110 protein-coding genes, 1 tRNA gene and 2 pseudogenes are annotated in these 115,343 nt (G+C 54.5%); 54 read left to right on the top strand and 59 right to left on the bottom strand.

What is annotated here, in order from left to right:
* The first annotated feature begins 55 nt into the window (after positions 1-55).
* Genes betI through betA form a run of 3 tightly spaced genes read left to right on the top strand, consistent with a single transcriptional unit; the run spans position 56 to position 3,807 of the window.
* The gene (betI, locus tag C3451_RS07470; RefSeq protein WP_003858827.1) at positions 56-643 is read left to right on the top strand and encodes a transcriptional regulator BetI; all 588 of its coding nucleotides are present in this window, start codon (positions 56-58) and stop codon (positions 641-643) included.
* 13 nt (positions 644-656) lie between these two features.
* On the top strand, positions 657-2,129 hold the full coding sequence (gene betB, locus C3451_RS07465; protein WP_045623215.1) for a betaine-aldehyde dehydrogenase: 1,473 nt from the start codon (positions 657-659) through the stop codon (positions 2,127-2,129).
* Positions 2,130-2,142: 13 nt separating this feature from the next.
* On the top strand, positions 2,143-3,807 hold the full coding sequence (betA, locus tag C3451_RS07460) for a choline dehydrogenase (protein ID WP_017694353.1): 1,665 nt from the start codon (positions 2,143-2,145) through the stop codon (positions 3,805-3,807).
* 40 nt (positions 3,808-3,847) lie between these two features.
* Here the strand turns inward: betA and C3451_RS07455 are convergent, their stop codons facing one another.
* Positions 3,848-4,300 (bottom strand): SgcJ/EcaC family oxidoreductase, encoded by a 453-nt coding sequence (locus C3451_RS07455; RefSeq protein WP_045623213.1) that lies wholly within the window; start codon positions 4,298-4,300, stop codon positions 3,848-3,850.
* Between the two features lie 696 nt (positions 4,301-4,996).
* Here C3451_RS07455 and brnQ point away from each other — a divergent pair.
* From brnQ to C3451_RS07435, 4 genes are all read left to right on the top strand, one after another.
* Complete coding sequence (gene brnQ / locus C3451_RS07450) at positions 4,997-6,301, top strand: branched-chain amino acid transport system II carrier protein (protein ID WP_063139121.1); 1,305 nt, start codon at positions 4,997-4,999, stop codon at positions 6,299-6,301.
* A gap of 41 nt (positions 6,302-6,342) precedes the next feature.
* Positions 6,343-6,765 carry a DUF2000 domain-containing protein gene (locus C3451_RS07445; protein WP_063139120.1) on the top strand — a complete coding sequence of 141 codons (423 nt, stop codon included), beginning with the start codon at positions 6,343-6,345 and terminating at the stop codon, positions 6,763-6,765.
* 745 nt (positions 6,766-7,510) lie between these two features.
* On the top strand, positions 7,511-7,876 hold the full coding sequence (locus C3451_RS24305) for a hypothetical protein (RefSeq protein ID WP_124304280.1): 366 nt from the start codon (positions 7,511-7,513) through the stop codon (positions 7,874-7,876).
* Between the two features lie 324 nt (positions 7,877-8,200).
* Positions 8,201-8,545 carry a hypothetical protein gene (locus C3451_RS07435; RefSeq protein ID WP_045623316.1) on the top strand — a complete coding sequence of 115 codons (345 nt, stop codon included), beginning with the start codon at positions 8,201-8,203 and terminating at the stop codon, positions 8,543-8,545.
* 90 nt (positions 8,546-8,635) lie between these two features.
* Here the strand turns inward: C3451_RS07435 and C3451_RS07430 are convergent, their stop codons facing one another.
* From C3451_RS07430 to C3451_RS07400, 7 genes are all read right to left on the bottom strand, one after another.
* Entirely contained in the window at positions 8,636-9,739 is a 1,104-nt protein-coding gene (locus C3451_RS07430; RefSeq protein WP_124304279.1) for a fimbrial protein, read from the bottom strand.
* Positions 9,740-9,829: 90 nt separating this feature from the next.
* Positions 9,830-10,366 (bottom strand): helix-turn-helix transcriptional regulator, encoded by a 537-nt coding sequence (locus C3451_RS07425; protein WP_045623314.1) that lies wholly within the window; start codon positions 10,364-10,366, stop codon positions 9,830-9,832.
* 26 nt (positions 10,367-10,392) lie between these two features.
* On the bottom strand, positions 10,393-12,876 hold the full coding sequence (locus tag C3451_RS07420) for a fimbria/pilus outer membrane usher protein (RefSeq protein WP_124304278.1): 2,484 nt from the start codon (positions 12,874-12,876) through the stop codon (positions 10,393-10,395).
* A 19-nt stretch (positions 12,877-12,895) separates the two neighbouring features.
* Positions 12,896-13,594, bottom strand: coding sequence for a fimbria/pilus periplasmic chaperone (locus tag C3451_RS07415; RefSeq protein WP_045623312.1), 699 nt, complete (start codon positions 13,592-13,594; stop codon positions 12,896-12,898).
* A gap of 108 nt (positions 13,595-13,702) precedes the next feature.
* The gene (locus C3451_RS07410; RefSeq protein ID WP_124304277.1) at positions 13,703-14,251 is read right to left on the bottom strand and encodes a fimbrial protein; all 549 of its coding nucleotides are present in this window, start codon (positions 14,249-14,251) and stop codon (positions 13,703-13,705) included.
* A 43-nt stretch (positions 14,252-14,294) separates the two neighbouring features.
* On the bottom strand, positions 14,295-14,672 hold the full coding sequence (locus tag C3451_RS07405; protein WP_124304276.1) for a hypothetical protein: 378 nt from the start codon (positions 14,670-14,672) through the stop codon (positions 14,295-14,297).
* 711 nt (positions 14,673-15,383) lie between these two features.
* Positions 15,384-15,740: a hypothetical protein gene (locus C3451_RS07400; RefSeq protein WP_045623308.1), complete on the bottom strand. Its 357-nt coding sequence runs from the start codon at positions 15,738-15,740 to the stop codon at positions 15,384-15,386.
* Between the two features lie 222 nt (positions 15,741-15,962).
* On the opposite strand from C3451_RS07400, the gene C3451_RS07395 reads away from it, so the two are divergent.
* The 7 genes from C3451_RS07395 (at position 15,963) to C3451_RS07365 (ending at position 21,947) form a co-directional block, all read left to right on the top strand.
* The gene (locus tag C3451_RS07395; protein WP_045623307.1) at positions 15,963-16,631 is read left to right on the top strand and encodes a helix-turn-helix transcriptional regulator; all 669 of its coding nucleotides are present in this window, start codon (positions 15,963-15,965) and stop codon (positions 16,629-16,631) included.
* On the top strand, positions 16,621-17,424 hold the full coding sequence (locus tag C3451_RS07390) for a PhzF family phenazine biosynthesis protein (RefSeq protein ID WP_045623305.1): 804 nt from the start codon (positions 16,621-16,623) through the stop codon (positions 17,422-17,424). Before C3451_RS07395 ends, C3451_RS07390 begins: the two co-directional genes overlap by 11 nt.
* 113 nt (positions 17,425-17,537) lie before the next feature.
* Positions 17,538-17,876, top strand: coding sequence for an SMR family transporter (locus C3451_RS07385; protein ID WP_045623303.1), 339 nt, complete (start codon positions 17,538-17,540; stop codon positions 17,874-17,876).
* A gap of 14 nt (positions 17,877-17,890) precedes the next feature.
* Positions 17,891-18,214 (top strand): SMR family transporter, encoded by a 324-nt coding sequence (locus tag C3451_RS07380; protein WP_045623300.1) that lies wholly within the window; start codon positions 17,891-17,893, stop codon positions 18,212-18,214.
* A 13-nt stretch (positions 18,215-18,227) separates the two neighbouring features.
* The gene (cutC, locus tag C3451_RS07375; protein ID WP_045623298.1) at positions 18,228-20,609 is read left to right on the top strand and encodes a choline trimethylamine-lyase; all 2,382 of its coding nucleotides are present in this window, start codon (positions 18,228-18,230) and stop codon (positions 20,607-20,609) included.
* Positions 20,572-21,531 (top strand): glycyl-radical enzyme activating protein, encoded by a 960-nt coding sequence (locus C3451_RS07370; protein ID WP_045623296.1) that lies wholly within the window; start codon positions 20,572-20,574, stop codon positions 21,529-21,531. Before cutC ends, C3451_RS07370 begins: the two co-directional genes overlap by 38 nt.
* A gap of 197 nt (positions 21,532-21,728) precedes the next feature.
* The gene (locus tag C3451_RS07365) at positions 21,729-21,947 is read left to right on the top strand and encodes a YgdI/YgdR family lipoprotein (RefSeq protein WP_045623294.1); all 219 of its coding nucleotides are present in this window, start codon (positions 21,729-21,731) and stop codon (positions 21,945-21,947) included.
* A gap of 47 nt (positions 21,948-21,994) precedes the next feature.
* On the opposite strand, the gene C3451_RS07360 is transcribed toward C3451_RS07365, so the two are convergent.
* The 5 genes from C3451_RS07360 to budA all read right to left on the bottom strand — a co-directional run bounded on the left by C3451_RS07360 (position 21,995) and on the right by budA (position 26,665).
* Complete coding sequence (locus C3451_RS07360) at positions 21,995-22,690, bottom strand: GNAT family protein (RefSeq protein WP_045623319.1); 696 nt, start codon at positions 22,688-22,690, stop codon at positions 21,995-21,997.
* A 107-nt stretch (positions 22,691-22,797) separates the two neighbouring features.
* Positions 22,798-23,271, bottom strand: a complete 474-nt coding sequence (locus C3451_RS07355; protein WP_045623293.1) for a cold shock domain-containing protein — start codon at positions 23,269-23,271, stop codon at positions 22,798-22,800.
* A gap of 130 nt (positions 23,272-23,401) precedes the next feature.
* Entirely contained in the window at positions 23,402-24,172 is a 771-nt protein-coding gene (locus C3451_RS07350) for a (S)-acetoin forming diacetyl reductase (RefSeq protein WP_045623291.1), read from the bottom strand.
* 20 nt (positions 24,173-24,192) lie between these two features.
* Entirely contained in the window at positions 24,193-25,872 is a 1,680-nt protein-coding gene (gene alsS, locus C3451_RS07345) for an acetolactate synthase AlsS (protein ID WP_045623289.1), read from the bottom strand.
* Positions 25,873-25,885: 13 nt separating this feature from the next.
* Positions 25,886-26,665 (bottom strand): acetolactate decarboxylase, encoded by a 780-nt coding sequence (gene budA, locus C3451_RS07340; protein ID WP_088581799.1) that lies wholly within the window; start codon positions 26,663-26,665, stop codon positions 25,886-25,888.
* Between the two features lie 105 nt (positions 26,666-26,770).
* Between budA and C3451_RS07335 the strand changes: the two genes are divergently transcribed.
* Positions 26,771-27,667: a LysR family transcriptional regulator gene (locus tag C3451_RS07335; RefSeq protein ID WP_045623287.1), complete on the top strand. Its 897-nt coding sequence runs from the start codon at positions 26,771-26,773 to the stop codon at positions 27,665-27,667.
* A 226-nt stretch (positions 27,668-27,893) separates the two neighbouring features.
* Here C3451_RS07335 and cspA read toward each other — a convergent pair whose 3' ends face one another.
* Positions 27,894-28,106 carry an RNA chaperone/antiterminator CspA gene (cspA, locus tag C3451_RS07330; protein ID WP_022647355.1) on the bottom strand — a complete coding sequence of 71 codons (213 nt, stop codon included), beginning with the start codon at positions 28,104-28,106 and terminating at the stop codon, positions 27,894-27,896.
* 703 nt (positions 28,107-28,809) lie between these two features.
* On the opposite strand from cspA, the gene C3451_RS07320 reads away from it, so the two are divergent.
* The 4 genes from C3451_RS07320 (at position 28,810) to C3451_RS07305 (ending at position 30,824) form a co-directional block, all read left to right on the top strand.
* The gene (locus C3451_RS07320; RefSeq protein ID WP_023305643.1) at positions 28,810-29,265 is read left to right on the top strand and encodes a hypothetical protein; all 456 of its coding nucleotides are present in this window, start codon (positions 28,810-28,812) and stop codon (positions 29,263-29,265) included.
* A gap of 200 nt (positions 29,266-29,465) precedes the next feature.
* Positions 29,466-29,876 carry an ASCH domain-containing protein gene (locus C3451_RS07315; protein WP_023299534.1) on the top strand — a complete coding sequence of 137 codons (411 nt, stop codon included), beginning with the start codon at positions 29,466-29,468 and terminating at the stop codon, positions 29,874-29,876.
* A 220-nt stretch (positions 29,877-30,096) separates the two neighbouring features.
* Entirely contained in the window at positions 30,097-30,408 is a 312-nt protein-coding gene (locus C3451_RS07310; RefSeq protein ID WP_045623285.1) for a type II toxin-antitoxin system HigB family toxin, read from the top strand.
* Positions 30,405-30,824 carry a helix-turn-helix domain-containing protein gene (locus C3451_RS07305; protein WP_045623284.1) on the top strand — a complete coding sequence of 140 codons (420 nt, stop codon included), beginning with the start codon at positions 30,405-30,407 and terminating at the stop codon, positions 30,822-30,824. Before C3451_RS07310 ends, C3451_RS07305 begins: the two co-directional genes overlap by 4 nt.
* Positions 30,825-31,091: 267 nt before the next feature.
* Here C3451_RS07305 and C3451_RS07300 read toward each other — a convergent pair whose 3' ends face one another.
* Positions 31,092-31,643, bottom strand: a complete 552-nt coding sequence (locus tag C3451_RS07300) for a type IV secretion protein Rhs (RefSeq protein WP_231620448.1) — start codon at positions 31,641-31,643, stop codon at positions 31,092-31,094.
* A 258-nt stretch (positions 31,644-31,901) separates the two neighbouring features.
* Here C3451_RS07300 and C3451_RS07295 point away from each other — a divergent pair, with 258 nt between their 5' ends.
* Positions 31,902-32,144, top strand: coding sequence for a hypothetical protein (locus tag C3451_RS07295; protein WP_124304275.1), 243 nt, complete (start codon positions 31,902-31,904; stop codon positions 32,142-32,144).
* Positions 32,145-32,147: 3 nt separating this feature from the next.
* Here C3451_RS07295 and C3451_RS07290 read toward each other — a convergent pair whose 3' ends face one another.
* The 8 genes and pseudogenes from C3451_RS07290 to C3451_RS07250 all read right to left on the bottom strand — a co-directional run bounded on the left by C3451_RS07290 (position 32,148) and on the right by C3451_RS07250 (position 42,344).
* Entirely contained in the window at positions 32,148-32,447 is a 300-nt protein-coding gene (locus tag C3451_RS07290; RefSeq protein ID WP_124304274.1) for a hypothetical protein, read from the bottom strand.
* A gap of 213 nt (positions 32,448-32,660) precedes the next feature.
* Positions 32,661-33,143, bottom strand: a complete 483-nt coding sequence (locus tag C3451_RS07285) for an immunity 26/phosphotriesterase HocA family protein (RefSeq protein WP_063139119.1) — start codon at positions 33,141-33,143, stop codon at positions 32,661-32,663.
* 374 nt (positions 33,144-33,517) lie between these two features.
* A pseudogene (locus C3451_RS24495) lies at positions 33,518-34,368 on the bottom strand (RHS repeat-associated core domain-containing protein); the annotation flags it as partial.
* A gap of 631 nt (positions 34,369-34,999) precedes the next feature.
* Positions 35,000-35,227, bottom strand: a complete 228-nt coding sequence (locus C3451_RS07270; RefSeq protein ID WP_124304273.1) for a hypothetical protein — start codon at positions 35,225-35,227, stop codon at positions 35,000-35,002.
* A gap of 856 nt (positions 35,228-36,083) precedes the next feature.
* Positions 36,084-36,650, bottom strand: coding sequence for a hypothetical protein (locus C3451_RS07265; RefSeq protein ID WP_023299519.1), 567 nt, complete (start codon positions 36,648-36,650; stop codon positions 36,084-36,086).
* On the bottom strand, positions 36,644-40,882 hold the full coding sequence (locus C3451_RS07260; protein ID WP_240034212.1) for an RHS repeat-associated core domain-containing protein: 4,239 nt from the start codon (positions 40,880-40,882) through the stop codon (positions 36,644-36,646). The genes C3451_RS07265 and C3451_RS07260 overlap by 7 nt, the downstream gene beginning before the upstream one ends.
* 17 nt (positions 40,883-40,899) lie before the next feature.
* Positions 40,900-41,337: a DUF1795 domain-containing protein gene (locus tag C3451_RS07255; protein ID WP_045623544.1), complete on the bottom strand. Its 438-nt coding sequence runs from the start codon at positions 41,335-41,337 to the stop codon at positions 40,900-40,902.
* A 116-nt stretch (positions 41,338-41,453) separates the two neighbouring features.
* Entirely contained in the window at positions 41,454-42,344 is an 891-nt protein-coding gene (locus C3451_RS07250; protein WP_045623546.1) for an oxidoreductase, read from the bottom strand.
* A 105-nt stretch (positions 42,345-42,449) separates the two neighbouring features.
* Here C3451_RS07250 and C3451_RS07245 point away from each other — a divergent pair, with 105 nt between their 5' ends.
* Positions 42,450-43,571, top strand: a complete 1,122-nt coding sequence (locus C3451_RS07245; RefSeq protein ID WP_022647338.1) for a YbdK family carboxylate-amine ligase — start codon at positions 42,450-42,452, stop codon at positions 43,569-43,571.
* On the opposite strand, the gene C3451_RS07240 is transcribed toward C3451_RS07245, so the two are convergent.
* The 3 genes from C3451_RS07240 to C3451_RS07230 all read right to left on the bottom strand — a co-directional run bounded on the left by C3451_RS07240 (position 43,501) and on the right by C3451_RS07230 (position 50,550).
* Complete coding sequence (locus C3451_RS07240) at positions 43,501-46,656, bottom strand: efflux RND transporter permease subunit (protein ID WP_124304272.1); 3,156 nt, start codon at positions 46,654-46,656, stop codon at positions 43,501-43,503. The genes C3451_RS07245 and C3451_RS07240 overlap by 71 nt on opposite strands.
* 9 nt (positions 46,657-46,665) lie before the next feature.
* On the bottom strand, positions 46,666-47,730 hold the full coding sequence (locus C3451_RS07235; RefSeq protein ID WP_045623549.1) for an efflux RND transporter periplasmic adaptor subunit: 1,065 nt from the start codon (positions 47,728-47,730) through the stop codon (positions 46,666-46,668).
* A gap of 111 nt (positions 47,731-47,841) precedes the next feature.
* The gene (locus C3451_RS07230; RefSeq protein ID WP_045307909.1) at positions 47,842-50,550 is read right to left on the bottom strand and encodes a cation-transporting P-type ATPase; all 2,709 of its coding nucleotides are present in this window, start codon (positions 50,548-50,550) and stop codon (positions 47,842-47,844) included.
* A 488-nt stretch (positions 50,551-51,038) separates the two neighbouring features.
* Between C3451_RS07230 and C3451_RS07225 the strand changes: the two genes are divergently transcribed.
* Positions 51,039-51,287, top strand: coding sequence for a DUF1158 domain-containing protein (locus C3451_RS07225; RefSeq protein ID WP_003858875.1), 249 nt, complete (start codon positions 51,039-51,041; stop codon positions 51,285-51,287).
* Here C3451_RS07225 and C3451_RS07220 read toward each other — a convergent pair.
* A complete protein-coding gene (locus C3451_RS07220) occupies positions 51,273-52,841 on the bottom strand; it encodes an alpha/beta hydrolase-fold protein (protein ID WP_045621299.1) in 1,569 nt (522 codons plus the stop codon). The genes C3451_RS07225 and C3451_RS07220 overlap by 15 nt on opposite strands.
* 123 nt (positions 52,842-52,964) lie before the next feature.
* Here C3451_RS07220 and C3451_RS07215 point away from each other — a divergent pair, with 123 nt between their 5' ends.
* Entirely contained in the window at positions 52,965-55,109 is a 2,145-nt protein-coding gene (locus C3451_RS07215; protein ID WP_124304271.1) for a TonB-dependent siderophore receptor, read from the top strand.
* A gap of 106 nt (positions 55,110-55,215) precedes the next feature.
* Here the strand turns inward: C3451_RS07215 and C3451_RS07210 are convergent, their stop codons facing one another.
* Both C3451_RS07210 and C3451_RS07205 read right to left on the bottom strand, forming a co-directional pair.
* Positions 55,216-55,557, bottom strand: coding sequence for a RamA family antibiotic efflux transcriptional regulator (locus tag C3451_RS07210; protein WP_017694370.1), 342 nt, complete (start codon positions 55,555-55,557; stop codon positions 55,216-55,218).
* Between the two features lie 32 nt (positions 55,558-55,589).
* A complete protein-coding gene (locus C3451_RS07205; protein ID WP_045621296.1) occupies positions 55,590-56,693 on the bottom strand; it encodes a RomA family MBL fold metallo-hydrolase in 1,104 nt (367 codons plus the stop codon).
* A gap of 192 nt (positions 56,694-56,885) precedes the next feature.
* Between C3451_RS07205 and C3451_RS07200 the strand changes: the two genes are divergently transcribed.
* From C3451_RS07200 to nfsB, 3 genes are all read left to right on the top strand, one after another.
* Entirely contained in the window at positions 56,886-57,476 is a 591-nt protein-coding gene (locus C3451_RS07200) for a TetR/AcrR family transcriptional regulator (protein ID WP_023299509.1), read from the top strand.
* Positions 57,466-57,834 (top strand): MmcQ/YjbR family DNA-binding protein, encoded by a 369-nt coding sequence (locus C3451_RS07195; RefSeq protein WP_022647330.1) that lies wholly within the window; start codon positions 57,466-57,468, stop codon positions 57,832-57,834. The genes C3451_RS07200 and C3451_RS07195 overlap by 11 nt, the downstream gene beginning before the upstream one ends.
* A 120-nt stretch (positions 57,835-57,954) precedes the next feature.
* Positions 57,955-58,608, top strand: a complete 654-nt coding sequence (nfsB, locus tag C3451_RS07190) for an oxygen-insensitive NAD(P)H nitroreductase (protein ID WP_045621293.1) — start codon at positions 57,955-57,957, stop codon at positions 58,606-58,608.
* Between the two features lie 27 nt (positions 58,609-58,635).
* On the opposite strand, the gene C3451_RS07185 is transcribed toward nfsB, so the two are convergent.
* Positions 58,636-59,238: a hypothetical protein gene (locus C3451_RS07185; protein ID WP_022647329.1), complete on the bottom strand. Its 603-nt coding sequence runs from the start codon at positions 59,236-59,238 to the stop codon at positions 58,636-58,638.
* Between the two features lie 153 nt (positions 59,239-59,391).
* Positions 59,392-60,261 carry a helix-turn-helix transcriptional regulator gene (locus tag C3451_RS07180; RefSeq protein WP_045621291.1) on the bottom strand — a complete coding sequence of 290 codons (870 nt, stop codon included), beginning with the start codon at positions 60,259-60,261 and terminating at the stop codon, positions 59,392-59,394.
* Positions 60,262-60,368: 107 nt separating this feature from the next.
* Between C3451_RS07180 and C3451_RS07175 the strand changes: the two genes are divergently transcribed.
* Both C3451_RS07175 and C3451_RS07170 read left to right on the top strand, forming a co-directional pair.
* Complete coding sequence (locus C3451_RS07175; protein WP_045621289.1) at positions 60,369-61,805, top strand: MFS transporter; 1,437 nt, start codon at positions 60,369-60,371, stop codon at positions 61,803-61,805.
* Positions 61,806-61,872: 67 nt separating this feature from the next.
* Positions 61,873-63,117 carry a mechanosensitive ion channel family protein gene (locus tag C3451_RS07170; RefSeq protein WP_022647326.1) on the top strand — a complete coding sequence of 415 codons (1,245 nt, stop codon included), beginning with the start codon at positions 61,873-61,875 and terminating at the stop codon, positions 63,115-63,117.
* On the opposite strand, the gene C3451_RS07165 is transcribed toward C3451_RS07170, so the two are convergent.
* The 10 genes from C3451_RS07165 to C3451_RS07120 all read right to left on the bottom strand — a co-directional run bounded on the left by C3451_RS07165 (position 63,118) and on the right by C3451_RS07120 (position 75,460).
* On the bottom strand, positions 63,118-64,089 hold the full coding sequence (locus tag C3451_RS07165) for a LacI family DNA-binding transcriptional regulator (RefSeq protein ID WP_045621287.1): 972 nt from the start codon (positions 64,087-64,089) through the stop codon (positions 63,118-63,120).
* A gap of 75 nt (positions 64,090-64,164) precedes the next feature.
* Positions 64,165-65,307, bottom strand: a complete 1,143-nt coding sequence (locus tag C3451_RS07160) for a Gfo/Idh/MocA family oxidoreductase (protein WP_045621285.1) — start codon at positions 65,305-65,307, stop codon at positions 64,165-64,167.
* On the bottom strand, positions 65,300-66,325 hold the full coding sequence (locus tag C3451_RS07155) for a sugar phosphate isomerase/epimerase family protein (protein WP_045621283.1): 1,026 nt from the start codon (positions 66,323-66,325) through the stop codon (positions 65,300-65,302). The genes C3451_RS07160 and C3451_RS07155 overlap by 8 nt, the downstream gene beginning before the upstream one ends.
* 15 nt (positions 66,326-66,340) lie before the next feature.
* Positions 66,341-67,576, bottom strand: coding sequence for an MFS transporter (locus C3451_RS07150; protein ID WP_023299501.1), 1,236 nt, complete (start codon positions 67,574-67,576; stop codon positions 66,341-66,343).
* Between the two features lie 328 nt (positions 67,577-67,904).
* On the bottom strand, positions 67,905-69,290 hold the full coding sequence (gene pheP / locus C3451_RS07145; protein WP_023305623.1) for a phenylalanine transporter: 1,386 nt from the start codon (positions 69,288-69,290) through the stop codon (positions 67,905-67,907).
* A gap of 102 nt (positions 69,291-69,392) precedes the next feature.
* Positions 69,393-71,366, bottom strand: coding sequence for a PhoX family phosphatase (locus tag C3451_RS07140; protein ID WP_045621282.1), 1,974 nt, complete (start codon positions 71,364-71,366; stop codon positions 69,393-69,395).
* 127 nt (positions 71,367-71,493) lie between these two features.
* Positions 71,494-73,677, bottom strand: coding sequence for a TonB-dependent siderophore receptor (locus C3451_RS07135; RefSeq protein ID WP_045621281.1), 2,184 nt, complete (start codon positions 73,675-73,677; stop codon positions 71,494-71,496).
* Positions 73,678-73,876: 199 nt separating this feature from the next.
* Positions 73,877-74,152, bottom strand: a complete 276-nt coding sequence (gene yahO / locus C3451_RS07130; protein ID WP_022647318.1) for a DUF1471 family periplasmic protein YahO — start codon at positions 74,150-74,152, stop codon at positions 73,877-73,879.
* A gap of 149 nt (positions 74,153-74,301) precedes the next feature.
* Positions 74,302-75,021 carry a lipopolysaccharide core heptose(II) kinase RfaY gene (locus C3451_RS07125; RefSeq protein ID WP_052952367.1) on the bottom strand — a complete coding sequence of 240 codons (720 nt, stop codon included), beginning with the start codon at positions 75,019-75,021 and terminating at the stop codon, positions 74,302-74,304.
* Positions 75,022-75,031: 10 nt separating this feature from the next.
* The gene (locus C3451_RS07120; RefSeq protein ID WP_045621279.1) at positions 75,032-75,460 is read right to left on the bottom strand and encodes a glycine zipper 2TM domain-containing protein; all 429 of its coding nucleotides are present in this window, start codon (positions 75,458-75,460) and stop codon (positions 75,032-75,034) included.
* Between the two features lie 308 nt (positions 75,461-75,768).
* On the opposite strand from C3451_RS07120, the gene C3451_RS07115 reads away from it, so the two are divergent.
* On the top strand, positions 75,769-76,059 hold the full coding sequence (locus C3451_RS07115; RefSeq protein WP_022647314.1) for a hypothetical protein: 291 nt from the start codon (positions 75,769-75,771) through the stop codon (positions 76,057-76,059).
* 129 nt (positions 76,060-76,188) lie between these two features.
* Here C3451_RS07115 and C3451_RS07110 read toward each other — a convergent pair.
* Positions 76,189-76,265, bottom strand: a tRNA-Arg gene (locus C3451_RS07110).
* A gap of 303 nt (positions 76,266-76,568) precedes the next feature.
* Here C3451_RS07110 and C3451_RS07105 point away from each other — a divergent pair.
* The 3 genes from C3451_RS07105 to fimZ all read left to right on the top strand — a co-directional run bounded on the left by C3451_RS07105 (position 76,569) and on the right by fimZ (position 79,411).
* Positions 76,569-77,231, top strand: coding sequence for an EAL domain-containing protein (locus tag C3451_RS07105; protein WP_045621278.1), 663 nt, complete (start codon positions 76,569-76,571; stop codon positions 77,229-77,231).
* 24 nt (positions 77,232-77,255) lie between these two features.
* Positions 77,256-77,972, top strand: a complete 717-nt coding sequence (locus C3451_RS07100; RefSeq protein WP_045621277.1) for a response regulator transcription factor — start codon at positions 77,256-77,258, stop codon at positions 77,970-77,972.
* Between the two features lie 806 nt (positions 77,973-78,778).
* The gene (gene fimZ, locus C3451_RS07095; RefSeq protein WP_045621276.1) at positions 78,779-79,411 is read left to right on the top strand and encodes a fimbria biosynthesis transcriptional regulator FimZ; all 633 of its coding nucleotides are present in this window, start codon (positions 78,779-78,781) and stop codon (positions 79,409-79,411) included.
* A gap of 50 nt (positions 79,412-79,461) precedes the next feature.
* Here the strand turns inward: fimZ and sfmF are convergent, their stop codons facing one another.
* The 6 genes from sfmF to fimA form a co-directional block, all read right to left on the bottom strand.
* Positions 79,462-79,983 carry a fimbria assembly protein gene (gene sfmF / locus C3451_RS07090; RefSeq protein ID WP_023299488.1) on the bottom strand — a complete coding sequence of 174 codons (522 nt, stop codon included), beginning with the start codon at positions 79,981-79,983 and terminating at the stop codon, positions 79,462-79,464.
* A 9-nt stretch (positions 79,984-79,992) separates the two neighbouring features.
* The gene (gene fimH / locus C3451_RS07085) at positions 79,993-81,000 is read right to left on the bottom strand and encodes a type 1 fimbria D-mannose specific adhesin FimH (RefSeq protein ID WP_022647309.1); all 1,008 of its coding nucleotides are present in this window, start codon (positions 80,998-81,000) and stop codon (positions 79,993-79,995) included.
* Positions 80,993-83,551, bottom strand: coding sequence for a fimbrial biogenesis usher protein (locus tag C3451_RS07080; RefSeq protein ID WP_038415566.1), 2,559 nt, complete (start codon positions 83,549-83,551; stop codon positions 80,993-80,995). The genes fimH and C3451_RS07080 overlap by 8 nt, the downstream gene beginning before the upstream one ends.
* Before the next feature lie 14 nt (positions 83,552-83,565).
* Positions 83,566-84,258 carry a type 1 fimbria chaperone FimC gene (gene fimC / locus C3451_RS07075; RefSeq protein WP_022647307.1) on the bottom strand — a complete coding sequence of 231 codons (693 nt, stop codon included), beginning with the start codon at positions 84,256-84,258 and terminating at the stop codon, positions 83,566-83,568.
* 34 nt (positions 84,259-84,292) lie between these two features.
* Positions 84,293-84,835, bottom strand: coding sequence for a type 1 fimbrial protein subunit FimI (fimI, locus tag C3451_RS07070; protein ID WP_023305613.1), 543 nt, complete (start codon positions 84,833-84,835; stop codon positions 84,293-84,295).
* A gap of 69 nt (positions 84,836-84,904) precedes the next feature.
* Positions 84,905-85,468: a type 1 fimbrial major subunit FimA gene (gene fimA / locus C3451_RS07065; RefSeq protein WP_022647305.1), complete on the bottom strand. Its 564-nt coding sequence runs from the start codon at positions 85,466-85,468 to the stop codon at positions 84,905-84,907.
* A 310-nt stretch (positions 85,469-85,778) separates the two neighbouring features.
* Between fimA and folD the strand changes: the two genes are divergently transcribed.
* From folD to C3451_RS07040, 5 genes are all read left to right on the top strand, one after another.
* Positions 85,779-86,645, top strand: coding sequence for a bifunctional methylenetetrahydrofolate dehydrogenase/methenyltetrahydrofolate cyclohydrolase FolD (folD, locus tag C3451_RS07060; RefSeq protein ID WP_008499332.1), 867 nt, complete (start codon positions 85,779-85,781; stop codon positions 86,643-86,645).
* Positions 86,646-86,647: 2 nt separating this feature from the next.
* Positions 86,648-86,860 (top strand): ribosome-associated protein YbcJ, encoded by a 213-nt coding sequence (gene ybcJ / locus C3451_RS07055; protein WP_022647303.1) that lies wholly within the window; start codon positions 86,648-86,650, stop codon positions 86,858-86,860.
* A 281-nt stretch (positions 86,861-87,141) separates the two neighbouring features.
* Positions 87,142-88,641, top strand: a complete 1,500-nt coding sequence (locus C3451_RS07050) for a PTS transporter subunit EIIC (RefSeq protein ID WP_045621275.1) — start codon at positions 87,142-87,144, stop codon at positions 88,639-88,641.
* An 83-nt stretch (positions 88,642-88,724) separates the two neighbouring features.
* Positions 88,725-89,741, top strand: a complete 1,017-nt coding sequence (gene malI / locus C3451_RS07045) for a Mal regulon transcriptional regulator MalI (RefSeq protein ID WP_045621274.1) — start codon at positions 88,725-88,727, stop codon at positions 89,739-89,741.
* A 73-nt stretch (positions 89,742-89,814) separates the two neighbouring features.
* A complete protein-coding gene (locus C3451_RS07040) occupies positions 89,815-90,339 on the top strand; it encodes a metal-dependent hydrolase (protein ID WP_045307898.1) in 525 nt (174 codons plus the stop codon).
* Between the two features lie 85 nt (positions 90,340-90,424).
* Here the strand turns inward: C3451_RS07040 and cysS are convergent, their stop codons facing one another.
* A complete protein-coding gene (gene cysS / locus C3451_RS07035; RefSeq protein WP_023305609.1) occupies positions 90,425-91,810 on the bottom strand; it encodes a cysteine--tRNA ligase in 1,386 nt (461 codons plus the stop codon).
* Positions 91,811-91,985: 175 nt separating this feature from the next.
* On the opposite strand from cysS, the gene ppiB reads away from it, so the two are divergent.
* From ppiB to mnmH, 5 genes are all read left to right on the top strand, one after another.
* Positions 91,986-92,480, top strand: coding sequence for a peptidylprolyl isomerase B (gene ppiB / locus C3451_RS07030; protein ID WP_000256009.1), 495 nt, complete (start codon positions 91,986-91,988; stop codon positions 92,478-92,480).
* 3 nt (positions 92,481-92,483) lie between these two features.
* Positions 92,484-93,206: a UDP-2,3-diacylglucosamine diphosphatase gene (gene lpxH / locus C3451_RS07025; protein ID WP_038415557.1), complete on the top strand. Its 723-nt coding sequence runs from the start codon at positions 92,484-92,486 to the stop codon at positions 93,204-93,206.
* 118 nt (positions 93,207-93,324) lie between these two features.
* Positions 93,325-93,834, top strand: coding sequence for a 5-(carboxyamino)imidazole ribonucleotide mutase (gene purE, locus C3451_RS07020; RefSeq protein ID WP_023299481.1), 510 nt, complete (start codon positions 93,325-93,327; stop codon positions 93,832-93,834).
* The gene (gene purK / locus C3451_RS07015) at positions 93,831-94,898 is read left to right on the top strand and encodes a 5-(carboxyamino)imidazole ribonucleotide synthase (RefSeq protein WP_023299480.1); all 1,068 of its coding nucleotides are present in this window, start codon (positions 93,831-93,833) and stop codon (positions 94,896-94,898) included. Before purE ends, purK begins: the two co-directional genes overlap by 4 nt.
* An 84-nt stretch (positions 94,899-94,982) precedes the next feature.
* Entirely contained in the window at positions 94,983-96,053 is a 1,071-nt protein-coding gene (gene mnmH / locus C3451_RS07010) for a tRNA 2-selenouridine(34) synthase MnmH (RefSeq protein ID WP_038415556.1), read from the top strand.
* Between the two features lie 122 nt (positions 96,054-96,175).
* Here mnmH and C3451_RS07005 read toward each other — a convergent pair whose 3' ends face one another.
* The 3 genes from C3451_RS07005 to ybbA form a co-directional block, all read right to left on the bottom strand.
* A complete protein-coding gene (locus C3451_RS07005) occupies positions 96,176-97,321 on the bottom strand; it encodes a porin (RefSeq protein WP_045621272.1) in 1,146 nt (381 codons plus the stop codon).
* A gap of 182 nt (positions 97,322-97,503) precedes the next feature.
* Positions 97,504-99,918: a putative ABC transporter permease subunit YbbP gene (ybbP, locus tag C3451_RS07000; RefSeq protein WP_045621271.1), complete on the bottom strand. Its 2,415-nt coding sequence runs from the start codon at positions 99,916-99,918 to the stop codon at positions 97,504-97,506.
* Complete coding sequence (gene ybbA, locus C3451_RS06995) at positions 99,915-100,601, bottom strand: putative ABC transporter ATP-binding protein YbbA (RefSeq protein ID WP_045621270.1); 687 nt, start codon at positions 100,599-100,601, stop codon at positions 99,915-99,917. Before ybbA ends, ybbP begins: the two co-directional genes overlap by 4 nt.
* Between ybbA and tesA the strand changes: the two genes are divergently transcribed.
* Genes tesA through C3451_RS06980 form a run of 3 tightly spaced genes read left to right on the top strand, consistent with a single transcriptional unit; the run spans position 100,572 to position 102,907 of the window.
* On the top strand, positions 100,572-101,204 hold the full coding sequence (tesA, locus tag C3451_RS06990; RefSeq protein ID WP_003858933.1) for a multifunctional acyl-CoA thioesterase I/protease I/lysophospholipase L1: 633 nt from the start codon (positions 100,572-100,574) through the stop codon (positions 101,202-101,204). The two genes, ybbA and tesA, sit on opposite strands and share 30 nt — an antisense overlap.
* The gene (locus tag C3451_RS06985) at positions 101,185-101,994 is read left to right on the top strand and encodes an SDR family oxidoreductase (RefSeq protein WP_087878403.1); all 810 of its coding nucleotides are present in this window, start codon (positions 101,185-101,187) and stop codon (positions 101,992-101,994) included. The genes tesA and C3451_RS06985 overlap by 20 nt, the downstream gene beginning before the upstream one ends.
* A gap of 58 nt (positions 101,995-102,052) precedes the next feature.
* On the top strand, positions 102,053-102,907 hold the full coding sequence (locus tag C3451_RS06980) for a co-chaperone YbbN (RefSeq protein WP_022647291.1): 855 nt from the start codon (positions 102,053-102,055) through the stop codon (positions 102,905-102,907).
* Positions 102,908-102,956: 49 nt separating this feature from the next.
* On the opposite strand, the gene fetB is transcribed toward C3451_RS06980, so the two are convergent.
* Together fetB and fetA are read right to left on the bottom strand one after the other, a co-directional pair.
* Positions 102,957-103,739, bottom strand: a complete 783-nt coding sequence (fetB, locus tag C3451_RS06975) for an iron export ABC transporter permease subunit FetB (RefSeq protein ID WP_022647290.1) — start codon at positions 103,737-103,739, stop codon at positions 102,957-102,959.
* Complete coding sequence (gene fetA / locus C3451_RS06970; RefSeq protein ID WP_045621269.1) at positions 103,732-104,403, bottom strand: iron ABC transporter ATP-binding protein FetA; 672 nt, start codon at positions 104,401-104,403, stop codon at positions 103,732-103,734. Before fetA ends, fetB begins: the two co-directional genes overlap by 8 nt.
* A gap of 142 nt (positions 104,404-104,545) precedes the next feature.
* Here fetA and C3451_RS06965 point away from each other — a divergent pair, with 142 nt between their 5' ends.
* From C3451_RS06965 to C3451_RS06955, 3 genes are all read left to right on the top strand, one after another.
* Entirely contained in the window at positions 104,546-105,400 is an 855-nt protein-coding gene (locus C3451_RS06965) for a hypothetical protein (protein ID WP_022647288.1), read from the top strand.
* A 154-nt stretch (positions 105,401-105,554) separates the two neighbouring features.
* Positions 105,555-106,469, top strand: coding sequence for an SPFH domain-containing protein (locus tag C3451_RS06960; protein ID WP_003858941.1), 915 nt, complete (start codon positions 105,555-105,557; stop codon positions 106,467-106,469).
* A complete protein-coding gene (locus C3451_RS06955; protein WP_032624729.1) occupies positions 106,466-106,918 on the top strand; it encodes an NfeD family protein in 453 nt (150 codons plus the stop codon). The genes C3451_RS06960 and C3451_RS06955 overlap by 4 nt, the downstream gene beginning before the upstream one ends.
* Here the strand turns inward: C3451_RS06955 and cueR are convergent.
* The 3 genes from cueR to C3451_RS06940 form a co-directional block, all read right to left on the bottom strand.
* Positions 106,915-107,325, bottom strand: coding sequence for a Cu(I)-responsive transcriptional regulator (gene cueR, locus C3451_RS06950; RefSeq protein WP_017383222.1), 411 nt, complete (start codon positions 107,323-107,325; stop codon positions 106,915-106,917). The two genes, C3451_RS06955 and cueR, sit on opposite strands and share 4 nt — an antisense overlap.
* A gap of 86 nt (positions 107,326-107,411) precedes the next feature.
* Complete coding sequence (locus C3451_RS06945; protein WP_124304270.1) at positions 107,412-108,434, bottom strand: tyrosine-type recombinase/integrase; 1,023 nt, start codon at positions 108,432-108,434, stop codon at positions 107,412-107,414.
* Positions 108,435-108,503: 69 nt separating this feature from the next.
* On the bottom strand, positions 108,504-108,803 hold the full coding sequence (locus C3451_RS06940; RefSeq protein ID WP_124304269.1) for a helix-turn-helix transcriptional regulator: 300 nt from the start codon (positions 108,801-108,803) through the stop codon (positions 108,504-108,506).
* 123 nt (positions 108,804-108,926) lie between these two features.
* On the opposite strand from C3451_RS06940, the gene C3451_RS06935 reads away from it, so the two are divergent.
* The 6 genes from C3451_RS06935 (at position 108,927) to C3451_RS06905 (ending at position 114,334) form a co-directional block, all read left to right on the top strand.
* The gene (locus tag C3451_RS06935; RefSeq protein WP_224787880.1) at positions 108,927-109,388 is read left to right on the top strand and encodes a hypothetical protein; all 462 of its coding nucleotides are present in this window, start codon (positions 108,927-108,929) and stop codon (positions 109,386-109,388) included.
* A gap of 214 nt (positions 109,389-109,602) precedes the next feature.
* Entirely contained in the window at positions 109,603-109,884 is a 282-nt protein-coding gene (locus tag C3451_RS06925) for a hypothetical protein (protein ID WP_124304267.1), read from the top strand.
* An 80-nt stretch (positions 109,885-109,964) separates the two neighbouring features.
* The gene (locus C3451_RS06920) at positions 109,965-110,132 is read left to right on the top strand and encodes a hypothetical protein (protein WP_157911316.1); all 168 of its coding nucleotides are present in this window, start codon (positions 109,965-109,967) and stop codon (positions 110,130-110,132) included.
* Complete coding sequence (locus C3451_RS06915) at positions 110,125-111,114, top strand: Dam family site-specific DNA-(adenine-N6)-methyltransferase (RefSeq protein ID WP_124304265.1); 990 nt, start codon at positions 110,125-110,127, stop codon at positions 111,112-111,114. The genes C3451_RS06920 and C3451_RS06915 overlap by 8 nt, the downstream gene beginning before the upstream one ends.
* Positions 111,115-111,293: 179 nt before the next feature.
* Entirely contained in the window at positions 111,294-113,858 is a 2,565-nt protein-coding gene (locus C3451_RS06910) for a replication endonuclease (RefSeq protein ID WP_240034211.1), read from the top strand.
* A complete protein-coding gene (locus C3451_RS06905; RefSeq protein ID WP_124304264.1) occupies positions 113,825-114,334 on the top strand; it encodes a hypothetical protein in 510 nt (169 codons plus the stop codon). The genes C3451_RS06910 and C3451_RS06905 overlap by 34 nt, the downstream gene beginning before the upstream one ends.
* Before the next feature lie 157 nt (positions 114,335-114,491).
* Here the strand turns inward: C3451_RS06905 and C3451_RS06900 are convergent, their stop codons facing one another.
* A complete protein-coding gene (locus C3451_RS06900) occupies positions 114,492-115,016 on the bottom strand; it encodes a hypothetical protein (protein WP_124304263.1) in 525 nt (174 codons plus the stop codon).
* 5 nt (positions 115,017-115,021) lie between these two features.
* Positions 115,022-115,343 (bottom strand): annotated as a pseudogene (locus C3451_RS06895) (hypothetical protein); the annotation flags it as partial.

Raw genomic sequence — 115,343 nt, 5'->3', positions numbered from 1 at the left:
TCCAATCAAAAACCGCTTTAATAGATTACCAACGCTGATGAATGGAGTGGCAAAAATGCCCAAAGTGGGGATGCAGCCGATCCGGCGCAGGCAGCTCATCGATGCCACGCTGGAAGCAATTAATGAAGTGGGAATGCATGACGCAACCATCGCGCAAATCGCCCGTCGGGCGGGCGTGTCCACGGGGATCATCAGCCACTATTTCAAAGATAAAAACGGTCTGCTGGAAGCAACCATGCGCGACATCACCGGTCAGTTACGCGATGCGGTATTAAGCCGTTTACGCGCCCTGCCGGACGGCAGTGCAGAGCAGCGTTTGCAGGCGATTGTCGGCGGCAATTTTGATGAAACCCAGGTCAGCGGCGCGGCGATGAAGGCCTGGCTGGCCTTCTGGGCCAGCAGCATGCATCAGCCGATGCTCTATCGTTTGCAGCAGGTCAGCAGCCGCCGGTTGCTCTCAAATCTGGTATACGAATTCCGCCGCGAACTGCCGCGTGAACAGGCTGAAGAGGCTGGCTACGGGCTCGCCGCACTGATTGACGGGCTGTGGCTGCGCGCCGCGCTCAGCGGCAAACCGCTGGATAAAACCCTGGCCCAGTCGCTCACCAGCCACTTTATCAGCCAGCATTTACCGACCGATTAACCGAGGAGAATTTATGTCCCGAATGGCAGAACAGCAGCTTTATATCAATGGTGGTTACACATCGGCCACCAGCGGTCGCACCTTCGAGACCATCAACCCGGCCAACGGTGAAGTTCTGGCAACCGTGCAGGCCGCCGGGCGCGAAGACGTGGACCGCGCCGTAGAGAGCGCAAAGCGCGGGCAAAAAATCTGGGCGGCGATGACCGCCATGGAGCGCTCGCGCATCCTGCGTCGCGCCGTCGATATCCTGCGCGAGCGCAACGACGAGCTGGCAAAGCTGGAAACCCTCGACACCGGTAAAGCGTTTTCTGAAACCTCGACCGTCGACATCGTCACCGGCGCGGACGTGCTGGAGTACTACGCGGGGCTGATCCCGGCACTGGAAGGCAGCCAGATCCCGCTGCGCGAGACCTCCTTCGTCTACACCCGCCGCGAGCCGCTGGGCGTGGTGGCGGGCATCGGCGCGTGGAACTATCCGATCCAGATCGCCCTGTGGAAATCCGCCCCGGCGCTGGCGGCGGGCAACGCGATGATCTTCAAGCCGAGCGAAGTAACGCCGCTTACCGCCCTGAAACTGGCGGAAATCTACACCGAAGCGGGCGTGCCGGACGGCGTGTTTAACGTTCTGCCGGGTGTGGGCGCGGAAACCGGCCAGTACCTGACCGAGCATCCGGGCATCGCCAAAGTCTCCTTTACCGGCGGCGTCGCCAGCGGCAAAAAGGTGATGGCGAACTCGGCGGCCTCGTCCCTGAAAGAGGTAACGATGGAGCTGGGCGGTAAATCCCCGCTGATAGTGTTTGACGATGCGGATCTGGATCTCGCGGCAGATATCGCCATGATGGCCAACTTCTTCAGCTCCGGTCAGGTGTGCACCAACGGCACCCGCGTGTTCGTGCCCGCGAAGTTCAAAGCCGCGTTTGAGCAAAAAATCGTTGAGCGCGTGGGCCGCATCCGCGCGGGCGACCTGTTCGATGAAAACACTAACTTCGGCCCGATGGTCAGCTTCCCGCACCGCGACAGCGTGATGCGCTACATCGCCAAAGGCAAAGAGGAAGGTGCGCGCGTGCTGTGCGCCGGTGACGTGATGAAGGGTGACGGCTTTGATAACGGCGCGTGGGTTGCCCCGACCGTGTTCACCGACTGCACCGACGAAATGACCATCGTGCGCGAAGAGATCTTCGGCCCGGTGATGTCCATTCTTTCCTATGACACTGACGAAGAGGCCATTCGTCGCGCCAATGACACCGACTACGGTCTGGCGGCGGGCATTGTCACCGCCGATCTGAACCGCGCCCACGGCGCTATTCATCAGCTCGAAGCGGGCATCTGCTGGATCAACACCTGGGGCGAATCCGCCGCAGAGATGCCGGTGGGCGGCTACAAACACTCCGGCATTGGCCGCGAGAACGGCGTCATGACGCTTCAGAGTTACACCCAGGTGAAGTCCATCCAGGTTGAGATGGGTAAATTCCAGTCCATATTTTAACCGGGAGGTTTATTTGCAATTTGACTACATCATTATCGGGGCCGGCTCTGCCGGCAACGTTCTGGCAACACGACTGACTGAAGATCCGAACACCACCGTCCTGCTGCTTGAGGCGGGCGGGCCGGACTACCGCTTTGACTTCCGCACCCAGATGCCTGCCGCGCTGGCCTTCCCGTTGCAGGGCAAGCGCTACAACTGGGCGTATGAAACCGAGCCAGAGCCTTTCATGAACAACCGCCGCATGGAGTGCGGACGCGGAAAAGGGCTGGGCGGCTCGTCGCTGATCAACGGCATGTGCTACGTGCGCGGCAACGCAATGGATCTGGACAACTGGGCGAAAGAACCGGGTCTGGAGCACTGGAGCTATCTCAACTGCCTGCCCTACTACCGCAAGGCAGAGACCCGCGACGTGGGGCCGAACGACTACCACGGCGGTGACGGTCCGGTGAGCGTCACCACCTCTAAGCCGGGCGTGAACCCGCTGTTTGAAGCGATGGTGGAGGCAGGCGTGCAGGCGGGCTACCCGCGCACCGACGATCTCAACGGCTATCAGCAGGAAGGCTTTGGCCCGATGGATCGCACGGTCACGCCGCAGGGCCGACGCGCCAGCACCGCGCGCGGCTATCTGGATCAGGCCAAACCGCGCCCGAATCTGACCATCCGCACCCACGCCATGACCGATCACATTATCTTTGACGGCAAGCGCGCGGTGGGCGTCGAGTGGCTGGAAGGCGAAAGCACCATTCCGTCAAAAGCGACAGCGAAGAAAGAGGTACTGCTGTGCGCGGGCGCTATTGCGTCACCGCAGATCCTCCAGCGCTCCGGCGTGGGCAACGCTGAACTGCTGAAGCAGTTTGATATCCCGCTGGTACATGATTTACCCGGCGTGGGGGAAAACTTGCAGGATCACCTGGAGATGTACCTTCAGTATGAATGCAAAGAGCCCGTTTCCCTCTACCCTGCCCTGCAGTGGTGGAACCAGCCGAAGATTGGCGCGGAGTGGCTGTTTGGCGGCACCGGCGTGGGTGCGAGCAACCACTTCGAAGCGGGCGGGTTTATCCGCAGCCGCGAGGAGTTCGAGTGGCCGAACATTCAGTATCACTTCCTGCCGGTAGCGATTAACTATAACGGCTCGAACGCGGTGAAAGAACACGGCTTCCAGTGCCACGTAGGCTCCATGCGCTCGCCGAGCCGCGGGCACGTACGGATTAAGTCCCGCGACCCGCATCAGCATCCGGCGATCCTGTTCAACTATATGTCCCACGAGCAGGACTGGCAGGAGTTCCGCGACGCGATCCGCATCACCCGTGAGATCATGCACCAGCCCGCGCTGGACAAATACCGTGGGCGCGAAATCAGCCCGGGCGTCGAATGCCAGACCGACGAACAGCTGGACGAGTTCGTGCGTAACCACGCCGAAACCGCCTTCCATCCGTGCGGCACCTGCAAGATGGGCTACGACGAAATGGCGGTGGTCGATGGCGAAGGCCGGGTTCACGGGCTGGAAGGGTTACGCGTGGTAGATGCGTCGATTATGCCGCAGATTATCACTGGCAACCTGAACGCCACCACCATCATGATTGGTGAGAAGATTGCCGACGCCATTCGCGGGCGCGAGCCGCTGGCGAAGAGCACGGCGGCGTATTATGTGGCGGATGGGGCGCCGGTTCGCCGTTAAGACGTTACCCCTCTCCCCAACCAGGAGAGGGGTGCAGGGTTTACCCTTCTGGCATCGCAGAAGAGTGGTGCGATGAGATTTTCCACGCTTTTCCGTCCCATGCGTAGGTAAAGGTATAGCGTGCGGTTACGGATGTTTTATCCGCGAAAGTAAAAGTGTATGTCCCGGTATCAATGGCTTTATTACAGCCGAGACGAATGGTGCGGCTGTCAATTTTACCGAACGGCTTCTTCTTCAGAAAATCCTCGAAGTAATCCACACGCTCCTTATCCGTCAGCCTGACCTGGTTTGATATTGTCGGCAGCAATACCGCATCGCTCAGGTAATTATCCGCCACTTTATGGGCATCGCCTGTCTGAAGCGATGCATTCCATTTATCGAAGAGCGCTTCAATCTGCTGATTGTCAGCTTTTACGCACTCTGGTGCAGTGGCAGCAAAGGCAGAAGCAGAGGCTAGTCCGAGGAGGGCAGTAAGAGAGATTAACGTTTTCATTGACCATTTTCCTTATGTGGTTTTTCCTGAGGGCGCACTATCCTTTTTATTCCACTACGTGACAATATCAATTACTTATCATTACGCTTTTTACATAAAGATAAACAAGGTGAAATGATATACAAACAAGTAAAACACACCCAACAAAAATGCTAATATACAATAAGTTACAATGAAAACTTTATTTACATAAGAATTTACTGCTTCGCTGAAAACGCACAGGTGTGCAAGCATAATCCCTCAGACCTCTCTTGAGAAATCCCTTTTTTTTCATACAAATATGCGTTTTTTGAATCATTTTGTTACGGTTAATTTCAAAAACAAATAAAAGTTGAAAATACAACTTTTTGTTTAGTGGATATCATTGCCTCCCGATCGTAAATCTTCACCGAGAGGACAGCAGTATGCTGAACAGACAGTTATCCCTTAACGTTGCCCTAATTGCCCTGAGCCTCATGCTCAGCGGATGCGTCATTAGAGATCATCATTCTTCCGATCATCATCATCCGGACCATCGCCCATGGCACCATGAACCTTCGCATGCCCACGGCTGGCATAATCATCATGGGGATCACCATCACGAGCACCACTGAGCCTCACGTTCGCCCCGGTCCGGACTGTTTCAGAATGTGCTTTATACTTAACCGCACTCTCGTTCCTGGCGCTTTACGGCAAAGAACTGATGAAGACAACAACATGACTACTTTTCGCGTCAGAGACATTTTTATTCTGGGCTTTCTCAACTTTGCTCTGTTTGTCGGGGCGGGTAATATCATCTTTCCGCCGTTGATCGGGCTACAGGCAGGCACATCCGTCTGGTTTGCGGCAATGGGTTTTCTGTTGACGGGCGTCGGATTGCCGGTGATTACCGCCATTGCCATGGCGAAAGCGGGCGGTTCGCTGTCGGCCATCACCCGTCCCACCGGGCGCATCTGCGGTATGGCATTGACTCTTGCCTGTTATCTTTGTATCGGTCCGATCTTTGCTATTCCACGTACCGCCACCGTCTCTTACGAACTGGCATTGCAGCATTATCATGTGAATAAAAGCGGGTTGCCCCTGTGGAGCTTAATCTTTTTTAGCCTGGTGATTCTGGTGTCCCTCTATCCCGGACGTCTTCTCGATACCGTAGGGAAATTTTTATCACCCTTGAAAATCATTGCCCTGCTGGTCCTGACGGTCACGGCCGTGCTCATCCCGGCAGGAGCGCCAATGCCACCCCAGGGACTGTACGCAACCTCCCCCTTTTCTCAGGGGATCACTAACGGTTATCTGACGATGGATACGCTGGCGGCTCTGGTCTTTGGGCTGGTGATTGTCAGGGCAATTCAGTCCAGGGGCGTGACCTCCCCACGTCTTATCACCCGCTACGCGCTATACTCCGGTCTGATTGCGGGTGTGGGGCTGGTCGTCGTTTATGCCGGCTTGTTCCGTCTGGGGCTAAGCAGCAGCGGGCTGATTGAGGGCGCAACGAACGGAGCACAGGTCATCAGCGCCTATGTGCATTTTAGCTACGGGGCTGCCGGAGATATTTTTCTGGGCGTGCTGATGACCCTTGCCTGCCTGGTCACCGCGATCGGTCTGACATCGGCCTGCGGCTCCTGGTTTAGCGATCACACCCGCTTCAGCTATCGCACCTGCATCTGGTTTTTTGCCATCGTCTCAATGCTGATCTCCAATATTGGGCTTACCCAACTGATTAATCTGTCAGTGCCGGTCCTGACGGCAATTTACCCGGTATTCGTGGTGCTCATCCTGACATTTTTCTTTCGTGAAAAATTCCATTCCACGACCCTGGTCATTATCCCCGCCGCGTTCGTTACCTTCCTGTTCGGTCTGGCAGAGGCGCTCAACTCTTCAGGCGGTCCACGGTGGCTGGCCTCGCTCACCGCCAGCATGCCGCTGCATAATCAGGGGCTGGCCTGGCTGCTTCCCGCCGCCAGCATAGTTTTCGTCATGTCCATTATTGACCATGTCCGGTATAAACGAGAATCTCGCTAGCAGGCTATGCGGGGTGAGTAAGTTGCCATTGAGGAATCGCGATGTTTGAAGACAATCAAAAAAAACTCTATATCGTTGTTAACCGTATGATGGAGCCGGCTTTACTTTTGAATGCCACCGCCCACCTCGCAGCTGGGATCATGCGTAAAGCGGATGACGCGCTCTTTCATGACTATTCGAATGAAGAAAGCGGTTTACAGGCCTATCTTAGCCATTATCCGGTTGTCATCCTTCAGGCAAAAAACAGCAATCAGCTCAAAACAGCGCTGCTAAAATGTCAGGGCGCGGATATAACGTTTAACTACTTCAGCACGACGATGCTTGGCGCGTCGTCTGAAGCCCAGATTCAGGCGACGAAAGAAACCTCTCTGGAGTCTCTGGAGTTTATAGCCATTGCGCTTTACGGGGATACCGAACGAATGTTGCCCGTCACGAAAAAATTCTCCGTCTTTAAAATGGTATAACCCCGCAAAAAAAATATTTGAGCCGCGCACGTTGTCTCATGCCAGGCATACCGCCTGGCGCTTCTCGTTCTTGTTTTTCCACTCAAAAGCCTTTTCCAGAGCAAACAGCTGCCAGACACGTCGCGTCACAAGAAGGTGCGCTGGATCACAACAACCACACCATTAGTTTAATTTACAACAAAATGTTGATATTATTTATTTAGGCGATAGACAGGTATGGGACTCATCCTTATCAGCGCGCTGGTTATTAACTTACTTTTAACAAAAATAACCTATTGAATATATTTATTTTTTTACATGAAGCAATTAGACGTAAGCCATGATCAAAAACCTTTTCATATTTTTTATTGTATTTCTCGTTTTAGCTCTCTCACTTGAAATATTTTTTATCGAAAAACACCACATCAATTATTTCCGTGATGGGGTAAGAAACGTTGAGGAGGTATTATCCCTGTGGGAAGAGCATTAAATAAAAAGGGAGGAACCAGACAATACTTACTTAACTTAAAACTAAGGGTGATTTTTTTTTGCGCAGAATGTAAAATTTACTTCCGACCTGTCTCAATCGTAAATATTAGTATTATTAACCATTTTAAAGTAAAGCATTGTGTAAGTATTTGACATAACATCTTTTAGATGCTTACCCGTGCTTATTCTATATATAGGCAATATCTATTATGTACTTATCACAGAGAACGATAGACTGTTTTAAGGGAGTATATTCTTTGTAAAAAAAGGTAGATGAGTGGAAACAACAAAATTATGGATTTCATTAGGCACTATTGTCAGCCCTATTACTGGAACGTTTTTCACCAAGATAATTACGCAATATAACCATAAATACCTGCTCTGGTATAATGGAGAATATCTTATCAAACCCGGTGATAACATTAAGGTTAACAAAAACGGAATTGTTATATCAGAAAAATTACGGAAGATTAATATAATACAAATTGACAAGTATAGCCCGACGCTCTGGCGAGTCATGCACAACATGTCCAGCTGCCCTGGCGATAAAGAACCTGAAAATTCATTTTGTACATCCTCCGTCCGCTGTATTTTCAAAACCTGCCCTTACGGTAAGAAACGGAGAAACGCATGTAAACGCTGAGAATGAGATTCCAAGAGCCTCTATAATCGGAGGCCTTTACTGCCCCGGCAGAACACCGCTCTGTCATTCGATGATATTTAGTCAAAAAAACTCAGTCATTACCGACAGAATAATCCCCGTCCTCTCCTTGCATCTCTCTCTTCAAACCACATATACCAGCATGGAATAGTGACAATAATAACAAAATGGCTATTTTTATCTGAAAATGCTCGTTATAAAAAAGAAACAAAGCCATCAGATCACAAATTGCCCTCCCTGTTCACCTCCTCTAAAATACGTCAGCAGAAACATTTCATTATTAAAATAGATTAAGAGGCATCGACAATGCGTCTGGCATCATATGCTATTGCGTTACTATTCATCACTTCACTGACGGGCTGTAAACCGGAAAATGGAAAGGCTTTTGTTGGAAATTGGATTGAGGAAACAAATTCAAAGATCCCGGTTAAAATTTCTATAGCAGACATGAAATCAGGGCAACGTCATTTCTATGCGGTAAAAATAACCGATCTCATATGGGATAAAGAAACGGGCGTCCATTACAACACGAAAAAAATCAATGCCATGCTGGATAAGGAAAACTTCCTGTGGGCGAATAATGGGGATAACTTCATCATTTTTGACGATCATCTTATGTACAACGGAGATCGCTACAAACGCGTTCAGTAGTACGGTTGTGTTTAAAACGCTGTAATGCCCCCCATCCGCGACAGCCCACATCGCAAATGAGGGGGCTAAAGGGCAGGAAATATCAGAACACTACAGATAATTTAAAGTGTAAACCACCTTTCCCGTTATGTTACCTGCCACAACAGAATCTTCGGTCTGAATAATACGCGCCGATAATGGAATGACATATGACGTTTCTCCCGTTGTAGGTAACGTTCCGGTTATTGCACTATCACTGATTTTTATAAGGTTAGTTCCTGCGCTGTCAGGTAGACCCTGGCTGAGCTGTATCCCTACCCCTTGTGCAGCATCTGTTGCTGACGTGTCCGTAGCGATGATGCCGTTATCAGCATCAATAACGCCGCTGACGGAGGAAAAAGAAACAGTCCAGGGGTTAGGTTGTATGGTTCCTACGGCTATGACTGAGGCATTTTCCGACCAGACATTTCCAGTCGTTGTATTTCCAATGGCCCTGGTACAGTTTGTTAAAACAATACTGGCGGTCACCCACGCGCTGGCAGATCCTTTACTCTTAAATCTTGTTTGTGACCAGTTCCCCAATGGGACGGTATAATCGGGTGTCGTGCAGGTTGAAGTACTAACCTGAATGCTGCCGATAAATGAGTAAGTTGCAATTTTTACATAATTCTCTGTTTGCTTTCCAAGACTTATCGAAACCGTCGGCAAACTCGAAGCATCGAGGAGTCCTGGGGTGATATCGCCCGTTTTTATAAATGTTATGTCGAAGGCGTTAACGCTATAAGGGTCACTTATCGTACAATTAATCCCATCAAGCCCGGTACATGTTATCGACTCATTGGGCCACATATTCATACCACCATTCCATATACTAACACCTACTCCAGGAATACCCGTCTCGTATACTTTTGTATATGCCCCTCCAGAATATCCTGAAACAGGCATAGGCGTATAAACTATTTGTCGACTGACTCGAAAATAACCACCACTACTGGCACAGGATACTTTATAATTACTTAACCCTGATCGATAAGTTTGACTGTATATTACGGAACCCACAGGCATATCCTGCCCAACCGATATCATCTGATGATTCAATGGAATTTGAACTGTTTGCTCCTGTTGCAACATGCTTGTATCACTCGTATTTAACACGCATGTGGCAAAGGTTGAGAATGGATACAAAAGCAAAACAGTTAATACAAGCCTGTACATATCACCACCTCTTTGCTTTATACAATAATGCATATCTAAACTGCTCCTACGTCGTTACGCTTATCACTGAAGGCCCGCCCTCTTTTTCATTTAGCCAAAATGATTACGATACGTTTGATAGGTGATCCCCACCTTAAAAAGCTCGGCATCGGATGTAATGCAAAGCTTTTCCATCAGGCGTCTCTTATAGGTACTGATTGTTTTAATCGATAAACCATAATATCTGGACATACTATGAGGCGTTAACCCGAGCATAAACCATGACAGTACTCTTAATTCCTGTTTTGAAAGCCTCATGGTTTTTCTTGCCCGAACAAGATTCGTATTTCTCTCATGATGAGGGCTTATCCCGTGCACCAAAAAATCCTGGATTTCACTGGCATTGAATCTGGTCGTCAAATAATCCAACTGTTTATCAAGGCAAAAAGCTCTGACCAGAGGCTCCATATCCGGCCCGGCCATAATCATATTCCGATCATCTGCCGTACGCATCCACGCTACAATTTCATCTGAACGGATTTTGCGTAGTCCATATTTTTCCGCTAAAAGCGGATGGGAGGAGAGCAATTCCACCATTGCTGAAAATAAAAACTCATTATCAGTAAATACACAGACTAAAACTTTCATTAGCTTCCTGACGTTTTTACGTCGTATTAATTACAAATTGAATCGAAGATGAGCAATTTTTTTCCCGCTGTGGACGGAAGTGAATACTTCATTTTGCAGCGTGACCCTTCGCCTTCAGCCCAGCGTAGTTCCAGTATCCCACTTTGCTGCGCCAGACGGGCATACAGGCGGCCCCCCTGCCCCACATACCCCACGATATTATTGCTGGCATCTGTCGCACGAGCAGAAAATGGCACACCCTCACCGTTACTCCTGCGTACTTTTATCAGTACCGGTACACCCTCAGTGGCGCGATATTTCACTTTCACTACGGCGCCAGCGTATGGGATCACTTGCTTGCTGGTGCTGTCGAGATCGAGATCATCCTCTACCGAGGTGGTATCTATCGATACGGCATTTTTCTGATAGGGCATCAGGTTTGGTACCAACGCATAGCCCGATCCATCCACGCGCGTTCCGGCATAGCCGGGAATTTCAGCACCTTCCGCACCCTTCGCCTCAACCAGCGCAAAGGTGTTGCCTGTCCAGGGTGAGAAAGTGACCCCGCCGGAATGCGCGACGGCCGTGCCGCTCACTCCCACTGAGCCACTCTTCCATGCTTTCCCCTGAGCATAGTTTGCTGTAAGGGTAGAAACTGCTCCGGTCCAGCTCCCGCCTATTTGCCCGGAATCCCCCGACTGATACTGATGTGACGCCCCGGCATTCCAGCTGAACTGCTGTCGCTCGCCGGCGCTGCCGGAAAGCGCAACCTGCTCGCTGAAATGTCTTTGCCCGTCTCGCGACACCTGCCCGGTAAGCAGCGGTGTGCTGGCGCTACCCAAAGGCATGTTAAAACTCAACGTCCAGATATTCTGAAATTCTCCCCCCGCCGAGCGGCTTCGGTTGACACCCAGGCTCCAGTTCACCCTGCCCGTTGTCAGGGTATAGCCCGCCTGATACTGCTGGTCATAGCCTTTCCGCCCCCAGTAGTCCTGAAGAATGCCCGTCACATAAAGCTGTCCCCACTTGTCAGGCAGCCCCTGGTTGAGGGTCAGCGTCACCCGGTTACGGGTTCTACCGGTTTGACCGTCTGTTATCTCATCAGGCCGCTGCTGATGTAGTAGGGTGGCATCCATCAGAGAAAGATAATTCCCCGTTGAGTATCGCCAGGTGGCCAGTGAAAACTGCGTCCGGCTTGCGGGAATATATTTGCTGTAGCTCAGCCTGATGCTTTCTCCCCGGAGTGTTTTTTCTCTTAGCCGGGTTTGCGACCATGTGGTATCGAGAGACACTGCTCCGACAGGTGTTCCCACAGCAAGGCCTGCCTGCATAGCCTGATAAAATGACGTGGCTTGAATGCCCCCAGAACCGGTGACGCTATTTGTCAGCCCCCGCTGATACGTCACTTCACTAAATGCCGGGCGCTCGCTGAGATAGTCTCCCCTCAGCCTGCCCGCCGTCGCGCTGTAACGGCTTGTTCCCGGGCGGAGCAGCTGTGCAACCGATGCATAGGGGACGTCAAAAAAATGCTGCGAGCCGTCAGCCTCCAGCACCGTAACGTTCAGATCGCCGCCATACCCGCTCGGATAGAGATCGTTGATAACAAATGCCCCGGGCGATACTGTTGTTTCATAAATGACTTTTCCGTTCTGACGGATCGTCACTTTCGCGTTGGTTTGCGCGACCCCGCGGATCTCCGGCGCATAGCCCCGACGCGAAGCGGGCAACATCCGGTCATCACTGGCTACCGATGCGCCGGTAAATGACACGGAGTCAAATAACTGTCCGGAGGTGTTTGACTCCCCCAGAATCAGGTTCCCTTCAATACCCGCCAGCGGATGCTGAACGTAGCTGTTAAGCACCGTATATTTTTTCTGCTGCGTACCATTCTGCTGCTGCCAGCTTAACGTCCCGTTATGTCGAAAATACCAAGCTCCGATATTCAGCCCGCCGTTCAGCGCCGCGTAGAGGTTGTTATATTCCCCACTGCTATTTTCGCTGCGATAGCCATTCACGTTATACCCCAGCAGCAGCGCGGGGATCCCAGCATCCCAGAGCACCGGGCTCACGCTGCCGCGTGCGACATGCTGCAACATGGCCTGGGGGATACTGACGTCAAGGCGCTGTCTGCCTCCGTTAAATTTCAGCTGGCTTTCTGGCAGGACGGCCTGGAGATCGCACCACTGCCCGGCATTACTGGCGCACAGCCTGCTTTTTTTTAACTGCAATCCTGTGACGGTCGCCTGCGATAGCAAAATGCGCTGAGAGCGGGCATCTTTTCCGCTGATGCGAATATCATCGATCATGACAAGCTTATCGTTCAGATAGATATCGGCCCGGTATCTGCCGGCAGGCATCGCATTATTCATATAAGCCGAGAGATCAACGTTTTCAGGATGGGAGATGCGCAAAAAATTACTGTCAAACTGTATGTCATCATCAGCATGAACTCCGAAAGCGTAAAACAGTGCAGAGAAAACCCCATAAGCCACGGTTGAAAGCGCAGGCCATACCGATAATCCCTTTTTCATAGCATTCCAGTCCTGTGAATTAATTATTCAAGCGACCTCTTGCGGAACGTTCAGCTCCATAATCGTTGATGTACGTCCAGGTTATGTCGCCATTAGATGACAGAGAAGATCCGCGTTTAACCGTGAAATTTTTTTTACCGTAAGCGGGCACTAAATCCCCCATAGCCTTCCAGCGGCCGGAAACTACCCCGGCAAGGGATACGTTCCATGGGGTATTATTTACCGCTTCAAGCTGTGTGGAGGATATTCGTCTCCAGGTGAGTTGCTGCGCTGCTGACTCCGGTTGCCCTGCGAGTCCTTCCGGCCGATAAAGTAATTTAATGCGCGTACGGAAAGCCATCTGAAGTTTATTTTCCGCCGTTTTATTGACGGCAGGAATTTCCAGCACGTTTACCCAAAAAACAGATTCCTTATCCCGCGGCAGCATGTTCTCCAGAATAGAAATGCGCAACGTTTGCCCCTGTTCAGGATTAATTCTGGCAATGGGTGGCGTAATGACAAAAGGTATATTCAGTATATCGGGTGACGCATGAATATTTCCGTCATCAATCCAGTTTTGAGTCAATACCGGTTGGGGACCGTGATTTTTAATCTCCAGCGAAATCTCTTTTTTACCCTGCGGATAAATTACTCGCGTTCCGGAAAGCGAGACAGCGGCCACAGTGAGATGGCTAAAAAAACAGAGTGATATAAACGTACAGAAAATTTTAAATTTCATACTGCTCCATTTTGGAAAAAAACGGCCTGATTCCTCAGGCCGACGACAGACCTCAAGAAGAACACTCTCCCTGTTTAATTATTGTTATATCCGTATCGAGCAAAAAGATTAGAGATAAATAATACTGTACGTCACTGAGCTGGCTACTGCACCGGATGTCGCCGCACCGGTAGCATAATAACGGACTGCATAATTCAGCGTACCAGTACCGGACGAGGCATCGACTTTGGTTCCGGAGGTAGACTGTGAAGCATAGTCACCGGCAATAATAACGGAGCTGTTGTCATCCACATCAAGGAGCTCCAGTTCAACATTTGTCGCCCCGGCAGTATTCGAGTTATTTAAACGTCCGGTGCTGTTAACCTGTCCCCCTGCTTCAAAGTATGCGCGGGTTTTGGTATTTGCTGCATCACAGCCCGTTAAATTAATCGTAAATGTGGTTGCCCCCGCTGTCGCTCCTGCCGCACTTAATGCTGATGTCGGTACGGCGGGTAATGTTACTGTCGCATCGGCATTACCATTATTTACCACCGCCGCACAGGTTTCACTGTTCACCGAACCGGTAAAGGTGATCGTACCTGAACTGGCCGCATGGGCGAGCGTACCAGTGAAAACAAAAGAGCATAACGCCAGAAATACCTTAATATATTCAGACATATGTATATATCTCATCTAAAAAATTTTAACAACTTAAAAATATTTAATATGCATTATCATTAATATCGGATTGCGTAATAAAGAAAACCTTTACTTTTTCCAGAGAATAGGTCTTACCTTTATTCGACTGAATAAATTCGTAAGGAATACCCAGCGTAAACAGACTCAGTTTAAGCTGGCCAATTGCATGCCAAAGTTGTCTGCTGGATGACTTAAGGCCATATTTTTCCCATACCTGATGTAATAATTCATCACGGCTGACCTCTTTTCGAACAGCATGTTCAAGAAGATAAGCAAAGAGATTCATCTTTGTCTTCTGAAAGCGCATCCTTCCCTTTTGAGGCACCTGCGGATTGTCGAACCATCCGACCAGCAATGTTTCCCGATTTATCCAGAGACGGGATCCATTATTAAATTCCACAATATACCCGCTATACGCAGCCTGACAGGCGACAAGTTCCTTATTCTTTTCTATACCTACACCTCCCTGATAATGACTTTAGGACTAATACCATTGGCAATGTGAGGTTATATTGTGTTTAGTAACGATAAATGTGTCAATCAGTGAAAAAGCCAACCTCTTTAACCACACAAAATGCAAAAAAGTAGTTAAAAAGACTATTTACGACCACCAATGCAAATTAAAAAACCACTCCCATCTATAATTCCACAGTTTATAAATGATAATGTTGAATTGTAATAACCATTCAGTTTGTGAGTTTTTTTTGTCTAAAAATTTATTCTTTTTAGAGTTTTATGCCAGAAACGCAAATGAGCCTCAGCACTCAGGATCTTTAATATATTTTTGTCTGGGTAAGGGCTTTGTATTTTTCGTAGCTTTCACAACGAAAACAGACGGCTTCAAGCAGAAAATATGCGGTAGAGTTGATAAGCATAGTTAATGATGCAAAACATAATGACGGTGAAGACCAGGCCTCGCTCCGTCCACTTGCCCCATTCAGTGTTTTTTTTACGATCAACGTTCATATAACCCCCTTGACGACAGCCAGTAGGACTACACTATCAACACAAAGCTAGATAATCAACTTTTTGTTGAAATTAGGGGGGTATGATTGCAAGCAGGATCAAGGCGCCCCTGTCCTGCGCCTCGCATGTTTTTCGTTCTGGTTGATCATCTGCTGACACAATGGGCTATGACACGGGCAAGATCTTCATTGGTCTGTTTCGAACCGGAGATAAGCGTAATATCCAGAAAGTTTGCCCCGGTGGTATGATACATATCGACCTGGGCAATCAGCCTGTGCTCTCTGGAGATATCAAAAAAGTTAGGCGTATCGCGTTCCGGGAAGATGTATTCCACTTCGTAGCCTTCAGCGTCAAGCGTGCTTCGCATACAGTGATACCGTCCCTCCAGTCCGGGATGCGCTGAAACGGTAAATGGTTTATAGGTGGTAGCATCGCCAAAAGGGCGTACCAGCTGGCATGCCGTCAGGAGTGTTATAGCCACAATCACAGTCAAAAATTTCATTTTATTCCTTAAATATTATACTGTTACGTTATTTTTAATCACATTGCATGACATAAAATCTACGCGCCCCCGCCCCTTTTATCAACTTTTTGTTGATAATTAAACATTATCAATATACTTTAACGCTACCAGGACTCTCGCCAGGGCAGAAAAGGCCAGCTAAAGAATGTAAGCGAGGTTTTATACAGGACCTTTGACCATGCCGAACATAAAGGAAAAACGATGAAATCAGATTACGCCAAACAGATTGAACTGATTTCCGGGCCGCTGGAAGCGGCAATGGAAGCACTCGCAGGTACGTTGTCAGCGAACCAGGAGATAGTCCTGCATAACCTCACCACGCCAGAGCAGTCCGTGGTAAAAATCATTAATGGGCACGTCAGCGGCAGAAAAGCGGGCGACAATCTTTTATCTGGTCCTGAAAAAGACAAAGGATTCGCTCTGCTGCTTAAAAACAATAAGGACAGCACCCCGGTTACGGTTAAAAATTATAAAACCACTACGGCGTCCGGACGGATCCTGAACAGCGCCTCGACAATTTACTACAGCGAGGAAGGGGTACCGTTGATGGCTTTTTGCATCAATATCGATACCTCTCCTTATGAGCAAATGCGCAAGTGCCTCGACGCAATAACAGGCAACCCGCTTGCCGATTCAGACCCGCAGGATATGAACCTGGGTGGCATCATTGAGCAGTCAATCCAGGAAATCATCGATAAACATTCGGTTCCGGGCAAAAAGGTACAGAAAGCGCAGCGGCTTAAAATAGTCGCTGAAATGCACGCTAAAGGCATTTTCAAAATGCGGGGCGGCGTGCAGCACGCGGCGCAGGCCCTGGGCGTAACCCGCTATACGGTATATAACGATCTTGAGGTGATGGGTGAAAAATAACAGTCCCCGGCGCATTCCGTTTTACCAGGTTGACGCCTTTTCTGACGGCCCCTTTACGGGTAATCCCGCCGCCGTCTGCCTGCTGGACGCCTGGCCGGAACAAAAAGTGCTCCAGCATATCGCGACGGAAAACAACCTTTCCGAGACCGCATTTGTGGTTCAACAGGATGGCGGCTTCGCGCTTCGCTGGTTCACCCCTGCAGTGGAAGTGGATCTCTGCGGCCATGCGACGCTTGCTGCCGCGAGCGTTCTCTTAAGCCGTGACGACGCCTGCGAAAGCGTGCATTTTTTCACCCGCAGCGGCGAACTGACCGTGACCTCGCATGGTGAGCAATATACGCTCGATTTCCCCCAGGTGCTCCCATCCCGAATTGCCGCGCCGGAAGGATTGCTTAAGGCCCTGGGTCTGGAGGAAAACGACGTAGAAGTCTGGCAGGCATCCGACCTTATTGTCGTCATCGACGATGAAGACAAGCTGGATGCCCTGAAGCCTGATTTCAACGCGCTGGCAAGGTTTAACACACGCGGCGTGGTGGTGACTGCGTCCTCAAGCACTTTTGATTTTCGCTCCCGCTGGTTCGGCCCGCAGGTGGGGGTAAATGAAGATCCGGTGACAGGTTCGGCTCATACCTTTCTGGCACCGCTTTGGAGTGAAAAACTGTCGAAAAAGAGATTACACGCGCAACAGGGCGGGAGCCGTAAAGGCGAACTGATTTGCTTTGTTAAAGATAACGGACGTATCGAACTTTCGGGCAAAGCGTGCCTGATGATTGAAGGCGTCTTTATTCTGTAAGCACAAGGATGTGTTGCGTAAACGTGAGCGGAATTGTTCAGTCGGGTTACGACTCTGCATTATTATACTAATAAACACGCTTTATATTTTATTAAATAGTGTGAGATTTATTAATGACGTTAACGAAAAGCTTTGCTGCACTCATGGTTGCAGTATCCATTGAAGTTATCGCCACAACCTTGTTATCGCTATCAAACAGTTTTCAGCGCCCCGTTGTGGGACTGTCAGCGATAATAAGCTATGGCATAAGTTATTATTTTTTATCGATTGCATTACGCCGAATTCATCTCGGCGTGGCCTACGCTATCTGGTCAGCGGTCGGCTTATTCAGCATTACCGTTATACAATCCCGCTTTTTTGACTATATTGTATCGCAGAGGGCATGGCTGGGTTTGGGGATTGTTATCGCTGGAACAATCACACTCAACCTGGCGATCAAGCAAAACAAATAACACCGTAATAAAACATGTATATCATACTGAACTGCCTTTGTTGGCTGATTATTTCTGTCACCATGGAAGTCACTGGCACGCTATTACTCCCTGAGACCAGACATTTTAAAAATATTCCATTAACAATTCATTGCCTGATTTGCTACGTTATTTCTTTTTATTCTTTATCAATGCTTATGGGGTATATTTTGCCAGTCATTGCTTACTCCATCTGGGCGGGGCTGGGGATTGTACTGATTACCGTGATGAGCAGCTTATTTTATCGATTAAAAAGCAGCATTCTGGAAAAGATCGGGATTGGCTGCATCGTGACCGGGCTGGCGATCATCGCCTTTTAACAGGAGAAACGGCATGACAACAGAGATACTTTCCTTGCGCGTGGTGCAGCTTCGTGAATCCTATCTTCAGGCAAAACCTTTCGTCTCGGCGCATCGGGCCGTGAGCGTAACCCAGGTCTATAAAGACAATCCGGGAATGAACAACAGTCTGCTCAGGGCCCTGGCCTTTCGGCGTGCCTGTGAGACTGCGCCTCTGCATGTGGCGCAAAATGAACTGATCGTCAGCCATCCGGCTGGCGGCGCACGCGGGGGAGAAGTTTCGCCTGAAATCAGTTGGCGCTGGCTGGCCGAAGAGCTGGAAACCCTTCCCACGCGAGCGCAGGATCCTTATCAGATTGATGAGAAAACAAAGCGTCTGCTTCGCGAAGAAGTATTCCCATACTGGCAGGGCCGTTCCCTCGATGAAATGGCGCAAACGCAGTTAAAGACTCACGGCCTATGGCAGTGGTGTCATGATGATGGCATCTGCGATGTCACGATCAAAACGCAAAACGGTGGCGGCGATTCCTGTCCGGGTTATGACAATATTTTACTAATCAAAGGAATAAAGGGGATCCGTGAAGAAGCGGCAGCACTGCTGCTCGCGCTTGATCCTGCTACCCCCGAGGGCTGTGATGCCTTCAATTTTTATACCGCCATGCTGCATACCTGTGACGGGGTGGTGACTTATGCCCGACGTTATGCTCACTATCTGAATGCGCTTGCGGAAAAAGAAGGCGATCCGCTGCGTCGCGATGAGCTGCTGCAACTGTCCGGGATATGCAGCCGTGTGCCTGAACAGCCACCACAGCATTTCCATGATGCGTTGCAGGCGATATGGTTCGTGCATTCTCTCTTTATGCTGGAAGAAAATCAGACCGGCATATCACTCGGCCGCGTCGACCAATATCTTTGGCCACTGCTGGAACGCGATCTGAACGACGGCACGCTCGATCTTCAACAGGCTGAGGAACTCCTCTGCTGCTGGCTCATAAAAATGGCCGAAACCCTGTGGATTTGTAGCGAATCTACAGCCATGTATTTTGCTGGCTACCAGCCGTTTATCAACCTCGTGGTTGGCGGCCAGAAACGTGAAGGTGGCGATGCGACCAACCCGCTGACGCTGATGATAATGGATTGTTCAGCCCGTTTAAAAATTTACCAGCCGGGTTTAGCAGTACGTATACATAATCAGTCCCCTCAGCCGTTTATGCGCAAAGTGGTCGAAGTGGTACGCAGTGGCATGGGTTTTCCAGCCTGTCATTTCGACGATGCGCATATCCGGATGATGCTTCATAAAGGGTTTAGCTATGAAGATGCCCGGGACTACTGTCTGATGGGCTGCGTCGAGCCCCAAAAATCAGGGAAAATGTACCAGTGGACGTCGGTAGGCTATACCACCTGTACTGCGGCTATCGAGCTGGCTTTGCATAATGGTCGAACCCAAAATGGGAAACAGTGCGGCCCCGCCACTGGTGATGTATCTCAGTTCAGTCGTTATGAAGACGTTGAATCCGCGGTTCGGACTCAGCTCTCTGCTATCGTCAGAAAAGCCGCAGAAGCGACGCTTATCGTACAAAAGCTACATGCAGAACATGCCCGAAAACCCCTGATGTCATGCCTGATTGAGGGATGTATTGCCACAGCAAAAGATGTCACGCAGGGAGGCGCGCGCCTCAACGCGGGGCCAGGTCTCATCTGGACCGGGCTTGCTGATTGTGTAAATTCGCTGATGGCCATCAGGACGCTGGTTTTCGACACCGCGCGCTTCACGCTGCGGCAGCTCGTGGAGGCACTCGAACATAATTTTGTCGGTTATCAGGAAATACTTACTGCCTGTCAGCGAGCACCGAAATATGGCAATGATATTCGTGAGGTGGATGATATCGCCCGCGAGCTGGTGCGTTTTCTTGAGCAGGAGCACCGCCAGTACCGGATGCTGTATGCGCCGTTTGCGTTCGGCACACTCTCTATTTCAAACAACACCCCGTTTGGGCTTATCACTGGTGCGCTGCCTTCTGGCCGACTGGCGGGTAAGCCGCTGGCTGATGGCATCAGCCCGGCTCAGCAAACGGATTACCTCGGACCTACTGCAATAATCAACTCCGTTAGTCGGATCAACGTCGAAGAGATGGATATTGGCATGGTGCATAACATCAAGCTCATGTTCGGCATGCTTGAAACACCTGAAGGTCAGAACAGCCTGATCCACCTGCTGCGTACAGCGAGCATTCTGGGTAATGCTCAACTCCAGTTCAGCTACGTGGACGATGAGACGCTGAGAAAAGCACAAAAACACCCCGCTGAATATCGCAACCTGATGATCCGGGTGGCGGGCTACAGTGCTTTCTTCGTTGAATTAAGCAAAGAGGTGCAGGATGAGATTATCAGCAGAACGACGCAGCGGCATTTCTGAACAGGCGTATGGCTGGATCTCAAACATTCAGCGGTTTTCGTTACATGACGGGCCGGGTATCCGCAGCATCATCTTTTTTAAAGGCTGCCAGATGCGTTGTGCCTGGTGCGCAAATCCGGAAGGACAAACTGCCGAACAGGATGTTTTTTTCCATGCCGACCGCTGTCTGCATTGTGGCAACTGCGCCGACCTGTGCCCGACGGGGCTCCACAGCATGAATCAAAATGTGCATGTTCTTGAACGTGACCGCAGATGCGTTGGCTGTCAATTATGTGAAGAGCGTTGTCCTGCCGCCGCGCTCAATATTGTCGGAGAACATGTTAGCGCACAAAACGCATTTGAAAGGGTCATGGCTGATGAAATCTGGTTTCGCCAGTCCGGAGGCGGTGTGACGCTCAGTGGCGGCGAGGTGGCAATGCAGCCTGAATTTGCTCGCGTTTTAATTGAACAGCTCAAAGCGGAGGATATTCACACCGCCATTGAAACCGCTGGCTACGCTTCCTGGCACGCTATTCATCAGGCAACGGCGGGCTGCGATCTGATTCTGTACGATTTAAAGAGCGCGGAAGATGCGCTGCATACCCGTTTTACTGGTGTCAGTAATAAAACGATTCTGCGGAATCTTGCACGGCTATTACAGGGAGGGCAACAGATTATTATCCGTATCCCCGTGATCCCGCATTTTAACGATGCACCGGATCAGGCTGATAAATTACTGGCGCTCATTTCTGCACTCACACAAGGAAAAAAGAATTTTCAGGGTGTGGAATTACTCCCCTATCACCTTTTTGGTACAGGAAAATACAAATTACTCAACATGGAGTACGACTGGAACAGAGGTTCAGCAAATGTCGATAACTTCTTATGTATGGCACATCACTATCGTCTGCCATTAAAAGTGTCGGGTACGCTCGCAGGTTAATTGAGAGATAATTATGTCAACAAAACCAGATGAAGAATCTAATTCAATCGTTACGCCACTCGAACGTCGCGTTGTGATTATGACGCTATTGTTCATGTTTTTAATATATGCAGTGTTATTGATATCTCCCTTTCAATGAAGGACTTTTCAGTAACGTCATTTGGCCCAAAGTGGTCTTTTAAGGTATAGGCATTAAGATGAAAAAATTGGTTGCAATAATGAGTCTGGCACTGATGACCCTCACGGTTGCAGGGTGCTCCAGCGACTATGTATTACAAAAGAAAAATGGGGAAATGATTATTACCCACGGAAAGCCGGAAGTCGATGATGACAACGGTTTAATTACCTATGAGGACGTTGCGGGCAATGAACATGCTATCAACCGCGACCAAATTATCCAGATGATCGAGAAATAACGTTCGTGGGCAGAGTTGCTATAATGCACTCTGCCCGCAACGCCTATCTAGCGAAATTCCTCTAACCGCTTAATCTGCCGCCCTTCCGCGTCAAAATTCTCCGCCGCCAGCCAGGCGCGCAGCTCCGCGTCCCTTTCCGGCCACTCGCCGTCAATAATAGAGAGCATATCGCTGTCGCGGTTGCGTCCTTTGCGCACCAGCTTCTGGCGCAGGCGCCCTTCCCAGACAAACCCCAGCCGCTCCGCCGCGTTGCGTGAGGCGGTGTTCATCGAATCGCATTTCCACTCCAGCCGACGATATTTATGCTCAAAGGCATTTTTCAGCAGTAGCCACACCGCTTCGGTGCCAATGCGGGTGCCTTTCATCTTGCGCGACCAGGTGACGTGGCCAATTTCCACCGATCCCAGAAAGCGTTCAATCGCCATATAGCTCACCAGCCCTACCGCCTTTTCGGTGCGCAGATCGATAACGGCAAAGGGCACCAGGTCGTCATCCAGCACCTTTCCGAGCACCCAGTGCGCAGTAGCCTCAACGCTCACAGGCTGGGTGCTGGCAAGCCACGTCCAGTCGCTGTCATCGCCCAGTGCGTAAGCTTCAAACAGATCCGCCGCGTGGCGTTCTGCGTCCAACGGTTCCAGACGACAATACTGGCCGGTTAGCGGCGTGCGAGTTAGCGCTCGGGCACATTTCCAGTCGGGGACGATATCGTTAACGGTTTGACCATGTTGATTGATTTCGGGCACGGCGGTGACTCCCTGCAAGGTAAGGAGTTTGTTATAGCAGGTTAAAAAGCGGTCGAAAAGGAAGAACGTGCAGGCCGGGTAACGCGTAGCCGCCACCCGGCATAAAATTACTTCAGCAGCTTAACCGTCGCGTCGATGTCGATTTCATCTTCGGTGAAGATCATCGTCGTGTTCTGGAAGGTGGTGATCGCCAGCTTCTTCACCGTGCGCATCTCGCCCGGCTTTTTCTCACTTTTCGGCTTGATGCTGTTCATCAGTAGCCCCACCGACAGCACCGCGTTCTCTTTGTCGATTTTGGTCTCAACGGGCTCTTCTTCGCTGAACACCACGAAGGATTTGATCGAGGTGAGCTTCACGCGCTCGCCCGCGATATAAAGATGCTTGCTCTCCGGGATCACCTTCACCGCATACGCGGAAAGGCCTTTGGTGTTTGTGGTGGGTTCGAAGCTCACCGCCGCATCTTTCTTAATCAGATCAGGGTTGGCGACCTTAATCACGTGAAAATAGCGGTTGTCGCCGTTTTCATCTTTGATAAATCCGAAGCCTTTATCTTTAAACCACGTTGTGATTGTACCGTTCATCGCTGTTACCGCCTGTCAGATCTTAAGACTAAAGTTTTGCAGCGCGCAGTGTAATGCACAATGGCTGAGGAGACAAAAAAAAGCCCCTGCACGGGAGCAGGGGAAAGTTCATGTCAGAGCTTATTAGAATTTAGTTGAACACCATCCCACCATCAATCAGCAGCGACTGACCGGTCATGTAGTCGGAGTCTGGTCCGGCGAGGTAAGAGACGCAGGCGGCCACATCTTCCGGTTCGGACAAACGGCCAAGCGTGATGCGTTTGGCAAAGGTTTCCGTTCCGTAGCCGAGCGGTTTACCCGCCGCCTCGGAGACCTGACGGTCGATTTCCGCCCACATCGGCGTTTTGACGATGCCCGGGCAATAGGCGTTAACGGTGATCCCCAGCGGCGCGAGATCCCGCGCGGCGGTCTGGGTTAAACCGCGCACCGCGAACTTGCTGGAGCTGTACACCGCCAGTTCCGGGTTGCCGGTATGGCCCGCCTGGGAGCAGGCGTTGATGATTTTACCGCCGTGCCCCTCTTTGCGGAACGCGTCAATCGCGGCCTGAATGCCCCAGATCACCCCTTTCACGTTGATGCTGTAAACCTTGTCGACAATTTCCGGCGTGATGGATTCGATAGGGGTAGACGGCGCCACCCCGGCGTTATTGACGATGACGTTGAAGCCGCCCAGCGCAGTGCGGGCTTTTTCCACCGCCGCAAACACCTGGTCGCGGTCAGAGACGTCCACCTTCACGGCGACGGCTTTCCCGCCGTTGCGGGTGATCTCATCCGCGACCGCTTTCGCCGTCTCTTCGTTGTAATCCGCGATAGCGACGGCAAAGCCGTCCTTCACCAGGCGAAGCGCGATCGCTTTGCCAATCCCCTGGCCGGAGCCGGTTACGAGAGCCACTTTTTGCATTTCTCTGTCCTTATATTGATTCACAAAATCTGGCTGAGATGGAGCTGGCCCATCAGCAGCGGGTTATCGCTGTAGTCGACGGGAATGGCCACCACGGCCGGGCCATCGACATCCATTGCGGCACGCAGCGTCGGTTCGAGCGCGTCGGCGCTCTCGACGGCAAAGCCTTTCGCACCGAAGGCGTCGGCATAGGCTTTGAAATCGACCGGGCCAAACTCCACGCCGGAGAGACGCTGGTATTTTTTCTCTTCCTGGATCGCCACCATGTTGTAGGCGTTATCCACCCAGATGATGTGCAGCACGTTGGCATTGAGGCGCACGGCGGTTTCCAGCTCCATGCTCGACTGCAAAAATCCGCCGTCCCCGGAGACCGACACCACCTTGCGCCCCGGGTTGACCAGCCACGCGCCAATCGCCCACGGCAGCGCCACGCCCATGGTCTGCTGTCCGTTGGAGATCATCACCTGACGCGCGCGGAAGCTGTAGAGGTAGCGGGCGATCCAGATGTGGAAGCTGCCCATATCGACGGTGAGCGTTACGTCGTTATTCACGATGTCCTGCATGGCGCGCACGATGCGCAGCGGATGCAGGGCAAACTGGTTTAGCGATGCGCCGCGACGGTCGAGGAGGTCACGCTGATGCTGGCGATCGACAAGAATTTCCGAGGCGCGCTGGCTGAGTTCAAGTTTGTGCTCGATTCGGCTGGCAAGCAGATTCAGCGTGGCGGCAATATCCCCGACCAGTTCCAGATCGGGAACATACTTGCGCTCCTCATAGGCGGGCAGCACGTCAATGTGCACCAGCGTCGCGTCGCCGCTGTTCCACATGGACGGCTCGTATTCCACCGGGCTGTAGCCGATGCAGATAATCAGATCCGCCAGATGCAGCAACCGATCTCCGGCCTGGTTGTTGAACAGGCCGACGCGCCCGGCGAAGCGGGTGAAGTGTTCCTGATTCACCGCCCCGGCGGCCTGATAAGTGCTGGTGACCGGAATGCGGCTTTTCTCAAGCAGCGTGCGCAGCGCGGCGCTGTTGGCCGGCTGGCTGGCCATCAGGCCGAGTAAGATGACCGGGTTTTTGGCCTTTTCAATAAGCTTCGCCACGTCGTTAATGGCGGACTCCGGTGCCGGGCCCATCAGCGCCGGGCCGCTGGCGGGTAAAATCGCTCCCGTGGTGGGCTGGTCGACAATATCCTGCGGCAGGCTGACAAACGCCCCGCCCGGCCTGCCCTGCTCGGCAGCGCGAAACGCGTTGGACACCACCTCGGCAATCGCGTCAGGCGAATTGACTTCGACGGCGTATTTGGTCACCGGGCTGAACATGGCGACAGTGTCCATGCTCTGGTGCACCAGCTTGGCTTTATCCGCCCGCTTCACCGCCCCGCCCAGCGCGACGACCGGGTCGCCTTCGCTGTTGGCGGTGGCGATGCCGGTGATCAGATTGGAGCAGCCCGGCCCGGAGGTGACCAGCGCGACTCCGGCCTTGCCGGTTAACCGCCCTACCGCTGCCGCCATAAACGCCGCGTTGGCCTCGTGACGCACCGGGATAATCTCGATGGAGGAGTCCAGCAGGGAGTCAAAGACCTTGTCGATTTTTGCGCCCGGGATCCCGAACACCTGCTTCACACCCTGCGCTTCCAGCTGGCCGACAACCATATCGGCGCCGTGCGCCCACTGACGTGACTGTTTCTCACTGTTCACGGTAGTTCTCCTGTTAGTTTTCGACGGCGCGGATAGCCGCATCAAGGTTGCTGGGGTGCAGGTTGGCCTGTAAAAACGCGCTGTCGGCGGGCAGGTCAATCATCAGCTTGTGGATTTCGCCGAAGGTGAGCACGCCGCTCTCCAGCTGATAGTCGAGCAGATGTCCCCCGCCCTGACGGTCGTCGGTGATAAAGTGCTCGTGATAGCCCGCCACGTTGATGCCCTGCATATGCTGCGGGGTGCGGAACCCGACCAGAACGCCCTCGCGCTGGTTAAAGCGGAACACCGGCTGGTCGTCCAGCACGTCGGTCATTGCCCGGTACGGCGGCGTCTGGCGCGGAACGGTGCGGGTATGCGCATGGCGGAAGTTGCCATCGATGCGCAGCGCGCAGAACAGGTTATCGGAGGGGATCTGCTGGTCGATCACGTCGTGGATCTGCTGACGGCTGACCGGACCGTTAAAGGTTTTGCGGTACTGCGGCTGGAACCAGGTCATCACCGCGAACGGCGTTTTTTGCTCCGGCTTAGCGGCGCGGGCGCTGCCGTCGGCGCGCAGCTGGTACACCTGGCTGCTGAAGGCAATCATTTCACCGTCCAGCTCGTTAAAGGTGCCGAGACCAAAATCACCGTGTGCCAGCAGGTCGGCGATCGTCGTCTCCCCTTCGTAGACGCCGCTTAGCAGGGCGCTCATTAGCGATGTCTGATAGATCACGCTGTCAGGATGCTGAGCCGAGAACCCACGCAGGGTCTCGCATAAACTCGCCTCACAGTCGCATGCAGATGAATGCATCATCATGCCCGTCCTCTTCAACTTTATTTATAAAGGTTAAATAAATGTTGACCCGATTCAGCAGAGAGTTCCAATATAGAATCCATGCTGGTTTGAGACGTTTTTGATATGGAACTTCGTTATCTGCGCTATTTTGTCGCGGTTGCACGCGAGCGACACTTCACCAGGGCGGCCAAAGCGCTGGGTATTTCACAGCCTCCACTGAGCCAGCAGATTAAACGGCTTGAGGAGGAAGTGGGCACACCGCTGTTCAGGCGCCTGACGCGGGGCGTGGAGCTGACCGAGGCGGGAGAAGCCTTCTATGAGGACGCCTGTAAGATCCTGGCGCTGAGCGACGCTGCGCTGGAGAAAGCCCGGGGCATCGCGCGCGGCCTGAACGGCAGCCTGTCGATTGGCATCACCAGCTCCGACGCCTTTCATCCCAAAATTTTCGCGCTGATTCGTCAGTTTCAGGTGCAGAACATTGCGGTGCAGGTTCACCAGGTGGAAGCCAATATGTCTTCGCTGACGACAATGCTGGCGGAGGGTGAACTGGATATCGCCTTTGTGCGCCTGCCGTGCGAAAGCAGCAAGGTGTTCGAGCTAAAAATCCTCGACCGGGAGCCGATGGTGGTGGCGCTGCATCGCGATCATCCTCTGGCTGCGTGCGATTCGCTGGCGTTAGAGCAGCTTCGGGATACACCGGTGGTGCTGTTCCCCCAGGAGGTCGCGCCGGGGCTGTATGACCGCGTTTACGGCAGCTGCGAGCGGGCCGGAGTCGATATGCAACACACGCTGCAATCTTCACAACTTTCCTCTTCTCTGAGCATGGTCTCCGCTGGCGGCGGGTTCGCGCTGGTGCCGAAATCGATGGCCGCTATTTCTCCGCCGAATGTCACCTACCACGCGCTGAGCTCACCGGAGCTTTATACCGATATCGCGCTCTGCTGGCGGCGCTTTGAACGCTCACGGACGGTGAAACGGTTTCTGGCGATGATGAGCGAGGGGGAACGGGAGCAGGGATGAACCTTTTCAGAAACTGCGGACTGTATTGATGCTCAATTTATTGCGAAGCAGTTTTTGAGGCTGAATTTGAAGGGAGTATGGGCAGGCTGCCATATAAAACTCAGTACCATTACCCTTTAAAAATAAAAAACCCGCACAGGTGCGGGTTAATTTTTATCAGTACAGCTTAACTGCTCGGACTATTGTCTTCATCGCTATCGTACGCCGCACTGATATTTAGCGCGGGTTACAGTGGAGAAACGTTTCCAGCTGCTGGACCTTTTGCGCCATTCTCAATGGTAAAGGAAACTTTCTGACCTTCATCAAGCGTTTTGAAGTTGTCGCTCTGAATTGCAGAGAAATGTACGAATACATCTTTGCTGCCGTCGTCAGGGGTGATAAAGCCAAAACCTTTATCTGCGTTGAACCATTTTACTAAACCAGTCATTTTATTAGACATAGATAAATCCTTAATTTATGAGCCACTTAAGCGCGGCGATGATGGCCTGTATTTCGAGAGTTACTTATTTGGCACTTAGGAGGAGGCTCACGAAGAAGGAGTATCTACTGATAACACCTGAACTGAGGACTGCTTTACTAAAACTGCTTTCATAAGGTCTGTATTCCAAACCGATGACGCTATTAAGACACAGCGAAATTTATTGCGCAATGATTATTATTATTTATTTTAACCATTTAAACGCCCGGATGGCTGGTCGCGGTGCCAGACATCGTTCTGGCTTGAGGTCTACCATGTACTACAAAATGTCTACGCTTTCACTGTGCCGGGAGTTTGGGGTGTTTTGTTCACAGGCGGGAAAATCCTCCCGCGCCACGCAGACGTTATTAGAAGGGATGCTCAAAATGAAAAGGTCTGCGTAAGACGTAATCGCAGTGCAAACTGTGCCCGGCGGCGCTGCGCTTGCGCGGGCCTACGGGTCGTATCGCGGTGGTTTTGGAGGCCGGGTCGGGCGTAGCCGCCACGCGGCAATCCCCTTCTGGAAGCCGCCTCGCAAACCTGCAAGCAACCTTATGTAATTCAGGGTTATCCCTTTTCATCCCTTCTTCACGGTCGTAAAGTGCCTGCGTTGCGGCACATCCGTAACCGGGCGTAGGAACCCGTTAGCATAACATGACACTTTTCTGCACGACGAGGATGCTAAATGGCTACTACACCTAACTTTTCTTATGCGCTCTCTGAAGAAAGCGCTGTTCATCAGCTCATCAACGCTTCAATTTCCGATTTTGCGAATCTTTTCGAGCTGGCTGATACCTGCGCCGCGTATGTCAGCGTGCTGGTGGAAACTGACGACACAGTGACGTTTACCACGCTCTGCAAGCGATTGCTGGCCGCGCTGAAGCGGCTGCGTGAGTGCTGTGACTCAGAGCTTCCGTCGTATCTGGTTGAGCAATTGATTGCAGGTGAAAAGATTACTTCCTGCGTGCCGGACTGCTGGCAGGAAACGGTGTTGCAGGTGGATTATGCCGTGGCATTAACGCTGGCGGTGATGGGCGGGACACTGCCTGCGAGCGTGGCGAAAGAACTCACCGGGCTACTGCATGATATGGTCTGGTTGCTGGCAGAGTTTGTGAAGGAGCCGTATATAACGACGCACTGAGGCGGGTGATGGGAGGCCGGAGTTCTGCTGGGTAAGAAGCGGATCCCCGGCCATACGCAAAATTTAATGTTGTTTTTGAATGTCTGGTAAGAGCGAAGAGCGGACAAAGTAGCAGAGGGAAAGCATCAATGTTAATGTCCGGAAAGTTCATGTTAAAACTCTGTATGACATTTTTCATCGACGATTAAAAAGGGCTCTTAATGGCTACTGTTGAGGTATTAAAAGTAAAGTATCCAGGCGCAGATGCCTGGCAAATGGGAGACAGCCCGGAACTGGCCAGCGAGCTTGCGGACCTGATTAAAAAAGGGATTAAAACGGCCTCCTGCGGATCCTTTGCCTCTTACCAGCAAGAAAAGTCTGCCCCGAGGATTGGAAGCTATAACATTATCCTTGATGGCCTGAATGCCCCGGTCTGCGTGACCCGGCTGGTTTCAATGCGACTGGTGCGTTTTTGTGATGTGACTGAGGAGTTTGCCCGCAAAGAAGGTGAAGGCGATTTAAGCCTTCAATACTGGCGAAATGAGCATCAGCGATTTTTTACCCGCGAAGGTCATTTTTCTAAAGATATGGAGTTGATCGCAGAAGAATTTGAAGTGGTTGAAGTGCTGTAAGACGAGAGAGTCCGGCTGGCGTCTGCTGCTATTAATAACAATGTCCGCTCCTGGCACAAAGTGGACATTTCTTTCACAGTCACCTCTTACAGTGTTCGCACTCATTAAATGATCGCCTTTATCACGAGCAAATGAAAACTGCAATCCATGACAGTTCCCACATTCTCAACCCGCCGACCACTACCTTAAATGTTTCCAGTCTGGAAACAAGGGGGCAAAAATGCCCGCAGTCTCAAGAGCGCCTTTCGACGCGGCCACCAGACATTTTCCTATTCAAGAACTCGCTCTGGAAGATCTTTACTGGGTACTAAAAGGAGAGCACTACCCATCACCAGACGACATGCGAAAGCGCTTCCCCAGCCGGGAGAGGATGAAATACCGGGAAAAATGGTGGGTCATTGACGTAGGTGGCGGGTATTTAAGAGTAATGTTATTTACTGATTTTGAGCGCGGAAAGCTCTTCATCAAACACACCAGCACTCACGCAGATTATGACAAGCTCACGGACCTCTACCGGAGAAAGAAAGAATGAACTTTTCAGCAGCCATCAAAGCGGCAAACGATCTAACAAGGGAGCTCCCTTTCCTGGGCTCAAGCCCGTCGCGACAAGATTATGAGGATGCTATGGGGTTGGTGGAGTATCTAATTGAGCATGACCCCGATAGTCCGCTGGTAGAGATGCTCACCGCTAAAATCGATAAATACGAAAACGAGTCTCCGGAGTTTGCAGAATTTAACGCGCGTGTTGCCAGCATTCCGTCAGGCGTTGCGTTATTGCGAACGCTGATGGATCAGTACCATCTCACTCAGAGCGATTTCGAAAACGAAATAGGTAAGAAGTCTCTGGTGAGTCGGATCCTCAACGGACAGCGCACGTTAACGCTGGATCATATGCGCGCGCTGGCGAAGCGTTTTGGCGTGCAGGTAAGTGCATTTGTGGGGAATTGATGAGGATAGAATTCTATTAGGTATTAAGTAAAAAGCGACACAGCTATTCTGTTCGCCGTTGAACGTTGGCACAACAATTGTGCCATCTGCTCGAAATGGATCAGCATCACCATACAGTACGGCAAACAGGCTAGCCATGTCGCGTCTAAAACCTTACGGTAATTGTAGAGGCACATCATCATCGCAAGACTCTCGCCCCCTAGGTTTCTTTGTATCAAAACAAAAGCATTACCTAAACGTCCTGGGAGGATGAACCTCCCATTTCAATCATTTTTTATCTAAACATGAGAAACCGAAGTCAATATATCCCTCTGCACTGATCACTAGACACCATTTATTTTCCCTATCAAAAAAATAATGATGCTGAGGAATATTTTCTATAGCCACATCAAAAAATAAAAAGAACTGCGCGGGATTCAATCTGACAGAAAAATCAAGAGACGAATCATTTATATAGTAAATCTCATCACTATTTGAAATCACGTCATGAACATCAGTTTCATGAATGAATTTCTTTATATCTACCAACCAATCCTTATAGTCTCCATGTAGTTCTAAAGACCTATGAGCACTGGTCTTTGACCAGTCAATTTTTGAACCAGCCCAACTATAACTATCGGATAACTCATCCGCAATGTGTTCCCAGTCATCCACAATTTCTGGTTGTTCAGGAAGCAAAGATATTTCCTTCCTGATTTCATCATCGAGCGTCATTAAGAGCCTCTCCATGGTTTTGATGGCATCATTGAAAATCATATTAATTCTAACAATATTAACAAAATCATTATCAATTATTTTTTCCTTTACATCATTTAACATAAATGACCTATTAAAATATTAAGGTTTCGTGAAATGCCTCACCAAAATTAGAACTTTCTGATGCGCCGCATCAGCATTTCGAGTAAACGGTGTTTGTAAATTCTCTGCTGATGCCTGGCTTCTGGTGGAGGAAATCCAAGAGTCACGCGAATGCAGAGCACCTGCAATATGTTAGGCCGGTGTTATTTTATGCTAAGCTGTAGTACTTATTTTTTTATCCGCTCACATACTCTCGCGTTTCCAGGCGTCACCGCTCTTATGACGGTATTACCATTACATAACCCCACAGAGCAAACCACCCCAGCGGATACAGTGCATACTGAAAAAGATTCCACCCTGCATTCAACCCAAGCGGATCCTGCACAATTAACTGCCCAACCTGTAGGTCTTAGTAGCGGAACAAGTAATTTCTTCTCAGTTTCAGTCTACACTTCAAAAGGATACAATGAGATATTTTTTATGGCTGTTGAAAACGAAACAAATTTACTACCACCTGGGTAGGACTCAACATCTAAAAAAATGATCTGACCACCTAATGAAAACAGTTAAAACCCCGTCACTCTCATAAGAGATGACCTGAGAAACAAATAACATTCCATCACCATCCACCTTGATTTCAGGTGTATCCTGACAAACATCATTAATATTCAAGCCCCATTTAAAAATGTCATCTACATCAAATTCGACATTATAACTACCCCTTACTTCCGGTGGTTCACCACACCATACAGCCACTCCATTGCCTAAAGGTGAGGTGAACTCAACTTTATTCCTATGAAGTTTTGATACTGTTATTTTTGTCATTTTAGTGACTGCATACTCACCACAATATTATTGACGTTCATTACGTTACTTACAGGATCACACATTATGCTTCTTCATGGCAATTATGCATTCAATGCTATTAAAGACCAATATATTTTATATTTCACTCATTCCTCCATTGTTCATTTATTAAACCACCAAGTATTAATTAATCATAAACCAACCGGGAGATTTTACCTCCCGGTTTCAAACCTAAACTTTTCTTAATATATTCTTTATATCAAAATTACTTTTCGGTGAAAGTTTAGGAAGATCATTCCATTCTTTTTCGTCGATTGGAAAAACATTCCCGTAAAAATCTTTCTTTTTGCAAGAGTCACCAATACCGAATGCAAAATAAACATCATCAACATTATCGGGGGAATAATTATCTTGGTGTCCAATTATTCTCCAATCACTTTCTGGTTCAATTTTCTTATCCAGTAGAGAATAGGTATCTATAATCAGTGGCGAAATGATTCTTTTAGCATTCTCAATTTCACCCTCGGTTATTTTAGGTGTATCAGATAAAATATCAAAAATTTCAGCTATATGCCCTACTGACATTAATGACATAATACGGCCAAAACGATACATCCCTCCATCAACCTTGAAACAAAATACATCGCCAGGCTTAACATAGCGAAGCATGGTTCTTGGTTTTTTCTCCCATGCCCAAAATTTAAAATTACTCATCCGCACCTCTTTCCTTTTCTGCCTGAACCATTTTTCTTGATGCTGTATTCTGCTTCAAAAGCCTGTCCTCTTCCGTCTGTACGTCTATGGTCAAATGAATTGTATTTATTCCCGCGATTAGTCGCAGAAATATCTTCACCTATAGTTCCGGTACGAGTTTTATATTCCTCTATATAATATTATTCGTAACCTCTAGCTTGTGCATAGGTCACATTCTCATCTAAAGGAAGCAACTGAGCACCCGGAGTTAATCGCCCAGAATCCCTATGTTCTCCCGCTCTCCTGAGAAGATCATCAGTTATACCAACGTAATAAGGTTTTGATGCTCCCGGATCAAATAATCCATAAACGTTATATCCTGTAGTATCTAAGGCCGTTAATCCAAGGGGATCAATCCACCCCAACGGGTTCGGCGCATACTGATAAAGGTTCCACCCGCCATTCAGCCCAATCGGATCCTGCACAATAAACCGCCCGACCTGCGGGTCGTAGTAGCGGAACAGGTTATAGTGCAGTCCCGTCTCACCGTCAGCGTACTGCCCGGCATAGCGAAGCGGCTGGTGTGCCATCGCTGTGCGATTCACAACCCGTGAGAACCCTTCGCTCTGATGGCGCACTTCGCCAAAGCTGCCGTACTGGCCGCTCCAGCGCACCGCGCCGCGCTCGTCTGTGACCTCCAGCGGCGCGCCGTTCAGATCGGTGTTGAACCAGTAAATCTCACCGTTGCTCTGGTCACGAAGGTGATCCACCCGCGCCAGCGGGCTCCAGGCTTCATTCGGGTCGTATACATAGGTGCTGCGCAGCCCGCTCTCCTGCTGCTCCTGCAACAGGCGGTAGCCCTGCCACAGGAAGCGGGTGTTGGTGGTGCCGTGCGTCGTGGTGACGATTTTGCGCGTACGGCGGCCCAGCGCGTCGTAGTGGTAGCGCGCCTCAAACCGCCCTTCCGGCCCGGTTCCCCGGGCGGATACCAGACGGTTCTCGGCGTCATACGCATAATGCTGTTCATACAGCCCGTTGCGGGGGCTGACCAGGTTGCCCCAGTGGTCGTATTTCATAAACAGCGCCTGCCAGTGCTGCAGGCGGTTATCCGTGACCGGTGCCGCATCGTCACTGGCGGCGAGGTTATCCGCGGCGTCATAGCTGAACTGCGCGCGGCTGTGCCCCTGTCGGGCCTCGTAGTGCTCAGCAGACGCCCGGCGGCGTCATGACGGTAAGCAACCTCATCGCTTTCAATACCCAGGGCAACGCCTTCGGCGGTTGGCGTGCGGCGGATGCGGGTAATCTGGCCGCTCAGATCGCAGACGTAGCGGTTTGCATAAGACAATCATGCTACCGCCACACCCTGATAAATTAAGCTATCTGCACGATACTTATGTTACTTTCTAAAAAGTAGGTTAAATAGAAAAAACTTACTCAAAGTATCCTGCTTTTTAAGGTCGACTTTGTCGGCATTACCTATTCCAACCGTAAACCAAAATCTCTGCCGGACATACACGCAAGCCCAACTTGCCCCCTCATGAGCAACTGACTCGCAGAGAAGGGATTTGAGACCGGGCGCAGCGTCACCATGAATATTTCGAACAGCTATATTTTCTGATAGCGGATAATTATGATATGCAGGAGCTATCCAAGTAACATAATCTGACTAGACATATGGTGTAAAACTTCCCCAAAATTAGAATAATAAAAAAGGACTTGAAAGATAAGAAGATCTTTCCAGTCCTTTTTTATTATTAAGTTAGCCAATTTATAAAAAACAACCTTACCATTCTTTCAGATTATCAACTGAATCAACCTCTTGAAAACTAATTCCATTTTTCTTACAATATTCAACAGCTTTACCCCATATATTTCCATCAAAAACAATTACACTCCCCCAGCGACAGGAGTAAAAAACCTTTAAAAAAGAAATTGATAACCTTTTTTATTAAAGAATTTATTACACTTACATCAGCACCACCATAATCATCATAAAGATTAAGTAGTTCAGGTTTCTCAGGGAAATTCTCTTCAGGTAATCCTTTATTAGTTCTTAACTTATTTTTCAGAAGCATCTTGCGATACTCCGTCAGTTGCTTATTCACTTATTCATTATTGTTGCCATAAAAATAAAGCCCTTTTCTACTTAGGGCTGAGCAAGCATCAAGATTTTGCCCCTCTTTATTAAAACACATAAGATTAGTAAATAAAGAGGACAATAGCCCCTTCGATTTTTCAGTTAAAAAATCATAAGGACCATATCCATTACTATCTATATTATATTGATAGCAAATACAATAAGCCTCCGATGGTAAATCAGTTTTGAAATGACCTGATTGAACTATCCATTCGGAATAGGAAATTTAATTAATTGCTCAGGCATATTATTTACCATGTAAAAATCACCTCATTACCTTTAGGGTCAATCGCATGCATATGACCATTAGAATGATGCTCAGACATACCAGTTTGACTAGCATCCGGGTGGCCGTCGGGATGCTCAAGCCAATGATTTTTATAATTAGGATTACGCCTACCTGGTAGCAGATAAACCTAAAGAAGCTTTTACCAAAAAGCTAAAGGAATAAAATCTTAACTCAGTGCTAGATATTATTAAAGCATCACGACCGTAAATCATATCATATTTTTTCTGGTGCCTTTACATTCATGTCAACGATATACCGCCGTGTCTATAGAATTACAAACTTAACCAGTTAAAACTATGCATCTTAAAATATTAACATTTTGGCGGAGATAGAATCTTAAACACGGGCGAGCAATTATTAAATTATAAAAAAATATATTTTTCTGAGACATGATATTAACACCATGATTAATTTAAAGAAATTTTATAAAAGCAATTAAAAAAATAAGAAAAAAAGCATTCAGAATAAAAAACCATCAATATCATATAAGCCGGAAATAATTAATATTAATCCGGCTTTTATTAATCATTTATCTTTACGAGTACTGCCAAAAACCAGCTATGATATTCCCGCCAGATATGTTTTTATACAAATACAAAGCACCGTAACCAAAGATGTAATCACCATCAAGCAATGCATCTGGATAATAATCTTCATCTATCTGCATGAAAAATTCATAACCATCTTTTTGCAAAGCATCAAAATAATAATCTTCCGATTGTATTAATCTTGCCTCTTCGGTTTTAGTGATAAAGTCAAACTCTTCACTTTCAACCTTATCATACCCAACGATAACTGCCTTATTAATGTGTTTTATCGTAAATGCATCATTATTGCTTTCATCAGAATGCGTGTGCGTAAAAATTTTTACTGAACAATTAGGGTAGATGTTTTTATCAATCATATCATCATATCGTTCAGGAGTAAGTATCGTAATATACTCATGTGCCTCATCAGGATTCTGAACTGTCAAATAAAACTTATAACCCCGCACAATATCTAGTTTATCTAAAAAGAATTCAGGGATATTTCCACCAATCCGCCCAATGACATTACCATCAGGCAGGGTACTTATTTTAGCGATAAGATTAGATTTTAACATTTTGTCAACCCATTTTTTCTGGCAAACCCAATAGACTCTTCTCTAAGTTTCATTGCCGTTTCTGTGGCAAATTCCTTAGCGTTTTGACGTTCCCAACCTCTGTTATTCACCAAGTCTTCGTAAATACCTCTTCGAGTAATTGCAGTATTCCTGTTGATATTCTGCAATGCGGACTGGTTTTTTAGTACATTAGGATTATGCAATCCATATTTGGCCTGTAATTTGGATATGGTTTTATGCATAGCGTTTTCTTGCAAAGCTATCGCTGGGTTGGTAGATGCAATACCAGACATTCTACCTTTTATTATGCCATTATTTCTTAGCCAAGCATTTTGTAATAACTCATGTGCAGTTAAACCGTCTTTTGCATGGACGGGGCTTCCATAGCCTGCGATTCCAAATTCGTTTATTAAACCCAGCGGATCAATCCACCCCAACGGATTCGGCGCATACTGATAAAGGTTCCACCCACCATTCAGCCCAATCGGATCCTGCACAATAAACCGCCCGACCTGCGGGTCGTAGTAGCGGAACAGGTTATAGTGCAGCCCCGTTTCACCGTCAGCGTACTGCCCGGCATAGCGAAGCGGCTGGTGTGCCATCGCCGAGCGATTCACAAGCCGTGAGAACCCTTCGCTCTGATGGCGCACCTCGCCAAAGCTGCCGTACTGGCCGCTCCAGCGCACCGCGCCGCGCTCGTCTGTGACCTCCAGCGGAGCACCGTTCAGATCGGTATTGAACCAGTAAATCTCACCGCTGCTCTGGTCACGAAGGTGATCCACACGCGCCAGCGGGCTCCAGGCTTCATTCGGGTCGTATACATAGGTGCTGCGCAGCCCGCTCTCCTGCTGCTCCTGCAACAGGCGGTAGCCCTGCCACAGGAAGCGGGTGTCGGTGGTGCCGTGCGTCGTGGTGACGATTTTGCGCGTACGGCGGCCCAGCGCGTCGTAGTGATAGCGCGCCTCAAACCGCCCTTCCGGCCCGGTTCCCCGGGCGGATACCAGCCGGTTCTCGGCGTCATACGCGTAATGCTGTTTATACAGCCCGTTGCGGCGGCTGACCAGGTTGCCCCAGTGGTCGTATTTCATAAACAGCGCCTGCCAGTGCTGCAGGCGGTTATCCGTGACCGGTGCCGCAGCGTCACTGGCGGCGAGGTTATCCGCGGCGTCGTAGCTGAACTGCGCGCGGCTGTGTCCCTGTCGGGCCTCGTAGTGCTTCAGCAGACGCCCTTCGGCGTCGTAGCCGTAATCCACCTCACCGCGCAGGGTGTCGCTGACGCCGGAAAGCTCGCCGCGTGCGGTGTAACGATACAGGCGTTCCAGTAGCGCCTGCTCCGGCAGGGTCACGTCCGTGCTTAGCTCGCTGCGCTGCAGGGTGCGTCTGCCGAGGCTGTCATACTGGCGGAGCTGCTCGCGCGCGCCCTGGGTGCGGCGCACTTCCCGGTGCAGGCGGTCGCGGGTGAACTCGGTCACCAGCTGCTGCCCGAAGCGGATGGCGCTGACGTGGCCGGAGCCGTAGTGCAGCCAGGCCAGCTTTTGCCCGCCGGGCAGCGTCAGGCCGGTCAGGTTGCTCAGGGCATCCCATTCGTAGCCCACCGCGCCGTTAATGCCGGACTCGCTCAGCACGCGCCCGGCGGCGTCGTGGCGGTAAGCGATCTCATCGCTTTCGATACCCAGGGCAACGCCTTCGGCCGTCGGCGTGCGGCGAATGCGGGTAATCTGGCCGCTCAGGTCGCGGAAGTAGCGGTACTCCGCGTGGCGCTGAGTGCGCCCGATCAGCAGCCCGCTGTCGTCATAGCTGAACTGCTGGACGCGACGGGCGATACCGCCGTCGGCGGCAGGCCGGCCGTTTTCTTCGAGCGCGCAGAGGAACCCTCGCGCGTCCCATTCCATATGGCGCACGGTCTCGTCCGGGCGCGTTTCGCTGAGCGGGCGGCCCACGGCGTCATAGGTGAAGCGGTATTCCGCCCCGTTGCCGTTATCGAGTCGCAGCAGGTTACCGCGCGGGTCGTAGCGCCACTGGCGCACGCGGCCAATACGGTCGGTGAGGCTGACCGGGAGGCCGAGCGCGTTATAGGCCCAGCTCACCTCGCTTTCCAGCGGGTCGCGCCAGCCCGTGAGCTGGCCGCGTTCGTTCCACACCAGCGACTCGCGGCTACCGTCCGGATGGATCACGGCGCTGAGCAGCCCGGCACGGCTCCACTCCCGCCGCGTGATATTCCCTTCTGCATCTTCGCTGGCAATCAGCTGCCCGAAGCGGTCGTAGGTGAAGCGGGTGACGCTGCCGGAGCAGTCGGTGCGCTGCGTCAGCAGCCCCTGGTGGTTCCAGACCAGGCGCACCACGCCGCCGATGGCGTCGGTGATGCTCTCCGGGAGGAATTCTTCATCATCGGGATAGCGATACGCGGTGGTGCTACCGGCCGGATCCGTCTCCGACAGCAGGCGACCGCGAAGGTCGTACATGGCCTGCGATGAGGTACCGTCCGGGTAAACCGTGCGGGTGATGCGGTCGGTCAGGCGATGCCAGTGATACTCCGTGCGGCGGCCCGCCGGGTCCGTCTCGCTGGTCATGCGGCCGTATTTGTCCCACGTGCTGCGGCGCATCGCCCCGCCCGGCAGAATGACGTGGCAGAGCTCGCCGTCGCGGTAGACAAACGTCGTCTGGCGACCGTCGTAATCCGTGAAGCGCGCGACGTTGTCGTCGTCATCCACCAGCCAGTGCGCCTGCGCGCCGTCTTCGCGGGTCGCGCGGCGGGTGCCGTTCTCAAAATCGTATTCGAACGTCAGCCGTTCGCCGCCGCTATGGCGGAAGCCGACCACGCGCGGCAGGCCGTCAATCTCCCGCCAGCGGTATTCGCTCAGCAGGCCGTTGGCGTCCTCATGAGCGCTCATCAGCCCGTCCTGCCAGCTGAAGCGTCGGCGCACGCTACCGCCCCGGCCGGTCACGGAGACCAGCTGGCGCTGTTCATCATAAGCGTAACTGACCAGGCAGATCTCGTCATCCAGCCAGGCGCCAACGAGCCTGTCGCGGTCGTAGCGGCAGACCACGCGCTGGCCCGCACAGTCGGTCAGGGCATGCAGGGTATTATTCGCATTCCACTCAAAGAGGATATCGTTGCCGCAGGGTTCGGAGAGGCGCTGGAGCAGCGACGGGGCATCATCCCGCAGCGGCGCATAGTGCCAGCGCTCGCCGCTGACGTCATACACCGACCAGCTGTCGTCCTGGTGATGTTCAAGCCAGTTTTTTTCGCTTTCGCAGTAGGAGCGCATCCCTTTCGGGACCTTCGGGAAGGCGACGTAATCGCCGGACGGTGCGCGCCACACCAGGCCGTCCTGATAAGGCTCCAGGCGGCTTTCCCAGAACAGGCTCCATCCGCGGCCCAGCACGCTGTCGCCGGGATTGCCGCTGCGCCAGTAGCGCTGCCAGCGCACCGGAAGACGGGAAGGCAGGACGAAGTCCAGCTCATCATCCCCGCTGAGAAACTTCTGTCCGCTGACGATATCCACCGGGCGGGCGATGATCCCCGCGGCCGCCACGCCGGTCATCAGCGTGCCGGCGCGACAGGCGATACGGGCCAGCTTGTTGATGCCGGGGATTTTGCCCAGCAGCTTAGAGAGCGCCCCGACTTTGCCAGCGGCGCCGCCCCAGCCGCCGAGAAGCCCGGCGAACAGCAGGGTAAGATCGGAGACCTTATAGAGCCACTCGGGCACTTCAGACTGAATGGGGAGGGTTTGCTGCGGATCGCCGCCGATAATGACGTTGTCCGAACCGGTCATCACCTTCGCGTCGCAGGTGGTGCGATCCCCGATGCGGGACGCTGGCTGGCTGTTAATGGAGACACGCTTAGAGCCTTCGGCCATCTGCTGCGAGCCGTCGTCAGAACAGTCGACGGTGCTATCGGTGGCAAGCGCGGCGGGTTTACCGTTGATAAACACGTTGGGCGAGCCGGAGGTGATGACGCCTTTCTTCGTCATGCTGGATGCCCCGGCGTCGGCGATGCTGTCCCTGGCGGCAGTCGCCAGCTCCCCGGTGTAATATCCCACGGCCAGGCTGGCGCCGACGAGCAGGACGCCCACGCCAAGACAGGATGCGCCGAGACCGGCAATAAACATGGCCCCCGCCAGAATGCCCCCGGCTGCGGCAATCAGGCCACCGACAATCGTTCCGGCAATCATCCCGGCCAGCGCACCGGAGTGGCCGATATCATCACCAACGCGTGCTGCTTCAAACATAACAACGGTCCCTGAAGTTAATGGTGGAAGCGGAAGCTCCTGAGAAGATCGCCAAACAGCACGACGTCGGCATCGCCCGGCGCGCGGGTGCAGGTCATAGTGAACACCAGGATTTTATCGCCGTCGACGTTAAACACGGCCTGCTGCTGCCAGATGCGTTTCCCGTCGCGCAGGTAGCTGGCATGGACGGTTTCCCCCTGTAAAAGGCTGTCGCCCAGCGTCGCGGCGCTGCGCTCACCCTGCTTCCAGCCCTTGATGTGCTTTGCCATCAGGGCGAGCTGGCGATCGATATACGCGGCAAGCGCTTCGCCGGGGTTGAGGGCATCGCGGGAAATGTTGAACGCGGGCGCATCCGCTGCAGGCGGCGCGAAGACATTGACGGTACGGTCCTGATAGCCCTCAGGAAAAGCAATCATTCCTTCATTAAACAGGCACTGCGAAGATGGTTCTGACATTGAGCGGGTCCCACCACATTTTTTCAGAAGCGGTAAGTTTGCATATGTGTTTAAGGCTGACTATCCCCAGATTATTGCTCCACCGTCACGCTCGCCGAACGGAAAAACAGCGGCCGTTAGCCCGGCCCCTCGCTCCCCGCCGCCAGCAGCGGCACCACCACGTCGCTGATGGGCACCGCAATACCATGCCTGCGGCCATAGCGCTGGATCACGCCGTTACGAATATCCCACTCCATCGGGCGTTCGGCCTGACGGTCGGCAAGGATCGACGTGCCTAAATCCTCGGGCGCACGCTGGAAGTTCGCCAGAATCTCCTGGGCCACCGCATCGTCCAGCTTCGCCCCTTCGGCGCGGGCGACGGCAAGCCCCTCGCGCAGGTAGGCCAGGGCCAGCTCGCTGATATCCTCGCGTCTGAACATCCCGGCGCGGCGGTTGGCCAGCACCATCAGCCCGGCGACCGCGTTTTGCAGCAGCTTGCGCCAGGCGACGGTGGTGAAATCTGTCGAGAGCTCAACATCACAGCGCGTACCGCGAAGCGTCTCGACCACCCGCTGCGCCTGCGGCACGTCCGGTAGCGTCAGACGCGGTTTTGCCCGCAGCCAGACGGAGGCGTCCGGCTCGCGCTGCGCCGGGAACCAGACCACCGACGGCAGCACCGTTGCGCCGTTGACCAAAGGCGCAAGCTGGGCTTTCTGCTCCACGCCGTTTTGCAGCGCGCAGACCACGGTGTTTTCATCGCACAGGGCGCGCAGCCACCCGGCGCTGTCGGCATTTTGCGTCGTTTTTACCGCCACAAAAACGAGGTCTACGGGGCGCGTAATGACGGTGGGATCAGTGAGTACCGGACCGGGCACCACAGTTTCATCCTCATCGTGACGCAGGCGTAATACCGGATGCGCGGTGCGACCGCACAGCAGCGGCGTACGGCCCGCGTCATGCAGCACCGCGGCAATGGTGGTGCCAATCGCACCGGGACCAATCAGCGCAATGGTTGGATAGTCAGACATGGGTCACTCCCCTTTTGCTAAGCCTGCTATCAGTTATACCACCCTGAAAAGAGCGCGCCACGCCCATTGTCTATACTCAACACATAACAGACAACGGAGTGCGCCATGCCCTTACCCGATTTCAAGTCCTCTGAACCTTATACCCTCGGCATTGAGCTCGAACTCCAGGTGGTTAACCCGCCGGGTTACGATCTGAGCCAGGACTCCTCTGCCCTCATCGCCGCCGTCAAAGACGACATCAAAGGGGGCGAAGTCAAACACGACATCACCGAAAGCATGCTCGAAATCGCCACCGGCGTATGCCAGACCATCGACCAGGCGGCGGCCCAGTTCTCCGTGATGCAGCAGAGCATCCTGCGGGCGGCGTCGGAGCAGCACATCCAGATCTGTGGCGGCGGCACGCACCCATTCCAGAAATGGCAGCGGCAGGAGGTGTGTGACGACGAGCGCTATAACGTCACGCTGGAGCGCTTTGGCTATCTGATTTTGCAGGCGACGGTGTTCGGCCAGCACGTGCACGTGGGATGCCGAAACGGGGACGACGCGATTTACCTGCTGCACGGCCTGTCGCGCTTCGTGCCGCACTTTATCGCCCTCGCCGCGTCGTCGCCTTATATGCAGGGCACGGACACCAAGTTTTCCTCGTCGCGGCTCAACATATTTTCCGGGTTCCCGGATAACGGCCAGATGCCGTGGGTCAACAGCTGGCAGGAGTTCGAGGGGCTGTTCCGCCGCCTGAGTTCCACCAGCATGATCGACAGCATTAAGGATCTGCACTGGGACATCCGCCCCAGCCCGCACTTTGGCACCGTGGAGGTGCGGGTGATGGATACGCCGCTGACGCTCGGTCACGCCATTAACATCGCCGGGCTTATTCAGGCGACGTCGCACTGGCTGCTGACTGCGCGGCCCTATAAGCATCAGGAACGGGATTTTCTGTTGTACCGTTTTAACCGTTTTCAGGCCTGTCGCTACGGGCTGGAAGGCATTCTGACGGACGTGCATACCGGCGAGCACAAAACCGTGGCGGAGGATATCGCCTGGCTGCTGGAGCAGGTTGCACCGTCGGCCGAGAAACTCGGCGCGACGAGCGCCATCAAGGAAATTGCCCTGCTGTTAAAGCAGGGCAAGAGCGAGGCGCAGCGCATGCGGGACTTTATCGCCGATGGCGGCTCGCTGATTTCTCTGGTGCAGAAGCACTGTGAGCTGTGGGCGACGAGTCCGTAAGGCCGTGCCCCCATTCGCGAAGGCGCTGGAACAGCACGAACAGCGCCGGGATGAACACTATCCCCACCACGGTGGCTACCAGCATGCCGCTGAACACCGTGGTGCCAATGATACGGCGGCTCTGGGCACCCGCCCCGGTCGCCAGCATCATCGGCAGGACGCCTATGATGAACGACACGGCGGTCATCATTACCGCGCGGAAGCGGCGCGATGCCCCTTCCCGCGCGGCATCGACAATCGCCATTCCGTCCATACGCCGGGCGCGGGCAAACTCCACGATCAGGATCGCGTTCTTGGCGGCGAGGGCTATCAATAGCACCAGACCAATCTGCACGTACACGTCGTTGGCATAGCCTGCCAGCCACAGCCAGACCAGCGCTCCGCCGATGGCGAACAGCACCGAGAGCATCACGCTCGCCGGCAGCGTCCAGCTCTCATACTGGGCGACGAGGAACAGCCACGCCATCACCACCGCCGCCAGCACAATCCATATCGCCTGATTCCCGGTCTGCTGCTCCTGATACGACATGCCGCTCCAGGCGTAGTCGTACCCGGCTGGCAGGTTTTCCGCCAGAATCTCGCCCATCGCCGCCCTTGCGGTGCTGCTGCTCACCCCTTCCGCTGCCGAGCCGCTCACCGATACCGACGGGAACTGGTTGTACTGCTGAATAAATGGCGCGCCGACGGTCGGCGTGATGGTGACGAGGTTGCTCAGACGCACCCGCTCGCCGCTGTTGCTGCGCACGAACAGCTCGCTGATTTGCTCTGCGCGCTCGCGCCACTGCATCTCGTTCTGCATCACCACGTGGTAGACGCGGTTGTTGACGCTGAAATCCCCGGCGCGCGTGCCGCCAAAGGCGGTTTGCAGGCTGCTGAAGATGCGCGACACCGGCACGTCGAGGCGGGCCGCGCGCTCACGGTCAACGGTGAGCGTCATCTGCGGCACGTTGCTGCTCCAGGTGGTGAACACGCGGCTCAGCTGCGGGTGCTGGTTGGCTTTCGCCAGCACCTCGCGAGTTACGCGCTCCAGCTCCGCCGGGCTTTGCCCCGCCTGTGCCTGAATGCGCAGATCGAAGCCGGAGGCGTTGCCCAGCCCCGGCAGCGTCGGCGGTGCAAAGGTCATGATGGTGGCTTCCGGCAGGGCCAGCAGCTGGCGCTGAAGGGTGCCCATCACCTCATCCAGCGGCGGACGCTCGCTCCAGTCTTTGAGCATGATGGAGATAAACCCGCCGTTCGATGCGCTGGTGCCGTTGAGGATGTTAAACCCGGAGACCTGAATCACGTCTTCCACCGCCGGGTTTTTAGCGATCAGCTCGCGCGCGGTGGTCATCACCGCTTCGGTGCGCTCCAGCGAGGCTGCCTCCGGCAGCTGGACGCTGGCAAAGAAGTAGCCCTGATCCTCCTGGGGCAGGAAGCCCTTTGGCATCGACATAAAGCTGAATACCACCACCGCCGCCGCGCCTGCGGTGGCCAGCAGCGCCAGCCACGGACGGAGGTTGAACACGCTCACGATCCGGGTGTAAAGCGTGCGCGTGGCGTCCAGCCCGCGGTTGAACCCACGGAAAACGGCGGCGGGCTGTGCCGGACGCGGGCGCAGCAGCATCGCGCAGAGCGCGGGCGTCAGGGTCAGCGCCACGAGGCTTGAGAGCGTGACGGCGGTCGAGAGCGTCACCGCGAACTGGCGGTACAGCTCGCCCACGATCCCCGGCAGGAGCGCCACCGGTACAAACACCGCCAGCAGCACCAGCGTGGTGGCAATCACCGGCCCGGCAATCTGACGCAGCGCCAGCGCGGTCGCCGCCGTGCGGCTCTGCCCTTCCGCCATCAGCGTTTCGACACTCTCCACTACCACGATGGCGTCATCCACCACCATGGTCAGCGCCAGAATGATGGCGAACAGACTGAGCGTGTTCGCGGAGTAGCCGAGCGCGTAGAGCACCGCAAAGGTGCCCACCAGCGACACCGGAATGGCAAGGGCGATAATCAGCGTCGCGCGCCAGCTTTGCAGGAACAGGGACACCACGACCACCACCGCCAGCATCGTCAGCACCAGCGAGACGCCAATCTCTTTGATGGTAGCGGCCACAAACGAGGTGGTGTCGAATTTGACTTCATAGACCAGATCGTCCGGGAAGCGCGTGGATAACCGTTCCAGCTCCGCGCGCACCGCATCGGCCACGCGCAGGGCGTTAGCGGACGGCGTCGGGTAGATGCCAAGGTAGGCGGAGTCATGCCCGTTCAGCTGCGCGCCCGAGCTGTAGCTGCGCGAGCCAAGCTCAATGGTGGCGACGTCCTTCAGGCGCACCAGCTGGCCCATCTCCCCGGTGCGGATAATGATGTTGGCAAAGTCGTCGGCCTGGTTTAAGCGCCCTAGCCCGTTGATGGTTAGCGTCTGCTGCTGGCCGTTAAACACCGGCGGCGTGCCGACTTGGCCTGCCGCCCCCTGCACGTTCTGCTCGCGCAGCGCCTGCGCCACGTCATCGCTGGTCACGTTCAGGGCATTCATGCGGTCCGGACGCAGCCAGATGCGCATGCTGTAGTCGCGCGCGCCAAACATCTGTACCTGCCCGACGCCCGGCAGTCGCGACAGCGCCTCGCGCACCTGGGTGCTGGCGTAGTTGCTGACGAACAGCGGCGTGTGAGTGTTATTTGGTGAGTAAAGGCTTACCCCCATCATCAGGTTGGTGGCGCGCTTGCGCACCTGCACGCCGTTTTGCTGTGCCTCGGTCGGCAGCTGCGCCACGGCCTGCGCCACGCGGTTCTGCACGTCGATGGCGGCGAGATCCGGATCGGTGCCCGCCGCAAAGGTGATGTTCAGGCTGTAAGAGCCCTCATCCGAACTGGTGGACTCCATATAGAGCATATGATCCACCCCGTTCAGCTGCGTCTCCAGCGGCGTGGCGATGGCCTCCGCCACGTCAGCCGAGCTGGCGCCCGGCCATGACGCTGACACATTCACGACCGGCGGTGTGATCTGCGGGTACTGCTCCACCGGAATAATCCTCAGCGCGATGGCCCCCAGCAGGGTGATGACCAGCGCAATCACCATCGCAAAGCGCGGGCGTTTGATGAAAAACGTCAGCATGATGGCTCCTTAATTCAGTATATGAACGGCAGCGCCTGGCTGCACGCGCTGCGCACCGTCAGTAATTGCTCGCTCACCGGGCTTAACGCCGGAGGCAATCTGGAACTGCTGGCCCATCTGCCCGGCGACCTTAAGCGGACGCATTTCGGCTTTATCCTCGGCGTTAACCACCCAGGCGAAGAACCCGTCGCTATTCTGCTGTACGGCAGCGGCGGGCAGGGTCAGGACAGGCTGCTCGCTTGCCGGACGCAGGTAGACGTTCACATTGCCGCCGGGCAGCAGCTGATGGCGCGGGTTGGCGAACTCGGCGCGCAGCATCACGCTGGCGGTACGCGGGTCGATGCGGTTGTCCACGGAGGTGAGTTCCCCGCTGACGCGCTGGCCGTTGCTGTCAATCAGCGCCTGCCAGGCCTGCTTCATGGCGCTGATATCCGCATGCTGTCCGGCTTTGGTGGCAAACGCGCCCTCTTCCAGCGCAAAGGCGATGCGGATCGGATCGAGCTGGACCACCTCCACCAGCACACCGCTGGCAGGATCCACCAGGCTGCCGACGTGAAAGTTGCTGTGCCCCACGCGTCCGTCAATCGGTGAGGTAATGCGCGTGTAGTTGAGGGTGACGCTGCGGGTGTCGAGACGGGCTTTCGCCTGCTCCAGCGCGGCGCTCGCTACGTCGCGCTGCATGCGGGCGTTGTCCACGTCGTGGCGGCTGATGGCGTTGCTGCTGCCCAGGCTTTCGAAGCGGGACAGCTGCTGTTGCGCCTGACGCAGCGTGGCTTCGGCGCTTTTCACTTCGGCCTGCGCCAGGCGCAGGGCGGCGCGCGGCTCGGCGTCGTCCAGCTCGAACAGCACGTCACCTTTTTTCACGTACTGGCCGTCTCGAAAGTGGATTCTGGTGATGACGCCTTCCGTACGCGCGCGCAGTTCAACGGTGTGAATCGCTTCGATGCGACCCGGGATCTGACGTTCGGCGGCGTGGGCGGTTTGCTCCACGGTGGCGACACGCACGGGAATGACTGCGGCGAATGCGGGCGGCAGGGTAGCGGCGAGGAGTATGAGCAGGAGCGGGAATTTCATGGGAGTACCTCAGTATTTTCCCCTCACCCTAACCCTCTCCCCAAAGGGGAGAGGGAACTTGAACACCCTCTCCCCTTTGGGGAGAGGGCAGGGTGAGGGGTAAGGTTTTAGTTATGCAGCCTTACGGAACCTGCGGGTCAGTCGCTTCTCGATTTCGACGACGAAGAACATCACCCCCGCCACCGCCAGCGTCACGAACCAGTAGCGCAGCGGCAGTGCTTCGGTGCCGAACAGCATCTGCATAAACGGCAGGTAGATGATCGCCGCCTGGAGCAGGAACAGTACGCCCGTTACCAGCCAGATCCCTTTGTTCGCCAGCAGGCCGCGGTTCAGGGAGAACCCTTCGGTGTTGCGGCAGTTAATCATGTACACCCACTGGGCGCAGACCAGCATCTGGAGCAGCACGGTGCGGATGAACTCCGCGCTGTGCCCGCGCGGTGCCAGCCAGGCTTCCAGCGCAAAGGCGGCGATGGCAATCATGGTGCCGACGAAAGCCACGCGCCATACGGCGTAGGCGTCCATCACGTGCTGCCCGGTCTGACGCGGCGGGCGGCGCATTATGTTGCGCTCGGCGGCCTCGAAGGCCAGGCCGAAGGAGAGCGTGGCGGAGGTCGCCATGTTCATCCACAGGATCAGTACCGGCGTCAGCGGAATGATGTTCCCCGCCAGCAGCGCAATCACAATCAGTAGCCCCTGCGCCAGGTTGGTCGGCATGATGAACAGAATGGTCTTCTTCAGGTTGTCGTAAACGCGACGCCCCTCTTTCACCGCGCTGGCGATGGTGGCGAAGTTATCGTCCGTCAGGACCATGTCCGCCGCCTCTTTGGTGACTTCCGTGCCTTTGATGCCCATCGCAATACCCACATCCGCCTGACGCAGCGCTGGCGCATCGTTCACGCCGTCACCGGTCATACCGACGATTTCGCCTTTGTCCTGTAACGCTTTCACCAGGCGCAGCTTATGCTCCGGGCTGGTACGGGCGAAGATGTCATACTTCACCGCCGCTTCGGCCAGCTCCGCGTCGTCCATCTTCTCCAGCTCATAGCCGGTGACCGCCTGCTCGCTGTTGGTTATCCCCAGCATCTGGCCTATGCTCATCGCCGTCTGCGGGTGATCCCCGGTGATCATCTTCACGCGGATCCCCGCCTGCTGGCAGGCGTTAATCGCCTCAATCGCTTCCGGGCGCGGCGGATCCATCATCCCGGCAATGCCGAGGAAGATCAGGCCGTGGCTCAGGTCGTCGTGAGTCAGTGCCTGCTCACCGTTCGCTGGCCTGAACGCCGCGGCGACCATGCGCAGCCCCTGACGCGCATAGCGCTCCATCTCCGTTTCCCAGTACGCGCGGTCAAAGGCTTGCGCACCGTTGCGGGTCTGCTGCTGCTCACACAGGGCGAAAATCACGTCCGGCGCGCCGGTGATCAAAATCTGCTCCTCACCGCCAATCTGGTAGTGGGTGCTCATGTACTTGTACTGCGAGTCGAACGGGATCTTGTTGACCAGGGTGGTCTCGACCGGTGCGAGGTGGGCTTTTGCCGCCAGCACCTTCAGCGCGCCCTCGGTCGGGCCGCCGGTGATGCCCCACAGGCCGCGCTCGTCCTGAATCAGCTGGCTGTCGTTACACAGGTCGATGGTGCGCAGGTACTGCTCCAGCACGGTGCCCGGCTGGATCTGCACCGGCTCGTCGCTGCCTTCGAGGTAGAGGTTGCCCACCGGCTCGTAGCTGTTGCCGTCCACGCGATAGCACGTATCGGCGGTAATGATGGCTTTCACCGTCATCTCGTTCATGGTCAGGGTGCCGGTTTTATCCGAGCAGACCACAGTCATCGCGCCCAGGGTTTCAACCGTCGGCAGCTTGCGGATAATCGCCCGCTTACGCGCCATCGCCTGTACGCCCAGAGAGAGGATGATGGAGATAATCGCCGGCAGACCTTCCGGTACGGAGGCTACCGCCAGGCTAATCAGGGAGAGCAGCAGCTCGCCCATCGGGATCTCGCGGAACACCAGGCTGAAGACAAACAGCGCGGCCATCATCGCCAGAATGATGGCGAAAATCGCTTTGCCCAGCTTGTCCATCTGCACCAGCAGCGGGGTGCGGTGCTTTTCAATGCCCGCCATCATCTGGTTGATGTGGCCGAGCTCCGTATCCTTACCGGTCGCGGTGACCAGGCCAACGCCACCGCCCGCGCTTACGGTCGTCCCGGAGAAGACCATATTGGTGCGGTCGCCCAGCGGCAGTTCACCGCTCAGCGGATTAATGTGTTTATCCACCACGGTGGATTCGCCGGTCAGAATTGCCTCTTCCACGCGTAAATTATGCGCTTCAATTAAGCGCATATCCGCCGGAATACGATCTCCTGCGCGCAACACAATAATATCGCCCGGGACGATTTCCGTCGTCGGGATGGTTTCATGGTTACCATTACGAATTACGCGCGCCTCGCTGGAGAGCATATTGCGAATACTCTTCAGGGATTTTTCTGCGTTACTTTCCTGAATGTGGCCAATTAAGGCATTGATTACCGCCACACCCAGGATAACCAGCGTATCAACCCAGTGTCCCATTACAGCCGTTAATACGGCGGCCGCCAGCAGGACGTAAATCAGGACATCGTTAAAATGCGCGAGAAAACGCAGCCAGCCCGGCTTGCCTTTTTTCTCCGGCAGCGCGTTCGGGCCATGCTTCTGCAAACGTGCCTGCGCCTCGGTGCGGTCCAGGCCATTCGCCTGGCTCTGCGCCTGAGCAAGCACCTGCTCTACGGTCTGCTGGTACGCCTGCCCGCCTGCGGGTGGCATATTCTGCGAGAAATTTTTTTTGGTCATGGTATTTTTCCTTCAATATCCGGTGGACGGAAGCCGGAATTCCTTTCTGGCTTTAAATAATTCATTTTTAAGTCTTGCGGGTTAAATTGATCTACCGCAATATATTGACTACCCGGTTATTCAAAACTGATTAAAATTATTTCGACGCGTTGATTTTTACAAAATATTTCTAAACCAACACTAAACGAGGAGGAAGCATGTTTGGTATTTATCGCGGGCGGCGCCTGGCGTTATACATTGTCGCAGCCATTGTTATTGCGACGTTAATTGGATATAGCACCTATAGCTTTGTAAAATTATTTTCGTGAAAAAGACGTTTATTTACATTACGCGATATTAATTTAATCGCCCCGGAAATATTATCTATTTTCCGTTATTAACTCGCAGAATAACGGTGGCCTTTCACTCAATTTTGCCAGTGGGGATGATATTGCTTTACGTTTCAGGATGCCGGACAATGACATTTTTAACTCACGATTAACATTACGATGAAACACCCGTTAGAATCGCTGCTCACCGCAGGGGGCATTTTGCTGATGGCCCTGCTCTCCTGTCTGCTGTTACCTGCGCCGTCGCTGGGTCTGGTGCTGGCGCAGAAACTGGTTCAGACCTTTCATATGGTCGATCTGAATCAGCTGTACACCATTCTGTTCTGTCTGTGGTTTTTGGTGCTCGGCGCCATAGAATTCTTTATTCTGCGTTTCATCTGGCGCCGCTGGTTTTCACTGGCGTCGTAAGCCAGTGAGATCGCGCATCCCGTGGATCAGCGCTTCACACCAGGCCGCGTAGTCGTGGCCGCTGGATGAGGGGTGGAAGCTGACGCGATAGCCTTTTTCCTTCAGCACCTGTTCAAAATCCTGCGTGGTGCGATAAATGCCGCCGCCCGGCCCCGTGGTTTCAAACTTTCCGGCCTGTAACCAGAAGCGCACCGGATACGGCGGCGACTGCTGGTACTGACGCGTCAGCCAGCCGGGGGCGTCACCTTTCGGCGCCCACCAGTAGGAGCCGGAAAGGCTCAGCACGTTGCCAAACAGGCGCGGATAGCGCAGCGCCACCCATGACGAGGCAATTCCCCCGTAGCTCGACCCCGCCAGCACCGTTTTCTGCCGCTGCATCGCGATGCCCTGCCCGCGCAGCCACGGCAGCAGCTCGTGCGCCATAAAGTCAGCAAATTCCGGGTTCGGCGGCAGCTCGTTGCCGCGACGGGCGTGATCGAGGCTGTCGATAAATACCACGTTAATCGGTGGCAGGTGATGCCGGGCAATCAGACCGTCCAGCACGTTGGCAAAATGGTATTCGTCCTGATAAATCTGCCCGTCGAACAGAATTAACGTCCAGCGTGCGGGCTGTGCGCCGCGCGGTTTGTAGATCATCACGTCGCGGGCGTTGCCGAGGATGTGGCTGGAAAAACTCTGACGGCTCAACGTCCCGTGCACCAGCGGCTTTGCCGTGGCCTGAACGGAGCAGTAGCGCGCCGGGCTGAGATCGAGCAGCGAGTAACGGTTCCATCGATCCGCCTTCTGCTCCCCAAAGGTGTTCGGGTTAAGCGGATCGGCCTGTGCGCTCACCAGGATGGCACGGCGTTGATCGCGGGCAGAGCCTTCAACGATCGGCACATCGGGGGCGAGCTTATATTGCATCACCGTATCAGCGGGGACCACGTAGCTGCGGAACCAGACGTCGCTGTTGCCCAGGCGGAACAGCGGATCGTGATCCCCCGCCGGAGAGCCGAGAATGAAGACGTTATCCCGCGCGCCGCGCCACAGAAAGGTCACGCGCTTATGGCTCGCATCTACTGGTTCCACCATTGGCGTTCCCTGTCGACGCTGCGCCTGCCAGAACGCCTCGGTACTTCCACCGGCAGAAATGACGTTTGCCAGCGCCTTTAGCGTCGGGCTTACTGGCGCCAGCATCTGCACGCGTGGTAATGGAGAGGTCTCTTTCATCCGCCACTGAAAACGCCACGGCTTACCGGCTTCGCCGTGTAGCACCAGCGAGGTGTTCTGTTTCACCGGCAGGGCAAACAGCAGCGTGTGTTCCCCGTCCGCAGGACCATTTTCGATCAGCGTGCGGATGCGGCGGTTTTGCCCATCCAGCAGGCGCGCATCCGTCACGCCATTCAGCGTGGCGGAAACGTAATTTTCACCCAGTTCAGGCAGGGAGAAGCAGACTTCGCCGCTGGCATCAAACTTTCCCTGAACATCGCCCTGCCGGGACGACTGCTCGCACGTTGCCGCCACGGCGGGCAGCGCGCCGATCCCCAACAGCAACCCACTCCATACCCTCTTCATTACCGCTTGTTCCCCAACGAAATTTGTTAACAACGCTAATGCAAATGGTAATAATTTGCAATATCATCAACGGCGATTTACCGGTGTTTTTATGGCGATAGCAACCAAGGACGTTCAATAAAAATGTTTAAAAATAATAAGATAATGCAGCTCTGGCTGCTGAGTCTGGCGACGACCAGCGTCGCGGCTCAGGCAGAAACGAAAGAAGAAACGATTACGGTGACGCAGGGCGTGAGTGAAGAGCCCACTGCGCCCGTAAAAGGCATTGTGGCGACGAAAACGCTCTCCGCCACCAAGACCAGCGCGGAGATTGTGAAGACGCCGCAGTCGGTATCGGTGATCACCCGCGATCAAATGAACATGCAGGACGTCACATCCGTTTCGCAGGCGCTGCGCTACTCGGCGGGCGTGTTTACCGAATACCGGGGCTCGTCTAACCGTAACGACGAGGTGTTTGTGCGCGGCTTTAGCTACGTGCCAAAATTCCTCGACGGCTTAAGCTTTGGCGCAACGGCCTCATCACAGACGGGCACAGTTGACCCGTGGCTGCTGGAGCGCGTGGAGCTGGTGCGCGGCCCGGCGTCGGTCCTGTTTGGTCAGGTGAATCCTGGCGGGTTAATCAGCATGACCAGCAAGCGCCCGACGGCGGAGGCCATTCACAACGTGCAGTTCCGCACCGGCAATAACGATCTCGCCGAAGGTGCGTTTGATTTCGGCGGCAGGCTGAGCGACGACGGCCGCGTACTGTATCGCGTGAACGGTATCGCCCGTACGCAGCATAATCAGGTGGACGATTATAAAGAGACGCGGATGGCGATCGCCCCGGCGATCACCTGGTATCCGAACGATCAGACCCGCTTTACGCTGCTGACCAGCTACCAGAAAGATCCGGATGCCGGATACCGCAACTTCCTGCCCGCGTATGGCACGGTGAAAAGCGTCGACGGGAAGTACATCCCACGCGACTTTAACGTCAGCGATCCGAATTACAATCAGTCCTGGCGCGAGCAGACGATGATTGGCTACGAGCTGGAACACCAGTTCGCCGACAACCTCACCTTCCGCCAGAACGCCCGTTACGCCACCATCAAGCAGAAATACCGTTATCTGGTTTACGCCAACAGCGCGGCCAACAGCACGGTGTTGACCCGTCGCGCCCAGCGTGAAGAGCGCACGACCAATGAATTTGGCCTCGATAACCAGCTGGAATATCTGCTGGAGACCGGGAGCGTCAGCCATACCCTGCTCGGCGGGTTTGATTACAAGACCAGCAAGGATAAACAGCTGCTGGCGCGCGGGAGCGGCTCACAGTATGACCTCGACTGGACAACCCCGGTTTACGGCGTGAACGTGGATGAAAGCACCTTCAAAACGGCCTACGACGAGCAGCAAAATCTCGACCAGATGGGGCTGTATCTTCAGGATCAGATGAGCTGGAACAACTGGGAGTGGCTGGTTTCCGGGCGCTACGACTGGAGCGAAGTGCGTACCAACGACTTCACCGATAATAGCTTTACGCAGCAGAACGACAGCAAATTTACCTGGCGCACTGGCCTGCTGTACGCGTTCGATTTTGGCCTCTCGCCGTACATCAGCTACAGCACGTCGTTTGAGCCGAACCTGCAAACCAATCGTGCGCCGGGCGTCGCGCCATTCAGGCCTACTACCGGGGAGCAGACCGAGATTGGCCTGAAATATCAGCCGGTCGACACCACGCTGATGACTCTCGCGCTGTACGATTTAACTCAGGACAACGTAGCGACCTATAACAGCGCTGAAGGCTGGTTCGAAAATGCGGGCAAGGTGCGTTCGAAAGGCGCTGAAGCGGAAATCCACGCCACGCTGATGGATAACATCAACCTGATTGGCTCCTACACTTACACCGATGCAAAAACCGAAAGCACCACGGTGGCGGGCACCGAGGGCAAGACCCCGGCGCGTATCCCGACGCATATGGCGTCTGCGTTTGCCAGCTATACCGTTCCGGGCGGGGCGCTCAAGAGCCTGACCGCTGGCGTGGGGATGCGCTACATCGGCACCAGCTACGGCGATGCGAAGAACACCTTTAAGGTGCCATCGGTGGATCTGTATGACGCGATGCTGCGCTATGATCTGGGCGAGATGAACCGCAGCCTGAAAGGGGCAAGCGTGCAGTTCAACGTCAATAACGTGGCGGACACGAAGTATGTGGCGTCATGCGCAAGCGATACGGCGTGCTTCTACGGGATTGGCCGGACGGTGACGGCGACGGTGAATTATCGGTGGTAAGTGATTTGTAGGCCCGGTAAGCGCAGCGCCACCGGGCAGTTACGGGCACCGAGCCCACAAAAAAGCCGGGTGGCGGCTACGCCTTACCCGGCCTACACGCGACATGTTAATGTGTCTGGCTATGGTTCTCTTTGCGGTACGCCCCGGGCGGCTGGTTGAAGGTGCGGGTAAAGATGCGGGTAAACGTCTGCTGCGAGTCAAACCCGTAGCGCAGGCAGATATCGTAAACGCGCTCGTCTGACTCACGCAGATCGCGCGCCGCCATCAGCAGCTTGCGTTCGCGGATGTAGCGCCCCAGACTTTCGCCTTTGTACTGCATAAACAGCCGCTGTAAATGCCATTTTGAGTAACCCGCATGGCGGGCAATCTCTTCGATGCGTAACGGCTGGTGTAGGTTGTCATCGATCCATTCGACAATCGTATCAATGACCTGAGCGGAAATCGTCATACTGCTCTCCCCCTCTGCTTCTCGCTTAAACATTATTCCCACCACTCGCGAAATTGTTGCGTGGTATCACTCACCCGCACGGGCTCGCCCAGCTCCGGTGTCAGCAGCCGGTAGTTTTTATCCTTGCTGGCTTTCGCCAGCTGGATCAGTGGATCGTTCCAGGTATGTTTCGCCAGCACAAAACGCCCGTTATGTCCCGGTACGACCGCTCTGGCATTGAGATCTGCCGAGGCCTGCGCCGTTTCCGCCGGATGCATATGGATGTACTTCCAGTCCTGGTCGTACTGGCCGTTTTCCATAATGGCTAAGTCAACTCCGCCAAACTGCTCGCCAATCGCTTTGAAGTGCGGGCCATAACCGGAGTCTCCGCTGTAGTAGACCTTCTGCTCCGGAGAGACAAACATAAAGCTGCCCCACAGGGTCTGGTTACGCTTAATGCCGCGCCCGGAAAAATGGCGCGAAGGCAACACGTGAACCGTCAGCGCATCGCTGATACGTACCGACTGGTTCCAGTCCCGCTCGTCGATAATCTCAGGGTTCATCCCCCAGTAGCGCAGATGCGAACCCACGCCCAGCGGGGTGACCACGCGCTTAACCTTCGGCAGCAGCGCCTTGATGGTGGCGTAATCCAGATGGTCATAGTGATCGTGGGAGATAATCAGCAGGTCGATCTCCGGCATGCTCTCCGCACGCCACGGGTACTCCCCCGCAAAGGCTTTATTGAGGAAGGAGAACGGTGCGGCGTAGTTACTCAGAACCGGATCGATCAGGATTCGTTGCCCCGCCAGCTGCATATACCAGGAGGAGTGGCCGAGCCACACCAGCGTGTCCTGCTCAGGCGACAGGCTCGCCAGATCGGTTTTCACCAGCGGCAGCGGCTGCGCAGGACGGGCGTTTTCGGTTTTACGGGTAAGAAACTGCCACCACGCCACCAGCATATTTTGTTGCCCGGTAAAGCCCGGCGTAGGGAGCGTGTTATGGAATTGCCCGTCGCGATAGTGCGGAGAGGCCTCCACTTCAGAGAGCTGCGCACCCTGCGGTGGCTGGCCAAATCCGGCATTCAGTACAAACGGTAAACTGGCAGCTGAAGCAATAATCATGACTAACACCACGCAGATGAATAGAGGCTTTTTCATTATCCTGACCCGCCAACGCGCCCTGTCCGATAGTTTGCGCGGGTTGAACTTGATTATGAGTGAGTAAGCACTCATTATAGATAGGATGATTACGCCGTCAAGAAGGTTTTCGATCTTTGACATTCCGCGTTGCAGCGTGGCAAAGCACGTGTTTCAATCAGGGTTTTTACAATTGACGGGAGGAAAAATTTAGTGGCACGTCCGAAGAGTGAAGATAAAAAACAGGCCTTACTGGAAGCAGCAACGGCTGCGTTTGCGCAGTCAGGTATTGCCGCCTCAACGGCGTTAATTGCCCGTAATGCGGGCGTCGCTGAAGGGACACTGTTTCGCTACTTTGCTACCAAAGACGATCTGCTGAATGCCCTCTATCTGCATCTGAAGCAGGATCTTTGCCAGACCATGCTGGCGAACCTCGATCGCACCATCACCCAGCCAAAAGAGCATACCCGTAATATCTGGAATAGCTATGTGGACTGGGGCATTCGTAACCCCCTGGCGCATGCGGCTATCCGCCAGATTGGCGTCAGTGAAAAGCTGAACATTGAAACCGAGCAGGCGGTGAAAGACATGTTCCCGGAAATACACGAACTGTGTCACCGCTCGGTGCGCCCGGTGTTTATGTCTGACGAGTTTAAGACCTTCGGTGATGCAATATTCTTATCGCTGGCTGAAACCACCATGGAGTTTGCCGCGCGCGATCCGTCCCGTGCCGTCGATTTTAAAGCGCTGGGCTTTGAAGCCATGTGGCGCGGGCTTGCTGAGGAAGAGAGCCATGGACAGTAAAGCCTTGCAGGAACATGCCAGACGCGTCGCGCTGGAAATGCCTTTTACCGAACATTGCTGGCCGTTTGGCCCGGAGTATGACGTGTTTAAGGTGGGCGGGAAAATTTTTATGCTGATGGCGACCGCTCACGGTCGGGCCCACGTCAGCCTGAAATCCGATCCGGAAAAATCACTGCTCAATCAGCAGATCTACCGTGGCGTGGAGCCTGGCTACCATCTGAATAAAAAACACTGGATCTCCCTTTATGGCACGGACGACATCACGCCTGAACTGGTCACCGACCTGATTACGGATTCGTGGAATCTGGTCGTTGATAAACTGCCGAAAAAAGATCAGAAGTGGATTCGGCCAGCCTGATTGTTCGTCTGAGACGAACAGAATAAGCGCTCGAATCGCACTTATCTTTTCCCGCTTCGCGCGGTAATCTGCTTTCCTTTCACGCCCGCCCGCGGGCGAATTTCATCACCAGGAGTTGTTATGGATATTATTTCTGTCGCCCTGAAACGCCACTCTACCAAGGCGTTCGACCCAGCCAAAAAACTGACCGTAGAAGAAGCGGAAAAAATCAAAACGCTGCTGCAATACAGCCCGTCCAGCACCAACTCCCAGCCGTGGCACTTTATTGTTGCCAGCACTGAAGAGGGTAAAGCGCGCGTGGCAAAATCCGCGGCGGGCACCTATGTGTTTAACGAACGCAAAATGCTGGATGCCTCTCACGTGGTGGTGTTCTGTGCGAAAACCGCGATGGACGATGCCTGGCTTGAGCGCGTCGTCGATCAGGAAGAGGCTGACGGCCGTTTCGCCACGCCAGAAGCAAAAGCCGCGAACCACAAAGGCCGCTGCTATTTTGCCGACATGCACCGCGTGGATCTGAAAGATGACGACCAGTGGATGGCGAAGCAGGTTTACCTGAACGTCGGCAACTTCCTGCTGGGCGTGGCCGCGATGGGCCTGGACGCAGTGCCGATTGAAGGCTTCGATGCCGCAATCCTCGACGAAGAGTTCGGCCTGAAAGAGAAAGGCTTCACCAGCCTGGTGGTGGTGCCTGTTGGGCATCACAGCGTTGAGGATTTCAATGCCACGCTGCCGAAGTCTCGCCTGCCGCTGAGCACGATTGTGACTGAATGCTAATGAAAATGGGCCGCTGCATGCGGCCCGTTACGCTTTACTGATGACAAGCCTGCGATGCGGATGGACCTCACGATCGTTTCCCCAGGCAAAAGCAATCCAGCGCTCTTCCAGCTCAGCGTAGGAATTTACGGGCGTTAACGTCCACTCTTCTCCCACCGTACCGTCCGCCACGCTAATGCGATAGTTCATGGTAAACGCCCAGTCGATCATGCGCAGCCAGAACCGTTGCCCGTCTCCCGTTTGTTCGCTGTCAGAGACAACGATGTCGTATTCGCTTAGCACCCACTGAAAAAAGAGTTGTGGCAACCCGCTTATCACGCGTTGATGAACGGCACGTGGCGTACGCCACACCATCACCTGCGTGGCGGCACCGTGGGGAAAGGTAATTTCTTTATGAAATTTAAGCTTTACGGCATACGCCGTATAAGGTTTGCCGTCATCGGTGGTCACGAGACGATATTCATCACCATAACGCGATTTCAGGAGCCGGTATCCCACAGGCAGCAGAAACCCCGGCAGATGAAATTCCGCCGTACCTCGTGCCAGGAACGCTTCGGTGTGTTCGACGTTTCGGGAGATAAGGCCGAGTTTTTGGCTGAAGTCTGCGGAATCAATCATCAGTGGCGACATTTGTTGTTTCTCATGGCGTGAGTATAGTCGACTTAATCCCTCATCGAAATGATGTCGATTCAGTCGGTTGGTTTAAGTTAAACGCCACCTTATACCTGTCTCATCCGCTTAGCAGAGCCAGCTCTTATTCCCTGAAAGCCCCTCGCAAAAAACTTATTTCCCCTGCGCCTCCAGCCACGCCATCGCCCTCTCCCCCGCCTCGTCCACCGGTAAATAGACCAGCAGCCGCGATCCGTTTCGCGGCGCAGAGTACCAGTACATCTGCTGGAGATGAAAATCCCCCAGCTCGGGATGGGTGAACAGCTTGAGCTGGTTCTCCACGCCGCGCACGTCGTTACGCTGGTGCCACAGGTTTTTGAACTCCTCAGACACCGCAAAAAAACGCGCCAGCTTCGCTTCCCAGAGCGGGTCGCCACGGTGCTCAGCCATTGCCGCGCGGAAGTAGGAGACGAAAATCGGCAGCACGTCGTCACGTTTGCCGAGCCGCGCGCGCCACGCCGGATGGGTGAGGAACAGGTAAATACAGTTGCGATCTTCCGGCGGGATAGCGTTGAAATCGACGCCCATCAGGTGTCCGAAGCTGTCGTTCCACGCCACGATATCGAAATTCGGTTTCTGAATACTGGCAGGCTTCGGCATCAGGGTATCCAGCAGGCGACGCGTGCCTTCGCTGATCCCCTCACAGCACACCGCCTGCGGGGCTTCGCCCGGCGGCAAACCGGCAAGCACAAAAAGATGCCGGGCTTCGGTCGGGGTGCATTGCAGCGCTTTTGCAATGGCGGCCATCACCGCGCTGGACGGATTGACGTCCCGGCCCTGTTCCAGCCAGGTGTACCAGGTCACACCGACATCCGCGAGCATCGCTACCTCCTCCCGGCGCAGGCCCGGCGTGCGGCGACGGCCGCTACGCGGTAAGCCGAGCCGCTGCGGATCGAGGCTTTCGCGCCGGGCACGCAAAAACGCGCCCAGCTGCTTGCGGGTGTCATCCTGGAGAGAGGTGACAGGTTCAGACATCAGCGCCATAACATCTCCTGCATGGTAGTGCCAGTACCAGTATAAGTAAGAACTGGTACCCGTTTATCAGATGGTTGATGCTACGACTCTACGCTGTTTGACGCAATGGAGTCACCATGAATACGTCAGTTGTTTCACCGGGTCGTGCGGGCCTGATATTGCTATTAACCGGCCAGATGCTGCCGCTGATTGATACCTCGATCACCAACGTGGCGCTGGATTCCATCACCCATTCGTTACACGCCACCGCCACCGAACTGGAGCTGATCGTCGCCCTCTACGGCGTGGCCTTTGCCGTCTGCCTGGCCCCCGGCAGCAAGCTGGGCGATAACCTTGGCCGCCGTCGCTTGTTTATGTGGGGCGTGGCAAGTTTTGGCCTGGCCTCGCTGCTGTGCGGCATGGCGGGCAATATCGAACAGTTGCTTGCCGCGCGCATTATTCAGGGCGCGGGCGCCGCGCTGATCATGCCGCAAATTCTCGCGACGTTGCACGTGACGTTAAAAGGAACGGCACACGCCAAAGCGATCAGCCTGTTCGGGGGTATCGGCGGGATTGCGTTTATCGTCGGCCAGATGGGTGGCGGCTGGCTGGTGTCGGCGGACATCGCCGGGCTTGGCTGGCGTAACGCCTTCTTTATCAACGTGCCGATTTGTCTGGTGGTGCTGGCGTTGAGCCGTCGCTACGTACCGGAAACCCGCCGCGACACGCCGTCGCGCATTGACTGGACCGGTACTGTCCTGCTGACGGCGATACTGTGCTGTCTGCTGTTCCCGATGGCGCTCGGCCCGCAGTGGCACTGGTCGTGGCCGCTGAAGGCCGCGCTGCTGGCGATTGTGCCGCTGGGCTTTTTGATGGTGTTAAACGCGCGTAAGAAAGAGCGTGAGAATGCCCACCCGCTTATCGCGCCGCGCCTGTTGCAGTTGCGCAGCATCCGCTTTGGCGTGCTGATTGGGATACTCTTTTTCAGCGTCTGGTCCGGGTTCATGTTCTGTATGGCGCTGACCATGCAAAGCGGTCTGGGGATGGCGCCGTGGCAGTCCGGGAACAGCTTTATCGCGCTCGGCGTCACCTATTTTATTTCCGCCTGGTTCGCCCCACGCCTGATTGCCCGCTACAGCACCAGCGCCATCCTGCTGACCGGGCTTGCGATTCAGCTTGTTGGCCTGGTGGCGCTGATCGCCACGTTCCGTCACTGGGGGATGCAGAATACCGCGCTGACGCTGGCCCCGGCCACCGGGCTGGTGGGATACGGGCAGGCGCTGATTGTAAACAGCTTCTACCGTATCGGGATGCGCGATATCCAGCCTGACGACGCAGGGGCCGCGAGCGCGATTTTAAGCACGCTGCAACAGGCTGCGCTGGGGCTTGGCCCGGCCATTTTCGGCGCGATTTTGCTGCACGGGCTGCAAAATCATCACGGAGATTACACCCAGGCAGTCAACGTCTTCCTGATGGTGGAAACGGCCATGATGGGAGTGCTGGCGCTGGCCACGCTGCGTATGCGCCATCGTCTGTGTTTACCGGTCGTCAAGGCCTGTCCGGCGACAAAATAAAACTGCCTGAATTTGCATAATAGATCCGCAGCCGCCATTATGGGGCTGCATCAATACAGGAGACGTTATGCAGGAATTAATTGCTCAGGTTGAAGAGTTAGGGATTGAAATTAATCACACCACCTCTTTAGTGATTATCTTTGGTATTATTTTTCTTACAGCCATTATCGTTCATTTTATTCTGCACAAAGTGGTGCTGCGCGCCTTCGAAAAACGCGCGCAGGCCAGCAGCCATTTATGGTTGCAGATCATTACGCAGAACAAGTTATTTCACCGTCTGGCGTTTACCCTCCAGGGGATAATCGTCAACGTTCAGGCGGTTCTGTGGCTGCAAAAAGGCAGCGAAGCGGCGGAAATGCTCACCACCTGCGCAAAATTGTGGGTGATGGTCTATGCCCTGCTCTCCTTCTTCTCGCTGCTGGATGTGATTTTTAATCTGTCGCAGAAAATGGCCACCGCATCACAGCTGCCGCTGAAGGGGATATTCCAGGGCATCAAGCTGGTGAGCGCCATTCTGGTGGGAATATTAATTATCTCCCTTCTGATCGGTCAGTCACCCGCCATTCTGATAAGCGGCCTGGGTGCGATGGCTGCCGTTCTGATGCTGGTCTTTAAAGACCCGATACTGGGCTTAGTGGCCGGTATTCAGCTCTCCGCCAACGACATGCTGAAGCTCGGGGACTGGCTGGAGATGCCGAAATACGGGGCCAACGGCACGGTGACCGACATCGGCCTGACCACCGTTAAAGTGCGCAACTTCGATAACACCATCACCACCATCCCGACCTGGGCGCTGGTGTCCGACGCGTTCATCAACTGGAGCGGCATGTCAGCCTCCGGTGGTCGCCGCATCAAGCGTAGCCTGAATATCGATACCACCAGCATTCATTTCCTCGATGAGCAGGAGCAGCAGAAACTGATTCAGGCGAAACTGCTGAAGCCGTATCTGGCCGCGCGTCATGAGGAAATTAACCTGTGGAATCAGCAGAACGGCGAAGGGGAATCGGTATTAAACCTGCGCAAGATGACCAATATCGGCACCTTCCGTGCCTATCTGAATGAATATCTGCGTAACCACCCGCGTATTCGTAAAGATATGACGCTGATGGTGCGCCAGCTCGCGCCCGATGCCAACGGGCTGCCGATTGAAATATATGCCTTTACCAACACGGTGATTTGGGCAGAATACGAAGATATTCAGGCCGACATCTTCGATCATATTTTCGCGGTGGTGGATGAATTTGGCCTGCGTATTCACCAGTCGCCAACCGGAAACGATATTCGCTCGCTGGCTGGCGTCATCGCCAGATAATCAGGTGCTGGCGCGGGAAATAAAGCGCCAGTCCATCATGACCCTTTCCGTGGGCGCATCCGGGTTGTCGATCTTATTTAACAGCAGATTGACCGCCTTGCGCCCGATATCCCGCGACGGTTGTTCAATGGTGGTGAGAGAAATCATCTCCGCCAGCTCGGTGCCGTCAAAACCCACCACCGCGATATCTTCTGGCACCCGCAGCCCTGCCTGCTGAATGGCGCGCAGCGCCCCCGCCGCCAGCGTATCAGAAACGGCAAACACCGCATCCGGCGGGTTTGCCTTTAACAGATTTTGCATCGCCGCCATGCCCGCACTGGAGCTGAGCTCACTGGCGTACTCCACCGCCTGATAGTCCAGATCCCGCAGGTGTATGACGCTCTTATAGCCGCGTTCGCGCAAACGGGAATATTTGTAGCTGAGGTCGTGGTTGATGAGCGCAATGCGTTTGCGGCCCCCGTCGGCAAGCTGGCTGACAACATGCTGAGAGGCATCAACATCATTAATCCCCACGCAGGAGACCGCGCCCGCATCGGCGTATTCGGCGCACTGCACCCACGGCGCGTTGCCAATCAGCGCGGCCAGCTCCGGCAGCTTCGAGAACGCATCCATGGTGATAATGCCGTCGACGATTTTGCCGGAGAGCAGGCTTAAGCCCGAGCGGGAGCGCTCAATATCCGAGCCGGAGTTGCACAGCAGGATGCGGTAGCCGTTCTTTTCCGCCTCGGCTTCGATGCCCTTCACCACTTCGGCACAGAACGGGTTGGCGATGTTCGAGACCATCACCAGGATCATATAGCTGCGGGCGGTGCGCAGCTGACGCGCCAGCAGATTGGGCTGGTAGTTACTCTCCTGGATCGCCTGCAAAACGCGCTCGCGGTTTTTCGCCTTCACGGTATCGCTGTTATTCAGTACGCGAGAGACCGTTGCCACGGATACCCCGGCCAGTTGAGCGATTTTCTGAATTGACATAGCGACGATACATCCTGCGGTTAGCGTTTTGTGCAGGCTACCATAAATTGGTTGCCCGGCGAACCGGGCAATGCGTCAGTATTCCACACGCACCCAGCGCTGCTGCTGATGGCTTTTCACAATCGCATCAAGGATATACATCACACTGGCGCCATCGTGGAAGGTGGCAAACTGCGGATTATCCGGCATCGCTCCCGCCTGCACGGCACGGTAAAATTGCGCCATCATATTTTTAAAAGCATCCGGCCAGCCTTCAATGTGTCCGCCGGGGAAATGGGCGCTGTCGGCCACATCACGGTTCATCAGACCCGGATCGTCGCTGAGCGTCTGGTTTGCCCGGGTGCGATGGCCGATCCACAGCTGCTGCGGGGTTTCCTGATCCCACGCCACCGACTGCTCGCTGCCGTTAATTTCAAAGGTCAGGCGGTTTTTTCGCCCCGCGCTCACCTGCGAGACGCTAAAGCTGCCCTTGCTGCCGTCGTCAAAACGCAACAGCACCGAGCCGAAGTCTTCGGTAGTGACCAGTTTATCTTCATAGTGAGCATGTTCGTCGTGCGTAAACGTCTGACTGCCCGCCACGTTAGCCTTGCGCGTCGGCCAGACGATGGATAAATCAGCCATCACCTCAGTAATGCGCCTGCCGGTGACATACTGCACCGTATCGCACCAGTGGGAGCCGATATCCGCCACCGCCCGCGATGCGCCGCCGAGCGCGGCATCCACCCGCCAGTTGTAGTCGGTTTCCAGCAGCATCCAGTCCTGCAAATAGCTGCCGTGCGAGGCAAACAGCCGCCCGAGGGTGCCCGCGCGCATCATGCTCGCCGCCTGGCGCACCATCGCAAACTGACGATAGACAAAGCTCACGCCATGCACCACGCCCGCCTGCTCTGCCAGCGCCACCAGCTCGCGCGCCTCGTCCGGCGTCATGCACAGCGGCTTTTCGGAAAACACGTGCTTGCCCGCGCGCAGGATCTGGCGGTTAATCTCCGCGTGCAGGTGGTTCGGCGTGCAGTTGTGCACCGCATGCAGATTGGAGTGCGCGAGCAGTTCTTCCACGCTGGCGTAAGCATGCGGCACATTTAGCTGGCGCGCCTTTTCCTGCGCCTTAACGAGCGAACCGTCGCAGAGCGCGACCACCTGCACAAACCCGAGACGCCTGAGCGCCTCGATGTGTGCCGGGCCAATAAACCCGCTGCCGATAATCCCGACGTTAATCATGGCTGCCCCCTGCGGCGAAATCATCAAACGCCCGTCCGGAAACGGGAATAATGTGGCGGCGGATAAATTCGCTGCCTTCACTCGCGCCGGTATCGCCATCCTTCAGGCAGCACTCCCACTCCAGCACCGCCCAGCCGTCGTAGTCGTACTGGGTCAGCTTGCTGAAGATGCCCTTAAAGTCGATCTGCCCGTCACCCAGCGAGCGAAAACGTCCGGCGCGGTTGATCCACGGCTGGTAGCCACCGTAGACGCCGCTGCGCCCGCTGGGGCGGAACTCCGCGTCCTTGACATGGAACGCTTTAATGCGCGCATGGTAGAGATCAATAAAGGTCAGGTAATCCATTTGCTGAAGCAGCATGTGGCTCGGGTCGTAGAGTATGTTGCAGCGCGGATGGTTATCCACCAGCGCCAGAAAACGCTCGAAGGTTACGCCGTCGTGCAGATCTTCCCCCGGATGCAGCTCAAAGCAGACGTCCACGCCCTGCTCGTCGAAGGTATCCAGTATCGGCCGCCAGCGGGTTGCCAGCGCCTCGAACGCCTTCTGAAAACGCTGCTCGTTGTGCGGCGGCCACGGATAGAAAAACGGCCAGGCCAGCGAGCCGGAGAAGGTGGCGTGCGCTTTCAGGCCTAATCGGGCCGAGGCGACCGCCGCCTGCTTCAGTTTTTCCGTTGCCCACGTCTGACGCGCCGCATCGTTATCGCGCACGGATGCGGGTGCGAAGTGGTCAAACGCCTCGCTGTAAACCGGGTTCACCGCCACAAGCTGCCCTTCCAGATGGGTCGACAGCTCGCTGATGACCAGCCCGTGCGCGGCCAGCTTAGCGGTGATGTCGTCGCAGTAGGCCTGACTCTCTGCGGCTTTCTCCACATCAAAGATATGCGGATGGTTGCAGGGGATTTGCACCGCTCTGTAACCCTTCGACGCCGCCCATTCTGCCAGCCCGTCGAGCGTGTTGAAGGGCGCTTCCCCGCCAATAAACTGCGACAGAAAAATGCCCGGTCCTTTCATTGTCCTCATACCACCTCCAGAACATTACGCCTTGTCATCGTCATACTTAAACGTGAGAAGGAAAATCAGCGCGATCGCCGCGGCAGCCACCGCCGGGATCCACCAGAATGTAACCCACGCCTGCGGCACGGTCTGCCCTGCCACCAGGCGGTTGTAAAGCGCCCCTGAAATCTGCGAGCCGAGCAGCATGCCGATGCCGTAGGTGAACATCACGATCATGCTCTGCGCCTGGCCTTTGACCTTTTCTCCCGCCACGCGGTCGGTGTAGATAAAGCCGACGACAAAGAAGAAATCGTAGCAGACGCCGTGCAGCAGAATGCCCAGATACAGCAGAATGCGCCCCTCCTCGCTGACGCCCAGCGCGAACATGGCATAACGCACGAACCACGCCAGCATGCCGATCAGCAGCATATATTTCACGCCCAGGCGGCGGAACAGCAGCGGAATAACCAGCATGAAGACGATCTCAGACATCTGCCCGAAGGACATGGCGGTGCTGACGTCGGCAATGCCGGCATCCGCCAGATACGAGGCGGTGTAGGCGTAATAGGTGCCGAGCGGGACGGAGATCAGCATTGCGCAGACGGAGAAGACGAAGAAGTGGCGGGTTTTAAGCAGCGCGAAGGCGTCCGCGCAGAAGAGATCGCGCACCTTCACAGGCAGGCCTTTCGCCGGTGCTGGCGTGTGCGGCAGCGTCAGGCTATAGAGCGCCAGCAGCACGGAGCTGACCGCCGCTACCTGGAAGATGGTCACGCTGGACGCCACGCCGGTGACGCCGATAAAAATGCCCGCCACGATCCAGCCGATGGTGCCAAACACACGCACCACCGGGAAAGTTTTATCCACGTTTGCCAGGCTGTGGAACGCGATGTTGTTGGTCAGCGCCAGCGTTGGCATGTAGCAGAGCGTGTAGCCAAACAGCAGGCCAATCAGCAGCGCGCCGTTCTCAGCAATCAGCGCCCCCGGCACGAACCAGAGGATCGCCGCGCCCGCGAGGTGCATCACCGCCATCACCTTCTGTGAAGCGAAGAAGCGGTCCACCAGCATCCCGAGCACGAACGGCGAAAGAATGGAGGCGATGGGTCCGGCTGAGAACGCGTCGCCAATCAGCAGTGACATGTTGTGCCGGGTCATCACCAGGCCAAGCGTGACCGACCAGCTACCCCAGATAAAAAATTGCAGAAACATCATCAGCGACAGACGCGGCACCAGCAGCCGGTGCTGCGTTATCGCCTTTTCACTACTCTCAGTTGACACCATGATAAGCCTCACCCGGAAAAAGTAATCGATTACAAATTGGTTCAAATGAAAAGTAATCGATTACAAAACAAAGATCCTGTGGATCGAAACAGAATTGGGAGAGGGGTCACGATAATGGTGGCGGCTTCGCCTTACCCGGCCTACTACATAACGTCCCCGAACATGTAGGCCCGGTAAGCGCAGCGCCACCGGGCGTGAAGGCAGGCAGTGTGGTGCGGTCTGGTTTGGTGCGGTCTGGTTTGGTGCGGTCTGGTGCCCTCACCCCGGCCCTCTCCCACAGGGAGAGGGGGCAAACACTAAAAACGGCAACCAGGTTGCCGTTTTGCTTTTACCTTCGAGAGAGTTTAAACGCAACAAACAGGAACACCACCCACACCGGCAGCAGCATCGCTGACAGGCGCATCTCATCCATGGTGCACATCAGCACCAGAATCAGGCCGAGGAAGGCGATACAGATGTAGTTCCCCGCCGGATAGAGCAGCGCCTTGAACTGCGTCTCGCGCCCCTTGCGGCGCATCGCCGCGCGAAAGCGCAGGTGCGCCAGGCAGATCATGATCCAGTTCAGCAGCAGCGTGGCGACAACCAGCGCCATCAGCAGGCCAAACGCCTCTTTCGGCAGCAGATAGTTGATCAGCACCACCAGCGAGGTGATAGCGCCCGAAAGGAACAGCGAATTGATCGGCACGCCGCGACGGCTGACGCGGGTGAGGAACTTCGGCGCGTTGCCCTGTACGGAGAGGCCAAACAGCATGCGGCTGTTGGAGTAAACCCCGCTGTTGTACACCGACAAAGACGCCACCAGAATGACGAAGTTCAGCGCGGAAGCCACCACGTTGCTGTTCAGGTCATGGAAGATCATCACGAACGGGCTGCTGTCAGATTTTACTTCCACCCACGGATAGAGCGCCAGCAGCACCACCAGCGAGCCGATATAGAACAGCAGGATACGGTACACCACCTGGTTGACCGCTTTCGGAATGCTTTTGTGCGGATCGCGCGCTTCAGCAGCGGTGATGCCAATCAGCTCCAGACCGCCAAAGGAGAACATAATGACCGCCAGCGAGAGGATCAGCCCTTTCCAGCCAGTCGCCAGGAAGCCGCCGTGCTGCCACAGGTTGTCGATCGATGCACGCTCGCCGCCGTGGCCGGAGAACAGCAGCCACAGGCCAAAGCCGATCATGCCGATAATCGCCAGCACCTTGATCAGCGCAAACCAGAACTCGGTCTCGCCATACAGGCGCACGTTCACAAGGTTAACGGCGTTAATAATGATGAAGAAGGCCGCCGCCCAGATCCACGTCGGGACATCCGGCAGCCAGTACTGCATATAGATGCCTGCGGCGGTCAGCTCCGCCATGCCCACCAGCACAAACATCACCCAGTAGTTCCAGCCGGAGAGGAAGCCTGCGAACGGACCCCAGTATTTATAGGCAAAATGCGCGAAGGAGCCGGACACCGGCTCTTCAACAACCATCTCGCCGAGCTGGCGCATGATCAGGAAGGCGATAATCCCTGCGAGAGCGTAACCCAGCAGAACCGCCGGGCCAGCCATTTGAATGGCGGGGCCGATGCCGAGAAACAGCCCGGTACCGATCGCGCCGCCAAGGGCAATTAACTGAATATGTCGATTTTGCAAACCACGTTGCAGCGTCGGACTCTGATCCGACGAAGCTTCAGCGCTACCATGGCCTGAAGCGGATGACGCGTCTTTCACGCCCTACCCCTGTCTCTTTTTTAGAAGGGGCACGTTTTAACACTTCATGCTGGTGGTAGCAAGCTTAACGCCGGGCCAGCGCATGCGCCCGGCTGATAAACGTCACGACCCGATGATCCCGCCGTCTGCTTTGACGATCACCACCGTTGACGATCGCGGACGCCCGTTCGGGCTCGCATCTGGCCAGCTGGAAACAGCGCGAGGGTTGGCCGGGTCGGTAATATCATCCCCGCCCTCCCCCGGATGCTGAATGTTGATAAACAGCGTCCGGTTGTCTGGCGTAAACGCAATGCCGGTGATTTCGCACCCGCGCGGCCCGGTCAGGAATCGGCGATACTCGTTGGTGCCTGGAATGGTAGCCACCATCTGGTTATTGCCCATCCCCTCGTACGCTTTCTTATTGATGGTGCTGGAGGAGACATCGGTCTGGATCCACAGGACGCCCTGGTGGTCAAACGACAGGCCGTCCGGGCTGCCAAATTCCGCGCCCTGCATCGAGCCTTTGGCCTTCGGATCGTCGCCGTCGGTGCGCCCGGCCATGACCAGAATATCCCACTTAAAGCGTGCGGCGGCAGGATCGGCCCCCTCTTCGAGCCAGTGCATAATATGCCCGTACACGTTGTTGGCGCGCGGGTTAGCGGCGTCGACCGGTGCCTTGCCCTCTTTCCCGCGATCGCTGTTGTTGGTGAGCGTACAGTAGACGCTGCCGCTGGCGTGCGGATCGACGGCTATCCACTCGGGGCGATCCATCTTCGTTGCCCCCACCACGTCGGCCGCCAGACGGGTTTTAATCAGCAGATCGCCCTGGCTTGCAAAACCGTTGCTTTTATCCAGGCCATTTTGCCCGAAGACAAGCGGCAGCCAGTCGCCGCTGCCGTTTTCGTTGAACCTGGCGACGTACAGCGTGCCGGACGTCAGCAGCTGCATATTGGCTTCGCGGTTCGCGGGATCGTATTTTTTATCCGAAACAAATTTATAGATGTACTCAAACTTTTGGTCGTCACCCATATAAACCACCACGCGATTATCGGCGGCGAGCGTGACGGCTGCCCCCTCATGCTTGAAGCGGCCCAGCGCGGTGTGCTTGCGCGGGGTGGAGGTCGGGTTGTAGGGATCGATTTCCACGACCCAGCCGAAACGGTTGGGTTCGTTAGGGGTTTTATCGACGCTGAACCGCTCATCCACCTCGTTCCAGCGGTATGATTCATCGCTGTCGCTAATGCCGTAGCGTTTTTCCAGCGGGTTGAGATCGGCTTTTTTCACAAATATGTCCGACCAGTTCTCCTCGCAGGTGAGATAGGTCCCCCACGGCGTGTGGCCGTTGGCGCAGTTCTGCATGGTGCCCAGAACGCGTTCCCCCTGCGGATCGGCGGCGGTTTTCATTAAGTCCTGATGCCGCGCCGGGCCGGTAAGCTGCATCGGCGTATTGACGGTAATACGGCGGGCGAACGAAGACGGACGCACCACCTCCCAAGCGCTGCCCGTTTTTTTCACTTCCACCACCGACACGCCCATCGCGTTCTGCCCCTTGCGGGCTTTGTCGAGGCTCCAGTTCGCCGTACCGTCCGTAAACAGCATTCCGTTGTCGATGTATTCATGGTTCAGCGCCAGCAGGCCATGCTCCGGGCTTTGCCCCCCCTGCGGCAGGCTAAACCACGCCATGCCGTCGTGGTGCATGCCCGCCTGCACGGCCTGTTCGTCTGTGGTATTGCTGGCGTCCGGTTTAAACGCCGGCATGTTGTTTTTGATGCCTGTCGGATCGCCCCAGCGATAGAACGGACGGGCAATATAGCCTTCCGGCACCCTGACCGTATCTTCCGTGGAGACGTCGATGCTGGTAAAGCCCAGGGAAACCGCTTTTGCCAGCGCGGACGGTTTTGAGACCGCGGCAATGGCATTCTCGGGTGTGATCAGATACGGGAATGATACGGCAGCCCCCGCTACGGCCCCCATCTGGAGAAAACGGCGGCGGGAGAGGAACACCTCTGCCACCTCGGAGAATACCGGGTTAGCGCTGCGGTTACTGATATCGTCGCGATGTTCTTTTTTAAATACGGATTTGAGGGGTCTGCCCATAGCGGCTTCCTGTCATTGGCCAAGAGGTAAGGATGTGGCGACCAGTGTAAGAAGCTTTTATTACAATTTTATAACACAACAACGAAGGGATTGGGGCGTCCCTGCCCCGGATAACGAGGTGGAACGCTTAGAACTCGTAGCCAACCGAGACCTTAAAGGTACGCGGCTCGCCCTGAGTGATGTAAGTACCGGAATCATCCACGCTTGACCAGTAGTTCTCATTGGTCACGTTGTCGATGCCTGCGCGCACGGTCATCTGGTTTTCATTGTGGTTCACCGCGAAGCGATAGCGCATACCCAGATCCAGCGTGGTGTAGCTGTCCAGCTTTTTGGTGTTCGCCAGGTCAGCATACTGCGTGCCGGAGTGGTTAACGCGCGCGGTCGCCGTCAGGCCCTCAATCGGCTTGATATCGTATTCTGCCCCCAGCACGGCGTAGAAGCTCGGAATACCGATCGCGTCGTTCCCCTGGTTCACGCCGTTTTTAGTTTTGGTCAGCTCGGCCTGAAGCCAGGTGGCGCTGGCGTTCAGACGCATCCCAAGCATTGGCTCGCCGAAAACGTTCAGCTCCACGCCACGGTTACGCTGTTCAGCGTCCAGGCCGTAGTGGCCGCTGTCGTCGAGGATGGCCGACGGCATTTTGATCTCAAACAGTGCCAGGGAGCCGCCCACGCGGCCAAAGTCCGCCTTTACACCCACTTCGTTCTGCTTAGAGTGCACGATACCGGTGCTCTGGCCGTAGTTGTTTGCTGAGCGAGGCGCGGTTTCACCGGGCTGTAACGCCTCGGTGTGGTTGGCGTAGAGGGAAATTTCCTCCCACGGCTTATAGACCACGCCGTAGGTTGGCATCCAGCGGCTACCGTCAAAACCGTCCGCGTCGTTTTCCGCACCGGTAATTTTGTTGTACCCGCGAATCACCACTTTCTGATGGCGTGCGCCTGCGGTAAACAGCAGTTTGTCGTCCAGCACGCCCAGGGTATCGCTCAACAGCCAGCCCTGCGTGCGGGTGCGCCCGCTGGTCAGCGGATCGCTGTATTTGCCGCCTGAGCCGCTGAAGTTGCTGCTGTCCGGCATAGCAACGCCAGTGTTGTGGTAGATGTTGGTGGTCGGGTTATCCGCCGCGGCAGACATTTTCCACGCGATTTTTTCGTTTTTGGTCATCGCCGAATACCCGACATTCACCTTGTGCGAGACGAAGCCGGTCATGAAGTTACCGCGAATGCCCGCCATGCCGCTGACGGAATCGCTGATGCGGTTGGTATCAAGGCGGCTGACCGTCGCATTACCGCTTTTATCCAGGAGCTTCGGCGCGCTGTAGATCCCCTCTTCGTGCGCGTGCTGTGCGCCGAGGCCGGTATAGGCCGTCCAGCTATCGGTGATGTCGTACTCGCTGCGCCACATGCCGAATTCGTTTTCGATATCGCTGTAGGCCCACTTCTGCGAGAAGTTGCGATCGTTCTTCGGTGGTTCAGGCACGAAGTCCACCGCCGAGATGTTGACGCTGGTCGGGCTGCCGTGGAAGGTTTTTTTCTGATAGCCCAGGTCCAGCGAGGTGCGGAAACGGTCACCTTTGTAATCCAGACCGGTGGAGAGCAGCGTGGTGCGGCGGCGGTCGTTCGGCACGCCGGTTTCGCCTTCACGATGCACAAGGTTCACCCGCGCGCCGAACTGGTCGTTATCGCCAAAGCGACGCCCCGCATCCAGCGTGGTGCCAATCTGGGAATCCGAGGTGTAGTCGACGCCCACTTTCGCCTGTGGGATGTCGCCCGCGTGTTTTGGCTCAAGGTTGATCATCCCGCCCACGCCCGAGCTGGCCGCGCCGTTCATCAGGGAGTTGGCCCCTTTGAAGATCTCGATGCGGTCAACCATCTGGGCATCCACCACCTGACGCGGCAGTACGCCGGACAATCCGCCAAAGGTCATATCGTCGCCGTCAAACTTCAGGCCGCGGATACGGAAGGTTTCCGCGCTGTTGCCGTACCCCTGAACGAACTGCACGCCCGCGTCGTTAGCGACCACGTCAGCAATGGTTTTCGCCTGCTGATCTTCCACCAGCTTCGAGGTGTAGCTAATGATGTTGAACGGCACGTCCATGGCGTTCTGCTGCCCGAGCATCCCCATACGTCCGCCGTTAGCCACCTGGCCGTCGAGGAAGGCCGGAAGCAGCTGGTCACCGCCGGGTTTGAAATCACTCCCCGCCGTGGACTGGACCACGATGGTGTCCTCTTTTTTCTCTTCCGCCGCAAAGGCGGAGTGTGTAACCGCGCCGATGGCAATCGCCAGCAGCGTTTTGTGCATTGTGGTGTTGTTCATAATGAGCTCTTAACGTGCGCGCAAAAATGGCCCGTTGTCGGGCCTTAGTATTTATCAAATGAAATGCAAATGAGAACTATACGCATTATGCATACGTAATCAAGCGTCAACGAGGAGCACTGCGCGAGAAGAGGTTAAAAACGATGTGGGGGAGAAGTACGGCGCACAACCACCCCAGACAGGGGTGGTTGCTAAAGCATTATTTTTTCTTGTAAATATCGGCGGTGCCGTGAATTTTGTTGTTTGTATTACCGGAAGTCAGCACCAGTACATCAGCACCTTCTTTATCGGCCTTTTCGACCAGCTCTTTTTTTGCATCGTCGACAGAGACTTCGTTAGCCGTGCTCACGGTACCGATTTTTTCGTACTGAGACTCAACTTTTTCGAATTCGTTTTTTGTCATCATTTCAGCCGCAAAGGCGTTGGTGGTAAACAGAAACGCGGTGCCCAACAAAATAGCAGTCGTTTTTTTCATAAACTTTTTCCTTAAGATTAATGAGCAACTACGAAAAGCCCCCACGCGAAACGGTGAGGTGTAATGAGCATGGTAGAGGATTGGCGAAAATGCCATATACCAGGGAAAATTCTTTTATAACAGGCTGTTGTCCTGCATGAATAAAGGGTTTAAGCGGTATTTGAACGCGCCAGATACTTCCTCTGGACGATTTTATGGTGTCGTCTGATTTTTTTTGCGATCAGGCGTTTTTCCCAACGCCGGTGGGATTCAATGGGAATACCAATGCGCAGGCTGGCCGTCACGTTGTCTTCAACAATCCTTTTCGCGTTACAACGCTTCCCGGACAGATCGATGATCCTTATTCCTTTTTCACTCAGGATGAAGTTCCCGCCGTGCGCATCCCCGGAAATGATTTTCAGATTGTGCATTGTCTGCATACTGTGTCGGATTTCACGCTTTATGTCCGGCGTGATCGCGGGAAGAACGCGTAACTCCGGACCGGGGACATACTCAAACAACATGAGCGAGATTTTTGCGAATCTGAAAATCCGGCGTTCAGCCAGGAGATAAAAATCATTCGGGAAGGTATGACCTTGCCTGCCGGCATAGTCGATCCGCTCAATCAAATTTTCGTTGGGGTTGGGCGTAAAAAACGATTTGAAAAATTTTTCTATCCTTTTTTTCCTGGGGGAGTAAATCTTTAATACAAACTGTCCGTAGGGGGTATTCAGTAAAGAGACGTGGGTATGCGGAAGGCTTTTAAATACCATCTGAACGCTGAGTCGTTTTACATTACAGGACAATATATCGCCCAGTATTTCCAGGTATCGTGTATCGTTATTTTTATAACAGACGTGAAAACCACGGTATTTCATTTTTGTAATCATAATAATGTGCTTAGTATGATTTTTCCACGGTGGTATTAGAACCCGTTGTGATGATACGAACTTTGTCGCCAGGGTTAAATGTCAAACCATTATTGTGCTGCACCACCTGAATAGTCTGCCCGGATTGAGTCTTGATAAGTAACTTCACTTCCTGTGCTGCCAATTCGTAAGACTGCCGGTTATGAGAAGCCGCCGCCCCGGCTGTTGCACCGGCCACCGTCATGGCGGTTTTCCCTTTGCCGTTACCGAACTGGTGACCCACTACGCCACCAATCGTGCCCGCGGTTAGGGTACGCAGCGGATGATACCCTTCTCGGGTATGCGTAATAATTTGGCTCTGCAGAACCGTGCCATCCTCCACCAGCGATCGGATGCCAGCGTAACTCGCCGGACTGGTTATAGCCAGAAAGCTCAACGCGATGAGTAAATATTTTTTCATTTTAAGCCTTTATTATTCATTGAAGGTGACACTATTCTGCCCGGCGAAAAATCATCTCCTTTAGCTAAATATGCTTTACCAGGCAAATAATTTATTTTTACACAAAACGACCATAAATTTAAAAATAAACAATTTAAAACTGGAAAGGTATATTGACTTCAATTATCAATAACGTGTTTTCCAGATACATTGTCAGAGTATTTGATTCAGACGAAGCAATATCCATTGCACAATTCTCAATAAGTAACAATCATCGTTATTAATATAATGGTCCCTGTCCATACAGGGAAAACATCAGGAGTTATATTATGAAAAAAGTCATTCTCGCTCTGGCTTTCACTGCGGCATCATTTTCTGCATTTGCAAATCATCCGGTAGCCCGTGCGACTGCCGTCGCCTCCGCCGATCATCCTGTTGCCGTTGCGGCGGCCACCGGTGAAGGTAACCATCCTGTCGCCCGCACCACGGCGGTGGTTTCTGCCGATCACCCTGTCGCCGTCGCAGCCGCAACAGACGGTAGTTATCATCCCGTCGCCCGTGCAACCGTGGTCGCTAACGCTGACCATCCGGTCGCCGCCGCGGCCGTTACAGGGCACTAATGGCGCTCTCCCCCGGCAAGGAAGCTGGGGGAAAAGTCAATGTGTCGTATGACCCTGGAAGGCCAGTTATTAAAGGTAATGAAAACACGATTCAGGCTGGTCAGGAACGGCTGAGTGCCGGAGGGTTAATGGCACGCCCTGTAGGATTCGAACCTACGACCTACGGCTTAGAAGGCCGTTGCTCTATCCAACTGAGCTAAGGGCGCACGGAGAAGAGTGTACTTCGCGGTGGTGAAACGCCTGGAATTATACGGTCAATGCGTAGTGAGTCAATGCCTTTTCCACCTTCTCTGCCGTTAATGACTAGCTGATTGTAAATACGGCTGTTTTTTCAACATTTATCCCTCTTTTACGGGCTGCGAAAAGGCTTAGCCGCTTTTAAGTAACGCCTGCTTTTTTCCTGTTTACTTCCCCTTCACACTGTCCTGCGGTATCCCGGCCGCCTGGAGGCTGGAAATGAACAGGACGACGGAGTGACAGCGTCAGACCAGACAGGTTTCCCCTCGTGCGTGCAGCACATCTCACACGACATTACAGGCATCAAGCTTGAACCCATTGTCGCCCTCTCCTCTTCGCGCACGGTAGGGGCTGAAGTGCTCAGCGTGCTGTCACCGCATCAACAAAGCGAAGGCTTTTTTCACGACTGGTCCGCTGCTCGGGCGCTTATGCTGCTGGAAGCACAGATCGCTGCGTTAAAAAAACCCTTTCCCTGCGACAACCTTTTCATAAATTTGCCGATAACCGTTCTGACCATACCGGAAATGTTCCAGCGTTTACTGCAACTTAACAGCCCACCGCTGAACATTGAACTCGTGGAGCCTGCTTCCTTCTTTTCTCTCTCAGACCCGGCACGTCTGAGGGTGAGTTGTGCGCTTCAGCAGTTGACGGCGCAAGGACATCGGATCTGGTTGGATGACATTGATGAAGCGTCAGGGCGCGCGTTTTTGTCCTGCCGCATGCCGTTAAGCGGAATAAAAATCGATAAGATCGCTTTCTGGCGTTTACGTGCAACGCCAGCGCTGGCAAACCTGGTCACGCTTTGTTCAAAAATTGCTGAAAATATACTCATAGAAGGCATTGAAACAGAAACGGACCGTAAGTTTGCGCTTCAGGCTGGCGCGCGCTTCGGTCAGGGATATTATTGGCCATCCTGGAGATGGCAGGAGGACTGAACGGTCATCGCCAAGAGGGAAGCTATGCGAATGACAGTACGCCGTTACCGGCGTCGTCGGACAGGAAGTGATTCACCGGGTTCAACGCACTCGCCTTTTGCTCTCCCATTTTTTGATCGTCTCGAATATTTGAGCCAGTCAATCAACCAGACCCGCAAAACCGATGCTCCCTTTATCGTCCTGGTCACACAGGATAACTTTTTCCGTTCCGGTTTTCTGAGCGGGCACTCTCCCCTGAGCAATTGCTGTGACTATTCCACCCTGGAAGCCGCCCTCAGCGATCTGAATCAGTGGCCTTCATCACGTCTGGTGGTAGATGTAGAAAGCCGCGCCTCGCCGCTTATTGATCTGCTGGACCGATTACGACGCCACAGCCTGTTCGCCCCCTACCTGACACCCTACCTGCTCATTCGCGCCGATGATTACGATACACGCCTGTTTTGCAAAGCGGCTGGCCCTTTTCATGTGCTTGAAAGGCAACTTACGCCGCGGGCGTTGCAACAAACCTTGCTGGAAACGCCGTCACCCGCCGGCCACCGGAAAGAGTGGTTTTCACGTGATGAATGGCCGATCCTGCAGGCGCTGTCGCAGGGTAGCACCCTGCGACAGATTGCTCAGTTACAGAACCGCCCCTATAGCCGCATTATTTACCGTCTCAGCTGCATCCTGGCGAAACTTGGGCTGAATCATCGTCATGAGTTGCTACATCTTCTCAACAACCTTTCAGATTTCACGTATTAACGTATTCAGTAACCCCTTAATTCCTAAAGACCTTTGAGAAAATACTTAGGATATATGTTAATTTTTTGTGTTTTTTAACAAAACTTTCGATTTTATAACTATTCCTAATTCTTCAACTTAAACCATGCGAAATGCTGCCTGTACGCTAAACGAGAGTCGTTTTATCCATGCGTTAAGTTTCTGACGTTTCCGTTAACAGGATGATAATGGTGTAAAAACAAGCGATTTATCTGTAAATAAAAGCGATGAGAGGTGAAGAAAACAGCAGATAGTGCTGTTTTGACGAAGGGATCATCCTCCTGGCCTGAGGTGTTAGAAATGAGGCGATGACGCGCTAAAGAGCGGACATCAGAGGTAGCGGACAGGCGGAAAACATTTTGTCACGACCTGCGTATTGTTAACATTTGATCAACATACAGTAAGATCGTTTATTTTTTGTTATTACATAAAGATGAAACTGTGTGGTAAATGCAATATCAGGACATTTTTGCTAATTTTAAAAAGTTAGCGATTCAGATACAGAAGATAATAATCATCAATATATGGACATTAATTTACAGGCTTTTCGGACAATACTTAAACGGTATAATAAGACGTGTTTGACACGCGAATAAGAAAAATCATTTTGCCATAACAGCCTTATGAGATAACTGCGCTCAGGCATTGATATCACCACTACGTAAACAAGGATGCTTTCGCTCTTCCCAGGGATCTACCGTACAAGGATCTGCGTAATTATCCTTCCGGCTTTTCGAGAGTTTTAACAAAACTCAGCATAACGCTTTTAACAATCTGAGGCATAAAAAATGAAACCGGCATCCGTTATCATTATGGACGAACACCCTATCGTCAGAATGTCGATAGAAGTCCTGCTACAGAAAAATAAAAACATCCAGGTCAAACTGAAGTCAGGCGACAGCCACGAAGTGCTTGACTGTATACGCAACCACCCCATCGACCTGGTCATTCTCGATATCGAAATGACAGGCACGGACGGCTTCGTATTATTGAAAAGAATCAGAAACTTAAATAAAGAGATTAAGATTCTCTTCCTCTCTTCGAAATCTGAAGCCTTCTACGCAGGGCGCGCCATCCGCGCCGGGGCAAATGGTTTTGTCAGTAAGCGGAAAGATCTGGGGGAAATTTATAACGCGGTGGAAATGATACTGACGGGCTATTCTTTTTTCCCGTCAGAAACATTGAGTTTTATAAACCATATAGGCTCCCGGACAGGCGCCGCTGTGGATATGCCATTATCGAATCGTGAAGTGACGGTTCTGCGATATCTGGCGAACGGATTATCTAATAAGGAGATTGCGGATCAATTATTACTTAGCAACAAAACAATTAGCGCCCATAAGTCTAATATTTTTTCCAAGCTGGGCGTACAAAGTATCGTTGAATTAATTGATTACGCGAAAGCGCACGAATTACTGTAATCCTTCCCTCTCCCTGCAACATATAACCGTTACAGGGAGAGGGGATACGATTAATTATAATTAATCATGAAAGTTGCATCGGCATCAGCCCGGCCCGGCTGCGGGTTATCCGCCGTGGCGATATAATTGGCATAAAACGACAGTTCGGCATTTCCCTGCGCATCCACCGACACCGTCTGGCTGGCCTGCTGCAACGCGAGGCGCGTTTTATCCCGGTCGAGGATCTCCACGGCCACGTTACTGGCCGCGCTGGCATCATTCAGCGCCAGCAGGCTGTTATCATGCCCGTCCATCTTCCCCGTAAATGTGATCGAAGCCGCCCCCGGCGGGCATCCGGTCAGCTTCAGGGTGAACGGTACAGGCTGCGTCCGGCTTCCCGTTGTGCGGAGCTGTTTCGTGGGCCAGGTGCCGAGCGTGACGGTTTTATTGCTGTCGTCCCCCTCCGCCACGCAGGTAAAATCCACGATATTGCCATAGAGCTGAATGTTAATTTCCCCAAGCGCCGTCTCTGCGTGCGCAGGGGAGCAAAGCGCAAAGAGCGCGACGGCTAAATACCGCATTCCGTTTCGCATACCTGCTCCTTAGTCATAGTCGACGCGTAAATAGCCGCGAGAGGTAAAACGCCCCTCGGCAGGTTTTTTACCGGTCACGCTGACAGGCCACGCGCGGATCCCCACCTGTGCCTGTGCGCTATCGTCCAGACGGAACGGGATTTTGCTGGTCAGGTTGTTCGGCGTCAGCGGCACACCATTACTGTTGGCAATCACAAAACCCACATCCGCGTTATCAGAGACCAGCGTACTGCCTGAAACCTTCTCCGCTTCAACACGCATTGTGAGCATGGCGTTCGCCTCGACGTTGGTGCATTTTATGCCGATGGTTTTGCTTTGCGCTGAGATCCCCTCCGGCTTATTTCCGATGCCCGCTTTACTGAACAGAGAGGCGCCGATGTCTCCGAAATCGAACTCCACCACATTTCCGGCATTAATCTCACAGCTCTGAGGCACCTGAATGGTCCCGCTGTAGCTGATGGTATAAACCGGCGTGGTGAGCGGATCCGTGGAGGTCGTGGTGACGTAAACCCGGAACATGATTGCCCGGGGGATCACCACCATATTGATAAAGCGTCGGGTCACCTTAAGCCGAAAGACGAGGCTGGAATCCTGTACACCAAACGGTTTGTTTTTAGACACGTTCGGATGGCTCCCCATCTGAATGTACTTTCTGGGTGGATAGAACGTGCCAGCGTAGCTGTCGGTGATTTTCATCGCCCCGTCCAGATAGTCGTTTAGCTTCAGATACTGGTAGCCATCGCTGGTGCCTGTGACCGGGAATTCGGTCACATAGCTACGCTTGGTGGTGTTCCCGGACGTTCCCTTAGGGCAGACGGCGTTGACGCCCACCCACTGGGACTTCTCGCTGAGTGTAACAATCTGCCCCACCTGGTTATTGGAGCTGTTGAATTTATCCGTCAGGTCGTAATACACCTCCGTCGGCACGCCATTTTCATTGACGCAGACGGTGGCGAACGCCTCAGATAGCGGCAAAAATGCCAGAAGGGATAGCCCCAGATAATGGATTTTATTCACAGCGGATCCCCTTAAGTGTGATCGCCTGTTGCAGGCTCTGTTCTGGCAGGCTGTAGGGCGCACGACACTGGGACTGCTTCCCGTCTCCCCACTGAATCAGCAGTTCCCCGCTCAGCGGCAGCCCGCTCAGGTAAATCTGCCCGTCATCGCCCACCATGCTGGTTACGCCGCTCTGCGTCTCACGCACCACCGCCCCAAACGGCACAGGCTGGTTATCACGCTTCACGGTGAGCAACGCACGCACGCCGATGCGGGTGTCAAAACTGGCGCGCACCAGCGCACCGTTCGTCGGCACGACGCTGGAAACGTTATTTTCAATGTCGGTGTTGTTGCTCATGGTGTTAGTGTCGAGCGCCACGCGGTTGTAACGGTACACCGTGGCGTACGGCATCACCGCATAGCCACGCCAGTCTGTTTTGACGCCGGTCTGGTTTTCGACGCTCACGCCTGACGCGCCCGGCGCTTTGATCAAGACGTTGGTATCGCCCAGCGGCTGACTGAATGTGATGCCGTCTGAATGCCCTACCACGCCGCCGGAGAGCTGCCAGTTGAGGTCGTGCTGATCCCGCGTGTAGTTGTAGCCCACGCCCAGCGTACCGTACGTTGCCTGCCAGTTAGCGCTGGCGCTGCCGCTGGCACCGTTATTGCTGGTGTGACCCTGCGTGACGCTGTAGTTCAGGTTACGATCCTGGAGCAGCGTTCCGCTGATCCCGGTCTGCCAGCTGGTATCACCGTCGCTGTTGCGGCTGGCTGAGGCCGTGGCATAGGCCCGGTCGATCGCGTTATCGCGACGGTAGCCGTGACGGGTGAACAGGCTGAACGGGACGGAGACGTTAAACGAGGCGATCCGGTCAGTTCCTTCAATGCCGACGGCCTTGTTCCATGACCAGGATAAGGCGTAGCTGACCCCTTTCACCCCGCCTGCGTAGCCGAGCTGATACCAGACGTTGGACTCGCTGGTGCCCCAGTAACTTTGCTGGCTGCCCGACACGTACACCGAGCCGTAATCGCCAAGAGACTGGGAGATATTGAGCTGGAAACGTCCTTTTTTATTCAGCGTCAGGTTGTGATAGCTCTGCACGTCCGGCACGCCGTCATCGTCCTGATCGTCGCCATACTGGTAGCCTTCCATTGTGCGCCAGGCCACATCGTCGAGGGTGTAGAAGCCTTTGGTCGAGTAGCGATAGCCCAGCAGCTGGAAGTTGGTGCCGAATCCGTTAAGGGATTTTGCATACAGGAACCGCAGAGACTGCCCTTCATGGCGGCTGTCATCGGCAAGCTGGCTGCGGGCATGGGTGAGGTCAAGTGACACCGCCCCCCAGTCACCGAGGTTTTTTCCCGCGCCAATGGCGATGGCGGTATAGCGCGAGGCCAGCTGCGTTCCGCCGTACAGCGTGTAGCCGTCGGCAAGACCCGCAATCATCGTACCCTGAGTAAAGAACGGCGTGTCCTGCTCGCTGTTGCCGCTGCGATAGTCCCCTGCCACCAGATCGTATTTCCAGCGTCCTTCACGCTGAAGCAACGGAACGGTGGAATACGGGACGGTGTAGCGCTGCTGGCTGCCGTCCTTCTCTTCCACCGTCACCTCCAGGTCACCGCTTGAGGAGGTCGGGTTAAGGTCAGTTATCGCAAAAGCCCCCGGCTGCACATAGCTCTGGTAAATCACGTATCCGTTCTGGCGGATCACCACTTTGGCAGGGGTGCGGGCGATTCCGCGTACGGTAGGCGCGTAGCCTTGCAGGCTGTCCGGATACATGCTGTCGGACGAATAGAGCCGACCACCGCGAAAACCGACGCTGTCGAAGACATCGTTACCGGTGTTGCTGTCGCCGAGCACCAGCTCGCTTTTTAGCGGAATGACCGTACGCTGCGCCCAGGTGCCAATATTTTGCCAGCTGCTGTGCCGCTGGCCGTTGCTTTCGGTATAACGCCACGCGCCGTTATTGCGTAATCGCCAGGCGCCATAGTTCAACCCGCTTTGCAGGTTCAGATAGTAGCTGTCGTCGTCGCTGCCCCGGTTGCCGGTGAAGCTGTAGTTCAGCAGCGCGGCGGGGATGCCTTCATCCCACTGTTCAGGCGGAATATACCCGCGGGCGCTGTTTTGCATCGCCACCTGAGGCAGACTGACGTTAAGGCGCAACGAGGCGAAGTTGAACGCCGTTTCGCTGCCCGGAATAGCCGTGGTGAGCGGAACGCAGGTCTCGCCCTGCACGTTGCTCAGTTCCGGGAAGGCGGCGATATTGACGCCAAAGCGATCGAGCATCGCGCGCGTAATGCACGGCGACAAACCGCCCGCGACCGGCGGCGTGTTGTCGGCTTGCTCAAACCGCACGTCCTGGGTGCCGATAAACTCATCGTTACGCCAGATATCGACGCGATAGACGCCCGGTGCCTGCTGGTGGCCTTTCTCAAAACGCGACAAATCCGCCACGTTCGCCGCGTCATCGGAGAGAAACGCCGGGTTAAAGTAGCTTTCGCCCCAGCCAGCGTGTGGCCAGAGCGTTGCCATCAGTGCCAGCGCAACCGGGCAGTAACGCCATTGAGTGTTCATCGCCCTGTCTCTGCTCACAGGCTGACGCTACGCGCCGGCGTAATGGCACCGTAGTCATTCACACTCTGCCAGGAGAGCGTGCCGCTCGCTGCGGCAGGCAGCACCTGCTGCGCCGAGCTTTTAGGAGCAACCATCAGGTTCTCCAGCGTCTGACCGCCGAGCTTCAGATTGACCAGCGTGACGTAATACGGCGAGGCATTGCTCACCTTAAGATGGTTGCCGACGCGCTCAAAACGCAGCTGTGAGAGCGCCTCTTCCGGCGGCATCGCCAGGTTAGCCGGGCGAACAAACAGCTTGATGCGTGACAGAATGGCCAGTTGCAGGACGTTGTTGCCGTCCTGATGTTTTTTGCTGACGGAGGGAATCGCTTTGACGTTCATGTAAAAGAGTGATTCGCGATCGGCAGGCAGCGCCGGGCCTGCGTAGATAATGCGCAGGGTGTTTTCGCTGGCCGGCTCGCTGACAAACAGCGGCGGCGTGACGGCAAAGGTTTTTTCCTTTTGCCCGTTGGCATTTTCTATCCACGCGTTAATTAAATAGCGCTCTTGTTTATTGCTGTTGGTGATCGCCAGCGACGTTTGTTTTGCATCGGCCGGATAAATAACGCGCGTCGCGCCTAGCGCAATTCCGCCGGATGCATTCGCGCTGGCAGAAACCATCATCAAAATAAAAGTTAAAAACAGTCCAGGTTTAATCAGGGTGTTCATCACAACCGTACCTTTAATAATTAGTTCGCAGGCGTCAGGGATAAATCAACGTAAACCAGACATTCGACTGAATAGTGCCTGGTACAAGGTGTTCGGAAATAGCGCGGTAGCGGGCGCTGAAATGAAATACCAGCTCGCGGGTGTTAATGGGTAACCAGCTCACTGCCGTCGCGTTCGGGATGATCTGACGTTGCTGTTCGTCAAAAAGCGCCAGTCCGACACCGCTGCTGACCGCATTTTCCCCCGGCCGCGATGTCGCCAGGAAAACCTGCGGGTCTTCTGCCGGTGTCACTCCCTGGAACTGGATCCCCACGGTGCGGGAGACGTCCACGCTGCAATCCAGCAGACGTACGGTGAAAGGCACATTAACCGTGGAAAAGCTGCCGACGCCGGAAAAGGCGTTTGTGCGGTATTGCCCCATATCCACGCGCATATTCTGGCTGTCCGGGGCCACGGCGCAGCCGCCGTTAACCAGCTCTCCCCTGAGGTGTACTTTGCCGCCGTCTATGACAACGGTATGTGCGTTTACCGCTGAGGCAATCGCAAGGGCACACAGCAGTATCCCAGTCCTTGTCATCCTTCGCTCCCGGTATAGGCGATCAAAAGACCTCTTCCCTGAGGCCAGCCACATCCCTGTACTCAGGCATTACTCGTATTTCATTACGAATGTTGCGTCCGCGTTTGCCTGGCCCGGCGCGGTGGTCGCCGCCGTGGCTTTATAGCGCGCGGTGAAGTTCAGGGTGTTAGTCCCTTCAATCAGGTTCTGCGCCGCAGAGAAGGTTGCACCGTCCGGGGTCAGCGTGGAGGATTTGCTGTCGAGGATCTCAATGCCTACGCCCTTCGCGGAGTTGTCGTTGTTACCGGAGCTTACCGCCAGCAGCGTTTTGTCGGTGGCGTCGATCTGGCCGGTAAACGCGACAGCAGCGGTTTTCGCTACCGCAGGATCGCAGTCGTTCAGTTCGATGGTGAAGGGAATATTGGAGGTGGTGTCACCCACTTTAGTGAATTTCGCGGTACGGTACTGGCCGAGATTAACCGTCTGCTCTGAAGAGTCAGTATTCACTGAACACGCGGCATTCACTAATTCACCTTTAAAATGCACCGTACCACCGTTTACAGATACAGGTGCTACCGGATCTTCTGCGTGAGCGGCACCCGCGACCAGGGCCAGAGTTGCAATAACAGTAGAAGCAATGTTGCTGAGTTTCATGTCTATTCCTTTAAAATGTAAATAACCCTTCCCGCGCATATTCGGGAATAAGAAATACGTTCAATTAAAAAATTGAAGGCTTATTTCGGAGAGGACAAAGTAGCTCAGGAATCTATTTTGTAATATGTCAAAACGCTGCCATTTTGCCAGGTCACATCCTAATCGCCCCTAAGAAATTGACCACGCACTGAAAAGGGATTTTGCGGGCCATCGATGAAATCTCGTAAAGGGTGACTGACAGCGGCGCTCGCTTCTGACAAAATACAGGTAATCCCCCCTTTCTAACGTTACAGACGGAATCTTCTCTCTGATGGCAGCAAAGATTATTGACGGTAAAACGATTGCGCAGCAGGTGCGCTCTGAGGTTGCGGAAAAAGTGAAGGCGCGTAAAGCTGCCGGAAAACGCGCTCCAGGGCTGGCCGTAGTGCTGGTTGGCAGCAACCCGGCCTCGCAAATTTATGTCGGCAGCAAACGCAAAGCGTGTGAAGAGGTGGGGTTCGTCTCCCGCTCTTACGATCTGCCGGAAACCACCAGCGAAGCAGAACTGCTGGAACTGATTGACACCCTGAATGCCGATAAAGAGATCGACGGCATTCTGGTTCAACTGCCGCTGCCTGCGGGCATCGACAACGTGAAGGTGCTGGAGCGTATCGCGCCGGACAAAGACGTTGACGGTTTCCATCCGTATAACGTGGGCCGCCTGTGCCAGCGCGCGCCGCGCCTGCGTCCGTGCACCCCGCGCGGCATCGTGACGCTGCTGGAGCGTTATAACATCGACACCTATGGCCTGAACGCCGTGGTGATTGGCGCCTCCAACATCGTGGGCCGCCCGATGAGCATGGAGCTGCTGCTGGCGGGCTGCACCACCACCGTCACCCACCGCTTCACCAAAAACCTGCGTCATCACGTCGAAAACGCCGATCTGCTGATCGTTGCGGTCGGCAAGCCGGGCTTTATTCCGGGCGAGTGGATCAAAGAGGGCGCAATCGTCGTGGACGTGGGTATTAACCGTCTGGAAAACGGCAAAGTGGTTGGCGACGTGGTGTATGAAGATGCCGCAGCGCGCGCATCCTATATTACTCCGGTCCCGGGCGGCGTAGGCCCGATGACGGTCGCAACACTGATTCAGAATACCTTGCAGGCGTGCGAGGAGTATCACGACGTAGAGGACGCGTAATCATGGCAACTTTTTCTTTAGGTAAACATCCGCACGTTGAGCTGTGCGATCTGCTGAAGCTGGAAGGCTGGAGCGAAAGCGGTGCGCAGGCGAAAATCGTCATCGCCGACGGGCAGGTAAAAGTAGACGGCACGGTGGAAACCCGCAAGCGCTGCAAAATTGTCGCGGGCCAGACCGTGAGCTTTGCAGGTCAGAGCGTGACCGTGACGGCCTGAGCTGTCTGATGCCCGGTGGCGCTGCGCTTACCGGGCCTACGTACTGTCTCCGTTTGTAGGCCGGGTAAGGCGAAGCCGCCACCCGGCAATTTCTCTCACAATCCCCTCACACCCATCACGGTTAATTATCGATCAACTTCAAATAATCACTATTCCCTCTGGCGAAACGTGAAAATTATGTTGCGCGATTTTCAGACTTTCCCCACGATAAGTAGAACGTTCTACTAAAACGTTCTACTTACAATAACAGCGCGAAAAAGCGCTACTCGGGGGAAATCAGCATGAGTCTGATATCAGGGTTTGTTAAATCGCTGTCTAAGTTATCGATGATTGGTCGCGCCTTAATGCTGCCAATTTCACTGCTTCCCGCTGCGGGCCTGCTGCTGGCCTTCGGCGATAAGTTCCACCTGCCGCTGATGATGAACGCCGGCGGGGTTATCTTTGATAACCTGCCGATGCTGTTCGCCATCGGCTCTGCCGTCGGTCTGGCTTCGGAATCCGGCATTGCGGCACTCTCTGCGGCGGTCTCGGTGTTTGTCACCAACATAACCATCAGCACCGTGCTGAGCATTACGCCGGAAATGGCCTTCCAGGGCGGGAAATACGCCATGGTCGTCGGCATTCCGACGTTGCAGATGGGCGTCTTTGGCGGCCTGATCTGCGGTATTCTCGCGGCCTGGTGCTACAACCGCTTCCACACCATGCAGCTGCCGGAATTCCTCGGCTTCTTCTCCGGGAAGCGTTTTGTGGCGATTGCGACGGCATTTCTGTCGTTCCTGCTCGGCCTGCTGCTGCCGTACGTGTGGCAGCATATTCAGTCCGGGATCGACGCCCTGTCCGTGGTGGTGAACGGCGATAACCAGGCGGCCTCGACCTTTATCTTCGGGCTGGTGGAGCGCGCGTTGATCCCGCTCGGCCTGCACCACATCTGGTATCCCTCCTTCTGGTATTCGTTCGGGGATTACACTACCCAGGCGGGTCAGGTGATCCACGGCGACCAGACCATCTGGTTCAAGATGCTCGAAGAGGGGGTGAAATCCTTCAGCAGCGATACCTACCAGAACGCCGGGAAATTCATGCAGGGCGAGTTCCCGCTGATGCTGTTCGCGCTGCCTGCGGCGTGCCTTGCGATGTACCATGAAGCGCATACGAAGAATAAGAAAATCGCGGCCGGTATTCTCTTCTCCGCCGCCCTCACCTGCTTCCTGACGGGCATCACCGAGCCGGTAGAGTTCACCTTTATCTTCGTGGCGCCAATCCTTTACGTCTTCAACGCCATCATGGCGGGCCTGGCGTACATGACCATGTACCTGCTGCATGCGCACATCGCTAAGTCGTTCTCGGCGGGCTTTATCGACTACCTGTCGTTCGGGATCCTGCCGTCGTTTAACGGCTATCAGACCAACTTCCTGAGCGCCATTATCATCGGTATCCCAATGGCCTTGATTTACTATTTCACCTTCCGCTTCGTGATCCGCCGTTTCGACGTGAAAACGCCGGGCCGCACCGAAGTGACCGCCAGCGCGAATGACAAGTCCGATTCCGAACTTGCAACCGAAATCATCGGCCTGCTGGGCGGTGCGCAGAACATTGATTCTGTCGGCTCCTGCATCACGCGTCTGCGTCTGGAAGTTACGAAGAGCGAAGCGGTGGACCGGGACGGGCTGAACGGGCTGGGCGCGCGCGGCGTGGTGTTTGTTGGCGACAACGGGATACAGGTGATTTTCGGGGCCAGAGCACAGTTTATCGCCCAGACCATGTCCACGATGATTGGCAAATAATAAGATGCCTGAAGGAGGCGTCTCCTGTACGCTGGGGTACGCCTCTTATCTGGCTGATAATCGGTAAATTTCAGGGAGCGGTTTTGAAGAAAGTCAGCATTATTGATGTTGCAAAGCATGCGGGCGTGTCGGTTTCTACCGTGTCGCTGGTGCTGCGCCAGAAAGGGAAGATCTCAGAGGCGACGATCGGGAAGGTCAATGCCGCCATCACAACGCTGGGCTATGTTCATAACGTCGCCGCTGCCAACCTTCGCGCCAACACCTCCAACTTAATCGGCCTGATCCTGCGGGACTTCAGCGACAGCTTTTCCATCAAAGTGATGGCGAGCATCGTTCAGGAGCTGGAGAAACAGGGTTATATGGTTTTTCTCGGTCAGCCGCTGAACGATGACGAACATCTTGAGCGTACCCTGCTCTCATTTAAGCAGCAGGGCGTGGCGGGCGTCATCTACCTGGCGTCGGACACCCGCGCCGCCTCTCTCCCGGAACACATTCGCCAATGCCCGCTGCCGCTTGTGTCGGTTTCGCAGTCGTTGCTGGAAGAGAAATGCAATCTGGTGATGCGCGATAACCGCCAGGCGGCGAACCTGGCCGCGCGTTATCTTATCGAGCGCGGGCACCGCACCATCGCCTACATTGGCGGGCGCGACGGGTGCCGTATTCGCGAGCAGCGCCTGCTCGGTTTTCGCAGCGCGATGACGCAGAACGGCCTGGTCTGGCGTGAAGAATATTCACCCGCCTGCACCGATGACACGCAGGCGGCGGCCATGGCGACTCGCCAGCTGCTGGAGAAGAACAACACGATTACCGCCCTGCTCTGCCATTCGCCGGACGCGATGATCGGTTCGATCTCCGGCATTCACCAGGTGGGGCGCACGGTGGGCAAAGACGTGTTTTTAACCCAGCAGGTGGCGCTGATTGGTTTTGAAGATATGCTCCACGTTAATCTCACGTCGCCGTCACTGACTTACGTTTCGTCTGCCAGTGAAGAGACCGGCCGCCAGGCGGCAGGGCTGATGATCCGCAGGCTGAAGGAGCCGGATTTGCAAACGCAGCGTATTACCCTCTCCGGCCAGCTTATCGCGCGGGAATCGGCGTAAATTCAGAATTTAGCATGGGTCTTTTAGCGCGAGATGACTGCTATATTTCCATGATTTGCCATGGATAAATGCAATGCCTACCGTTATCACCCACGCTGCCGTACCTCTGTGTCTGGGCTTAGGGCTCGGAACCAAAGTCATCCCACCCCGCCTGCTGTTTGCCGGGATCGTCCTCGCCATGCTGCCTGACGCTGACGTACTGGCGTTTAAATTCGGTGTCGCCTACGGGAATATTTTCGGCCACCGCGGTTTCACTCATTCGCTGCTGTTTGCCTTGGTAGTGCCCATACTTTGCGTGCTGGCTGGGCGTCGATGGTTCCGGGCCAGCCTGTCGCGCTGCTGGCTGTTTTTAACCGTGTCGCTGCTGTCGCACAGCCTGCTGGATTCGATTACCACCGGCGGGAAAGGCGTCGGCTGGCTGTGGCCCTGGTCAGATGAGCGCTTCTTTGCACCGTGGCAGGTGATTAAGGTCGCGCCGTTTGCACTGTCGCGCTATACCACGCCGTACGGGCATCAGGTGATTATCTCGGAACTGCTGTGGGTGTGGCTGCCGGGAATCGTGCTGATGGGAGTATTATGGTGGAAGAAGAGAAGGTAAAAAAAACCGGGTGGCGGCTGCGCCTTACCCGGCCTACTTTCACCTGTAGGGCCGGTAAGCGTAAACGCCACCGGGCATTACGGACTTACTTACGACGCCAGGTGGTGCCCTGCGGGCCATCTTCCAGAATAATACCCATCTCGGTCAGACGGTTACGAGCCGCATCCGCCGCCGCCCAGTCTTTCGCCTGACGCGCTTCCAGACGCGCTTTAATCAGTGCTTCAATTTCCGCTACTTCACCGTCGTCCGCCTGCGCGCCGCTTTGCAGGAACACGTCCGGGTCCTGCTCCAGCAGGCCGAGCACGGAAGAGAGCTTACGCAGATGAGACGCCAGCGCATTCGCCGCCGCCATATCTTCTGACTTCAGGCGATTAACCTCACGCGCCATGTCGAACAGCACGGAGTAGGCTTCGGGCGTGTTGAAGTCGTCGTTCATGACCTCAACGAAGCGGGCTTCGAACGCCTCGCCGCCAGCGGCCGGAACAGACCTGTCGGTGCCGCGCAGTGCGGTATACAGACGCTCCAGCGCAGCGCGCGCCTGCTTCAGGTTCTCTTCGCTGTAGTTCAGCTGGCTGCGATAGTGGCCGGACATCAGGAAGTAGCGCACGGTTTCCGCGTCGTAATACTTCAGCACGTCGCGCACGGTGAAGAAGTTACCCAGCGATTTCGACATCTTCTCGCGGTCAACCATCACCATCCCGGAGTGCATCCAGTAGTTCACGTACTCGCCGCCGTGAGCACAGGTGGACTGCGCGATTTCGTTTTCGTGGTGCGGGAACATCAGATCCGAACCGCCGCCGTGAATGTCGAAATGGTTGCCCAGCTGTTTGCAGTTCATTGCGGAACATTCAATGTGCCAGCCCGGGCGCCCTTCGCCCCACGGGGATGGCCAGCTCGGTTCGCCCGCCTTGGACATCTTCCACAGCACGAAGTCCATCGGATTACGCTTCACGTCAACCACGTCCACGCGTGCACCGGCCTGGAGCTGGTCCAGATCCTGGCGGGAAAGCGCACCGTAGGTTGGGTCCGTCGGCACCGAGAACATCACGTCGCCGTTGTCCGCCACATAGGCGTGACCGCGCTCGATCAGCTTTTGGGTGATCTCAATGATTTCATGAATATGGTGGGTCGCACGCGGCTCGCTATCCGGGCGCAGAATATTCAAGGCATCAAAATCCTTGTGCATTTCGGCGATCATGCGATCCACCAGCGCGACAAAGCTTTCGCCATTTTCATTAGCACGTTTAATGATTTTGTCGTCGATGTCGGTGATGTTGCGCACATACTTCAGGTTATAGCCCAGGAAGCGCAGGTAGCGGGACACCACATCGAACGCGACAAAGGTACGGCCATGGCCGATATGACAGAGATCGTAAACCGTAATACCACACACGTACATGCCGACTTCCCCGGCATGGATAGGTTTAAATTCCTCTTTTTGGCGCGTCATTGTATTAAAGATTTTTAACATCGAAGATTCCATGTAAACACGTGTGTGGATTGTTTGTTCCTTATAATACCCATAATTCGGAGCACGGTCAGCACACAATGCAAGGTGATCGTGTCCTGTGGTTATGCTATAACAAGCCCCTATATGTGACCCGAGCACGGGTCGATGCACCACAATAACGGAACAGGATGCAAAAATGGTTACTTTCCACACTAATCATGGCGATATCGTAATCAAAACCTTTGATGACAAAGCGCCTGAAACAGTTAAAAACTTCCTGGACTACTGCCGCGAAGGTTTCTACAACAACACTATTTTCCACCGTGTGATCAACGGCTTTATGATCCAGGGCGGCGGTTTCGAGCCTGGCATGCGCCAGAAAGAGACGAAAGAAGCGATCAAAAACGAAGCGAACAACGGCCTGAAAAACACCCGCGGTACGCTGGCAATGGCCCGTACTCAGGCCCCGCACTCTGCTACCGCACAGTTCTTCATTAACGTGGCGGACAACGACTTCCTGAACTTCTCTGGCGAAAGCCTGCAAGGCTGGGGCTACTGCGTATTCGCAGAAGTGGTTGAAGGCATGGACGTGGTCGACAAGATCAAAGCCGTTTCTACTGGCCGCAGCGGTATGCACCAGGACGTTCCTAAAGAAGACGTTGTGATCACAAGCGTGACCGTCAGCGAGTAATTCGTGGCGACACTCTTTATTGCGGATCTGCATCTGCAAACAGAAGAACCGGCGATAACCGCCGGTTTTCTGCGTTTTTTACGCGGTGAAGCGAAAAGCGCCGATGCGCTGTACATTCTGGGTGACCTGTTTGAGGCCTGGATAGGCGACGACGATCCGAACCCGCTGCACCGTGAGATGGCAGCGGCCATTAAAGCGCTGGTGGATTCCGGCGTCCCCTGCTATTTCATTCACGGCAACCGTGATTTCCTGATCGGCCAGCGCTACGCCCGCGAGAGCGGCATGACGCTGCTGCCGGAAGAGCAGGTGCTTGACCTCTATGGCCGCAATATTCTGATCATGCACGGCGACACGCTCTGCACTGACGATACCGGCTACCTGGCGTTTCGCGCCAAAGTTCATACCCCGTGGATCCAGAAAGTGTTCCTCGCCCTGCCGCTGTTTATTCGCAACCGCATCGCCGCCAGAATGCGCGCGGGCAGCAAGGCCGCCAATAGCAGCAAATCGATGACCATCATGGACGTCAACCCGCAGGCGGTAGTGAAGGTGATGGAGAAGCATCGCGTTCAGTGGCTGATCCACGGCCATACCCATCGTCCCGATGTGCATTCCCTTATCGCCAACGGCGAGCCCGCCCATCGCGTGGTTTTAGGCGCCTGGCACAGCGAAGGATCGATGGTCAAAGTCACGCCGGAAGGTGTGGAATTGATCGCCTTCCCGTTCTAACCCTCCTCGTTTTTTCGCCCATTTCACGACCACGCAACCGTTTTCCTTGCCGGTATTACATGCTATTCTCTGTGCCCTCGAAAGCAGTGTGTTCCGCACCACAGGAGTTTTAAGACGCATGTCTTCCCGCAATAATCCGGCGCGTGTCGCCATCGTGATGGGGTCCAAAAGCGACTGGGCTACCATGCAGTTCGCCGCCGAAATCTTTGAAATCCTGAATGTTCCGCACCACGTCGAAGTGGTTTCCGCGCACCGTACGCCGGATAAACTGTTCAGCTTCGCCGAAAGCGCCGAAGAGAACGGTTACGAGGTGATCATTGCCGGTGCGGGCGGCGCAGCACATCTGCCGGGCATGATTGCCGCCAAAACCCTGGTGCCGGTACTGGGTGTTCCCGTGCAAAGCGCCGCGTTAAGCGGGGTTGATAGCCTGTACTCTATCGTCCAGATGCCGCGCGGTATCCCTGTCGGTACACTGGCGATTGGTAAGGCGGGTGCCGCAAATGCCGCCCTGCTGGCCGCGCAGATCCTCGCGACGCATGATAATGACTTACATCAACGTCTGGCGGAGTGGCGTAAAGCCCAGACCGACGAGGTGCTGGATAACCCGGATCCGCGGGGTGCAGCATGAAGCAGGTTTGCGTTCTTGGTAATGGTCAGCTTGGCCGGATGCTGCGTCAGGCCGGTGAGCCGCTGGGTATTGCCGTCTGGCCCGTCGGGCTGGACGCCGAGCCGGAAGCCGTGCCGTTCCATCAGAGCGTGATCACCGCCGAAATTGAACGCTGGCCGGAAACCGCCCTGACCCGCGAGCTGGCGCGCCATAACGCCTTTGTGAACCGCGACGTCTTCCCGATCATCGCCGACCGTCTGACGCAAAAGCAGCTGTTCGACAAGCTCGGCCTTGCGACCGCGCCGTGGCAGCTGTTGTCCGACAAAAGCGAGTGGAATGACGTCTTCGCCATGCTGGGCGATCTGGCGATCGTGAAGCGTCGTGTCGGCGGCTACGACGGTCGCGGGCAGTGGCGCCTGCGTGCGAACGACACCGCCGAGCTGCCGGACGACTGCTACGGCGAGTGCATCGTTGAGCAGGGCATAAACTTCAGCGGTGAAGTGTCGCTGGTGGGCGCGCGCGGGCATGACGGGCACACCGTTTTTTACCCGCTAACGCATAACCTGCATCAGGACGGGATTCTGCGCACCAGCGTCGCCTTCCCGCAGGCCAATGCTGACCAGCAGGCGCAGGCGGAAGAGATGCTCTCTGCCATCATGCATGAGCTGGGCTATGTGGGCGTAATGGCGATGGAGTGTTTCGTCACGCCATCGGGTCTGCTGATCAACGAACTTGCGCCGCGCGTGCACAACAGCGGCCACTGGACTCAAAACGGTGCCTCCATCAGCCAGTTCGAGCTGCACCTGCGCGCCATCACTGACCTGCCGCTGCCGCAGCCGGTGGTGACCAGCCCGTCGGTGATGATCAACCTGATCGGCACCGATCTGAACTACGACTGGCTGAAGCTGCCGCTGGTGCACCTGCACTGGTACGACAAAGCGGTGCGCCCGGGTCGTAAGGTCGGCCACCTGAACCTGAACGATACCGACACGGACCGCCTGAGCGCCACGCTGGAAGCGATTGTTCCCCTGCTGCCGCCAGAATACGCGAGCGGGATTGTCTGGGCGCAGTCAAAACTGAAGTAAGTAACCCCCGCCGGGGAGTTGACCTTCCCCTTCCCCGGCGTACAATTCCCGCCCATTGCTGCTTAGCTTTCTTCTGGAACCACCATGAACGATGGAACGGACTATCGCGCGATCCTCGCGTCCGATACCCCTTTAATCGACGTTCGCGCGCCGATCGAATTTGTCCAGGGTGCGATGCCCGCCGCACTCAACCTGCCCTTAATGAACGACGACGAGCGTGCCGCCGTCGGCACCTGCTATAAACGCCAGGGTCCTGACGCCGCACTGACGCTCGGCCATAGCCTGGTCAACGGCGAGACGCGAGAGGCGCGCATCAACGCCTGGCGCGAAGCCAGCCTGGCCCATCCTGAGGGCTACCTTTGCTGCGCGCGCGGTGGCCAGCGCTCACATATCTCCCAGGCCTGGCTTAAAGAGGCGGGAATCGATTATCCGCTGATCCGCGGCGGCTATAAGGCCCTGCGCCAGACGGCAATTCAGGTGACGATTGAGCAGTCACAAAAACCGATGGTGCTTATCGGTGGCTGTACCGGAAACGGCAAAACGCTGCTGGTGAAGCAGCATGCGCAGGGCATCGATCTGGAAGGGCTGGCGCACCATCGCGGCTCGTCATTTGGCCGCACGCTCACCCCGCAACTTTCTCAGGCGAGCTTCGAGAATCACCTTGCCGTCGAGCTGCTAAAAAAAGATGCCGCGCGCTGGGTGCTGGAGGATGAGGGCCGGATGATTGGCTCTAACCACCTGCCGGAGTGCCTGCGCGACCGCATGGCGGAAGCGCCTGTCGTTGTGGTCGAAGATCCGTTTGAGATCCGTCTTGAGCGCCTGCGCGAAGAGTATTTCGACCACATGTGGGCCGACTTTTTTGCCGCCTACGGTGAAGAAGCGGGCTGGAAAGCCTACAGCGAATACCTGCATCACGGCCTGTTCGCCATCCGCCGTCGTCTGGGGCTGCAACGATTCGCGGAATTTACCGCGCTATTAGATTCCGCGCTGCTGGAACAACAGCGCTCTGGAAGCACTGACGCGCACTTCAGCTGGCTTGTGCCGCTGCTGAAGGACTATTACGACCCGATGTACGGCTATCAGCTGGAGAAGAAAGCGGAGAAGATTGTTTTTCGCGGGACGTACGAAGAAATTGCCGAGTGGCTTGATCGCTGAAAAAAGCCGGGTGGCGAGGTAAAAGCAAAACGGCAACCTGGGTTGCCGTTTTTAATGTTTTTTCCCTCTCCCCGTGGGAGAGGGTCAGGGTGAGGGCATCAGGCCGCACCCTACATGACAACTTAGAAGTCGTAACGCAGACGCACCAGGTTCATGTCGCCCAGGTTGTCGGTGCTGGAGGTGAACACGTGTTCGTAATCCACGCGGAAACCGTAGTCCAGCTGGACGCTGATACCTACGCCGTTGTCGATGCGCTGGTAGTTACGGCCGTTCACGTACTCAATGCGGTCGCCCATGAAGTAAGGCTGAATGGATTTCACCGCATACTGACCGACCGGGAATTTGTACCCTGCGAAGTATTCAATACCCCATGCATCACCGGCGAAGTAGTCGTTAACGGACACTTTTTTGGTGGTCATGAAGTTCTGATACCAGCCGCCGCCTGCGGAGAAGGTCCAGTTATCCGGCGTCCAGCTCAGTGCGGTGCCGAGAATGTTCTGGTCGTAGGATTTGCTGTCGCCGTTGTCCGGATTACGCATGTCCGCGCGGGTGTAGTTCCACGCTGCGCCCCAGGTCAGATCGGTGGTCAGGTGGTAATCGATACCCAGTGAACCGCCGCCTTTACGCTTGTAGCGCAGGCCGTTGCCCGGCAGGTATTCGCTGTCTTCAAACAGATAGGATGCGTAGATGTCAGCATCGCCCACGGTTTTCTTGTACTTCAGCATCTGGCGTGAACGGTAAGAGCCGTCGTAGTCGCCGTTGATCCCGTTACCCGACGCCTGACCAATCATGTCGTAGTCCCAGATATCGGTTTTTGCGCCCACCACGTCATAGTACACGCTGTTCTGCTGGCCGAAGGTCAGCGTACCCCAGGTGTCGCTCTTCAGACCGGTGTAGAGCATACGGCGTGAAGTATCGTGCGCGCCGTCGGCGTAGTGGTTATCCCAGTTAAACTGCGCCGGAATGTTCACACCCAGCTCGTAGTAGGTGATCCAGCTGATGTCATCGAACAGGTAGTAGTCTGCCGCGAAACGGAAACGGGTACCGCCGTCAAAACCGTTACGCTTGTAGCCGTTTTTGCCGTCATCACCGGTCATGTTCTGGAACTGAGGACGGATGCTGCCGCCAACGGTGAAGTTCAGACGGCTCAGCGGGTTTCCCGCCTGCGGATCCTGTTTCAGAAGGGTGATTTCCGCCTGAGATGCGAAAGAAGCCAATGCCACTGCTGCGCCGATCATTGTCGCCAGCGCTGTTTTTCTTATAGTCATTATTTTTCCTTGATAGACACGCTGCTAAATATTTAGCTGGTGAATATTAACCGGAAAAATTCGGGCTGTGTGGGCGGGTTTTTAATGTTTTGTGCTACTAAATGCATGGGTATTAACGATTTGTGCTATTAAGCGATGACACACCAGCAGAAATGCCGGTGCGTCATCATCACGCAAGTAAACTAGCTGACAAACTGGCGGAACAGCGCTTTACCTTTCAACAGCCGCGTCCCGAGCCAGCCACCGCACAGGGACAGCAGCACCGCGCCGCAGACGGGCAACGTTAACCACAGCCGCCAGTCAGGCTCCCATGGAAAATCAAAGACTTTCGTCTGAAGCACCGCCAGTGCGGTTTCCGCCCCGATGGCCGCCACCAGGCCCGCCACCAGCCCGAGCAGGGCAAATTCGCTCCACAGCGTGGCGCGCAGCAGCCGTTTACTGGCCCCCAGCGTGCGGTAGACCACCAGCTCCTGATGACGCTGACGCATGCCGACCTGCACCTGCGCCAGCAGCAGCAATAGGCCGCAGACGGTCACCAGTACCACCATCACCTCCAGGGCGCGGCTCACCTGTTCCAGCACCTGCCCGACCTGTTTGAGGATCGCGCCGATATCCAGCAGGCTCACCGTCGGAAATTCCCGGTTCAGTTGCGTCAGCATGCCGTTGCCGTTTTCCCAGCGGAAGCTGGTCAGCCAGCTCTGGGGCTGTCCGTCCAGCGCGCCCGGCGGGAAGATGAAGAAGAAATTTGGCCGCAGGCTTTCCCAGTCCACTTTGCGCAGGCTGGTGACTTTGGCGGTGAAATCCTGGGTATCACCGGTAAAGGTCACGCTATCGCCGAGCTTCACGTTCAGGCGTGTCGCCAGCCCCTCCTCCATCGACACTTCCCCCGCTTTCGGCGGCCAGGTGCCGGCAACGATCGGGTTATGGTCCGGACGTTTCGCCTGCCAGGTCAGGTTGAGCTCGCGGTTGAGCGATTCATCCTTATTTCCCTCCGTGGACTGGCCGTTGATCTGCGTCAGGCGGGCGCGCACGATCGGATAGAACGATTCCGGAATAATGTGATGCTCAGACAGGAACCCCTTCAGCGGCGTCACCTGTTCGGGAGCAATGTTGATCAGGAAATAGTTCGGGCTTTCCGGCGGAAGCTGCTGCTGCCAGCGATCCAGCAGATCCCCGCGCAGCACCAGCAGAAGCGCCAGCAGCATAAACGACAGCGAAAATGCCGAGAGCTGGCTGAGGGTAGACCACGGCTGGTGCAGCAGTCGGTTAACCGCCAGCCGCACCGGCAGCGATCTCACCGTCAGCTTTTTGAGAAGATTGAGCAATAGCCAGCCCACCACGCCGCACAGCAGCGCCAGCACCACCGCGCCCGCCAGCACCGCCCACAGCAGCGTACTGCCGCCCATCAGCCAGGCCAACAGCCCGACTGCCACCGCAATAATCACCGGCAGATAGAACTTCAGCGGCCAGACGCTGGCCACCACATCCCGGCGCAGCACGCGCAGCGGCTGGGTGGCGAGCAGCAGACGGTAGGGGCGTAACCCCACCAGCAGGGAGATCGTCGTCATCGCGCCGATGGCCCACAGCCACGGCCAGAGGCTGGCAGGCGGCAGCGCAGCGGGCAGGACCGGTTTGAGCAGCACCATCAGCAGCTTTTCAAACAGCAGCCCTATCGCCCCGCCGGTCAGAGCCGACAGCGCCAGCACCATCAGCCACTGGCCGACGATCAGCTTGCGCAGCTGTGCCCGGCCCGCGCCGAGAGTTTTGAGGATCGCCACCAGATCGTAACGGCTGCGGCAGTAGTGCCCCATTGCCACGGCAACGGCCGCAATGGCCAGCAGCAGGGTTAACAGCGCCGACAGCAACAGAAACTGCTGAGAACGCTCGAGGGATTTGCCGAGCGCCCCGTCATCCTGCTCCAGCCCGTACCAGCGATGTTCCGGCTTGAGCTGCGGCAGGAGCCATTTTTCGTACGCCTCCAGTTGAGCAGGCGTCCCGCCAAACTTATAGCGCCATGTGACGCGGCTACCCGGCTGGACGGCGTTGGTTTTCGCCACATCAGCGGTGTTCATCAGCAGGCGCGGCGCGAGCTGGAACGGATTAAATCCGGAGTCGGGCTCCTGCACCACTTCCCCGGCAATTTTGAGGGTCGCGTCGCCGACGTCGATACTGTCGCCGGGTTTCAGGTTCAGCAGCGCCATCAGACGCGAAGCCAGCAATACCGAACCGGAGGCCGGTTTTAGCCCCGGCGGACTGGTTTGTAAGTCACCATACATCGGGTAGATGTCATCCACGGCTTTTACGCTGGCAAGCTGTGGCGTGTCGCCCGCAAAGGTCATGGTCTGGAAGGTGATTTGCTCTCCCACCTTCAGCCCCTCTTTGCGCGCTTCCTCAATCCAGCCCGGCGGCACGGGGCGAGAACTTTGCAGAGCCCGGTCCCCCGCCATGAATTCCCGACTCTGCTGGCTAAGCCCTTTCTCCATACGATCGCTGACGCTGCCGAGCGCCAGCACGCAGGCCACCGCCAGGCTCAACGCCAGCCAGACAATCAGCAGCGAGGGCGAGCGCCATTCGCGCCAAAACCAGCGGGCAATCATGCTTCCTCCTGAAGAACACCGTTCACCAGCCGCAGGCGGCGGTCGCAGCGGGCGGCCAGCTGCGGGTCGTGGGTAACCAGAATCAGCGTGGTGCCATGCTCGCGGTTGAGGGAAAACAGCAGATCGGCAATTTTGTCCCCGGTTTTACGGTCGAGATTGCCCGTGGGCTCATCGGCAAACAGCACTTCCGGGCGCCCGTTAAACGCCCGGGCCAGCGCCACGCGCTGCTGCTCACCGCCGGAAAGCTGTGCCGGAAGGTGGTCGAGACGTTTTCCCAGCCCCAACTGTTCCAGCAACGCTTTGGCGTGATCGCGGCTTTCGCGGGTATTTTCACCGCGCAGCAGGCCGGGCAGCTCAACGTTTTCCAGCGCGTTGAGGGTTGGGATCAGCATGAATGACTGAAAGACAAACCCGATATGCCGGGCACGCAGCGCGGCGCGCGCCTCTTCATCAAGCGCGTGGAGGGGCTGGCCGACCAGGTTCACTTCCCCGCTGCTGCCATCGTCCAGCCCGGCGAGAATGGCCAGCAGCGTGGACTTACCGGAACCGGATTCGCCAATCAGGGCGATGGTTTCGGCACGTTTGACAATGAGTTCAACTCCGGTGAGGATGGAAAGCTCGTGTTCTCCCTGACCGACGGACTTCTTAAGACAATGAACTTCAACAATGTTTTCCGCTGGCATTTGCCCTTCCTGTTTTTGATGCTGATGACCTTCCGCGCGGCGGCTGCGGACACGTTATTGATTCTGGGCGACAGCCTGAGCGCGGGCTATCGTATGGCCGCCAGTGCGGCCTGGCCCGCCCTGCTCAATGATAAATGGCAGTCCCGGGCGTCTGTCGTTAACGGCAGCATCAGCGGCGATACGTCGCAGCAAGGCTTATCGCGCCTGCCTGCCCTGCTTAAGCAGCATCAACCGCGTTGGGTGCTGGTCGAACTGGGCGGTAATGATGGTTTGCGCGGCTTCCAGCCACAGCAAACGGAGCAAACGCTGCGGACTATTTTGCAGACCATTAAGGCTGCTAACGCCCAGCCGCTGCTGATGCAAATTCGCCTGCCCGCTAACTACGGCCGTCGGTATAATGAGGCGTTTAGCGCGATCTATCCTAAGCTTGCCAAAGAGTTTGATATTCCGCTGCTGCCATTTTTCATGGAAGAGGTCTATCTGAAACCTCAGTGGATGCAGGATGATGGCATTCACCCCAATCGCGATGCCCAGCCGTTCATTGCCGACTGGATGGCAACCCGGCTGGCTCCTTTAGTAAAACATGACTCGTCAAACAGCTGAGAACCTGACAGGTAAAGTTATGCAAAAATCGGTCTTAATAACAGGATGTTCCAGCGGAATTGGCCTTGAGAGCGCCCTTGAACTGAAACGTCAGGGGTTTTGGGTGCTGGCGGCCTGCCGCAAACCCGAAGATGTCGAACGCATGCGAGGGCTGGGATTTACCGGCATTCTGCTGGATCTCGATTCGCCAGAGAGCGTGGAGCAGGCCGCCGATGAGGTTATCGCCCTGACCAACAACCGGCTTTACGGTCTGTTTAACAATGCGGGCTACGGCGTGTACGGCCCGCTACAGACCCTCTCGCGGGAACAGCTGGAGCAGCAGTTCTCCGCAAACTTTTTTGGGGCGCATCAGCTCACCATGCGCCTTCTCCCCGCCATGCTGCCGCACGGCGAAGGGCGGATTGTCATGACCTCCTCGGTGATGGGCCTGATCTCCACGCCGGGACGCGGGGCTTACGCTGCCAGTAAATATGCGCTTGAAGCCTGGTCCGATGCGTTGCGCATGGAGCTGCGCCACAGCGGCATTAAGGTCAGCCTGATTGAACCGGGCCCCATCCGCACCCGCTTTACGGAAAACGTTAACCAGACGCAGGCGGACCAACCGGTCGAAAATCCCGGTATCGCGGCGCGTTTTACGCTTGGGCCAGAAGCCGTGGTTGCCAAAGTGCGCCACGCATTTGAGAGCGATACCCCTAAAATGCGCTATCCGGTGACGCTGGTGACCCATGCCGTCGGCTGGTTAAAACGCCTGCTGCCGGGGCGGATGATGGACAAAATTTTGCAGGGTTGAGTTGAAGCGACGACGCTTACCCCCATGTAAAGAGTAAACCGATAAAAGAGAATGCCGCATGTCCGTACAGAATATCGTCAACATAACTGAAGCTAACCTGCAACAGACACTCGAACAGTCAATGACTACACCGGTGCTGTTCTACTTCTGGTCTGAACGCAGCCAACACTGCCTGCAGCTGACGCCGGTCCTGGAAAGCCTTGCCGCGCAGTACAACGGTCAATTCATTCTGGCGAAGCTGGATTGTGACGCCGAACCGATGGTGGCTTCCCAGTTTGGCCTGCGTGCGATCCCAACCGTCTACCTGTTCCAGAACGGTCAGCCGGTGGATGGCTTCCAGGGGCCGCAGCCGGAAGAGGCGATCCGCGCCCTGCTGGATAAAGTCCTGCCGCGCGAAGAAGAGCTGAAAGCGCAGGAAGCCATGGCGCTGATGCAGGAAGGCAAGTACGACGAGGCGCTGCCGCTGTTAAAAGACGCGTGGCAGCTGTCGAACCAGAACAGCCAGATTGGTCTGCTGCTGGCAGAGACCCAGATTGCGCTGCACCGCCCCGAAGACGCGGAAGCCGTGCTGAAAACGGTGCCGATGCAGGATCAGGACACCCGCTATCAGGGCCTGGTGGCGCAGATTGACCTGCTGAAACAGGCGGCGGATACCCCTGAAATTCAGCAACTTCAGCAGCAGGTTGCGGACAACCCGGCGGATGCCGCGCTGGCAAGCCAGCTGGCGCTTCAGCTTCACCAGGTGGGGCGTAATGAAGAGGCGCTGGAGCTGCTGTTTAGTCACCTTCAGAAGGACCTGGGCGCCGCAGACGGTCAGGCGCGAAAGATGTTCCAGGAGATCCTGGCCGCGCTCGGCACCGGTGACGCGCTGGCGTCTAAGTATCGTCGTCAGCTGTACGCATTGCTTTACTAACAAAAATGCCCGGTGGCGCTAACGCTTGCCGGGTCTACAAAAGCCGATATTACCCCGTCTTCTTCAACTGCGTCACCACCAGCTGGTGGCGCGCGTTGTAAAACTTCCGATAGGTCAGATAGCAGGCAATAATCGTCGACAGGCTCGCCGTAGAGAGCAGCATAAACGTCACCATAATCTGGTATTTAATCGCTTTTACCGGATCGATACCGGCAAAAATCAGCCCCGACATCATGCCCGGCAGGCTCACCAGACCCACGGTTTTGGCGGAATCCACCGTTGGGATCAGCGATGAACGAATGCTGTCGCGGATCAACCGCGCCGAGGCCACCTTCGGCGTCGCGCCCAGGCTTAGCTTCTCCTGAAGCTGTTGCTGTTCACTGCTGAAGCGTTGCCCCAGATTGTTGTAGCATAACCCGACCGCCACCATCGCATTGCCCGCAATCATCCCGGAAATGGGGATCACCTGCATCGGCGTAAATTCTATCGAGCCGGAGAGCACCAGTACCGCCAGCGTTAACGCGGTCCCGGTGGTGATGGCAATAAACGACGAGAGGAACGCTTTATCGATGTATTTACTGCGTTTCTGCGCGTTCCATGCCGCGTTAAAGCAGATAAACAGCACCATCAACAGGGTCAGCACGGCATGATTGACGTTGAAGATGTATTTCAGCACATAGCCGACGATGATGAGCTGAATGACCGCGCGAACGATACTCCACAGAATATCTTTTTCCAGCCCCAGCTTCTCCCGGTAGCTGACCACAATCGCCACCAGCACCAGGACCATCGACAGCGCCAGCGATTCGTTGGTTATGTTATGTTCACCCACGGTGAGCCTCCTCCATTTTCCCGCCCTGCGGCCTGAGCGTGATGACATCATCCGCATGGCTAATTTCGTTTGAATCGTGCGTCACCCACAGCACGGCAATATCCTGTTCACGGACGTAGCGATGAATAATCTCATTGACGTTGCGCGTGTTAGCGTCATCCAGCGCGCTGGTGATTTCGTCCAGCAAAAGCACCTTCGGCAGGAATTGCAGGTTACGGATCAGCGAGACGCGCTGCTTTTCCCCGCCTGACAGTTCGGCAGTCGATTTGGTCAGCGTCTCCGGCGGAAGCCCAAAACGGGTCAGATCGTCCGCAAACTTTTTCGGATCGGGCGTTTGGTTGCGGATGTGCCAGGGGAAAACCAGATTGTCGTACACCGTGTCGCCAAACAGGGACGGCGTTTGCACGCAGTATGACACCTGCTGGCGATAGCTTTCCGGTGTAAGCGTGGCGATATCTTTCCCTTCAAACAGGATGGTTCCCTCCGTTGGACTCAGTAGCGAAGCCACGATTTTCAGGAGGGTGCTTTTGCCGCAGCCGGAGGGGCCGGTTATGAGTTTAAATTCGCCCGGAGAGAGACAAAAATCGACGTGCTGAAGGATGGTGTTATCACCCACACGAAAGCCAACATCCCTGATATCCAGAAGATTTTTTTTATTATTCATTCCGATTCCGTTAACCGCTGTGATAAGAACAGCCTTTAGCATAATCCTTTCCGCTACGCTGCGCGAATAGCCTTAACCTATCGCAAGTGTTAAACTTTTTGTTCGGTAATTGTCACCTCTATAACTACAGGAAGTCAGCAACATGACACATATCTTTTATGAGTTCTCTTCCCTGAAGCCTGGTGTTCCAGATGTGGAAACATTAATGGAAGTCATCAATTCTTCTGAACTCACGCGTTTTGTCATGGGTGCAGAGGTGGTCGATTTTGTTAAGAAGGCGCTCATCGTTAACACCACAATCGGTAGCTTTAAAAACTGCTATTTTGCTTTCGATGATGGGGCTTACTTTCTCGAGTTTGACGGCAAGGGTAAATCCAGACGCTTTACTGAGGTGCCGGACTGGTTCGTTTCCCCCGCGGAATTTGCCCGCTCGCAATGGCTGATTAACCATGACCTGGCCGATGTGAAGGCGACGGCGTTTATTGACGTGCTAATGTCCTACCCGCTTAAAGAGCGCCGGGCGCACTGCAATCTGCTGTTTGGTCTGGATCTGCATAAGGTCAATGTGGTTCCGGCGCCTACAGCCCCTGCCGGAAAAATGGGCAATAAAAACGGAAAAACCACCAAGCCTCGCGTCACGGATCTCGGCTCTTTTGAGCTTTTTACCGCGTTCTTTGCACGCATGAAAACCGCCGTCAATGCAAATGAGTTCCCCACCTTACAGGTGCTGACAGGCCAGAAGGATCTTGCAAAAGCGCCGCACAGCTTAAAGCAAGGGATCAGAACCTGGTTTAAGGGGATTACCGGCGATCTGCCGCCGAACAACAAACGTGTCGGAGCGGGCAATGCAGTACTGTTCTGCGCTCCCGTTCGCGAGCAGATCCAGCAGATAGAGGCCATCGGCCTGGAAAAATACTATCAGGGCTTATCGAAAGCCATCGCTGACGCCGGGGATGGGTTTATCACCGACTTCAGCTATACCTGGTCTGAAGAGTAACGCTATGCGCCCCGCTCTCCTGGCGGGGCGTTTTAATTTTACCAGTCCGGTTCCCACCTCTTTACAGGGGCGAAATCCCGCCCGTTAACCGATATACTTACGTTCAACAAATACGCAATTTTTCTCGTTACGGCATGCAAAACAGGAGGTTTTTATGCTCATCGTTGTTCCTGTCCTTATTTTCGTTGCGCTGGTTATCGTGGGCGCAGGCGTCAAAATTGTCCCGCAGGGTTACCAGTGGACCGTCGAACGTTTCGGTCGCTACACCAATACCCTTCAGCCGGGTTTAAGCCTGATCGTCCCCTTCATGGACAGAATTGGGCGTAAAATCAACATGATGGAGCAGGTGCTGGATATTCCTTCCCAGGAAGTCATCTCTAAGGATAACGCCAACGTCACCATCGATGCGGTGTGCTTTATTCAGGTGATTGATGCGCCGAAAGCGGCCTATGAGGTGAGCAACCTGGAGCTGGCGATCGTCAACCTGACGATGACCAACATCCGTACCGTGCTTGGCTCGATGGAGCTGGACGAAATGCTCTCCCAGCGCGACAGCATTAATACCCGCCTGCTGCACATTGTTGATGAAGCCACCAATCCGTGGGGGATCAAAGTGACCCGCATTGAGATCCGCGACGTGCGCCCACCGGCAGAGCTGATTGCTTCCATGAACGCGCAGATGAAGGCCGAGCGTACCAAACGCGCCTATATTCTTGAAGCCGAAGGGGTGCGTCAGGCCGAGATCCTGAAAGCGGAAGGGGAAAAACAGTCGCAGATCCTGAAAGCCGAGGGCGACCGTCAGTCTGCCTTCCTCCAGGCAGAAGCGCGTGAACGTTCGGCAGAAGCGGAAGCCCGCGCGACGCAAATGGTTTCCGAGGCGATTGCCGCCGGGGATATCCAGGCTGTGAACTACTTCGTCGCGCAAAAATATACCGATGCGCTGAAGGAGATCGGCTCTGCGAACAACAGCAAAGTGGTGATGATGCCGCTGGATGCCAGCAGTCTGATGGGATCTATCGCCGGAATTGCCGAGTTGATCAAAGACGGCGGAAACGAGCGTAAAAAATGATTGAGCTCATCGTTGCACATCCTCATGCGTTCTGGCTAAGCCTTGGCGGCTTGCTGCTGGCCGCCGAGATGCTTGGCGGCAACGGTTATCTGCTGTGGAGCGGTGTTGCCGCTGTGATTACCGGGCTGGTCGTCTGGCTGCTGCCTGTCGGCTGGGAGTGGCAGGGCGCGCTGTTTGCCGTGCTGACGCTGCTGGCCGCCTGGCTGTGGTGGCGCTGGCTGAACAAACGGGTGAAGGCGCAGAAGCCGGTCGACGCGCATCTCAATCAGCGTGGGCAGCAGATCGTGGGTAAACGTTTTACGCTTGATAACGCGCTGATCAACGGACGCGGTCATGTGCGTGTGGGGGACAGTTCATGGCCGGTGGTGGCCGATGATGACCTCAGCGCCGGCACGCGGGTTGAGGTCATTGCGGTAGAAGGCATTACCCTGCGGGTTAAAGCCTGTTAGGCGTGGGTTTTACGGTGGCAGCAGCCGGAAAGATTGTCGATAATCGGGCACTCGGCGCTGTCATCTCCCGGGCAGGATTCTGCCAGCTGTAACAGTTGCTCACGCATCGCCTGTAATTCGATGATATGGCGTTCGATCTCCGCCACTTTTTCCAGCGTACGTTTTTTCACGTCGGCACTGTGGCGTTTCGGATCGTTAAACAGGTTAACCAGCTCGCCGCACTCTTCAAGGTTAAATCCTACCTGTCTTGCCTGGCGCAGTAACGTCAGTTCGTCAAGGTGCAGCTGCGTATAGCTGCGGTAGCCGTTTTCACTGCGCAACGGTGGCGTCACCAGCCCTTTTTCCTCATAAAAGCGAATCGCTTTGCTGGTTAAGCCGGTTTTTTTCGCAACATCGCTGATATTCACATTTCCCCCTTGACCTTCCCCTTGATGGTGGGATTCTGACAGGCGCAGCCCCTTAAGGTACTGCGCCGAATCAGTATTTTGCAGACTTAACTAACCCGCAAATCCCCCGCTTTGCCTCCAGAGTGTGGACACAATGTGGACATTCCGCTAAGAGGATTATAGCTCACAGCGTCCAGTAAATAATCTGGAGCGAAGTGCGCGTAAACCATCGTTTGCGAAATATCCGCATGACCCAAGATTCTCTGTAAGGCAATGATGTTGCCCCCCTTCATCATGAAGTGCGTCGCGAACGTGTGCCGCAAAGCATGGGCCGCCTGTCCATCTGGCAAATTGGGTTTTGCTTCTTTCATCCTCAAGCGGAACGTCTTGTAACTCACCCGGAAAAGTCGACCTGATTCCCTGTGTTTAATTATCCTGGCGATATCATCCGATATCGGAACAACGCGCCTTTCACCGTTTTTTGTCAGGGTAAACATGACTCTGTTACCGACAATATTTTCCGCTTTCAGATTGTATGCCTCCCCCCACCTTGCACCGGTAGCCAGCAGCAAAATCGCTATGCGGTAGTAATCACCGGAACATAGCGACAAGAGCCGATCAACCTCGGTCTGTGTCAGGTATGACATTTCGGTTTTGGGCTCTTTCAACGCGGCAACCGATGTCACAGGATTTTCCCCGTGGAACTCGTCGATCTCCGCCATTGACTTGAAAATTCCACTCAAGGCGAAAAGGTCATGATTTATCGTTGAAGCCTTAATCCCCTGCTCCAGCCTGTATGCTCGGTAATCAATAATGCAACGTGCATCAAGCTGGTAAAGCATAGGGTCGCCCATATCCTGGCAAATGCAATTAACCGCGCTTAGTCTGCGGTTCGCATAGTTTTTGTTTCGTCCAATCAACTGCCACCAAAGCGCAATAAACTCGCTTAGCTTTCGTTTATCAGCCGGTTTATTCAGATAATCATGATTCTGAAATTTGGCAATGATACTGCGCTCAAATGCGTGCGCTTCTGTCTTTCTGTCAAACTTCCGCCGAATGCGTTTTCCATCGCGCCCGCGCGGCCTTACATCCACTTCATAGCGACCATCTTCGAGTTTCTTAACGGACATAAGAAGACCCTCCGATTGTCAGTTCACTATCTTGGTAACAAATAGTGAAAATGTAATTTTTATATAAAGTTAACCAGTCTGTTTCCCGGAGTGGTCTGATTGCGTTGTCTGTTGCCCAAAGTGTGCGAGAGCCGGTGCGATCTGGCCCCGGCTTGGGTCGATCCGGTCATACATAAACCAGTCTTGATACTTATGAAAACGAGGGTGTCCAAAAATACTCACTGCTGCTTCGAGCGTCATTTTCGTCTTATCACGCTCATACCCCCCATAACTTGAATAATTTAACCCTGTTAATTCAGACATTTGCCTTTTAGTTAAACGTTCAGAGTCGCGAATAAGCGCCAGTTTTTCGCCTTGCGTCATTGACATAATGATAAGATCTCATCACAATCATGAAAATTAAGCACACAGGCAACATTTGCCCACAGTGCCACCAGAAGCCGATTAGTGCTCATTAAGCCTCAAATGACCTCAACGTATGGAGTCTAACAAATGACACAATTACGAGAAATTGATTTAACGGCGGGATCTCAACATTTACGCCAATTCCCGTTAGATAATGCTCGCGTTGCTCGCACGTGCAAAATGACCACCGCGCAGGCTGAAAGCATCCGGGATATGAATACTGAAGAACTGCAAAAACAGATTTTCGTTACGCCGGTAGAGTTTGCTTATCTGACTGGCCGCACGTTAAAGAGCGTTCGCAACCTGATGGACCGCGCACAATTGCCAGTTCATCGCGAAGGGATGCCCGGTTCGAAACGTCCTAAACGTTTCATCATGCTGCAAGAATATTGGAATGCTGTAGCTCATTGCCGCGCACTCATTACTCCAGAAGAAAAGCACTTCATTGATCGGTTGATGCGAGATAAGAAAACATATCGCCGTGTAACTGGTAACCAACATTCAACGCACAAGCGCAACAGTCACAGCCAGCAACGCCGCATTGCATGACAATAGCGGACCTACAGGTACAGGGATTGAAAATGCTTATCCAGATCAATAGCAAAACAGCAATCTATCGCGGCTTCACAATCCTGAAGTTGCCACGCCAAAAGCCGTATTCACGTCAGCGATATCAAATAACCAAAGATGGTAATTATCTGGGGCTGGACTTCGGATTGTCTCAGGCTCGACAGACTATCGATCAGCTACATCGGAGGCACTAATGGCAACTTCAACAGCAGCAGTTATCGAAGCGCGAAACCGTTTGAATGCTACAAGGCAAAATGATGCGCGCACTTTATCGCGTAGCGGTTACGGCCCCGATCATCAATACAGCAGATCGCGTAATGTAGTTCAGGGTATGGCTCTTTCCGATATTGCGCGAAATGGTTTTGAGGTACGTTGTATAGAAACAGGCATTCAATTTTCAATTCTTCCGGGCGGCTCAATTTGCAAATTATTCACCGCAGAATTAGAAGCGTACTGGAATAGCGGCGCGCGCTGATTTAACAACGGCACTATGAACTGATTTATATACGGCATTTTTTCCGGGGCTTCGTTTTATCTTTTCTCAGGGGATTGAACATGACAATTCAAACTAATGACCGCGCGCACCTGCTTGGGTTGTTGCGTATCAAATTAAACCTGATGAAGAAAGAAAAGCTTTCCACTAATGAAATTTACCGCAGCCTGGAAGATTGGATCGTCAACAGAGAACAGGTCGCAGTAAACAAGGAGCGTAAAAATGGTTAACTCCCCTCTTATCTGGGCGGGCGGCAAGTCTCGCGCTATGTCGCATGTGCTTGATGCTTTGCCCCAAGGTGATTGCCTGGTTGAGCCTTTCGTGGGCAGTGGCAGTGTTTTCCTGAATACTGACTATAAGACTTATATTCTGTGCGATAGCAATGCCGCGCTTATCAATTTTTATTCGATTCTGAAAAGTAACACTGAAGGTTTGTTGAATGCCGCCGTTGAACTTTTTGAAGGCGGAAATAATAAAGAATCATATTATCAGTTTCGAAATGAATTTAATGTATTCAATCGTGATTTTCGTTCCTGCACTGATAATAAAGGGCACGATAACAGGCTGTATGATCCTGAAGAGTTTATAAGATTTGCCGCCTTATTCCTTTATCTGAATCGTCACTGCTATAACGGTTTGTATCGTGTAAATGCAAAGAATGAATTCAATGTACCTTTTGGACATCGCCGCAAGCCAATTTTCCCTGTGGCGGAGATTCAGCACTTTGCTAAAAGGGCATATGAGAAAGGCGCTCAGTTTCTTTGTGCGGATTTCCGCTACACCATTCCTGTTGCCAGCCGTGTATTTGAAAACACAGTACTTTACTGTGATCCGCCATACCTGCCAGCCAGCACAACGGCTGATTTCACCGCTTATGGAAAACCCTTCACGGCAACGGATCACCGTGACCTGGTTGGGGCATTAATCGCCGCTCATAACAATGAAGGTTGTGTGTCCGTTTTTTCAGGTAGTGACACCGCGGACACGCGCCAAATTTATTACCCGTTCACCCTTAAGCCTTTTGAAGTTCGGCGCTCAGTTGGGGCTAAAACTCGTAATTTGGCTGGCGAGGTGATTGGCACTCTGCGTGTCTGTGATTGCTGTGGGCGCGTAGGCGGTGGCTGTCCTGATTGTGGTGCTGTAATGGGCGATACGACTTATTCAGAAATGGTGGCTTCTGGTGCTTTTGAAGATCAGGAGGTGTTCCGATGAATACAGTTGAAGCGGTAGTAACAAGGGTTCTGGACGTTCGCCCATACCGTAATTTGTGGATCACGCGCGTTGAGGTTCTTAGTGAGGGTGGTTACAGCAACACCGAGATAATCAGTTATTCCGAACGTGACGCGCGGGAAGTAAAGCCCGGCGACACTATGACAATCTAGGGTGAGCCGGTGACTCAGGCGCGTCGTGTTCACTCTATGACTACGGATAAACCGGGCAGCTTTAACGAGGCGACCCGGTACGCCTATCCGTGGAATGAACCCAAACAGGCCATTGCTGTCGATAAGACTCCCGCTGTTGATCTATATGAACTGGGTCAAGAGCAGGAGTTTTTCGCGTGGGTTGAAGATACCCTCAAGCCACTACCTACATTTATCCGCCGCCGCGTTTCCTCCCGCATAAATGCCGTACACGCTGACAAAGGACGTCACATCGCAAAGTTAACCCTTCGCAATATCGTGGCACGCGACCTTCCCCACGTGCGAGCAGTTACAGAGCAATACGCCGTGCCTGTTGGCAGTGAATGGATCATTTCTTCCGAATTAAACCCACTGTTTCATACGTTTGAAAACCTTCGTGAGCTAACGCGCCGGTTCAATCAGTTGGCTGACAGCACGGACGAAGATATTGATTTACTTGCTCAGGATATCGCTATTTATGCAAATGCTGCCTTAGCTGAAGTGAGTGAAACCTGTGCTGTACTTAGCCCTGTGGATTACAGCAAACGAATGCTGCGTGAAGGCTCAAGGCTAATTGCTTACTTCGGACTAATCGCACCCTGGGCTTCACGGCGCAAAATGCCACTTGATGAAATGGCCGCTTCAATTCGAAAAATTCTCGATGATCGTTTTTGGTCACGTCTGCTGCGAAAGTACGCGCGCCGCTGGCGTGAACATCTGCATATTGCCTTTGGTGATGTGCGTCGCGATGTTTCCCCCTATTGCAGCAAAAACCACGTTAAACAGTGGGATGCGCGTCGCAAGCGTAGCAGGGAAATCATGAGCCGCCTGGAGCTTGAAGATCAGGTCACGGGTGAGCGCATGTCGCTTATAGAGCAGATTGATAAAAGCATATCGAACCCTGAAAAACGCCGCGTAGAACTTATGACGCGTATTGGTGGCTTTGAGAAGGTGGCAACGGAAAGCGGTTATGCCGGAAGTTTCTTCACGCTAACCGCCCCGTCTAAATATCACGCCTATACCGCGTTTGGACACCGTAACCACAAGTGGAACGGGGCAAGCCCACGCCGATCACAGCGGTATCTCAATCAAATATGGCAACAGATTCGCGCTGAACTCTCACGCCGCGAAATTCCTATTTTCGGTCTTCGCGTCGCTGAATCCCATCATGACGGTACTCCGCACTGGCACGGCCTGCTGTTTACAGCCCCAGAGCATACTTCGGAGTTGAAAGAGGTCATGGAAGACTACGCAACGCGTGAGGATGCGGAAGAGTTAACTGGTAAGTCTGGTAAGCAGCCCCGCTTTGAACTTAAGCCGATTGATCCGGCTCTGGGTAGCGCTACGGGTTATGTCGTCAAATACATCTCAAAAAACATTGATGGTTACGCCCTGGACGGCGAGAGCGATCACGAAAGTGGACGCCCACTGAAGGAAACCGCGAAGCACGCAACGGCCTGGGCGTCATGCTGGGGTATACGTCAATTCCAGTTTTTAGGGGGCGCGCCGGTGTCAGTCTGGCGTGAACTGCGCCGCCTGAGAAATCAGGATTTAGCCGACAGGGTTAGTCCTGTTTTTGGTGAGCTGCACCGCGCGGCTCACGCGGGAGATTGGCAGGGGTACATCACTTTGCAGGGTGGCCCTTTTGTTTCCCGTTCCAAGTTGGTGCTGCGCGCCTGGTATCAATACAAAAACGAGCCAAGCAGTTACGGCGAGTATCAGAAAGCTATCAAGGGTCTGGTTATGCCAGCATCCAGCATTCCGCCCGTAGAAACGCGCCTCCATTCTTATCGTATTGTGAAGATGAAGCCTAAATCTTCAGACCGCGCCGATCCGGGTTTTGACCTTAAGGGCGCGTCTGCGCCCTCTTGGACTCGTGTCAATAACTGTACCAAGGTCAAAAAACACACAAGTTCAGGGGGGGACAATTCGCCACCAGTTGAGCCTGAACAGTATGAAATTGGTCAAATGACCCACGAGCAGAAAAAACGGCTCAACGAAAGCATCAGAAACTACAAACCGGAACGGCAAAAATCACCTGCTGATGAGTTTGAGTCGCTGGCTAATGCCATTACGGCATCAGATTGTGATGATATTGAGCAGTCCAGAGCGGAGAGCTATCTAAAAGTTGCTCAGGAATTGAGGCAGCAGGAAAGGAGTATGCCTGCTGTTACCGGGCCAGCTCCTGTATCAGCCGATTGCATTGCGACACTGGATGATTTTGCCAAATCAATAGGCATAGAGCTGAGCACAGGCCAGTTAACGTTATTGCTACGCGGTGAGCGTTTGCGAATTGATGGCTTTATTGTCTCCGCAACCAGTAGCGGAGAGCTGAGACGCAGAAAAGATAATGGCGCTGACCGGAAGACCGCCGATTTGTGGCAGCATATGAAGCTAAGTCATAATGTTGACAGCAGAGATATCAGGCATGATCCCGTTGGCAGCTATGCGGAAATGTTGAAAAAAGCTGATCCGGCTGCGTGGGACAGGTTGTTTGGCACCAGGAATCAGGGGCAGCGCGTATGTTTGACGAAGAACAGCGAGAGCAGGAAGTAATTGATTTCATCAGTAACAAAATTAAGCGATGCCGTAAGTGTGGTAACGAGCTGCACTACAAGGAAAAGTATTATTTTAATGATCGCATTTGCTGCACCTGCAAGGGGTTAAAACCGTTTGACGCTCCCGAAGATATTGCTTTGTCTGAAAGCTTCGAGCCAGAACCAGCGCGACTGGCAGATGAAGGCCATGATGCACGAACCAGTACCGAGCGTGAGCTATTTAGCCGATATCCCGAATGGCAGTTGATGAATGAGAGGGCGGCAAAGAAACGGCGTGAAGAGCATCCGCCTGAAGAAAGCAGTCTCCCATCTTCCCGATCAGCGGTAAATTCCGCAGGCCCGTTATCTGTTGAGCGCATCAATGAGCTGATGGCTAAATATGATGCCAGCGAAGCCGTGGATATCAGGCAGGAAGAGCTGATATCGCTGCTGTGGGAAGTGCTCTACCACCGCAAAATTAACCCAGTCTTCTAAGATGGGTTTACCTCATGTGCGCAAGACCACCGGCAAAGAACCAAATGGCAATCGTTATAACCTTCGCAACAAGTTGCGAAGGTTATAACGATTCTGCGGGTGCGGGCGGCAAAGAGTCCGCTGGTGCCACAAAGTGGCACCCACCAGGTGATGCCAATTATTCGCGCGAGTTGTGAGAAAAGGTCACTGCATGAGTGACTACAGCCCCCAGAATGTTACTGCGCTTTTCAACATAAACATCGTCATTGTATTCGTAATTACCATCGGGGTAGCAAATTCTGATATTAGTTTCCAGTTCAGGATCGTCAACATCAGCCCCTGAGCAACTCTTAGAACTGCCCGAAGCATACGTATATGAGGCTGTATAGGATGAGTACACACCAGGTAGAAAATATGTAATCGTCATAACAGCTACAACTGAAAACATCACCATCAATATGCTTACTCCACCAAAAAGCTTCAGGTAAGCACTAATTTTGCCATCTTTCACAACCCCTTTACTCACCATGAATATTGAGATGAAGAACGAAACGGCCAAAGAGCCAAGAATGACGTAACGTGATGTGACTGGGTTAAGAAACGTTTCTCTGTAAATTGTTACCTTCCACCAGATCAACAGAAAAACCGCACCGAGAAAAAAAACAGTGACGGAAATTAGATAGGGGTATGAGTCTTTTTTCATCCCTGTTACTCCGGAAAAATAGTTCCATTCAGATTTTGCAACTTATCACGCGCTTTGAACATTGAAAACCGTTTGTTCAGGTTGCACAAACGTGCACAAATTTGCACAATTTTTTTGATGCTGTTTATGCCCTTTCCGCCCTGTGGCGGCGCGGTCTGACACCAGATCGGGAAATGCACAAAAAACGAAGCAAATGTCGCGCGCAGGTGACGGGGGAACAGCCCACGCGACGGAGGGTCGGGAGGTGATGCCTTTAATTGCCATTCTTCGGCCTTTTTCGCCTTCTCAGCGCGTTTTCTCGCTTCCGGGTGTGAGCGGGATCGATTG

Source organism: Enterobacter sp. 301B (assembly GCF_003850715.1).
GTDB lineage: Bacteria > Pseudomonadota > Gammaproteobacteria > Enterobacterales > Enterobacteriaceae > Enterobacter > Enterobacter intestinihominis.
This window is presented reverse-complemented; position numbering and strand designations above follow the sequence as displayed.

Excerpts from the sequence above, each read along its gene's own strand:
- betI (WP_003858827.1), top strand. The coding sequence starts at position 56 with ATGCCCAAAGTGGGGATGCAGCCGATCCGGCGCAGGCAGCTCATCGAT.
- betB (WP_045623215.1), top strand. The coding sequence starts at position 657 with ATGTCCCGAATGGCAGAACAGCAGCTTTATATCAATGGTGGTTACACA.
- C3451_RS07455 (WP_045623213.1), bottom strand. The coding sequence starts at position 4,300 with ATGAAAACGTTAATCTCTCTTACTGCCCTCCTCGGACTAGCCTCTGCT.
- brnQ (WP_063139121.1), top strand. The coding sequence starts at position 4,997 with ATGACTACTTTTCGCGTCAGAGACATTTTTATTCTGGGCTTTCTCAAC.
- C3451_RS07445 (WP_063139120.1), top strand. The coding sequence starts at position 6,343 with ATGTTTGAAGACAATCAAAAAAAACTCTATATCGTTGTTAACCGTATG.
- C3451_RS07435 (WP_045623316.1), top strand. The coding sequence starts at position 8,201 with ATGCGTCTGGCATCATATGCTATTGCGTTACTATTCATCACTTCACTG.
- C3451_RS07430 (WP_124304279.1), bottom strand. The coding sequence starts at position 9,739 with ATGTACAGGCTTGTATTAACTGTTTTGCTTTTGTATCCATTCTCAACC.
- C3451_RS07425 (WP_045623314.1), bottom strand. The coding sequence starts at position 10,366 with ATGAAAGTTTTAGTCTGTGTATTTACTGATAATGAGTTTTTATTTTCA.
- C3451_RS07420 (WP_124304278.1), bottom strand. The coding sequence starts at position 12,876 with ATGAAAAAGGGATTATCGGTATGGCCTGCGCTTTCAACCGTGGCTTAT.
- C3451_RS07415 (WP_045623312.1), bottom strand. The coding sequence starts at position 13,594 with ATGAAATTTAAAATTTTCTGTACGTTTATATCACTCTGTTTTTTTAGC.
- C3451_RS07410 (WP_124304277.1), bottom strand. The coding sequence starts at position 14,251 with ATGTCTGAATATATTAAGGTATTTCTGGCGTTATGCTCTTTTGTTTTC.
- C3451_RS07400 (WP_045623308.1), bottom strand. The coding sequence starts at position 15,740 with ATGAAATTTTTGACTGTGATTGTGGCTATAACACTCCTGACGGCATGC.
- C3451_RS07395 (WP_045623307.1), top strand. The coding sequence starts at position 15,963 with ATGAAATCAGATTACGCCAAACAGATTGAACTGATTTCCGGGCCGCTG.
- C3451_RS07385 (WP_045623303.1), top strand. The coding sequence starts at position 17,538 with ATGACGTTAACGAAAAGCTTTGCTGCACTCATGGTTGCAGTATCCATT.
- C3451_RS07380 (WP_045623300.1), top strand. The coding sequence starts at position 17,891 with ATGTATATCATACTGAACTGCCTTTGTTGGCTGATTATTTCTGTCACC.
- cutC (WP_045623298.1), top strand. The coding sequence starts at position 18,228 with ATGACAACAGAGATACTTTCCTTGCGCGTGGTGCAGCTTCGTGAATCC.
- C3451_RS07370 (WP_045623296.1), top strand. The coding sequence starts at position 20,572 with ATGAGATTATCAGCAGAACGACGCAGCGGCATTTCTGAACAGGCGTAT.
- C3451_RS07365 (WP_045623294.1), top strand. The coding sequence starts at position 21,729 with ATGAAAAAATTGGTTGCAATAATGAGTCTGGCACTGATGACCCTCACG.
- C3451_RS07355 (WP_045623293.1), bottom strand. The coding sequence starts at position 23,271 with ATGAACGGTACAATCACAACGTGGTTTAAAGATAAAGGCTTCGGATTT.
- C3451_RS07350 (WP_045623291.1), bottom strand. The coding sequence starts at position 24,172 with ATGCAAAAAGTGGCTCTCGTAACCGGCTCCGGCCAGGGGATTGGCAAA.
- budA (WP_088581799.1), bottom strand. The coding sequence starts at position 26,665 with ATGATGCATTCATCTGCATGCGACTGTGAGGCGAGTTTATGCGAGACC.
- C3451_RS07335 (WP_045623287.1), top strand. The coding sequence starts at position 26,771 with ATGGAACTTCGTTATCTGCGCTATTTTGTCGCGGTTGCACGCGAGCGA.
- cspA (WP_022647355.1), bottom strand. The coding sequence starts at position 28,106 with ATGTCTAATAAAATGACTGGTTTAGTAAAATGGTTCAACGCAGATAAA.
- C3451_RS07320 (WP_023305643.1), top strand. The coding sequence starts at position 28,810 with ATGGCTACTACACCTAACTTTTCTTATGCGCTCTCTGAAGAAAGCGCT.
- C3451_RS07315 (WP_023299534.1), top strand. The coding sequence starts at position 29,466 with ATGGCTACTGTTGAGGTATTAAAAGTAAAGTATCCAGGCGCAGATGCC.
- C3451_RS07310 (WP_045623285.1), top strand. The coding sequence starts at position 30,097 with ATGCCCGCAGTCTCAAGAGCGCCTTTCGACGCGGCCACCAGACATTTT.
- C3451_RS07305 (WP_045623284.1), top strand. The coding sequence starts at position 30,405 with ATGAACTTTTCAGCAGCCATCAAAGCGGCAAACGATCTAACAAGGGAG.
- C3451_RS07300 (WP_231620448.1), bottom strand. The coding sequence starts at position 31,643 with ATGTTAAATGATGTAAAGGAAAAAATAATTGATAATGATTTTGTTAAT.
- C3451_RS07295 (WP_124304275.1), top strand. The coding sequence starts at position 31,902 with ATGACGGTATTACCATTACATAACCCCACAGAGCAAACCACCCCAGCG.
- C3451_RS07290 (WP_124304274.1), bottom strand. The coding sequence starts at position 32,447 with ATGACAAAAATAACAGTATCAAAACTTCATAGGAATAAAGTTGAGTTC.
- C3451_RS07285 (WP_063139119.1), bottom strand. The coding sequence starts at position 33,143 with ATGAGTAATTTTAAATTTTGGGCATGGGAGAAAAAACCAAGAACCATG.
- C3451_RS07265 (WP_023299519.1), bottom strand. The coding sequence starts at position 36,650 with ATGTTAAAATCTAATCTTATCGCTAAAATAAGTACCCTGCCTGATGGT.
- C3451_RS07260 (WP_240034212.1), bottom strand. The coding sequence starts at position 40,882 with ATGTTTGAAGCAGCACGCGTTGGTGATGATATCGGCCACTCCGGTGCG.
- C3451_RS07255 (WP_045623544.1), bottom strand. The coding sequence starts at position 41,337 with ATGTCAGAACCATCTTCGCAGTGCCTGTTTAATGAAGGAATGATTGCT.
- C3451_RS07250 (WP_045623546.1), bottom strand. The coding sequence starts at position 42,344 with ATGTCTGACTATCCAACCATTGCGCTGATTGGTCCCGGTGCGATTGGC.
- C3451_RS07245 (WP_022647338.1), top strand. The coding sequence starts at position 42,450 with ATGCCCTTACCCGATTTCAAGTCCTCTGAACCTTATACCCTCGGCATT.
- C3451_RS07240 (WP_124304272.1), bottom strand. The coding sequence starts at position 46,656 with ATGCTGACGTTTTTCATCAAACGCCCGCGCTTTGCGATGGTGATTGCG.
- C3451_RS07235 (WP_045623549.1), bottom strand. The coding sequence starts at position 47,730 with ATGAAATTCCCGCTCCTGCTCATACTCCTCGCCGCTACCCTGCCGCCC.
- C3451_RS07230 (WP_045307909.1), bottom strand. The coding sequence starts at position 50,550 with ATGACCAAAAAAAATTTCTCGCAGAATATGCCACCCGCAGGCGGGCAG.
- C3451_RS07225 (WP_003858875.1), top strand. The coding sequence starts at position 51,039 with ATGAAACACCCGTTAGAATCGCTGCTCACCGCAGGGGGCATTTTGCTG.
- C3451_RS07220 (WP_045621299.1), bottom strand. The coding sequence starts at position 52,841 with ATGAAGAGGGTATGGAGTGGGTTGCTGTTGGGGATCGGCGCGCTGCCC.
- C3451_RS07215 (WP_124304271.1), top strand. The coding sequence starts at position 52,965 with ATGTTTAAAAATAATAAGATAATGCAGCTCTGGCTGCTGAGTCTGGCG.
- C3451_RS07210 (WP_017694370.1), bottom strand. The coding sequence starts at position 55,557 with ATGACGATTTCCGCTCAGGTCATTGATACGATTGTCGAATGGATCGAT.
- C3451_RS07205 (WP_045621296.1), bottom strand. The coding sequence starts at position 56,693 with ATGAAAAAGCCTCTATTCATCTGCGTGGTGTTAGTCATGATTATTGCT.
- C3451_RS07195 (WP_022647330.1), top strand. The coding sequence starts at position 57,466 with ATGGACAGTAAAGCCTTGCAGGAACATGCCAGACGCGTCGCGCTGGAA.
- nfsB (WP_045621293.1), top strand. The coding sequence starts at position 57,955 with ATGGATATTATTTCTGTCGCCCTGAAACGCCACTCTACCAAGGCGTTC.
- C3451_RS07185 (WP_022647329.1), bottom strand. The coding sequence starts at position 59,238 with ATGTCGCCACTGATGATTGATTCCGCAGACTTCAGCCAAAAACTCGGC.
- C3451_RS07180 (WP_045621291.1), bottom strand. The coding sequence starts at position 60,261 with ATGGCGCTGATGTCTGAACCTGTCACCTCTCTCCAGGATGACACCCGC.
- C3451_RS07175 (WP_045621289.1), top strand. The coding sequence starts at position 60,369 with ATGAATACGTCAGTTGTTTCACCGGGTCGTGCGGGCCTGATATTGCTA.
- C3451_RS07170 (WP_022647326.1), top strand. The coding sequence starts at position 61,873 with ATGCAGGAATTAATTGCTCAGGTTGAAGAGTTAGGGATTGAAATTAAT.
- C3451_RS07165 (WP_045621287.1), bottom strand. The coding sequence starts at position 64,089 with ATGTCAATTCAGAAAATCGCTCAACTGGCCGGGGTATCCGTGGCAACG.
- C3451_RS07160 (WP_045621285.1), bottom strand. The coding sequence starts at position 65,307 with ATGATTAACGTCGGGATTATCGGCAGCGGGTTTATTGGCCCGGCACAC.
- C3451_RS07155 (WP_045621283.1), bottom strand. The coding sequence starts at position 66,325 with ATGAGGACAATGAAAGGACCGGGCATTTTTCTGTCGCAGTTTATTGGC.
- C3451_RS07150 (WP_023299501.1), bottom strand. The coding sequence starts at position 67,576 with ATGGTGTCAACTGAGAGTAGTGAAAAGGCGATAACGCAGCACCGGCTG.
- C3451_RS07140 (WP_045621282.1), bottom strand. The coding sequence starts at position 71,366 with ATGGGCAGACCCCTCAAATCCGTATTTAAAAAAGAACATCGCGACGAT.
- C3451_RS07135 (WP_045621281.1), bottom strand. The coding sequence starts at position 73,677 with ATGAACAACACCACAATGCACAAAACGCTGCTGGCGATTGCCATCGGC.
- yahO (WP_022647318.1), bottom strand. The coding sequence starts at position 74,152 with ATGAAAAAAACGACTGCTATTTTGTTGGGCACCGCGTTTCTGTTTACC.
- C3451_RS07125 (WP_052952367.1), bottom strand. The coding sequence starts at position 75,021 with ATGATTACAAAAATGAAATACCGTGGTTTTCACGTCTGTTATAAAAAT.
- C3451_RS07120 (WP_045621279.1), bottom strand. The coding sequence starts at position 75,460 with ATGAAAAAATATTTACTCATCGCGTTGAGCTTTCTGGCTATAACCAGT.
- C3451_RS07115 (WP_022647314.1), top strand. The coding sequence starts at position 75,769 with ATGAAAAAAGTCATTCTCGCTCTGGCTTTCACTGCGGCATCATTTTCT.
- C3451_RS07100 (WP_045621277.1), top strand. The coding sequence starts at position 77,256 with ATGCGAATGACAGTACGCCGTTACCGGCGTCGTCGGACAGGAAGTGAT.
- fimZ (WP_045621276.1), top strand. The coding sequence starts at position 78,779 with ATGAAACCGGCATCCGTTATCATTATGGACGAACACCCTATCGTCAGA.
- sfmF (WP_023299488.1), bottom strand. The coding sequence starts at position 79,983 with ATGCGAAACGGAATGCGGTATTTAGCCGTCGCGCTCTTTGCGCTTTGC.
- C3451_RS07080 (WP_038415566.1), bottom strand. The coding sequence starts at position 83,551 with ATGAACACTCAATGGCGTTACTGCCCGGTTGCGCTGGCACTGATGGCA.
- fimC (WP_022647307.1), bottom strand. The coding sequence starts at position 84,258 with ATGAACACCCTGATTAAACCTGGACTGTTTTTAACTTTTATTTTGATG.
- fimI (WP_023305613.1), bottom strand. The coding sequence starts at position 84,835 with ATGACAAGGACTGGGATACTGCTGTGTGCCCTTGCGATTGCCTCAGCG.
- fimA (WP_022647305.1), bottom strand. The coding sequence starts at position 85,468 with ATGAAACTCAGCAACATTGCTTCTACTGTTATTGCAACTCTGGCCCTG.
- folD (WP_008499332.1), top strand. The coding sequence starts at position 85,779 with ATGGCAGCAAAGATTATTGACGGTAAAACGATTGCGCAGCAGGTGCGC.
- ybcJ (WP_022647303.1), top strand. The coding sequence starts at position 86,648 with ATGGCAACTTTTTCTTTAGGTAAACATCCGCACGTTGAGCTGTGCGAT.
- C3451_RS07050 (WP_045621275.1), top strand. The coding sequence starts at position 87,142 with ATGAGTCTGATATCAGGGTTTGTTAAATCGCTGTCTAAGTTATCGATG.
- C3451_RS07040 (WP_045307898.1), top strand. The coding sequence starts at position 89,815 with ATGCCTACCGTTATCACCCACGCTGCCGTACCTCTGTGTCTGGGCTTA.
- cysS (WP_023305609.1), bottom strand. The coding sequence starts at position 91,810 with ATGTTAAAAATCTTTAATACAATGACGCGCCAAAAAGAGGAATTTAAA.
- ppiB (WP_000256009.1), top strand. The coding sequence starts at position 91,986 with ATGGTTACTTTCCACACTAATCATGGCGATATCGTAATCAAAACCTTT.
- purE (WP_023299481.1), top strand. The coding sequence starts at position 93,325 with ATGTCTTCCCGCAATAATCCGGCGCGTGTCGCCATCGTGATGGGGTCC.
- purK (WP_023299480.1), top strand. The coding sequence starts at position 93,831 with ATGAAGCAGGTTTGCGTTCTTGGTAATGGTCAGCTTGGCCGGATGCTG.
- mnmH (WP_038415556.1), top strand. The coding sequence starts at position 94,983 with ATGAACGATGGAACGGACTATCGCGCGATCCTCGCGTCCGATACCCCT.
- C3451_RS07005 (WP_045621272.1), bottom strand. The coding sequence starts at position 97,321 with ATGACTATAAGAAAAACAGCGCTGGCGACAATGATCGGCGCAGCAGTG.
- ybbP (WP_045621271.1), bottom strand. The coding sequence starts at position 99,918 with ATGATTGCCCGCTGGTTTTGGCGCGAATGGCGCTCGCCCTCGCTGCTG.
- tesA (WP_003858933.1), top strand. The coding sequence starts at position 100,572 with ATGAACTTCAACAATGTTTTCCGCTGGCATTTGCCCTTCCTGTTTTTG.
- ybbA (WP_045621270.1), bottom strand. The coding sequence starts at position 100,601 with ATGCCAGCGGAAAACATTGTTGAAGTTCATTGTCTTAAGAAGTCCGTC.
- C3451_RS06985 (WP_087878403.1), top strand. The coding sequence starts at position 101,185 with ATGACTCGTCAAACAGCTGAGAACCTGACAGGTAAAGTTATGCAAAAA.
- C3451_RS06980 (WP_022647291.1), top strand. The coding sequence starts at position 102,053 with ATGTCCGTACAGAATATCGTCAACATAACTGAAGCTAACCTGCAACAG.
- fetA (WP_045621269.1), bottom strand. The coding sequence starts at position 104,403 with ATGAATAATAAAAAAAATCTTCTGGATATCAGGGATGTTGGCTTTCGT.
- C3451_RS06965 (WP_022647288.1), top strand. The coding sequence starts at position 104,546 with ATGACACATATCTTTTATGAGTTCTCTTCCCTGAAGCCTGGTGTTCCA.
- C3451_RS06960 (WP_003858941.1), top strand. The coding sequence starts at position 105,555 with ATGCTCATCGTTGTTCCTGTCCTTATTTTCGTTGCGCTGGTTATCGTG.
- C3451_RS06955 (WP_032624729.1), top strand. The coding sequence starts at position 106,466 with ATGATTGAGCTCATCGTTGCACATCCTCATGCGTTCTGGCTAAGCCTT.
- C3451_RS06945 (WP_124304270.1), bottom strand. The coding sequence starts at position 108,434 with ATGTCCGTTAAGAAACTCGAAGATGGTCGCTATGAAGTGGATGTAAGG.
- C3451_RS06940 (WP_124304269.1), bottom strand. The coding sequence starts at position 108,803 with ATGTCAATGACGCAAGGCGAAAAACTGGCGCTTATTCGCGACTCTGAA.
- C3451_RS06935 (WP_224787880.1), top strand. The coding sequence starts at position 108,927 with ATGACACAATTACGAGAAATTGATTTAACGGCGGGATCTCAACATTTA.
- C3451_RS06925 (WP_124304267.1), top strand. The coding sequence starts at position 109,603 with ATGGCAACTTCAACAGCAGCAGTTATCGAAGCGCGAAACCGTTTGAAT.
- C3451_RS06920 (WP_157911316.1), top strand. The coding sequence starts at position 109,965 with ATGACAATTCAAACTAATGACCGCGCGCACCTGCTTGGGTTGTTGCGT.
- C3451_RS06915 (WP_124304265.1), top strand. The coding sequence starts at position 110,125 with ATGGTTAACTCCCCTCTTATCTGGGCGGGCGGCAAGTCTCGCGCTATG.
- C3451_RS06905 (WP_124304264.1), top strand. The coding sequence starts at position 113,825 with ATGTTTGACGAAGAACAGCGAGAGCAGGAAGTAATTGATTTCATCAGT.
- C3451_RS06900 (WP_124304263.1), bottom strand. The coding sequence starts at position 115,016 with ATGAAAAAAGACTCATACCCCTATCTAATTTCCGTCACTGTTTTTTTT.